The organism is Stenotrophomonas sp. LM091, assembly GCF_001806305.1.
Lineage (GTDB): Bacteria > Pseudomonadota > Gammaproteobacteria > Xanthomonadales > Xanthomonadaceae > Stenotrophomonas > Stenotrophomonas bentonitica_A.
The window spans coordinates 2,719,185-2,834,527 of the sequence record NZ_CP017483.1; the positions used below are offsets into that span (position 1 = coordinate 2,719,185).

91 protein-coding genes, 2 pseudogenes and 1 riboswitch (1 of these 94 only partly in view) are annotated in these 115,343 nt (G+C 67.3%); of the genes and pseudogenes, 66 read left to right on the plus strand and 27 right to left on the minus strand.

Annotated features, from left to right (window positions below; genetic code table 11):
- Positions 1-2 precede the first annotated feature (2 nt).
- Together BIZ42_RS11845 and maiA are read left to right on the plus strand one after the other, a co-directional pair.
- Complete coding sequence (locus BIZ42_RS11845; protein ID WP_046273781.1) at positions 3-992, plus strand: fumarylacetoacetate hydrolase family protein; 990 nt, start codon at positions 3-5, stop codon at positions 990-992.
- A 20-nt stretch (positions 993-1,012) separates the two neighbouring features.
- On the plus strand, positions 1,013-1,666 hold the full coding sequence (gene maiA / locus BIZ42_RS11850) for a maleylacetoacetate isomerase (protein WP_070426557.1): 654 nt from the start codon (positions 1,013-1,015) through the stop codon (positions 1,664-1,666).
- Positions 1,667-1,761: 95 nt separating this feature from the next.
- Here the strand turns inward: maiA and BIZ42_RS11855 are convergent, their stop codons facing one another.
- A complete protein-coding gene (locus BIZ42_RS11855) occupies positions 1,762-2,889 on the minus strand; it encodes a PilT/PilU family type 4a pilus ATPase (protein ID WP_046273783.1) in 1,128 nt (375 codons plus the stop codon).
- 97 nt (positions 2,890-2,986) lie between these two features.
- Between BIZ42_RS11855 and BIZ42_RS11860 the strand changes: the two genes are divergently transcribed.
- From BIZ42_RS11860 to BIZ42_RS11910, 11 genes are all read left to right on the plus strand, one after another.
- Positions 2,987-3,370 carry a DUF4398 domain-containing protein gene (locus tag BIZ42_RS11860; protein ID WP_070426558.1) on the plus strand — a complete coding sequence of 128 codons (384 nt, stop codon included), beginning with the start codon at positions 2,987-2,989 and terminating at the stop codon, positions 3,368-3,370.
- A 62-nt stretch (positions 3,371-3,432) separates the two neighbouring features.
- Positions 3,433-4,266 carry a hypothetical protein gene (locus BIZ42_RS11865; protein ID WP_237393598.1) on the plus strand — a complete coding sequence of 278 codons (834 nt, stop codon included), beginning with the start codon at positions 3,433-3,435 and terminating at the stop codon, positions 4,264-4,266.
- 364 nt (positions 4,267-4,630) lie between these two features.
- Positions 4,631-4,849 carry a YdcH family protein gene (locus BIZ42_RS11870; RefSeq protein ID WP_019182593.1) on the plus strand — a complete coding sequence of 73 codons (219 nt, stop codon included), beginning with the start codon at positions 4,631-4,633 and terminating at the stop codon, positions 4,847-4,849.
- A 192-nt stretch (positions 4,850-5,041) separates the two neighbouring features.
- Positions 5,042-6,412: a pyridoxal-phosphate dependent enzyme gene (locus tag BIZ42_RS11875; RefSeq protein ID WP_070426559.1), complete on the plus strand. Its 1,371-nt coding sequence runs from the start codon at positions 5,042-5,044 to the stop codon at positions 6,410-6,412.
- A gap of 119 nt (positions 6,413-6,531) precedes the next feature.
- Positions 6,532-7,725: a cystathionine gamma-synthase gene (locus BIZ42_RS11880; RefSeq protein ID WP_070426560.1), complete on the plus strand. Its 1,194-nt coding sequence runs from the start codon at positions 6,532-6,534 to the stop codon at positions 7,723-7,725.
- A 1-nt stretch (position 7,726) separates the two neighbouring features.
- Positions 7,727-8,521, plus strand: a complete 795-nt coding sequence (locus BIZ42_RS11885; protein ID WP_046273785.1) for an ABC transporter permease — start codon at positions 7,727-7,729, stop codon at positions 8,519-8,521.
- Positions 8,511-9,875: an ABC transporter ATP-binding protein gene (locus tag BIZ42_RS11890; RefSeq protein WP_046273786.1), complete on the plus strand. Its 1,365-nt coding sequence runs from the start codon at positions 8,511-8,513 to the stop codon at positions 9,873-9,875. Before BIZ42_RS11885 ends, BIZ42_RS11890 begins: the two co-directional genes overlap by 11 nt.
- Positions 9,872-13,432 (plus strand): glycosyltransferase, encoded by a 3,561-nt coding sequence (locus BIZ42_RS11895; RefSeq protein ID WP_070426561.1) that lies wholly within the window; start codon positions 9,872-9,874, stop codon positions 13,430-13,432. Before BIZ42_RS11890 ends, BIZ42_RS11895 begins: the two co-directional genes overlap by 4 nt.
- A 97-nt stretch (positions 13,433-13,529) precedes the next feature.
- Positions 13,530-15,719 carry a hypothetical protein gene (locus tag BIZ42_RS11900; protein ID WP_070426562.1) on the plus strand — a complete coding sequence of 730 codons (2,190 nt, stop codon included), beginning with the start codon at positions 13,530-13,532 and terminating at the stop codon, positions 15,717-15,719.
- A complete protein-coding gene (locus BIZ42_RS11905; RefSeq protein WP_070426563.1) occupies positions 15,716-16,183 on the plus strand; it encodes a GtrA family protein in 468 nt (155 codons plus the stop codon). Before BIZ42_RS11900 ends, BIZ42_RS11905 begins: the two co-directional genes overlap by 4 nt.
- The gene (locus BIZ42_RS11910; RefSeq protein WP_070426564.1) at positions 16,183-17,019 is read left to right on the plus strand and encodes a glycosyltransferase family A protein; all 837 of its coding nucleotides are present in this window, start codon (positions 16,183-16,185) and stop codon (positions 17,017-17,019) included. Before BIZ42_RS11905 ends, BIZ42_RS11910 begins: the two co-directional genes overlap by 1 nt.
- A gap of 97 nt (positions 17,020-17,116) precedes the next feature.
- Here the strand turns inward: BIZ42_RS11910 and BIZ42_RS11915 are convergent, their stop codons facing one another.
- The 4 genes from BIZ42_RS11915 to BIZ42_RS11930 all read right to left on the minus strand — a co-directional run bounded on the left by BIZ42_RS11915 (position 17,117) and on the right by BIZ42_RS11930 (position 20,624).
- The gene (locus BIZ42_RS11915; protein ID WP_070426565.1) at positions 17,117-18,073 is read right to left on the minus strand and encodes a glycosyltransferase family 2 protein; all 957 of its coding nucleotides are present in this window, start codon (positions 18,071-18,073) and stop codon (positions 17,117-17,119) included.
- A complete protein-coding gene (locus BIZ42_RS11920) occupies positions 18,063-18,758 on the minus strand; it encodes an NAD-dependent epimerase/dehydratase family protein (RefSeq protein ID WP_046273791.1) in 696 nt (231 codons plus the stop codon). Before BIZ42_RS11920 ends, BIZ42_RS11915 begins: the two co-directional genes overlap by 11 nt.
- 178 nt (positions 18,759-18,936) lie before the next feature.
- Entirely contained in the window at positions 18,937-19,878 is a 942-nt protein-coding gene (locus BIZ42_RS11925) for an electron transfer flavoprotein subunit alpha/FixB family protein (protein ID WP_046273792.1), read from the minus strand.
- On the minus strand, positions 19,878-20,624 hold the full coding sequence (locus BIZ42_RS11930; RefSeq protein ID WP_070426566.1) for an electron transfer flavoprotein subunit beta/FixA family protein: 747 nt from the start codon (positions 20,622-20,624) through the stop codon (positions 19,878-19,880). The genes BIZ42_RS11925 and BIZ42_RS11930 overlap by 1 nt, the downstream gene beginning before the upstream one ends.
- A 260-nt stretch (positions 20,625-20,884) precedes the next feature.
- Between BIZ42_RS11930 and rfbB the strand changes: the two genes are divergently transcribed.
- The 4 genes from rfbB to rfbD are packed head-to-tail and all read left to right on the plus strand — an operon-like array spanning position 20,885 to position 24,300.
- Positions 20,885-21,940: a dTDP-glucose 4,6-dehydratase gene (rfbB, locus tag BIZ42_RS11935; RefSeq protein WP_070426567.1), complete on the plus strand. Its 1,056-nt coding sequence runs from the start codon at positions 20,885-20,887 to the stop codon at positions 21,938-21,940.
- A 31-nt stretch (positions 21,941-21,971) separates the two neighbouring features.
- Entirely contained in the window at positions 21,972-22,859 is an 888-nt protein-coding gene (gene rfbA / locus BIZ42_RS11940) for a glucose-1-phosphate thymidylyltransferase RfbA (RefSeq protein WP_070426568.1), read from the plus strand.
- A complete protein-coding gene (gene rfbC / locus BIZ42_RS11945; protein ID WP_070426569.1) occupies positions 22,856-23,413 on the plus strand; it encodes a dTDP-4-dehydrorhamnose 3,5-epimerase in 558 nt (185 codons plus the stop codon). Before rfbA ends, rfbC begins: the two co-directional genes overlap by 4 nt.
- Entirely contained in the window at positions 23,410-24,300 is an 891-nt protein-coding gene (gene rfbD, locus BIZ42_RS11950) for a dTDP-4-dehydrorhamnose reductase (protein ID WP_070426570.1), read from the plus strand. Before rfbC ends, rfbD begins: the two co-directional genes overlap by 4 nt.
- A gap of 137 nt (positions 24,301-24,437) precedes the next feature.
- Here rfbD and BIZ42_RS11955 read toward each other — a convergent pair whose 3' ends face one another.
- Both BIZ42_RS11955 and BIZ42_RS11960 read right to left on the minus strand, forming a co-directional pair.
- On the minus strand, positions 24,438-25,841 hold the full coding sequence (locus tag BIZ42_RS11955; protein ID WP_070426571.1) for a mannose-1-phosphate guanylyltransferase/mannose-6-phosphate isomerase: 1,404 nt from the start codon (positions 25,839-25,841) through the stop codon (positions 24,438-24,440).
- Positions 25,842-25,856: 15 nt separating this feature from the next.
- A complete protein-coding gene (locus BIZ42_RS11960) occupies positions 25,857-27,206 on the minus strand; it encodes a phosphomannomutase (protein ID WP_070426572.1) in 1,350 nt (449 codons plus the stop codon).
- A 160-nt stretch (positions 27,207-27,366) separates the two neighbouring features.
- On the opposite strand from BIZ42_RS11960, the gene BIZ42_RS11965 reads away from it, so the two are divergent.
- Genes BIZ42_RS11965 through BIZ42_RS11975 form a run of 3 tightly spaced genes read left to right on the plus strand, consistent with a single transcriptional unit; the run spans position 27,367 to position 29,384 of the window.
- Positions 27,367-28,101, plus strand: a complete 735-nt coding sequence (locus BIZ42_RS11965) for a CoA transferase subunit A (RefSeq protein ID WP_070426573.1) — start codon at positions 27,367-27,369, stop codon at positions 28,099-28,101.
- A 1-nt stretch (position 28,102) separates the two neighbouring features.
- Positions 28,103-28,735 carry a CoA transferase subunit B gene (locus tag BIZ42_RS11970; protein ID WP_019182572.1) on the plus strand — a complete coding sequence of 211 codons (633 nt, stop codon included), beginning with the start codon at positions 28,103-28,105 and terminating at the stop codon, positions 28,733-28,735.
- Positions 28,736-28,793: 58 nt separating this feature from the next.
- Positions 28,794-29,384, plus strand: a complete 591-nt coding sequence (locus tag BIZ42_RS11975; RefSeq protein ID WP_070426574.1) for an alpha-ketoglutarate-dependent dioxygenase AlkB — start codon at positions 28,794-28,796, stop codon at positions 29,382-29,384.
- On the opposite strand, the gene BIZ42_RS11980 is transcribed toward BIZ42_RS11975, so the two are convergent.
- From BIZ42_RS11980 to BIZ42_RS11995, 4 genes and pseudogenes are all read right to left on the minus strand, one after another.
- Positions 29,362-30,021: an ABC-type transport auxiliary lipoprotein family protein gene (locus BIZ42_RS11980; RefSeq protein ID WP_070426575.1), complete on the minus strand. Its 660-nt coding sequence runs from the start codon at positions 30,019-30,021 to the stop codon at positions 29,362-29,364. The two genes, BIZ42_RS11975 and BIZ42_RS11980, sit on opposite strands and share 23 nt — an antisense overlap.
- Positions 30,018-30,943: pseudogene (locus tag BIZ42_RS11985) on the minus strand (MlaD family protein). Before BIZ42_RS11985 ends, BIZ42_RS11980 begins: the two are co-directional and overlap by 4 nt.
- 3 nt (positions 30,944-30,946) lie before the next feature.
- Positions 30,947-31,777: an ABC transporter ATP-binding protein gene (locus BIZ42_RS11990; RefSeq protein WP_019182568.1), complete on the minus strand. Its 831-nt coding sequence runs from the start codon at positions 31,775-31,777 to the stop codon at positions 30,947-30,949.
- A 3-nt stretch (positions 31,778-31,780) separates the two neighbouring features.
- Positions 31,781-32,893: an ABC transporter permease gene (locus BIZ42_RS11995; RefSeq protein WP_070426576.1), complete on the minus strand. Its 1,113-nt coding sequence runs from the start codon at positions 32,891-32,893 to the stop codon at positions 31,781-31,783.
- A 159-nt stretch (positions 32,894-33,052) separates the two neighbouring features.
- Here BIZ42_RS11995 and BIZ42_RS12000 point away from each other — a divergent pair, with 159 nt between their 5' ends.
- Positions 33,053-34,312 carry a threonine/serine exporter family protein gene (locus BIZ42_RS12000; protein WP_019182566.1) on the plus strand — a complete coding sequence of 420 codons (1,260 nt, stop codon included), beginning with the start codon at positions 33,053-33,055 and terminating at the stop codon, positions 34,310-34,312.
- Between the two features lie 90 nt (positions 34,313-34,402).
- Here BIZ42_RS12000 and BIZ42_RS12005 read toward each other — a convergent pair.
- The 3 genes and pseudogenes from BIZ42_RS12005 to BIZ42_RS12015 form a co-directional block, all read right to left on the minus strand.
- A pseudogene (locus BIZ42_RS12005) lies at positions 34,403-34,777 on the minus strand (H-NS histone family protein); the annotation flags it as partial.
- Positions 34,778-34,929: 152 nt separating this feature from the next.
- Positions 34,930-36,621, minus strand: a complete 1,692-nt coding sequence (locus tag BIZ42_RS12010; protein WP_019182564.1) for a proline--tRNA ligase — start codon at positions 36,619-36,621, stop codon at positions 34,930-34,932.
- A 96-nt stretch (positions 36,622-36,717) separates the two neighbouring features.
- A complete protein-coding gene (locus tag BIZ42_RS12015) occupies positions 36,718-37,092 on the minus strand; it encodes a DUF4124 domain-containing protein (RefSeq protein ID WP_070426577.1) in 375 nt (124 codons plus the stop codon).
- A 135-nt stretch (positions 37,093-37,227) separates the two neighbouring features.
- Between BIZ42_RS12015 and pssA the strand changes: the two genes are divergently transcribed.
- Genes pssA through rimI form a run of 3 tightly spaced genes read left to right on the plus strand, consistent with a single transcriptional unit; the run spans position 37,228 to position 38,980 of the window.
- Positions 37,228-38,007, plus strand: coding sequence for a CDP-diacylglycerol--serine O-phosphatidyltransferase (gene pssA / locus BIZ42_RS12020; protein ID WP_019182562.1), 780 nt, complete (start codon positions 37,228-37,230; stop codon positions 38,005-38,007).
- Positions 38,004-38,486, plus strand: coding sequence for a hypothetical protein (locus BIZ42_RS12025; RefSeq protein WP_070426578.1), 483 nt, complete (start codon positions 38,004-38,006; stop codon positions 38,484-38,486). Before pssA ends, BIZ42_RS12025 begins: the two co-directional genes overlap by 4 nt.
- Positions 38,483-38,980: a ribosomal protein S18-alanine N-acetyltransferase gene (rimI, locus tag BIZ42_RS12030; RefSeq protein ID WP_070426579.1), complete on the plus strand. Its 498-nt coding sequence runs from the start codon at positions 38,483-38,485 to the stop codon at positions 38,978-38,980. The genes BIZ42_RS12025 and rimI overlap by 4 nt, the downstream gene beginning before the upstream one ends.
- A 92-nt stretch (positions 38,981-39,072) precedes the next feature.
- On the opposite strand, the gene BIZ42_RS12035 is transcribed toward rimI, so the two are convergent.
- The 4 genes from BIZ42_RS12035 to BIZ42_RS12050 all read right to left on the minus strand — a co-directional run bounded on the left by BIZ42_RS12035 (position 39,073) and on the right by BIZ42_RS12050 (position 44,126).
- Positions 39,073-41,841, minus strand: coding sequence for a valine--tRNA ligase (locus BIZ42_RS12035; RefSeq protein ID WP_070426580.1), 2,769 nt, complete (start codon positions 41,839-41,841; stop codon positions 39,073-39,075).
- A 43-nt stretch (positions 41,842-41,884) separates the two neighbouring features.
- Positions 41,885-42,091: a proteolipid membrane potential modulator gene (locus BIZ42_RS12040; RefSeq protein ID WP_070426581.1), complete on the minus strand. Its 207-nt coding sequence runs from the start codon at positions 42,089-42,091 to the stop codon at positions 41,885-41,887.
- Between the two features lie 45 nt (positions 42,092-42,136).
- Positions 42,137-42,562 carry a DNA polymerase III subunit chi gene (locus BIZ42_RS12045; protein ID WP_070426582.1) on the minus strand — a complete coding sequence of 142 codons (426 nt, stop codon included), beginning with the start codon at positions 42,560-42,562 and terminating at the stop codon, positions 42,137-42,139.
- 85 nt (positions 42,563-42,647) lie between these two features.
- Entirely contained in the window at positions 42,648-44,126 is a 1,479-nt protein-coding gene (locus tag BIZ42_RS12050) for a leucyl aminopeptidase (RefSeq protein WP_070426583.1), read from the minus strand.
- Between the two features lie 104 nt (positions 44,127-44,230).
- Here BIZ42_RS12050 and lptF point away from each other — a divergent pair, with 104 nt between their 5' ends.
- On the plus strand, positions 44,231-45,310 hold the full coding sequence (lptF, locus tag BIZ42_RS12055) for an LPS export ABC transporter permease LptF (protein WP_070426584.1): 1,080 nt from the start codon (positions 44,231-44,233) through the stop codon (positions 45,308-45,310).
- Between the two features lie 14 nt (positions 45,311-45,324).
- Positions 45,325-46,416: an LPS export ABC transporter permease LptG gene (gene lptG, locus BIZ42_RS12060; protein ID WP_026069680.1), complete on the plus strand. Its 1,092-nt coding sequence runs from the start codon at positions 45,325-45,327 to the stop codon at positions 46,414-46,416.
- Positions 46,417-47,121: 705 nt separating this feature from the next.
- Here lptG and BIZ42_RS12065 read toward each other — a convergent pair.
- Entirely contained in the window at positions 47,122-47,598 is a 477-nt protein-coding gene (locus BIZ42_RS12065; protein ID WP_237393502.1) for an RDD family protein, read from the minus strand.
- Positions 47,599-47,669: 71 nt separating this feature from the next.
- Between BIZ42_RS12065 and xerD the strand changes: the two genes are divergently transcribed.
- The gene (gene xerD, locus BIZ42_RS12070) at positions 47,670-48,647 is read left to right on the plus strand and encodes a site-specific tyrosine recombinase XerD (RefSeq protein ID WP_070426586.1); all 978 of its coding nucleotides are present in this window, start codon (positions 47,670-47,672) and stop codon (positions 48,645-48,647) included.
- 105 nt (positions 48,648-48,752) lie between these two features.
- Entirely contained in the window at positions 48,753-49,532 is a 780-nt protein-coding gene (locus BIZ42_RS12075; RefSeq protein ID WP_046272725.1) for a thioredoxin fold domain-containing protein, read from the plus strand.
- A gap of 88 nt (positions 49,533-49,620) precedes the next feature.
- On the opposite strand, the gene BIZ42_RS12080 is transcribed toward BIZ42_RS12075, so the two are convergent.
- On the minus strand, positions 49,621-51,729 hold the full coding sequence (locus BIZ42_RS12080) for a glycosyl hydrolase family 18 protein (protein WP_070426587.1): 2,109 nt from the start codon (positions 51,727-51,729) through the stop codon (positions 49,621-49,623).
- A gap of 293 nt (positions 51,730-52,022) precedes the next feature.
- Here BIZ42_RS12080 and purL point away from each other — a divergent pair, with 293 nt between their 5' ends.
- The 24 genes from purL to bcsZ (BIZ42_RS12200) all read left to right on the plus strand — a co-directional run bounded on the left by purL (position 52,023) and on the right by bcsZ (BIZ42_RS12200) (position 92,485).
- Positions 52,023-55,907 (plus strand): phosphoribosylformylglycinamidine synthase, encoded by a 3,885-nt coding sequence (gene purL / locus BIZ42_RS12085; RefSeq protein ID WP_070426588.1) that lies wholly within the window; start codon positions 52,023-52,025, stop codon positions 55,905-55,907.
- A gap of 450 nt (positions 55,908-56,357) precedes the next feature.
- Positions 56,358-63,947: an ESPR-type extended signal peptide-containing protein gene (locus tag BIZ42_RS12090; protein WP_070426589.1), complete on the plus strand. Its 7,590-nt coding sequence runs from the start codon at positions 56,358-56,360 to the stop codon at positions 63,945-63,947.
- A 157-nt stretch (positions 63,948-64,104) separates the two neighbouring features.
- A complete protein-coding gene (locus tag BIZ42_RS12095; protein WP_070427526.1) occupies positions 64,105-65,958 on the plus strand; it encodes a S8 family peptidase in 1,854 nt (617 codons plus the stop codon).
- Between the two features lie 125 nt (positions 65,959-66,083).
- Positions 66,084-67,811 (plus strand): type II secretion system ATPase GspE, encoded by a 1,728-nt coding sequence (gspE, locus tag BIZ42_RS12100; RefSeq protein ID WP_019182544.1) that lies wholly within the window; start codon positions 66,084-66,086, stop codon positions 67,809-67,811.
- A gap of 37 nt (positions 67,812-67,848) precedes the next feature.
- Positions 67,849-69,069: a type II secretion system F family protein gene (locus BIZ42_RS12105; RefSeq protein WP_070426590.1), complete on the plus strand. Its 1,221-nt coding sequence runs from the start codon at positions 67,849-67,851 to the stop codon at positions 69,067-69,069.
- A gap of 48 nt (positions 69,070-69,117) precedes the next feature.
- Complete coding sequence (gene gspG, locus BIZ42_RS12110) at positions 69,118-69,549, plus strand: type II secretion system major pseudopilin GspG (RefSeq protein ID WP_019182542.1); 432 nt, start codon at positions 69,118-69,120, stop codon at positions 69,547-69,549.
- Positions 69,550-69,639: 90 nt separating this feature from the next.
- On the plus strand, positions 69,640-70,059 hold the full coding sequence (locus BIZ42_RS12115; RefSeq protein WP_070427528.1) for a GspH/FimT family pseudopilin: 420 nt from the start codon (positions 69,640-69,642) through the stop codon (positions 70,057-70,059).
- The gene (locus tag BIZ42_RS12120; protein WP_070426591.1) at positions 70,056-70,472 is read left to right on the plus strand and encodes a prepilin-type N-terminal cleavage/methylation domain-containing protein; all 417 of its coding nucleotides are present in this window, start codon (positions 70,056-70,058) and stop codon (positions 70,470-70,472) included. The genes BIZ42_RS12115 and BIZ42_RS12120 overlap by 4 nt, the downstream gene beginning before the upstream one ends.
- Positions 70,469-71,107 (plus strand): type II secretion system protein J, encoded by a 639-nt coding sequence (locus BIZ42_RS12125; protein WP_070427527.1) that lies wholly within the window; start codon positions 70,469-70,471, stop codon positions 71,105-71,107. Before BIZ42_RS12120 ends, BIZ42_RS12125 begins: the two co-directional genes overlap by 4 nt.
- Positions 71,104-71,967, plus strand: a complete 864-nt coding sequence (locus tag BIZ42_RS12130; RefSeq protein WP_070426592.1) for a type II secretion system protein GspK — start codon at positions 71,104-71,106, stop codon at positions 71,965-71,967. Before BIZ42_RS12125 ends, BIZ42_RS12130 begins: the two co-directional genes overlap by 4 nt.
- Positions 71,964-73,112: a PilN domain-containing protein gene (locus BIZ42_RS12135; protein ID WP_070426593.1), complete on the plus strand. Its 1,149-nt coding sequence runs from the start codon at positions 71,964-71,966 to the stop codon at positions 73,110-73,112. The genes BIZ42_RS12130 and BIZ42_RS12135 overlap by 4 nt, the downstream gene beginning before the upstream one ends.
- A complete protein-coding gene (gene gspM / locus BIZ42_RS12140; RefSeq protein WP_237393503.1) occupies positions 73,087-73,830 on the plus strand; it encodes a type II secretion system protein GspM in 744 nt (247 codons plus the stop codon). The genes BIZ42_RS12135 and gspM overlap by 26 nt, the downstream gene beginning before the upstream one ends.
- Positions 73,820-74,605 carry a general secretion pathway protein GspN gene (locus BIZ42_RS12145; protein WP_070426595.1) on the plus strand — a complete coding sequence of 262 codons (786 nt, stop codon included), beginning with the start codon at positions 73,820-73,822 and terminating at the stop codon, positions 74,603-74,605. The genes gspM and BIZ42_RS12145 overlap by 11 nt, the downstream gene beginning before the upstream one ends.
- Positions 74,606-74,614: 9 nt before the next feature.
- Complete coding sequence (gene gspD, locus BIZ42_RS12150) at positions 74,615-76,813, plus strand: type II secretion system secretin GspD (RefSeq protein WP_070426596.1); 2,199 nt, start codon at positions 74,615-74,617, stop codon at positions 76,811-76,813.
- 115 nt (positions 76,814-76,928) lie between these two features.
- On the plus strand, positions 76,929-77,795 hold the full coding sequence (locus BIZ42_RS12155; RefSeq protein ID WP_070426597.1) for a glycosyltransferase: 867 nt from the start codon (positions 76,929-76,931) through the stop codon (positions 77,793-77,795).
- Positions 77,792-78,628: a glycosyltransferase family 2 protein gene (locus tag BIZ42_RS12160; RefSeq protein ID WP_070426598.1), complete on the plus strand. Its 837-nt coding sequence runs from the start codon at positions 77,792-77,794 to the stop codon at positions 78,626-78,628. Before BIZ42_RS12155 ends, BIZ42_RS12160 begins: the two co-directional genes overlap by 4 nt.
- Positions 78,629-78,732: 104 nt before the next feature.
- Complete coding sequence (gene pncB, locus BIZ42_RS12165) at positions 78,733-79,911, plus strand: nicotinate phosphoribosyltransferase (protein ID WP_019182531.1); 1,179 nt, start codon at positions 78,733-78,735, stop codon at positions 79,909-79,911.
- 247 nt (positions 79,912-80,158) lie between these two features.
- Positions 80,159-80,617 (plus strand): cellulose biosynthesis protein BcsD, encoded by a 459-nt coding sequence (bcsD, locus tag BIZ42_RS12170; RefSeq protein WP_026069674.1) that lies wholly within the window; start codon positions 80,159-80,161, stop codon positions 80,615-80,617.
- A 24-nt stretch (positions 80,618-80,641) separates the two neighbouring features.
- The gene (locus BIZ42_RS12175; protein WP_070426599.1) at positions 80,642-81,016 is read left to right on the plus strand and encodes a hypothetical protein; all 375 of its coding nucleotides are present in this window, start codon (positions 80,642-80,644) and stop codon (positions 81,014-81,016) included.
- A gap of 100 nt (positions 81,017-81,116) precedes the next feature.
- Positions 81,117-83,267: a UDP-forming cellulose synthase catalytic subunit gene (gene bcsA, locus BIZ42_RS12180; protein ID WP_070426600.1), complete on the plus strand. Its 2,151-nt coding sequence runs from the start codon at positions 81,117-81,119 to the stop codon at positions 83,265-83,267.
- Positions 83,264-85,609 (plus strand): cellulose biosynthesis cyclic di-GMP-binding regulatory protein BcsB, encoded by a 2,346-nt coding sequence (gene bcsB / locus BIZ42_RS12185; protein WP_172838049.1) that lies wholly within the window; start codon positions 83,264-83,266, stop codon positions 85,607-85,609. The genes bcsA and bcsB overlap by 4 nt, the downstream gene beginning before the upstream one ends.
- Positions 85,610-85,611: 2 nt before the next feature.
- Entirely contained in the window at positions 85,612-86,775 is a 1,164-nt protein-coding gene (bcsZ, locus tag BIZ42_RS12190) for a cellulose synthase complex periplasmic endoglucanase BcsZ (RefSeq protein WP_019182526.1), read from the plus strand.
- Positions 86,757-91,238 (plus strand): cellulose biosynthesis protein BcsC, encoded by a 4,482-nt coding sequence (locus tag BIZ42_RS12195; RefSeq protein ID WP_070426601.1) that lies wholly within the window; start codon positions 86,757-86,759, stop codon positions 91,236-91,238. The genes bcsZ (BIZ42_RS12190) and BIZ42_RS12195 overlap by 19 nt, the downstream gene beginning before the upstream one ends.
- A gap of 125 nt (positions 91,239-91,363) precedes the next feature.
- The gene (gene bcsZ, locus BIZ42_RS12200) at positions 91,364-92,485 is read left to right on the plus strand and encodes a cellulose synthase complex periplasmic endoglucanase BcsZ (protein WP_083279851.1); all 1,122 of its coding nucleotides are present in this window, start codon (positions 91,364-91,366) and stop codon (positions 92,483-92,485) included.
- Positions 92,486-92,519: 34 nt separating this feature from the next.
- On the opposite strand, the gene BIZ42_RS12205 is transcribed toward bcsZ (BIZ42_RS12200), so the two are convergent.
- Positions 92,520-93,836 (minus strand): NCS2 family permease, encoded by a 1,317-nt coding sequence (locus BIZ42_RS12205; RefSeq protein ID WP_019182523.1) that lies wholly within the window; start codon positions 93,834-93,836, stop codon positions 92,520-92,522.
- A gap of 125 nt (positions 93,837-93,961) precedes the next feature.
- Positions 93,962-95,626: an energy-dependent translational throttle protein EttA gene (ettA, locus tag BIZ42_RS12210; RefSeq protein ID WP_019182522.1), complete on the minus strand. Its 1,665-nt coding sequence runs from the start codon at positions 95,624-95,626 to the stop codon at positions 93,962-93,964.
- Between the two features lie 235 nt (positions 95,627-95,861).
- Between ettA and BIZ42_RS12215 the strand changes: the two genes are divergently transcribed.
- From BIZ42_RS12215 to thiL, 10 genes are all read left to right on the plus strand, one after another.
- On the plus strand, positions 95,862-96,332 hold the full coding sequence (locus BIZ42_RS12215; protein WP_070426603.1) for an RcnB family protein: 471 nt from the start codon (positions 95,862-95,864) through the stop codon (positions 96,330-96,332).
- A 202-nt stretch (positions 96,333-96,534) separates the two neighbouring features.
- On the plus strand, positions 96,535-97,788 hold the full coding sequence (glyA, locus tag BIZ42_RS12220; protein ID WP_070426604.1) for a serine hydroxymethyltransferase: 1,254 nt from the start codon (positions 96,535-96,537) through the stop codon (positions 97,786-97,788).
- A 1-nt stretch (position 97,789) separates the two neighbouring features.
- Entirely contained in the window at positions 97,790-98,212 is a 423-nt protein-coding gene (locus BIZ42_RS12225; protein ID WP_070426605.1) for a hypothetical protein, read from the plus strand.
- A gap of 108 nt (positions 98,213-98,320) precedes the next feature.
- Complete coding sequence (gene nrdR / locus BIZ42_RS12230; protein ID WP_019182518.1) at positions 98,321-98,842, plus strand: transcriptional regulator NrdR; 522 nt, start codon at positions 98,321-98,323, stop codon at positions 98,840-98,842.
- Positions 98,843-98,912: 70 nt separating this feature from the next.
- Positions 98,913-99,995, plus strand: a complete 1,083-nt coding sequence (gene ribD, locus BIZ42_RS12235) for a bifunctional diaminohydroxyphosphoribosylaminopyrimidine deaminase/5-amino-6-(5-phosphoribosylamino)uracil reductase RibD (protein WP_070426606.1) — start codon at positions 98,913-98,915, stop codon at positions 99,993-99,995.
- A gap of 189 nt (positions 99,996-100,184) precedes the next feature.
- A riboswitch (FMN riboswitch) is annotated at positions 100,185-100,329 on the plus strand.
- Positions 100,330-100,404: 75 nt separating this feature from the next.
- Positions 100,405-101,007: a riboflavin synthase gene (locus BIZ42_RS12240; RefSeq protein ID WP_070426607.1), complete on the plus strand. Its 603-nt coding sequence runs from the start codon at positions 100,405-100,407 to the stop codon at positions 101,005-101,007.
- Positions 101,004-102,119, plus strand: coding sequence for a 3,4-dihydroxy-2-butanone-4-phosphate synthase (gene ribB, locus BIZ42_RS12245; RefSeq protein WP_070426608.1), 1,116 nt, complete (start codon positions 101,004-101,006; stop codon positions 102,117-102,119). The genes BIZ42_RS12240 and ribB overlap by 4 nt, the downstream gene beginning before the upstream one ends.
- A 183-nt stretch (positions 102,120-102,302) precedes the next feature.
- The gene (ribH, locus tag BIZ42_RS12250) at positions 102,303-102,770 is read left to right on the plus strand and encodes a 6,7-dimethyl-8-ribityllumazine synthase (RefSeq protein ID WP_070426609.1); all 468 of its coding nucleotides are present in this window, start codon (positions 102,303-102,305) and stop codon (positions 102,768-102,770) included.
- Complete coding sequence (gene nusB, locus BIZ42_RS12255; RefSeq protein WP_019182513.1) at positions 102,767-103,246, plus strand: transcription antitermination factor NusB; 480 nt, start codon at positions 102,767-102,769, stop codon at positions 103,244-103,246. Before ribH ends, nusB begins: the two co-directional genes overlap by 4 nt.
- An 8-nt stretch (positions 103,247-103,254) precedes the next feature.
- On the plus strand, positions 103,255-104,217 hold the full coding sequence (gene thiL / locus BIZ42_RS12260) for a thiamine-phosphate kinase (RefSeq protein ID WP_083279852.1): 963 nt from the start codon (positions 103,255-103,257) through the stop codon (positions 104,215-104,217).
- 81 nt (positions 104,218-104,298) lie between these two features.
- Here the strand turns inward: thiL and BIZ42_RS12265 are convergent, their stop codons facing one another.
- Both BIZ42_RS12265 and BIZ42_RS12270 read right to left on the minus strand, forming a co-directional pair.
- Positions 104,299-105,018, minus strand: coding sequence for a fimbria/pilus periplasmic chaperone (locus tag BIZ42_RS12265; RefSeq protein WP_070426610.1), 720 nt, complete (start codon positions 105,016-105,018; stop codon positions 104,299-104,301).
- 58 nt (positions 105,019-105,076) lie between these two features.
- Positions 105,077-105,589 (minus strand): fimbrial protein, encoded by a 513-nt coding sequence (locus BIZ42_RS12270; protein WP_070426611.1) that lies wholly within the window; start codon positions 105,587-105,589, stop codon positions 105,077-105,079.
- Between the two features lie 363 nt (positions 105,590-105,952).
- Here BIZ42_RS12270 and BIZ42_RS12275 point away from each other — a divergent pair, with 363 nt between their 5' ends.
- The 4 genes from BIZ42_RS12275 (at position 105,953) to BIZ42_RS12290 (ending at position 112,443) form a co-directional block, all read left to right on the plus strand.
- The gene (locus BIZ42_RS12275; RefSeq protein WP_070426612.1) at positions 105,953-108,448 is read left to right on the plus strand and encodes a fimbria/pilus outer membrane usher protein; all 2,496 of its coding nucleotides are present in this window, start codon (positions 105,953-105,955) and stop codon (positions 108,446-108,448) included.
- 30 nt (positions 108,449-108,478) lie between these two features.
- Entirely contained in the window at positions 108,479-108,988 is a 510-nt protein-coding gene (locus tag BIZ42_RS12280; protein WP_070426613.1) for a fimbrial protein, read from the plus strand.
- The gene (locus BIZ42_RS19890; protein WP_237393504.1) at positions 108,981-109,919 is read left to right on the plus strand and encodes a fimbrial protein; all 939 of its coding nucleotides are present in this window, start codon (positions 108,981-108,983) and stop codon (positions 109,917-109,919) included. The genes BIZ42_RS12280 and BIZ42_RS19890 overlap by 8 nt, the downstream gene beginning before the upstream one ends.
- A gap of 643 nt (positions 109,920-110,562) precedes the next feature.
- Positions 110,563-112,443: an autotransporter outer membrane beta-barrel domain-containing protein gene (locus BIZ42_RS12290; protein ID WP_237393505.1), complete on the plus strand. Its 1,881-nt coding sequence runs from the start codon at positions 110,563-110,565 to the stop codon at positions 112,441-112,443.
- Positions 112,444-112,565: 122 nt separating this feature from the next.
- Here BIZ42_RS12290 and BIZ42_RS12295 read toward each other — a convergent pair whose 3' ends face one another.
- The 3 genes from BIZ42_RS12295 to BIZ42_RS12305 form a co-directional block, all read right to left on the minus strand.
- Positions 112,566-113,951, minus strand: coding sequence for an FAD-linked oxidase C-terminal domain-containing protein (locus tag BIZ42_RS12295; RefSeq protein ID WP_070426615.1), 1,386 nt, complete (start codon positions 113,949-113,951; stop codon positions 112,566-112,568).
- An 85-nt stretch (positions 113,952-114,036) separates the two neighbouring features.
- Positions 114,037-114,405 carry a YraN family protein gene (locus tag BIZ42_RS12300; protein WP_070427533.1) on the minus strand — a complete coding sequence of 123 codons (369 nt, stop codon included), beginning with the start codon at positions 114,403-114,405 and terminating at the stop codon, positions 114,037-114,039.
- 5 nt (positions 114,406-114,410) lie between these two features.
- A protein-coding gene (locus tag BIZ42_RS12305) for a penicillin-binding protein activator (protein WP_070427532.1) crosses the window boundary here: on the minus strand, positions 114,411-115,343 show its 3' portion. 789 nt of this gene lie beyond the right edge of the window; 933 of the gene's 1,722 nt are visible here — the last part of the coding sequence; the start codon falls outside the window, past its right edge; it ends in the stop codon at positions 114,411-114,413.

A 115,343-nucleotide genomic window follows, 5' to 3' on the forward strand; every position in this document is an offset into this window, starting at 1 on the left:
CCATGAAGCTTGGTTCTTTGAAGGAAGGCGGCCGCGACGGCACCCTGATCGTGGTCTCGCGCGACCTGCGCCAGGGCGTGCGCGCCACCGGCATCGCCGCGACCCTGCAGCAGGCCCTGGAAGACTGGAGCCACCTGGCCCCGCGCCTGAATGCCCTGTACGAATCGCTGAACGATGGCGACGCCGACGGCGTGTTCGACATCGACCTGCAGGCGCTGGCTGCGCCGCTGCCGCGTGCCTATGAATTCGTCGATGGCAGCGCCTACCTGCCGCACGTGGCCCGCGTGCGCCGCGCCCGTGGCGCCGAAGTGCCGGAGAGCTTCTACACCGACCCGCTGATGTACCAGGCCACCAGTGCCGGTTTTTACGGCCCGCGCGACGCGGTCAAGGTGGTCAGCGAGGAATACGGCATCGATCTGGAAGCCGAGCTGGTGGTGATCACCGACGACGTGCCGATGGCGGTGACGCCGGAGCAGGCTGCCGGCCATATCCAGCTGATCGGCCTGGTCAATGATGTCTCGCTGCGCAACCTGATCCCGGGCGAACTGGCCAAGGGCTTCGGCTTCCTGCAGTCCAAGCCGCGCTCGGCGCTGTCACCGGTGTTCGTCACCCCCGATGAGCTGGGTGACGCCTGGCAGGACAGCAAGGTCCACCTGCCGCTGCTCACCCATATCAATGGGGAATGGTTCGGCGCGCCGGAAGCCGGCGTGGACATGCAGTTCAACTTCGCCCAGCTGGTCGCGCACGCCGCCAAGACCCGTCCGCTGGGCGCCGGTGCAATCGTCGGCTCGGGCACCATCGCCAACGAGGACACCAGCAAGGGTGCGTCCTGCTTCGCCGAACAGCGCACCGTGGAAACCCTGCGCGATGGCAAGCCGAGCACGCCGTTCATGTCCTTCGGCGATGTGGTGCGGATCGAGATGTTCGATGCGGCCGGCGAGAGCATCTTCGGTGCGATCGAACAGCGCATCGAGCAGGCGGCCAAGCCCTGAGCACTGGCCGGGAGACCGCCATGGAACCGATCGAGCTGTTCAGTTACTGGCGCTCCAGCGCAGCCTACCGCGTGCGCATCGGGCTGAATCTCAAGGGCCTGCCGCACCGGATCACCCCGGTGCACCTGGTCCGCGAGGGCGGCGAACAGCACGGCGCGGCCTATGCCGCGCTCAACCCGCAGGAGCTGGTACCGACCCTGCGCCATGGCGAGCGCGTGCTGCAGCAGTCGATGGCGATCCTGGAGTATCTGGACGAGGTGTTCCCGGCCCCGCCGTTGCTGCCCGCCGATGCGGAGGGCAGGGCACGGGTGCGTGCGCTGGCGCAGCTGGTGGCCTGCGACATCCACCCGCTCAACAACCTGCGGGTGATGCAGTATCTGGAGCGCACGCTGCAGGCCGGCGCCGAGGCACGCACCCAGTGGACGCTGCACTGGATGGCGGAGGGGTTCGCGGCGATGGAAACGCTGTTGGCCGGCGATGCCAGGACGGGTACGTTCTGTCATGGCGACCAGCCCGGCCTGGCCGATGCCTGCCTGGTGCCGCAGCTGTACAACGCGCACCGGTTCGGGCTGGATCTGGCGCCGTACCCGACGTTGCAGCGTATCGAAGCCGCGTGCCTGGCCCTGCCGGCATTCGATGCAGCCAGGCCCGAGCATCAGATCGACGCAGGATGACGGTGGGCATCGACAGATCGACGCGGGGAGACGGGTAGGCATCGACCGTTGGTCGATGCGCCGTGTCAATTGCCCCCACCAACGGTGGGGGACTGCTAGAACCCGTGCGTGATCGCCGGGGCGGAGGCAGCCGAGTAATCCGCGTACGGATCGTGTTCGCTGCCGCCTTCGGACAGCCGGAATTTCAACGCCAGGCCATCGCGCGAGTCGGCCGCGCGCAGCGCCTCCTCCTGCTCGATGATGCCGTTCTTGGCCATCCGGAACAGGCACTGGTCGAAGCTCTCCATGCCTTCTTCCAGCGAGGCCTCCATCGCCGCCTTGATCTCGTGCACCTGGCCGCGGCGCAGCAGGTCGCGGATCATCGGCGTGTTGATGAGCACTTCGGTGGCCGGCAGGCGGCGCCCGTCCTTGCCCTTGACCAGGCGCTGGGAGACGACCGCGCGCAGGTTCAGGGAGAGGTTCATCAGCACGTTGCGGTGTGCGCTCTCGGGGAAGAAGTTGAGGATGCGCTCGATGGTCTGGTCGGCGTTGTTGGAGTGCAGGGTGGCCAGGCACAGGTGCCCGGTTTCAGCGAACGCGATGGCCGCCTCCATGGTTTCCGCATCCAGGATCTCGCCGATCAGGATCACGTCGGGCGCTTCACGCATCGCGTTCTTCAACGCGTCGTGGAAGGTGTGCGTGTCCAGCCCGACCTCGCGCTGGTTCACGATCGACATCTTGTGTTTGTGCAGGTACTCGATCGGGTCCTCGATGGTGAGGATGTGCCCGGTCGTGGTGCTGTTGCGGTGGTCGATCATCGAGGCCAGCGAGGTCGACTTTCCCGAGCCGGTCGAGCCGACCACCAGCACCAGCCCGCGCGGGGTCATGATGACGTCCTTCAGGACCTGGGGCAGGTTGAGTTCTTCGATGCTGGGGATCTTGCTGCGGATCGCGCGGATCACCATGCCGACCTCGCCGCGCTGCTTGAACACGTTGACGCGGAAGCGCCCGGCGTCGGGCAGGGCAATGGCCATGTTGAGCTCGAGCTCGCGCTCGAACTGCGGGGCCTGGCCCTCATCCATCAGCGAGTAGGCGATCTTCTTGACCATCCCGGGCGGCAACCCGGTGTTGCCCAGCGGATAGAGTTTCCCCTCGATCTTGATGTATACCGGTGCTCCGGTCGTCAAGAACATGTCCGACGCGTTCTTTTCGGTCATCAGCTTCAGGAAATAGCCGATATCCATGCGAAATGTTTCCCCAACAATCAGCGGCTTGCCATTGCAAGCGCGCCGCAGGCTTCCGACAATGGCCGCGCACACAACTCTGGCGACGGCACCCCCAATGAAACCTAGCTTCGCACAAATACGACGGGCCCTGTATGTGACGGTGTGCGCATTCGCGCTCTCTGGTGCCGTACAGGCGCAGGATGGCGCGCTGGAACTGATGCAGGCCCGGCAGGCGGTCGACAAGGCCACCCAGGCCGATGCCGACCAGTACGCCCCGGACCTGATCGCCGTGGCCCGGCAGGGCCTGGAGCAGGCCCAGCGCGCCGCCGGTGACCGCCGCGAGCGCAAGAACGCGCCGATGCTGGCCGTTCGCGCCACGGTCGACGCCGACCTGGCCCGCGCCCGCAGCGAGGAAGCCACCGCTACGGCCCAGCTGCAGCTGCGCCGCAATGAAGTCACCCAGCTGCAGCGCCAGCTCGCCACCGGGGAAGACCGCTGATGCTCTCCACCAAGATGCGCATGCCCTGCCTGCTGCTGGCCGCCAGCCTCAGCCTGCCGCTGATGGCCCAGGCCGCCGATGACCCGGCGGTGGCCCAGCTCACCCAGCGCCTGATGGCGATCCAGGCCAACCCGGATGCCGCCCAGCTGGCCGCCTTCGAGCGCCTGCAGGCCCAGCAGGCCGTGGCGGATCTGGCCAAGGCCAAGCGCCGGGATCTGGACCAGGCCCGTTACCTGGCCGAGCGCCGGGTCGAGATCGCCGAGACCAGCGTCCGTGCCGCGTTGGCCCAGCGTGAGGTCGACCAGCTCGAGCGCACCCGCAGCGAGCTGTTGATCGAAGCCAGCCGCCGCGATGCCCAGCGGGCGCGCCAGGAAGCCGAGCGCCTGCGCGTGCAGGCTCAGATCCAGGCCGAGGAAAGCGAGCGCCTGCGCCAGGCGGCCGAGCAGGAAGCGTTGGCCCGCCAGGACGCCGAAACCGCGCTGACCAGCGTGGCCGGCAAGCAGACCGCGCGCCTGAGTGCGGCCCAGCAGAATGCCGCCAAGCTGGCCCGTGAAGAAGCCGAGCTGGTGTCGGGCAGCAAGCTGCCGGGCTCGAAGTTCGAATCCCGCGGGGAAGTGTTCACCTTCAGCGGCGACGCCTTTGCCGCCGGCAAGGGCAGCCTGTCCGGCGGGGCCAAGGGCCAGGCCAAGGCGCTGGCCGAGTACCTGAACATCGGCAAGAAGGGCCGGGTCCGGATCGAAGCCTATGACGCGGCCGCCGGCGTCGGCCAGCAGCGTGCCGAGGCGCTGCGCGATGCACTCGTGGCCGCCGGTGTCAGTGCCAGCCGGCTGCAGGTCAGCGGCAAGAAGGCCGCGGCGACCAAGGCCCGTTCGGCGGAAGTCATCATCGCGCCCTGATGCCGGGCCGGTGTTGCGTCATGACCGCGGGTCATGACGCAACTGGTTGTTTTTGTTTAATTTCCGTTGTTCTGCGCGTTCAGCCTGAACCCCGCCTAGGCGCGGTCGACGATATCGTTTGAAAGGGTTGAACCGGTTCCGAAGCAAGCGTAGGGTCAGTTGTCCGGGTCGCCTTCCGCGGCCTGGACGATTGGAGGGCCGGCAATGCACCAGCGCCACGAACCACAGCAGTCGCAGGTCCAGTACGCACTGGACGCCGCCGCGGGTTCGCAGGTCACGGTTGCCCGGCACTCCGCCCCAAGCAGCGCCCCGTGCCGTCAGGCCGGGGCGTTCTTGTTTCTGCAGAAGCGATAGGAGGTTCATCATGTTTGAAGGTCAGCCCCAGAGCGATATCGACGCACGGCGCAAGCAGGATCCCGAATTCAAGGCGCTTTACGAACGGCACCAGAAGTTGAACAAGAAGTGCATGGATGCCGAGCTGGGTGTGCTCCCGATAGACAGCCTCACCCTGGGACAGATGAAGCGTGAAAAGCTGCTGGCCAAGCAGAAACTGGAACGGATGTACGCCTCCCCCGTGCACTGACCCCCTCTTGCCACCCTACGTCGCGGGCGGTTCCGGTCTCCTCGTCGACCGGTGCCGTCCGCGCCGCTCCGGGTCCGTTCCCGCAGCGGCAAACCGGCCGCAAGGCTGATGAACGCGGCAACCTGACTTTCGCCGCCAACCGTCGGATAATCACCGGTCCGGCCGCATTGCGGCGCGAATCGATGTGAACCGATGGCAATCCACTCCTCCGTACTCGAACTCATTGGCCAGACCCCGATCGTCAAGGCCCAGCGCCTGGATACGGGGGTCTGCGAGCTTTACCTGAAGCTCGAGAGTGCCAATCCCGGAGGATCGATCAAGGACCGCATCGGCCTGTCGATGATCGAAGCCGCCGAGAAGCGTGGCGACCTCAAGCCGGGCGCGACCCTGGTCGAGGGCACCGCCGGCAACACCGGCCTGGGCCTGGCGCTGGTCGCCCAGCAGAAGGGCTACAAGCTGATCCTGGTCGTGCCGGACAAGATGAGCCGCGAGAAGATCTTCAACCTGAAGGCGATGGGTGCCGAAGTGCGCCTGACCCGTTCGGACGTGGCCAAGGGCCACCCGGAGTACTACCAGGACATGGCCAAGCGCGTGGCCGAGGAAACCCCCGGCGCGTACTTCATCAACCAGTTCGGCAACCCGGACAACCCGGCCGCGCACGAATTCGGCACCGGCCCGGAAATCCTGGCGCAGATGGACGGCGACCTGGACGCGATCGTGTTCGGCTGTGGCAGCTCGGGCACCATGACCGGCCTGTCGCGCGCCTTCGCCACCCTCTCGCCGAAGACCGAGCTGGTCCTGGCCGATCCGGTCGGCTCGATCCTGGCCGAGTACATCAATGATGGCGTGCTCAACGACAAGTCGGGCAGCTGGCTGGTGGAAGGCATCGGCGAAGACTTCCTGCCCTCGATCGCCGATTTCAGCCGCGTCTCCAAGGCCTACGCGATCAGCGATGCCGAGAGCTTCCACACCGCCCGTGAACTGCTGGGCAAGGAAGGCATCCTCGGCGGGTCCTCCACCGGCACCCTGCTGGCCGCGGCGCTGAAGTACTGCAAGGAGCAGACCACCCCGAAGAAGGTGCTGGTGCTGGTCTGCGACACCGGCAACAAGTACCTGTCCAAGATGTACAACGACTACTGGATGCTGGACAACGGCTTCTTGGAGCGCCCGCAGTCGGGCGACCTGCGCGACCTGATCCTGCGCCCGTACGGCCAGCGCGACACTGTCGTGATCGGCCCGAACGACCTGCTGACCACCGCCTACCAGCGCATGAAGCTGTATGACGTGTCGCAGCTGCCGGTGATGGACGGCGACCAGCTGGTCGGCATCGTGGATGAAAGCGACGTGCTGCTGCATGTCTACGGCGATGAAGCCCGTTTCCGCGACCCGGTGGCCACCGCGATGGTCAGCAAGCTGGACCGCCTGGACGTGAAATCCCCGATCGAGGCCCTGCTGCCGGTGTTCGACCGTGGCCAGGTGGCCATCGTGATGGACGGCGCCAATTTCCTTGGCCTGATCACCCGGATCGACCTGCTGAACTACCTGCGTCGCCGCGTACAGTAAGCCGTAGTGTCGCAATGAACCCATGTTTATCCGCGTCAACGGCCGATTAAGCCAGCGCTGATAGACTTCCGCTCCTTTTGCGGGGGCCCCCTTGGGGGCTCCTCTTGCTGGGAAACAACATGTCCGATCACGCTTCTTCCGGGCACGGCGACCGCTCGCTCGCCCTGGCTACCCTGGCCATCCACGGCGGCCAATCGCCGGACCCGAGCACCGGCGCGGTGATGCCGCCGATCTACGCGACCTCCACCTACGCCCAGTCCAGCCCCGGTGAGCACCAGGGCTTCGAGTACTCGCGTACCCACAATCCCACCCGCTTCGCCTACGAGCGTTGCGTGGCCTCCCTGGAAGGCGGCAGCCGCGGCTACGCGTTCGCCTCGGGCATGGCCGCCAGCTCCACGGTGATGGAACTGCTGGATGCCGGCAGCCACGTGGTGGCGATGGACGACATCTACGGCGGCACCTTCCGCCTGTTCGAGCGCGTGCGTAAGCGTACCGCCGGTCTGCAGTTCAGCTTCGTCGATCTGACCGACCTGGCCGCGTTCGAAGCCTCAATCACCCCGCAGACCAGGATGGTCTGGATCGAGACCCCGACCAACCCGATGCTCAAGATCGTGGACATCGCGGCAGTGGCGTCGATCGCCAAGCGCCACAACCTGCTGGTGGTGGTCGACAACACCTTCGCCTCGCCGATGCTGCAGCGCCCGCTGGAGCAGGGCGCCGACCTGGTCCTGCACTCGGCCACCAAGTACCTCAACGGGCACTCGGACATGGTCGGCGGCATGGTCGTGGTCGGTGACAATGCCGAACTGGCCGAGCAGATGGCCTTCCTGCAGAACTCCATCGGCGCCGTGCAGGGGCCCTTCGACAGCTTCCTGGCCCTGCGCGGCCTGAAGACCCTGCCGCTGCGCATGAAGGCGCATTGCGCCAACGCGCTGGCCCTGGCGCAGTGGCTGGAAAAGCACCCGGCGGTGGAGAAGGTGATCTACCCGGGGCTGGCCTCGCACCCGCAGCATGAGCTGGCGACGCGCCAGATGAACGGCTACGGCGGCATCGTCTCGATCGTCCTCAAGGGCGGGTTCGATGCAGCCAAGCGCTTCTGCGAGAAGACCGAACTGTTCACCCTGGCCGAGTCGCTGGGCGGCGTGGAAAGCCTGGTGAATCATCCTGCAGTGATGACGCATGCCTCTATCCCGGTCGAGCGCCGCGAGAAGCTGGGCATCAGTGATGCGCTGGTGCGGCTGAGCGTGGGGGTTGAGGAACTGGGGGATCTGCAGGTGGATCTGGAGCGGGCCTTGGGTGCCGAGGCCGTTTGAGATGGGCATCCTGTCGGTATTCGGAAAGAACCGCTCGCTTGCCTACGAACTGACCCAGCGTGAAGTGCTGGGCCGGTACCGTGGCGCGAGCTTCGGTCTGCTGTGGTCGTTGATCAGTCCATTCCTGATGTTGCTGGTCTACACGCTGGCCTTCGGCTTCGTGATGAAGGGGCGCTGGCCCGGTTCGAGTGGTTCCACCACGGATTTCGCCCTGATCCTGTTTGCCGGCCTCACCGTGCACGGGTTCTTCGCCGAATGCTTCATCCGCGCACCGCAGCTGATCGTGGGCAATACCGGTTATGTGAAGCGCGTGGTGTTCCCGCTGGACATCCTGGTCTGGAGCATGACGTTCTCGGCGTTGTTCCACCTCGCCATGAACATGGTGGTGCTGCTGATCCTGTATGTGTGCGTGAAGGGCAACATCCATCCCACCGCGCTGCTGCTGCCGGTGGTGCTGGCACCCCTGGTGATCCTGACCGTGGGCGTGGGCTGGGCGGTATCGGCGCTGGGCGTGTACCTGCGCGACATCGGGCAGATCGCCGGCGTCGTCGCCACCGCCATGCTGTTCCTGTCGTCGGCCATCATCCCGGTCGAATCGGTGCCGGAGAGCTACCGCATCGTGTTCGAACTCAATCCGCTGACCTTCATCATCAACCAGGTGCGTGAAGTGGTGATCTGGGGCCGTCTGCCGGATTGGACCGGATTGGCGATCTATACCGTGATTGCCTGCGCGATCGCTTTCATCGGGCATCGCATTTTCACCAAGCTGCGCGTGGGGTTCGCCGATGTCCTCTGAAATCACTCCGGCGGAAACCGTCATCGAGGTCCAGGGCGTCGGCAAGGCGTACCACATGTACGAGCGGCCCTCGCATCGCCTGTGGCAGGCGCTGGCCGGCAAGCGCAAGTCGTTCTACAAGGATTTCTGGGCGTTGCGCGGGGTCAGCTTCTCGATCCGTCGTGGCCAGACCGTGGGTATCGTCGGTCGCAACGGCTCGGGCAAATCGACCCTGCTGCAGATGATCGCCGGCACCTTGAACCCCACCGAAGGCCATATCTCGGTCAAGGGGCGCGTAGCTGCCCTGCTGGAACTGGGCAGCGGCTTCAACCCGGAGTTCACCGGGCGCGAGAACGTCCTGCTCAACGCCACCATCCTCGGGTTGCGCCGTGAGCAGATCGAGCAGCGGATGGAAAGCATCCTGGCGTTCGCCGACATCGGCGAGTTCATCGATCAGCCGGTACGCAGTTACTCCAGCGGCATGTCCGTGCGCCTGGCGTTCGCGGTGATCGCGCATGTGGACGCAGACATCCTGATCATCGATGAGGCGCTTGCGGTTGGCGATGCATTCTTCTCGCAGAAGTGCATGCGTTTCCTGCGCGAGTTCCAGAAACACGGCACCCTGCTGTTCGTGAGCCACGATGCCGCGGCCGTCACCAACCTCTGCGAGAACGCGGTATGGCTGGAGAACGGCAAGATGCGCCTGGCCGGGACCTCGCAGGAGGTGGTCGAGGCCTACATGACCGAACAGCACGTCGTCGGCCGGCGCGAAGCAGCGGCCGAAGACATCGTCGTGGCGGCGAAGAAGAAGCCCCGCCGGCTGTCGACCGATCATGCCGATTTCCGCCAGGACGCCTTCAATGACGCGGGCGTGCAGAATCGCATCGCGTTGTTCGAGTTCGATCCGGAGAATGTGGGCCAGGAGTTCGGTGCTGACGGTGCGCGCATTGTCGACGTGCGCATGACCGATGCCGAGGGCACGCCGCTGTCGATCCTGGAAGGCGGCGAGCTGGTGCGCCTGGAGGTGCGGGTCGCCCTGCGCGAAACCCTGGACAACCTGATCGTCGGCTTCTACGTGAAGGATCGACTGGGCCAGCGCCTGTTCGGCGACAACAGTTACTTCGCCTGCAAGGATGCGCCCGTGTCCGGCGAGGCGGGCGAGACCGTGGTGGGGGCATTCGTCTTCCGGATGCCGATCATGCCGTCCGGTTCCTACATGGTCGATGTTGCCGTGGCCTCAGGCGACCAGCACGACCATACACAGCAGCATTGGATCCACGACGCGCTTGAGTTCCGCGCGCTGGATGAAACCATGCGGTTCGGCCTGATCGGGTTGCCGATGCTGTCCATTGAAGTTTCCAAGGAGTCGCGATGATCGAGTTTACCGGCGAGCGCTTTGTGCCCACTGAGCACGGCGTGATCAGGCAGGAACACCTGCATCGCTATGCGTGGTGCCTGCCGCTGGTGGAAGGCAAGGACGTGCTCGATGTCGCCAGTGGCGAAGGCTATGGCAGCGCCATGCTGGCCTCCAAAGCGCGCTCGGTGCGCGGCGTGGATATTTCCCACGATGCAGTGAACCATGCTGCCGAGCGGTATGCCGCGCTCGGCAACCTGCAGTATCTGCAGGGTTCGGCAGCGGCCATTCCGCTTGCCGATGACAGCGTGGATGTCGTGGTGTCCTTCGAGACCATCGAGCACCTGCTGGAGCAGGATGAAATGATGGCCGAGATCCGGCGCGTGCTGCGCCCGGACGGCATTCTGGTCATGTCCTCGCCGAACAAGGAGGTCTACTCCGACCAGGCCGGCTACCACAACGATTATCACGTCAAGGAGCTCTATCTCAACGAGTTCCAGGCCCTGCTGGAGAAGTACTTCCCGGCAGTGGAACTGTCCGGCCACCGGATGGCGGTCTGCTCCACGATCACGCCCCTGCATGGCGCGCCGGAACAGCAGGTGTTCCAGGCGTTGGCCGATACCGGCGAACGCGTGGAGCAGCGCGTGGCGCACATGCCGGCGGCTGTCTACTTCGTGGCCATCGCCGCGGCGGACCGTGGGCTGATCCCGGTGCTGCCTGCCTCGGTGCTGTATGCCGAAGGCGAAGATCTTTACAACCATCATCATGAAGTGGCCCGGTGGGCGAAGGCGCAGGATGCGGAAATCGCGTCGTTGCGCGGTCACGTGCAGCGTGAGCAGGCCGAGGTCGCGTCGTTGCGCGGTCACGTGCAGCGCGAGCAGGCCGAGGTCGGGTCGTTGCACGGGCACCTGTCCCAGCAGCAGAACGCGCTGGAGAAGCTCGCAGGCGAATTCGAGCGGCAGCGACAGACGGTCGAGAGCCTCGCAGGGGAGCTCGAACATCAGCGCCAATTGATGAACTCACGGGGGATTGAGCTTCAGCAACAGCAGCATCATGCTGAAGTCCTCGAGCGCAACCTGGCGCACGCGCAGAATGTGCTGAGCGCCGAGCGCGATCACGCCCGCCGGCTTGAAAGCGCCATCGCGGCGCTGTGGGAAGCGAAGATCCAGCTGGAAGTCGAACTGTCCACTCTCCTGGGCAGCGCACGGGATGACCTCCACAGGCATCACCTTGATATCGGCCAGTTGATGGCCTCGGCGGGGGGAGTACCCACTGAATCGCCCGCCGCGGACGTGACCGCTGATCGTCGGCGCGAACAGGAACTGGCCGACGTCGTGCAGCGCTATCGTGGTGAGTTGTCGTCGCTGCAGGCGTTCACCAGCACGTTGTTGCAGTCGAAATCGTGGAAGGTCACGCGGCCGCTGCGGTTCCTGTCCCGTGTCGTGCGGGGTGACAGCGATGCGGTGTTGAATTCACTGCGTGCCACTGGCCTGGCACGGCATCGCCTGCTCGCGCCCCTGGTGCCGACGATAAAGCGGTTCTTGATGCGTCGCCGGGACGCTGTCGTGGTTCCGGTAGAGGGCCTCAAGCTGGATCAGATTCTCCAGAATCCCGACCAGGCGCTGCAGGACCTCCGTTTCGAGCCGGTCGAGGCGCCGGTGGTCAGCATCGTCATCCCCACCTACGGTAACTACGAACAGAGCCTGGCGTGCGTCGCATCGATCGCCCGTGCCGGTGCGGAGGTGTCGTTCGAGGTGCTGGTCCTGGAGGATGCTTCCGGCGATCAGGACATCAAGAAGCTCGCCCGGATTCCGGGCCTGCGGTTCCACGACAACCCGACGAACCTCGGCTTCCTGCTGTCATGCAATCAGTCCTTGACCCTGGCCAAGGGCGAGTTCATCTACCTTCTCAACAACGACACCGAAGTGACACCCGGCTGGCTGGACGCGCTGGTGCAGGTCTTCCGGACCCACCCGGACGCCGGCATGGTCGGCTCCAAACTCGTCTATCCGGACGGGCGGCTGCAGGAGGCCGGTGGCATTGTCTGGGCCGACGGCAGTGCCTGGAATTTCGGCCGTCTGGATGTTCCCGGCAGAGCGGCTTATTCATACCTGAAGGAAGTGGACTACGTCTCGGGTGCGTCGATCATGCTGCCGGCGACCTTGTTCCGGACGCTCGGTGGCTTCGATGAGCGCTACGTTCCGGCCTACTATGAAGATACCGACCTTGCCTTCCGGATCCGCGAACAGGGGCTGAAGGTCTATCTCCAGCCGGCATCGGTGGTCGTGCATTACGAAGGTCTGTCCAGCGGCACCGACGAAACGACTGGCGTGAAGGCGTTCCAGGCGATCAACCGCGAGAAGTTCCTGGCACGCTGGGGAAACACGCTGCGCGACGAACAGTTCCCGAATGCCGAGGATGTGTTCCTGGCGCGCGACCGTTCCCGCAACCGCCGACACGTGCTGGTCGTGGACCATTACGTGCCGCAGCCGGACCGCGATGCGGGGTCACGGGCCACCTGGCAGGTGATCCAGACCCTCGTCCGCCAAGGCTGCCAGGTGTCGTTCTGGCCCGCCAATGCGTACGAAGACCCGATCTATACCCCGCCGCTGCAGCAGCTCGGCGTCGAGGTGCTGTGTGGCTCGGAGTATGTCGGACGCTTCGACGCATGGCTGACCGAGCACGGAAGCTACCTTGATGCGGTGGTGCTGAACCGGCCGCATATCTCGGCCGAACTGGTGGGCAGCGTACGCCGGCACAGCCGCGCGAAGGTCGTCTACTACGGGCACGATATCCATCACCTGCGCATGCAGCAGCAGCTGGCGCTGCATCCGGATCGTGAACTCGAGGAAGAGACTCGTCGCTTCCGCGACTTTGAACACGGTCTGTGGAAGCAGGCAGATGTGGTGCTGTATCCATCCACTGACGAAACGGCCCATGTCCGCAGTTGGCTGGCCGAGCATGAGCCGGGTGTCGACATCCGTGCGGAAACCATTCCGCTGTACGCCTATGACCCCGTGCCCGAGGCTGATATGGCCGGGCCGGAAGGCCGCGAGGGCATCCTCTTTGTTGCCGGTTTCGCTCACGCGCCCAACGTCGATGCGGCGTTGTGGTTCGTTCGCGAGGTCCTTCCGCTGGTCCACCGTGAGGTCCCCGGCGTCCGGTTGAGCCTGGTCGGCTCCAATCCGCGGCCGGAGGTCCTGGCGATGGCATCGGCGCATATTGAAGTCACCGGTTACGTCAGCGATCAGGTCCTGACCCAGCGATACCAGCACGCACGCGTCGCGGTGGCCCCGCTGCGTTTCGGCGGTGGCGTGAAGGGGAAAGTGCTGGAAAGCCTGCAGCATGGTCTCCCCTGTGTCACCACCTCGATCGGCATGCAGGGCCTCGGCGCTGCGTCTTCTTTCATGCCGGTGGGTGATGCGGCGGAGGAAATGGCCGCCCATATTGTCACGCTGCTGCGTGATGACGAGGCTTGGCGGCAGGTCTCTGATGCAGAACGGATGTTCATCCGGAGCTTCTACTCGCACGACGCTCTTTGGCGTGTACTGTCTGCGGCCATCGAGCCGCGCTTGTAACCAACCTGGGTGCATTGGCTGGCCGGGGTACGCGATGTCGCGCTGTGTGATGGCTGACGATCAGTCAGGAATTGATGTGACAGGAGTAAAAATTGGCATGAACAAGGCGACGCGCAACCTCATGGGTGCGGCGACGGTGGCGGTGATCGTACTGGTGGTTGCTGTCGCAAGGTTCTCCGGCATCGCGATCCTGCATGGTCCGGACGCCGACGACGTGCTTGTACCGATGTACTTCGACATCAGTCGATCGATAGGTGAGCACGGGCTGTTTGCCGGCATGTACGACTCCGGCCTGGTGGCAGGCTTGTCGTACTGGGGCAGCCCGAGTTTTCATCCCCTGTATCCGTTGTATTTCAACTGGCTGGGCAGTGATTCAACGATTCTCGATACGCTGGATCGCCTGAAGCTGGTTTTCATTCTCCACATGGGGATCTACGGCGTCGGCAGCTATCTGCTCGGGCGTTGCCTGGGCCTGCGGCAGCTGCTGGCGATCTCCGTTGGCCTCGTCGCTCCCTTCCTGCCTGCGTTCCAGAGCGTCGGAGTGTGGCCGCCCATTTCGGCTTCACTGGCATGGTTGCCGTGGATCCTGTTCTTCCAGGCGCGGATCTACCAGCGAGGTTGGGCGCCCGGGGCGGCCATCGGCCTTGCGGCCTCGGTGACGCTACTTATCTATGCGCAGCCAGCGCAGAATCTGGTGCTGGCGTTCATTGGCTCGGCAATCGTCGGGGCGGTCTACAGCGCCGTCGTGCTGAGGCAGCGGGGGTGGCAGGAAGCTCACGTCCACCTTCGGCCTATCTATGCGTCACTTGCGTTGGCCGCGGCGGTGATCGTCGTCGCTTGTTATCCGTACCTGTCCGGGGTGATGGACTTCCACAGCGATTCGATCCGGTGGCTGGGTGATGGTCGGGACATCAGCGGAAAGGACAAACTGCCCCTGTCCGCGCTGACGGCCCATGGGCTGGGCTGGAAGGCTGTTCTTGCACCCTTCGCCTTCGCTCATCAGTACAGCATGGTGGTGGGCAACCTTTATCTGGGCGCTCCCCTTGCAGTGGCCTGTCTGGCCTATCCATGGTTGTTCAGGACGAGGCCGCTGATTACTGCCCTGCTTGCATCAATCGCCATCAGCGCCATCTTCTGCTTTGCTGCATTCGGCTGGCTGCTGTATCTGTTGCCGATTGCCAACAAGGTGCGCGAAGTAAACTGGTGGTCGCTGTACGTCGTCATGCTGGCTCTTCCGGTGGGTGCGCTGTGTCTGCAGCGGCTTGTGTCGTTGATCCGCCGCAAACAGCAGCGTCAGTGGATCTGGTGGCCCGAGATCTCGGCAGCGGCCATTGTCGTCATGGCATTGCTGGGCGTGCTGGTCAGTGGCGAGTTCTATTGGCAAATAATCCCTGTGTTGCTGGGCGCTGCGCTGTTGTGGTGGTCGGCCAGCAGAGGTGTCGTGATCAACAAGGCGCTGCTGAGCTTGGTCGTCATTGTTTCGGCTGCGGTACCGGTTGTCGTTGCCAAGACGCCGAGCCTGGGGCAATCGATGATCGTGCGGGGCGAACGGATAGAACAACGCCATTCGATGGCGGCCGTGTTTGCAGCCTTGGAGAGTCCGGAGAACTACCGCGTCGCCGTAAGCGAGAAGCTGCCTGATTTCAAAATCCTTGGCCACCAGCTGGCCAATCTCGGTGCCCGGGGCATTCGCGGGGACCTGAATCCACAGCGGCGTTCAAAGTTCGAACTGCTTTACTTCCCCAAGCCCGCGGTGGCCCAGCTCTATGGCGTCCGCTACACGGTGGTTGCGGCAGGCACCGAAGGCGCGCGAGCCATTGATGATCGCTACGCGCTCCTCGACGATCCTGCAGCGCTGCCTCGTCTCTTCGTTGCGGAGGGTGGCCTGGCGGTCGTCCCTTCGCCTGCTGCATCACTTCAGGCAGCGGACGGCGCTCAGGTCGACCACATCTATGCCACCCCCAGGGCGGTCGAGAGACTGGGAGTAGGGCAGACGACGCTTGGCGAAGGGACATTCTCGGCGCGTCCGGTTGCTGCCTGGCATAACTCGGCTGTGATGCTGCAGGCGATGGTGGAGACCAGTGGTCCCGCCTTGCTGGTGTTGAACGAAGACAGCGACGGCAGGTGGTATGCCATCGTCGATGGCGACGTTCGACCAGGGGTGGCCGTGAATGGCTTCCAGACGGCATTCGCATTGCCGGCGGCGGGAAAGCATAGCGTCATCATCCGTCGACCTGCCGGCTTTGCCGATTACTTTGCCGGGCTGCCCGTGGGTGGACAGCAGTGAACGGTGAGCGCTCGCCGCTCGCTGGATCGGGCGCTCCCGGCCCACTGCAGCGCTTCTTCAAGGATCAGCGCGTCCTCTTCCTGATCGTCGGTGGAGCAAATACAGCGTTCAGCACGGCGCTGTTCGCGGGCCTGGTGCTGCTGCTTGGCCCCAGCGTTCCCTCCGTGACAAGCCTGGTGATCGCATGGGTTGTGTCGCTGGTGCTGGTGTTTTTCGTCTATCGCCGTTTGGTGTTCCGGGTATCAGGTCATGCGTGGCGTGACTTCGCCCGCTTCGCCAGTGTCAACCTCGGCAGTCTGATGATCAACATGGCAGCCCTGGCACTCCTCGCGGATGTGCTGGGTCTGCCCCCCATTCCGACGCAGATCCTCATCACGGTGGTCGTGGTGATCTTCAATTATGTCGGTCACAAGTATTTCTCGTTCCGGCGACGCCCGGAGCCTGGTTCCAAGGAGGAACGTTGATGACTCCTCGAGTGTCGGTCGTTGTACCTGCCTACAAGAATGCGGACTACCTGCAGCAGACCCTGGATTCGATCCTGGCGCAGGATTATCAGGATTACGAACTGGTCATTGCCGATCATTCATCTGCTGATGGAACCGAGACACTGTTGGCGCAGTATGCCGAGCACCCGCGCGTACGTGTTCTGTCACCGACCCCGCCGGGCGGCGGTGCCAAGGCCAACTGGGACCGGGTAACTCAGGCCGCACGTGGTGAGCTGTTGAAGCTGGTGTGTGGTGACGACCTCATCGCACCGGATGCGCTCAGCAAGCAGGTCGCCGCGCTTGATGCCCACCCTTCTGCGGTGTTCGTCGCCTGTAAGCGGGATCTCATCGACGCACAGGGGAAGGTGGTGATCGGTGCCCGTGGGCTCGGCGCTCTCAATGGCCTGGTCTCGGGCCGTGACGCCGTGCGCGCTTCGGTGATGGCCGGAACAAATCTGTTCGGCGAGCCCGGGTGCGTGATGTTCCGGCGCGAGCTGCTGCCTGCCAGCGGGTGGGATAACAGTCACCCCTACCTCATCGATCAGGCAAGCTACACCAGCGTGATGCTGCAGGGGGACATGGTGGCGCTACGCGAAAGTCTGGCCAGCTTCAGGATCAACGCCGGGCAGTGGAGCGTGCGTCTGATGCATGAACAGGCGAATCAGGCCATCGCATTCCACAACGCGTTGGCTGCGGCAGATCCCACGCTGTTGCCAGGCCTGACGCTTCGCGTGGGGAATCTCAAGGCGCGCTTGATGGCCCATGCGCGCCGCTTGACCTATGTCTGGCTGGGTCGCCGAATGCAGGCCGGTTGAGGCCGGTTGCCGGAGTGAAGCCCCTGAGGGATGAGCGGATGACCTGCTTGCTCTCCAGGGGCGCAGTGACGACGTTCCGCCGGCAACGTCAACGCGCTCAGCTCTCTGGCGCGTCATCCACGTTGGCGGTTTCGCCGATGATGTACTGGGGGCGATTATTGATGTTCAGCAGGATTCTGCCGGTGTACTCGCCAATCGCACCCAACGCCAGCAACTGCAGACCGCCCATGAAGAGAATGGTGATGATCAGCGAAGGCCACCCGACAGCAACCTGGGGGGAGTGCAGTTTCTGCCACAGGACGATGATCGCAAGCAGAAAGGCGATGCACGAGGCCAAGATACCTGCGAGGGATACGAACCTCAGCGGAACGATCGAGAAGCTGGTGGCCATCTGCAACCACAGCGAGATGGACTTGCTGAAGCTGTAACCGGACTGCCCATCCCCACGTGCATGGTGCTGCGCGGTGACTGTTGCGATGCGTTTGTGGCTGGTGCTCTGGATCAGCAGCCCATCAAGGTAGACAAACGGTCCGTTGTACCTCCGTGCCTCTTCGCCGAGTTCGCGGACGAATCCGCGGAACGGAGAGAGGTACAGGCCCTTTGGCTTCTTGAGCAGGCGCGCGGCAACCATGTCGTTGAAGCGGCTGCCGAGCCGCTTCCATAGCGCGTGCTGCTTTTCCGGAAACTGCGCGTAGCACAGGTCTGCGCCTTCACGCAGTTTGGCGACGATCCGAGGAATGTCGGCAGGGTCGTGCTGGAGGTCGTCGTCCATCGTCACGATGTATCGACCGCGCGCTATGCCCAGCCCCGCCATGATCGCATTGTGCTGCCCTGCGTTTCGTCGTAGATCCAGGCCACGCAGCCAGGGGCGCGCCTGGGCCTGCTGCACGATGACGGACCATGCGTCATCGGGGCCGGCGTCATGCACCAGAATGACTTCAAAGCCGCCGTCCCCGAACGCCGGGATCAGTGTCTCCTCCAGTCTGGCCACCAGGTTGGGCAGGATGCCAGCGCTGCCATAGACAGGTATGACGACGGAGATTTCAGGATTCATGGGGCTGGCCGTAGTACTTGTGGATCACGCGGAGAGGGTAGTCTGGACCAAAATCCAGCCCGATGTCGCGCGCCGTGCGCTCGGCCAGCGCGGTATCAATCACCATCTCCTCACCCCTGTCCACCGCGATGACCTGCGCGCGGCGTCCCAGTACGGACTCGAACAGGCTCACGATCTCCGTCATCGGCAGCGACCAGGGGGATGCGATCGAGGCCACCTTGGGCACCGGTCCCGCGCCGGAAAGCAGCTGCGCGGCGATGCGGACGACGTCGTCGATATCGATCAGATTGCGGCAGGCGCGTGTCCAGACGGTCACCGGATCGCCGGCCAGGATGCGGTCACGCAGGAAGTTGGTGAGGGTGTTCGGATTGCGGGTATGCCCGACCACCTGCGGAAGGCGCAGCACGATACCGGCCGGATGCGCGGCGACCAGCGCTTCCATGGCACGTTTGTGCCGGAAATAGGGGGAGTCCTGCAGCGGGTTGACCACATTGCAGCTGCCGAAATAGACCAGCCGGGTGATGTCGCCGGCCAGGTACTGCGCCAGCATGGCACGCTCGCGCGCGAAGGCGGCCGGGTCTGTTTCGCTGGAGTTGGAGACCCCGGAGGCGAATATGACGGTTCTTGCGTCGTCTGCGAACAGGGGCGTGAACGCTCGGGCCACCAGTCCCGAACCGACGATCATCGCAGGTCCCCGGTCGGTAGGCAGTGGCGGAAAGGTACGGGCATATCGAATCACGTCCATGCTGGGCGGCCGGTGGCAGCGCTGTGGCCACCCGGGGGGCTTACCTTACGCGGCCTGGACGGCCCGCGGAAAGAGGCAGGGCGTGAGGGACGAGGCCATCACGCCCTGCGGGGCGGGCTCAGCCCAGCGCCGCTTCCAGCTCCGGCAGCAGGGTGAACAGGTCGCCCACCAGGCCGATATCGGCGATCTCGAAGATCGGCGAGTCCGGATCCTTGTTGATCGCCACGATGGTGCCGGCGTCCTTGATCCCGGTCAGGTGCTGGATGGCACCGCTGATGCCCACGGCCACGTACAGCTCCGGCGAGATGATCTTGCCGGTCTGGCCCACCTGCAGGTCGCTCGGCACATAGCCGGCGTCCACGGCGGCGCGCGAGGCACCCACGGCGGCGCCGAGCTTGTCGGCGAGCTGGAAGATCACCTTGAAGTTCTCTTCCGAACCCACGCCACGGCCGCCGGAGACCACGCGCTTGGCGCTCTGCAGGTCCGGTCGGTCGGTCGCGCCGGCGGCCAGGCCGATGAAGCGGGTGTGGCTCGGCAGGGCCGCATCCACGTTGGCCGCTTCCACGGAGGCGCTGCCGCCCTTGGCCGCTTCCGGCCACGAGGCAGCGCGCACGGTGGCGACCACGATCTGGTCGGCCGGCACCTCGACGGTGATGATGGCGTTGCCCGCATAGATCGGGCGCTTGAAGGTGTGGCTGCCTTCGACGGTCATCAGGTCGGAGACCTGGTTGACGCCCAGCAGGGCGGCCACGCACGGCATCAGGTCCTTGCCGAAGGTGGTGGAGGGGCCGAACACGTGGGTGTAGCCGGTGGCCAGCTGCGCGATCTGCGGGGCCAGGACCTGGGCCAGCGCCTGCGCGTTGGCGGCGTTGGTCACGGTCAGCACCTTGGCGACGCCGGCCAGCTGCGCTGCTTCAGCGGCGGCTGCGGTCGCGTCGGCGGCCAGCACCAGCACGTCGATGCTGGCGCCGCTGATCGCAGCGGCCGCACTGACGGTCTTGGCGGTGGCGGCATTGAGCTTGCCGTCGTGGTGTTCAGCGACAACGAGGATCTTGGTCATTACAGCAACCCCTTCTGCTTGAGTGCAGCGACCAGTTCGGCCGCGTCCTTGACCATCACGCCCTTGCTGCGCTTGACCGGCGCGGCGTACTGGGTGGTCTTGAAGGTATCGGCGGCTTCAACGCCGAGGTCGGCCAGCTGCAGGGTCTCCAGCGGCTTGGCCTTGGCCTTCATGATGTCGGGCAGCTTGATGAAGCGCGGCTCGTTCAGGCGCAGGTCCGTGGTGACCACGGCCGGCAGGTCCACTTCCAGCGTTTCCAGGCCGGCGTCGACTTCACGGGTCACCGTGGCCTTGCCGTCGGCGATCTCCAGCTTGCTGGCGAAGGTCGCCTGCGGGCGCCCCCACAGCGTGGCCAGCATCTGGCCGGTCTGGTTGGCATCGTCGTCGATGGCCTGCTTGCCGAGGATCACCAGGTCCGGCTGTTCCTTCTCGACCAGCTTGAGCAGGGTGCGGGCGGCCGTCAGCGGCTGGATCGCCTGGTCGGTCACGACATGGATGGCGCGGTTGGCGCCCATGGCCAGGCCGTTGCGCAGGTGCGCCTGGGCATCGGCCGGTGCGATCGTGGCGACCACGACCTCGGTGGCGATGCCCTTGTCGCGCAGGCGCAGCGCTTCTTCCAGGGCGATTTCATCGAACGGGTTGGGGGACAGCTTGACGCCGTCGGTGACCACGCCGGAACCGTCCGGCTTGACCTGAATGCGGACGTTGTAGTCCACCACGCGCTTGTACGCGACGAGGATTTTCATCTGGTGCTGGATCCTTCAATAACGGGAGAACGTCCGGTTCTTTGAGTAGCAACCGGTTCGGGGGTGGGACCGCGATTCTAACTGGCCCGGGGGGACCATGCGAATGCGTATGGTTATGCTGCATTGCGACATGAAATTGCGGGGTGAGGTCTGTCGTTCACACTGCGCGGGCAGTCGTGAAGACGGCCGCCATGTATCCTGTGGCGCTGAGTCGGGGCGCCATCAGGCCCCTGCGCGCATATCGAACAGGAGAATGGGTAGTGCCCACATGGCTTGTCACCGGCGGAGCCGGATTCATTGGCGGTAACTTTGTCCTCGAAGCGGTCGCCAAAGGCGTGCGCGTCATCAACCTCGATGCGCTGACCTACGCGGGCAACCTCAAGACCCTGGCCACGCTTGAGGGCAATCCGGACCACGTGTTCGTCGAGGGCGACATCGGCGACCAGGCGCTGGTATCGCGCCTGCTGGCCGAGCACCAGCCCGATGCGGTGCTGAACTTCGCCGCCGAAAGCCACGTGGACCGTTCCATCGACGGCCCGGGCGCGTTCATCCAGACCAACGTGGTCGGCACCCTGGCCCTGCTGGAAGCCGTGCGCGATTACTGGAAGGCGCTGCCGGCCGACAAGGGCCAGGCGTTCCGCTTCCTGCACGTATCCACCGATGAGGTCTACGGCACCCTCGGCGAGACCGGCAAGTTCAGCGAGACCACCCCGTATGCGCCGAACTCGCCGTACTCGGCGTCCAAGGCGGCCTCGGACCATCTGGTGCGTGCGTTCCACCACACCTACGGGCTGCCGGTGCTGACCACCAACTGCTCCAACAACTACGGCCCGTACCACTTCCCCGAGAAGCTGATTCCGCTGGTGATCGCCAAGGCCCTGGCCGGCGAACCGCTGCCGGTCTACGGCGATGGCAAGCAGGTGCGCGACTGGCTGTTCGTGAGCGACCACTGCGAAGCGATCCGCACCGTGCTGGCCAAGGGCCAGGTCGGCGAGACCTACAACGTCGGCGGCAACTCCGAGAAGCAGAACATCGAAGTGGTGCAGGCGATCTGCGCACTGCTCGATGCACGCCGCCCGCGTGAGGATGGCCAGCCGCGCAGCAGCCAGATCACCTACGTCGCCGACCGTCCGGGGCATGACCGCCGCTACGCGATCGATGCCAGCAAGTTGAAGGACCAGCTGGGCTGGGAGCCGAAGCACACCTTCGAGCAGGGCATCGGCTTCACCGTGGACTGGTACCTGGACAACCAGGACTGGGTCAACGGCGTACTCGACGGCAGCTACCGCCTGCAGCGCATCGGCACCACCGCCTGAGTGCGGTGATCACCAGACAGAGGACAACCGCATGACTCAACGCAAGGGCATCATCCTCGCGGGTGGTTCGGGCACGCGCCTGTATCCGATCACCAAGGGCGTCAGCAAGCAGCTGCTGCCCGTGTACGACAAGCCGATGATCTATTACCCGCTCAGCGTGCTGATGCTGGCCGGGATCCGCGACGTGCTGATCATCAACACGCCGCACGAGCAGGCGCTGTTCCAGAGCCTGCTCGGCGATGGCTCGCAGTGGGGCATGAACATCGAGTACGCCGTGCAGCCGAGTCCGGACGGGCTGGCGCAGGCCTACCTGATCGGCAAGGAGTTCATCGGCGGCAAGCCGAGCTGCCTGGTGCTGGGCGACAACATCTTCCACGGCCATGGCCTGCGTGAGGTGCTGCGCAATGCCGACCAGCGCGATACCGGTGCCACGGTGTTCGGTTACTGGGTCAATGATCCGGAGCGCTACGGCGTGGCCGAATTCGACGCCGCCGGCAAGGTCATCGACCTGGTCGAGAAGCCGGAGAAGCCGCGGTCGAACTATGCCGTCACCGGGCTGTACTTCTACGACGGCAACGCCAGCGATTACGCCGCCGAACTGAAGCCCTCGCCGCGTGGCGAGCTGGAAATCACCGACCTCAACCAGCGTTACCTGCGCGAGGGCAACCTGCATCTGGAAGCGCTGGGTCGTGGCTATGCGTGGCTGGATACCGGTACCCACCAGTCGCTGCTGGAAGCCTCCAACTTCATCGAGACCATCCAGACCCGCCAGGGCCTGCAGGTCTGCTGCCCGGAAGAAATCGCCTTCGGCCAGGGCTGGATCAATGCCGAGCAGCTGGAGAAGCTGGCAGCGCCGTTGATCAAGAACGGCTACGGCCAGTACCTGCACACGCTGGCTGTGCGAGGAGTAGTGCCGTGAAGATTGTCGAAACCAAGCTGCCCGGTTGCGTGGTGATCGAGCCTGCCGTCTTTGGCGACGAGCGCGGGTTCTTCTTCGAGACCTGGAACGCCGAGCGTTTCGCCGAGCACGGGCTGCCGAGCAGATTCGTACAGAGCAACGTCTCCAGCTCGTCCAAGGGCGTGCTGCGCGGCCTGCACTATCAGTGGCCGCGGCCACAGGGCAAGCTGGTCAGCGTGCTTGAAGGCGAAGTCTACGACGTGGCCGTGGACATCCGTCGCGGCTCGCCGACCTTCGGCCAGTGGGCCGCCGTGGTGCTGAGCGCGGAGAACAAAAAGCAGTTCTGGATTCCGGAAGGCTTCGCGCACGGTTTCGCCGTGCTCTCCGAACGCGCGATCTTCAGCTATCTGTGCACCGAGGTGTACCTGAAGGACTTCGACGCGGGCGTCCGCTGGAACGATGCCGACATCGCCGTCGACTGGCCGATCAGCGCACCCACGCTGTCGGCCAAGGACGAGTCCGCGCCGTTCCTGAAGGACATCGCCGAGGACCGCCTGCCGGTCTACCAGCCGTGACGATCCTGCTGCTGGGGGCCAATGGCCAGCTTGGCCAGGAACTGCAACGCGCGCTGGCTCCGCTGGGGACGATCGTGGCGACCACGCGCAGCGGCGCGCTGCCCGACGGCAGCGCGTGCGAAGTGGCCGACTTCGACCAGCCCGCCTCGCTGGCCGCATTGCTGGACCGCGTCCAGCCGACGGTGGTGGTCAATGCCGCCGCTTACACGGCGGTCGACCGCGCCGAGGGCGACCGCGATGCCGCGTTCCGCGCCAATGCAGAAGCGCCGGGCGTGCTGGCGCAGTGGTGCGCGCAGGCCGGCGTCCCATTGGTGCATTACTCCACCGATTACGTGTTCGACGGGCAGGGCACGCGCCCGTACCGGGAAGACGATGCGACCGCCCCGCTGGGCGTGTATGGCGCCAGCAAGCTGGCCGGTGAGCAGGCCATCCGTGCGGCCGGTGGACGCCACCTGATCTTCCGCACGGCCTGGGTATACGCCTCGCACAGCGCCAACTTCCTGCGCACGATGCTGCGGGTAGGGGCCGAGCGCGACGTCCTGCGTGTGGTGGCTGATCAGGTCGGTACGCCGACGCCGGCAGCGTTGATTGCCGATGTGACCGCGCAGGCGCTGCGGCACGACGGCGCACTGTCGGGCACGTGGCACCTGACCGCCAAGGGCGAGACCAGCTGGCACGGCTTTGCCGAGGCGATCTTTGCGGAGGCGGTGGCAACAGGCGTGCTGCCGCGGGCGCCGAAAGTCGAGGCGATCACTACGGCCGAGTACCCGACGCCGGCCAAGCGCCCCGCCTATTCGCACCTGGATGTGGCGAAGCTGGAGCAGGACTTCGGCGTCGTGCTGCCGAGCTGGCAGGACGGCCTGAAGCGGGTCATCGCAGACTGTTGAGCCAGACGTGGAGCCACGCCATGCGTGGCTGACGCGGTGTCAGGATCCCAGGCAGGGCAGCCACGCATGGCGTGGCTCTACCCGCAATAAAAAAACCCGGCCTTGGCCGGGTTTTCTGTTTATCTGCCTACCGTCGATCAGGTACGGCCGTACGTGTCCTCGAACCGCACGATATCGTCCTCGCCCAGATAGCTGCCAGACTGCACTTCGATCAGTTCCAGCGGCAGCTTGCCCGGGTTCTTCAGGCGATGGGTCACGCCCAGCGGAATGTACGTGCTCTGGTTCTCGGTGAGTAGCAGCACTTCCTCGCCGCGGGTCACTTCGGCCGTGCCGCTGACCACGATCCAGTGCTCGGCACGGTGGTGGTGCATCTGCAGGCTCAGCGTTGCACCCGGCTTGACGGTGATGCGCTTGACTTGGAAGCGGGCACCATTGTCGATCGAGTCGTACGCGCCCCAGGGGCGGTACACCTTGCGGTGCCAGGTTGCTTCGGGGCGCCCATCGGCCTTGATCTGCGCGACCACCTGCTTGATCTCCTGCATGCGGTCGCTCTTGCCGACCATCACCGCATCATCGGTTTCCACCACGATCACATCGTCCAGGCCGACCAGGGCGATCAGCCGCTCGCCGTAGGCGAAGGTGTTGCGGCAATCGATCGCGATCACATCGCCGTGGTGCGCGTTGCCATTCCCATCCTGTTCGGATACATCACGCAGCGCGGTCCACGAGCCCACATCGTTCCAGCCGGCATCCAGCGGCACGACCACGGCATCAGCGGTCTTTTCCATCACTGCATAGTCGATGGAATCCGACGGCACGGCGGCGAAGGCGTCCTTGTCCAGGCGGGTGAAATCGCTGTCACGACGCGCCTGCTGCCAGGCGGTGCGGCTGCCGGCCAGCATGGCGGGGTGGAACGTCTCCAGCTCGGCCAGGAATCGGGATGCCTTGAACAGGAACATGCCGCTGTTCCAGAAGTATTCGCCCGACTGCACGTAAGCGGTCGCGGTCTGTGCATCCGGCTTCTCGACAAACCGGTCCACGGCACGGACATCGCCGCCGGAGGCCGCCTTGATGTAGCCATAGCCGGTTTCCGGGCCGGTCGGCACGATGCCGAAGGTCACCAGCTTGCCGGACTCCGCGGCCGGCACCGCACGCAGCACCGCAGCGCGGAACGCATTCTCGTCGGCAATCACGTGGTCTGAAGGAAGCACCAGCAGCAGCGCATCATCGCCATCACGGGTCGCTTCCAGCGCCGCCACCGCGATGGCAGGTGCGGTATTGCGGCCGACCGGCTCCAGCAGGATCGCCTGCGGCTGCACGCCCAGCTGCTGCAGCTGCTCGGCGGCCACGAAGCGGTGTTCCTCGTTGGCGACGATCAGCGGCGCGCGGCCGGCGATCTGGGCCACGCGCTGCCAGGTCGCCTGCAGCATGGTCTGTTCGCCGGCCAGGGCCAGGAACTGCTTGGGGTAGGACTCGCGCGACAGCGGCCACAGGCGGGTGCCGGAACCACCGGAAAGGATGACGGGAAGAAGGTTCTGCATGGTGGGGTATTCGCCTCAGGCGTCCTTGAGCAACTGGGAAATTTCGTCGGTGCGTGCGCGCAGCAGCGCTGCGTCGCCGCGGGTTTCAACATTCAGGCGCAGCAGCGGCTCGGTATTGGAGCTGCGCAGGTTGAAGCGCCAGTCGCCGAAATTGGCGCTGATGCCATCGGTGTGGTCCAGCGACGGCGCCTGCGCGGCGTAGTGCTCCATCACGCGGGCAACGGAACGCTTGGCGTCGGCCACCTTGAAGTTGATCTCGCCGCTGCACGGGAACTTCTGCATGCGCGCCTCGACCAGGTCGGCCAGCGAGCGGCCGGACTCGGAGACCAGCGCGGCGATCAGCAGCCACGGGATCATCCCGGAATCGGCGTAGGCGAACTCGCGGAAATAGTGATGCGCACTCATCTCGCCGCCGTAGACGGCATTTTCCGAGCGCATCTTTTCCTTGATGAAGGCGTGGCCGCTCTTGCACAGCACCGGCTGGCCACCGGCTTCCTCCACCATTTCCACCGTGTTCCAGGTCAGGCGCGGGTCGTGCACGATCTTGCCGCCGGGCTGGCGCGCCAGGATCGCCTGGGCGAGCAGGCCGACCAGGTAATAGCCTTCGATGAAGCGGCCGTTGTGGTCGAAGAAGAAGCAGCGGTCGAAATCGCCATCCCAGGCGATGCCGAAGTCCGCGCCATGCTCGCGCACGGCCTGCGCGGTGAGCTCGCGGTTCTCCGGCAGCAGCGGGTTGGGGATGCCGTTGGGGAAGCTGCCGTCGGGTTCATGGCAGATGCGGATGAACTCCAGCGGCAGGTGCGGGGCGAGCAGATCCACGATCGTGCCGGCACCGCCGTTGCCGGCATTGACCACCAGCTTCAGCGGCTTGAGCGCCTTGGGCTCGATGTAGCTCAGCAGGTGGGCGATGTAGGCGCTCTTGTCCGGATGCGACTGCAGGCCGGCGCTCGGCTCGGCCGCGGGGGCCTGGTCGGCCTCGACCGCGTCGGAGATCGCGAACAGGCCGGTATCGGAGCTGATCGGACGGGCCTGCTCCTTGACCAGCTTCATGCCGTTGTAATCCATCGGATTATGGCTGGCGGTGACCATTACCCCGCCGGCCGCCTTCAGGTGGTCGACCTGGAAATAGACTTCTTCAGTCCCGCACAGCCCGATGTCGAGCACCTCGCGGCCGGCGCCGCGCAGGCCGGCTGCCAGGGCATCCTGCAGGGCCCCGCTGGTCAGGCGGACATCGTGGCCCACCACCACCGTGCCGGGCGACAGCTGGGCGGCCAGGGCCACGCCGATGCGGCGGGCCAGATCTTCGTTCAGTTCATCCGGAACCCGGCCGCGGATGTCGTACGCCTTGAATGCGGGGAGCGTCATCTATTCAGTCCTTCTGACAGTCAGCGCACTAGTTTAGCCGCTGCCGTGTATGGGAATCGTTTTCACCGGTGCGGGCCGGGTCAACGCCGGACCCCGGGGGCAGGGAAAGCCCCGGGCAATGGCTACAATGGCCGCTTACATCAACGAGGTGAGGGCGTAGATGAGCAAGTCCCCAGACAACGCCGGGCGACGTGGCAAGCAGTACGCCAGTGCGGCTGAAGCGCTGCAAGGCGCCATCGCCGATGGCCAGACCCTGGCGGTCGGCGGGTTCGGCCTGTGCGGTATTCCCGAGGCCCTGATCGCCGCGCTGCGCGATACCGGTGCCAAGGACCTGACTGTGATCTCCAACAATGCGGGCGTGGATGGCTTCGGCCTCGGCCAGCTGCTGGCGACCCGCCAGATCCGCAAGATGATCTCCTCCTACGTGGGCGAGAACAAGGAGTTCGAGCGTCAGTACCTGGCCGGCGAGCTGGAGCTGGAGTTCAACCCGCAGGGCACCCTGGCCGAGCGGCTGCGCGCCGGCGGTGCGGGCATTCCGGCCTTCTTCACCGCGACCGGCTACGGCACGGTGGTGGCCGAAGGCAAGGAAACCCGCGAGTTCGACGGCAAGCACTACGTGATGGAGACCGCGCTGCGGGCCGACGTAGCGCTGGTCAAGGCCTGGAAGGCCGACGAGGCCGGCAACCTGGTGTTCCGCAAGACCGCGCGCAACTTCAACCCGGCCTGCGCGATGGCCGGCAAGCTGTGCATCGTGGAAGTGGAAGAGGTGGTGCCGGTGGGCAGCATCGACCCAGACCAGGTGCACCTGCCGGGCATCTACGTGCACCGCATCGTGCACAACCCGCACCCCGAGAAGCGTATCGAACAGCGTACCGTGCGCCAGGAGGCGAACTGAGATGGCCTGGACCCGCGATGAAATGGCACAGCGCGCCGCGCGCGAACTGACCGACGGCGCCTACGTGAACCTGGGCATCGGCCTGCCCACCCTGGTCGCCAACCACATTCCCGACGGCGTGGATGTCTGGCTGCAGTCCGAAAATGGTCTGCTCGGCATCGGCCCGTTCCCGACCGAAGCCGAAGTGGATGCCGACCTGATCAACGCCGGCAAGCAGACGGTGACCGCACGCGCGGGCGCCAGCTACTTTGGCAGCCACGACAGCTTCGCGATGATCCGTGGCGGTCATATCAACCTGGCCATCCTCGGCGCGATGCAGGTCACCGACAAGGGCGATCTGGCCAACTGGATGGTGCCCGGCAAGATGGTCAAGGGCATGGGCGGGGCGATGGATCTGGTCGCCGGCGTTCAGCGCGTGGTGGTGCTGATGGAGCACACCGCCAAGAACGGCGAGCACAAGATCCTGTCCGAGTGCAATCTGCCGCTGACCGGGGTTGGCGTGGTCGATCGCATCATCACCGACCTGGCCGTGTTCGATGTCACCGACAAGGGCCTGGTGCTGATCGAGTCCGCGCCGGGCGTGGGTATCGATGAGCTGAAGGAAAAGACCGGCGTGGCCTTCGGCCAGGCCTGATCGCTGTCGCCGCCGTGGTGCCCGTGCGACGGGCACCACGATAGTCGTTGAGGATTCCATGGATCTGCATCTGCGCGAGGCTGAGGTGCACTGGCACCGCCACTGGCTGCCCCGCGACGCCGCCGACACCCTCCAGCGCACGCTGCGCGAGGATGTCCCGTGGGAGGTGCACAGGATCCGCATGTTCGGCCGCCAGGTCGATTCCCCGCGGCTGAGCTGCTGGATGGGCGACCCGGCCGCCCGCTACCGCTATTCCGGTACCGAGTTCGTGCCGCAGCCGTGGCATCCGGCGCTGCTGCCGCTGCGCGATCAGCTGGCCGCATTCTGTGGCCACGCGTTCAACAGCGTGCTGCTCAACCGTTACCGCGACGGCGATGATGGGATGGGCTGGCACAGTGACAACGAGCCCGAGCTGGGGCCGGCGCCGGTGATCGCGTCACTGAGCCTGGGCGCGGGGCGGCGGTTCCTGCTGCGGCGACGGGACGACCATGCGAAAAAGGCCGAGGTGCTGCTGGACCATGGCGATCTGCTGGTGATGGGTGGGCAGACCCAGCGCCTTTACCAGCATTCCCTGCCCAAAAGCGCGCGACCGCTGGCCGAGCGCCTCAATCTGACCTTCCGCTGGATCAACGCATCCGGGCAGGGGTAACCGCGCTGCGGGCGTGATCCTGCTCGCCGGTCACCAGCGTCCAGCCCACCACGTTCGTGGTCAGTGTCTGCAGCCCCTGTTCCAGCGCGGCGGTGACCTGGGCGACGTCGGTGCTGCCCACCGGGTTTTCCTGGCGGAAGGTGCGGTCGGCGACCACGCGCTGGTCGATCACGTGGATCAGTTTGGCGTTCACTTCGATCAGCGCGGTCGGCGTGGCCTGGCCGCGGTAATCGGCTTCGAAGCGGCGCACGTCCATGGCCAGCTTGTAGTCGGCGCGGATGCCGGTGGTAACCCGGGCCACGCCGTTGATGCGGCCGGAATCCTCGAAGCCGCGCACCAGCGCGTCGTCGAGCATGTCGGTGGCCGGCTGGGCCCAGCTCACGCCCTTGTAGACCTCCAGCTCGGAGGGGGTCGGACGCACGTTGATGCGCGGGCTGTCGACCACGCGGGCGGCGCTGGGCTTGACCAGCACCAGCTGCCAATCGACGGTCGGCCAGCTCGGGTCGGCCTGGATGCGCACCACGGGCGAATAGATCGTCACCGCGCTGCGTTCGTTGCTGCCCAGCAGCGAGCAGCCGCCAAGCGCGGCGATCAGGGCGATCGGCAGCAGGGGCCGGAAGAAGGTCGCGTGGCTCATTTGGGTTCGAACTCCTTGGGTGCGTCACGGCCGAGCAGATAGCGTGCCGGGTTGTTGTCCAGCCGGTCGCTGACCCGGCGCAGGTCGCGGATCAGGCCGCGCAGCTCGGTGAGGGTCGGGCCGAGCTGGGCCAGGCCATCATTGGCGAAGCTGTTGATCGCGGCCCGGTTCTCGCCAAGGATCGAGTCGGCATTGCCGGCCGCCGAGTCCAGCTTGCTCAGCGTGGTTTCCAGCTTGTCCAGGATCGGCGGCAGCTGCTGCACCAGATTCTTGTCCAGCCGCTGGATGGTGCCGTTGGTGCTCTTGAGGGTCACATCCAGGCTGCGGGCGGCATCACGCGCGCTCAGCAGCAGCGCCTGGGTACCCTGGTCGCGGTCGGCCAGGCCGCCGCTGATGGTTTCCAGGTTGGCCAGGGTGGCGTTGATGCTGGCCACGTTGCGGTCGCTGAGCACCTGGTCCATGCGCTCGACGATGCGGTTGGCCACGTCGGTGATGTTCTGCAGCGCCGAGGGGTGGTCGGGATGATCGGGGCCGGATCCTTGTTGACCGCGGTCAGCGCGGGCGACTGCGGCGTGCCGCCACTGAGCTGGATGATCGACGGGCCGGTCAGGCTGGTGATCGCCAGCTTGGCGCGGGTGTCGGTCTTGACCGGCGTATTGGAGTTCAGGCGGATCCGTGCGACCACCTGGCGCGGATCGTCCGGTACCAGGTTCAGTTCGGTGATCGAGCCGACCGCGATGCCGTTGTACTGCACCGGGCTGCCGACTGACAGGCCGGTGACGGCCTCGCGGAACACCACGCGGTACTCGGTCCAGGTGCGATCGGAGGAGTACTTGGCGGCCCACAGGCCGAAGGCCAGCAGCGCCAGGCCCACTATCAGGGTGAAGGCGCCGATCAGGACGTAATTGGCTTTGGTTTCCATGGCTTACTCGCTCTCGTGCTTTGCATCGCGCGCAGCACGCGCGCGCGGTCCGTGGAAGTACTCCTGGATCCACGGGTGGTCCAGTTGTTCGATCTCGTGCAGCGGGGCATTGGCGATGACTTTCTTGTCGGCCAGCACCGCCACCCGGTCACAGATCGCATACAGCGTGTCCAGATCATGTGTGATCAGGAAGACCGTCAGGCCCAGCGCTTCCTGCAGGGTCTTGATCAGGCGGTCGAAGGCGGCCGCACCGATCGGATCCAGCCCGGCGGTGGGCTCGTCCAGGAACAGCAGCGGCGGGTCCAGCGCCAGCGCCCGGGCCAGGCCGGCGCGCTTGCGCATGCCGCCGGACAGCTGCGAGGGGAGCTTGTTGATCGCATCGGCCGGCAGGCCGGCCAGCTTCACCTTGAGCAGGGCCAGCTCGTAATGCCAGCGCTCGGGCAGCTCGCCGTGGTGTTCCTTCAGCGGCACCTGCACGTTCTCGCCCACGGTGAGCGAGGAGAACAGGGCGCCATCCTGGAACAGCACGCCGGTATTGCGTTCGATATGCAGGCGGTTGGCCGGGTCACTGGAGCGGGCGTCGACGCCGAGCACCTCGATCTGGCCGTCATCGGGCGTGCGCAGGCCGAGGATGCTGCGCATCAACACCGATTTGCCGGTACCCGAGCCGCCGACCACGCCGAGAATCTCGCCGCGGCGCACGTCCAGGTCCAGCCCGTCGTGCACGACCTGCGCGCCGAAACGGTTGGTCAGTCCGCGCACGCGGATCAGCAGTTCACCATCACCGGTGGCGGCGTCGTCGCGGTCGATGGCCGGGGCGGTATCGGTGCTCATCGGTTACCAGCCCATCTTCATGAACCACAGCGCGGCGAACGCGTCGAGGATGATCACCAGCGAAATCGCCTGTACCACGCTGGAGGTGGTGCGCTCACCGACCGACTGCGCGGTGCCTTCAACCTTGAGGCCTTCCAGGCAGCCGATCAGGCCGATCACCAGCGCGAACACCGGGGCCTTGGACAGGCCGACCAGCATGTTGCGCACTTCCATGGTGTCGTGCATCCGCGCGATGTACATCTGCGGCGGGATATCCAGATCGAACGCGCCGACGGTGATGCCGCCGGCCAGGCCGGCGACCATGGCGATGAAGGTCAGCAGCGGCAGGGTGATCAGCAGGGCGATCAGGCGCGGCAGCACCAGCAGGTCGACCGGGTCCAGGCCGAGCGTCTTCATCGCGTCGATTTCTTCGCGGGCCTTCATCGCGCCGATCTGCGCGGTGAACGCACTGGCGGTGCGGCCGGCCAGCACGATGGCGGTCAACAGCACCGCGAACTCGCGCAGGAAGGCGATGCTGACCAGTTCGACTACATAGATCTCCGCGCCGAAGTCGCGCAGGATCGTGGAGCCGAGGAAGGCGATCACCGCGCCGACCAGATACGACAGCAGGGCCACCAGCGGCACCGCGTCCAGGCCGACCTGCTCCATCTGCGCGACGGTGGCAGTAAGACGGAAGCGGCGCGGTTCCTTGATCAGGCGCGCGCCCTTGACCAGGTTCTCGCCCAGGAAACTGGCCAACGCCACGATGTTGTGGCCCATGCCGTGCACGCTGACACCGAGTCGTTCCAGCGCGGCCAGCACGCCGAAGTCGCGTTTGGCCTTGGGCCGGTCGTCGGCGACTTCCTCGATGGTGGAGACCAGCGCGCGATGCTCCTCGCGGAACGTCACCGCGTCCTCGCCCAGGTCGGCGCGGTGCGCGACACGCAGCAGCTGCAGCACGCCGGCCGAATCGAGCAGGGTGATGCCGCTGGCGTCCAGGCCGGTCACTTTCTCCGGGAGGCCGCGCAGCACTTCGGCCGCGTCCAGCGCGGTGCGTAATGTCCAATGGCCAGACAACCGGATCAGGCCGGGGTCCTGGGCATCCTGCTCGAGATGGGGGGCTTGGTCTGAGGTCATGTAGGCGTCCTGCGCGCAGCATACCCTGTCCGGGTGCATGGCTCGCGTATGCGCCGGACCGGTCCATGCACGCCGCTCGGCACTGCCGGGCATGCGCGCGGCTGCATCATGGCACCGGGATTCTTCAGGCCGGGGCGTGTTCGGGTAATACTACGGCGCATGTCTGCCGACGCCCCCACCATCGTTGCACCACCGGCCACCTACGCTCAGCGCGTGGCCTTCGTTTCGGAAATGGCCGGGCGCCTGCACAGCTATGGCACCACCGCGCAGCGGCTGGAGGCGGCGGTGGTCGCCCTGGCGCAGAGGCTGGACCTGGATTGCGAGCCGTGGTCGAACCCGACCGGCCTGATCCTGAGTTTCAGCGACCCGACCAAGGCGATCGGTTCGTCGGACATCACCCGCGTGATCCGCCTGGCCCCGGGCGAAAACGATCTGCATAAACTCAGCATCGCCGACCAGATCACCGATGCGGTTGCCAACGGCACCATGAGCATCGCGCAGGGGCATACCGCGCTGCGGCAGCTGGACAAGGACCCCGGGCGCTGGGGCAAGGTCCGCACGATTCTCTCCTACAGCCTCGGCGCGGCCGGCGTGGCCGGGCTGTGGAAACTGCCGTGGCTGGATATCGCCACCGCCGGCGTGATCGGGCTGCTGATCGGCGTCATGGGCATGTACACCGACCGCCGCCCGGCCACGCGCGAGGCCAACGAAGCCCTGGCGGCGCTGCTGGCCGGTTCGGTGGCAACGCTGGTGGCCTCGTTCATCGGCGCGCTCAACCTCAATACGGTGATCATCGCCTCGCTGGTGGTGCTGCTGCCCGGGATGTCGCTGACCAATGCGGTCAACGAACTGGCCAGCCAGCACTGGGTCTCGGGGACGGCACGCTTCGCCGGGGCGGTGACCACGATTCTGAAATTGACGGTGGGCGCGGTGATCGCGGTGACCCTGTCCGGCATCGTCGGGCTGGAACCGCTGGTGCGCGCGTCGCGTCCACAGGCCGATTGGGTCGAGTGGGGTGCGTTGCTGCTGGCCGCCTTCGCGTTCGCGATGCTGTTCAAGGCCAACCGGCGCGATTTTCCGTGGGTGATGGCCGCGGCGGTGGCCGGCTATGCGATTTCAAAATTCGCGGGCCAGGCCTGGGGCATACCGGCCGGCATTTTCATGTCGGCGATGCTGCTCACGGCCGCAGGCAACCTGTTTGGTCGCCTGGCGCAGCGCCCGGGCGCGATCATCCGCTTGCCCGGCATCATCATGCTGGTGCCCGGCAGTACCAGCCTGCGTGGCGTGCTGACCCTGGTCCAGCAGCAGGACATGAGCGCCGGCCAGACCGTGCTGATGACTGTGCTCAACGTGGTGATGGCACTGGTGGCCGGGCTGCTGTTCGGCAATCTGCTGATCCCGGCACGCAAGAATCTCTGACCGCCGCGGCCATCGCGCAGGGGTGCACCAGGAACGAAAACGCCGGCGCGAGGCCGGCGTTTCCATGTGCGTCAGTAACTGACCGGCTTACTTCTTGATCAGGAACTCTTCGACCTTCTTGCCCTTGGCGGTATGCGCGGCCAGCCAGCGCGGCTGCTTGCCACGGCCGGTCCAGGTTTCCTTCGGGTTGGCCGGATTGCGGTACTTCGGGGCCACCTTGCCAAGCTTGCGCACGGCCTTGGCCGGGGCCTTGGTCGCCTTGCCCGCGGCACGACCGCGTGCGGCCGGGGCGGCGCCGCCGAACAGTTCTTCCACCGAATAGCCCTGGGCCTTGGCCAGCTTGGTCAGCTGCGCGCGGACCTTGCTGATCGCCGGACGCTTGGCCACGATGGTCTGCTGCTTCTTGGCGTTCTTGATCAGCGCGCCCAGCTCTTTGGCGGACAGGCCGCTCAGGTCAATGCTCATCTACTACTCCGCAATATATTAAGGACAGGGTGAGCCGGTCCTTGGCATCGGAAACAGCATACATTCTCTTTTGCGAAATACACAAACAAACCGGAGATATTGAAACCGGGTCCGCCATTGAAAAGGCCGGGTTATTCACCCGGCCTTTGTCATTACTGCGTCAACTTCGCCAGCAGTGCGTCCTTGTCCAGGACTTCGGCTTCGGCGGCGCTGCGCGCGCGGTACTCGAACGTGCCGGCGGCGACACCGCGTTCGGACACCACGATCCGGTGCGGCACGCCGATCAGCTCCATGTCGGCAAACATCGCGCCCGGGCGCAGGCCGCGGTCGTCCAGGGCCACGTCCAGGCCGGCGGCCTGCAGCTGTGCAAGCAGCTCGGCGGCAGTGGCCGACACGGTCTCGTCCTGCTTCGGGTTGATCATGCAGACCACCACCTGCCACGGCGCCATCGCGTCGGGCCAGATAATGCCGGCGTCGTCATGATTCTGTTCAATCGCTGCAGCCACGATGCGCGAAATGCCGATGCCGTAGCAGCCCATCGCCAATACCGCGGCCTTGCCGTTCTCGTCGAGCACGGTCGCATTCAACGCCTGCGCATACTGGCGGCCGAGCTGGAACACGTGGCCGACCTCGATGCCGCGCGCGATCTTCAGCTCACCCCCATCGGCGGCACGATCACCGGCCTTGGCGTTGCGGATGTCCGCCACTTCCGGTTCGGGCAGGTCACGGCCCCAGTTCACGCCGGCGATGTGGAAACCGGCTTCGTTGGCGCCGACGACGAAATCGGCCAGCGCGGCGACGTCGCGGTCGGCGACGATGCGGATCGGCTGGGCCGGATTGAGCGGGCCGAGGAAACCGGGCTGGCTGCCCAGGTGCGTGGCGATCTCCGCCTCGCTGGCCATGCGGTAGCCCTGCAGGCCCTCGACTTTACCGAGTTTGATTTCATTGACGTCGTGATCGCCACGCACCAGCGCCAGCACGAAGCCGCCCTCGCTCATGATCGCGATCGACTTGACCGTGCGCTCCAGGCCCAGGCCGAGCAGGGCGGCCACGGCTTCACAGGTTTTCTGCGTGGGCGTGTCGACCTTGCGCAGTGCTTCGCTGGCGGCCGGGCGCTCGCCCGGAGCCGCGGCGATGGCCGCTTCCATGTTCGCGGCGTAATCCGAGCCGGTGGAAAACACCAGCGCGTCTTCGCCGGACTCGGCGATCACGTGGAATTCCTGCGAGGCGTCGCCACCGATCGCGCCGGAGTCGGCCTGCACCATGCGGAAATCCAGGCCGAGGCGGGTGAAGATGCGGGCATAGGCCGACTTCATGTTTTCGTACTCGCGCACCAGGCACTCATCGTGCAGGTGGAAGGAGTACGCATCCTTCATCAGGAACTCGCGCGCGCGCATCACGCCGAAACGCGGGCGGATCTCGTCGCGGAACTTGGTCTGGATCTGGAAGAAATTGACCGGCAGCTGCTTGTAGCTGGACAGCTCCTGGCGCGCGAAATCGGCAGCGGCCTCTTCGGCGGTCGGGCTGTAGCAGAACACCTGCTCCTTGCGGTCCTTGATCTTCAGCAGCTGCGGGCCGAACTTTTCCCAGCGGCCGGTGGCTTCCCACAGTTCCTTGGGCTGGATGGTCGGAATCTGGAATTCCACCGCGCCGGCACGCTCCATTTCCTCACGCACGATGCGCTCGACCTTGCGCAGCACGCGCAGGCCCAGCGGCGACCAGGTGTACAGCCCCGAGGCCAGCTTGCGGATCATGCCCGCGCGCAGCATCAAGCGGTGGCTGGTCAGCTCCGCGTCGCTGGGGGTTTCCTTGGTGGTGTGCAGGTGGAACTGGGAGAGGCGCATCGTCGGCTTCGCTGAACGGCAGAAGCCGATATTCTGCCAGTCCGGCCGCCGCGATGGGTGCTGGCGGTGGTTTTGGCCCTTGCCGGGACCGGCGGCTCAGGCCTTGGGCGTGCAGTACGCCTGGATGGCGGCCTCGGCCAGGGTCCTCTGGGCGCTGCGCTGCGCATCGGTCAGGGCGGTATCGGCCTTGCCGTCGCCATCGGTGTCCTGCATGACCTTGCCCGGCCCATCGAGCAGGACGATATTGCCGCGGGCGGTGGTGCAGTCGCTGTTCTCGGCCGGGGCGGCCGCCGCCTCGCGCGGGGCCGGGTCGCGGTGTTGGACCTGGCGGGCCTCGTAGTTCTGCCCGGTGGGCGGCTTCTCCGAATACTGGGTCACGCCATGGGCGTCTTTCCACTTATAGACGGTGCCGGCACTGGCCGTCGCACTGGCGAGCAGCAGCAGGGCGCTCAGACGGGACAGGGCACGCATGGCGACTCCGGAGACGGGGCAGAAGCGCGATTGCAGCACCCCGGGCCGGCGCTGGCAAGCCGATCACGGCAGCAATGGCAGGGCGCGGCGCGCTGGCACTGCCCCAAAGGGCACCGCAGCCACTAAACTGGCCGCATGGATCAACTGAAACCCCCGCCGCGCTCGCGCAGCATCTACCTGCTGCCCAACCTGTTCACCACCGCAGGCCTGTTCGCCGGCTTCTACGCGATCATCGCCGCGGCCAACGGCGACTTCGTCAATGCCGCCATCGCCGTGTTCGTCGCGGCGGTCATGGACGGCCTGGACGGCCGCGTGGCCCGGCTGACCGGGACCAGCAGCGAATTCGGCGTGCAGTACGACTCGCTGGCCGACCTGGTCAGCTTCGGCATGGCCCCGGCCCTGGTGATGTACCACTGGTCGCTGTCCTGGCTGAAGTTCGACGACCCGGTACTCGGCCGCGTCGGCTGGGCGGTCGCCTTCCTGTATGCCGCCTGCGCCGCGTTGCGCCTGGCCCGCTTCAATACCCAGGTCACGGTGGTCGACAAGCGCTGGTTCATCGGGCTGGCCAGCCCGGCTGCCGCCGGCCTGATGATGTCCTTCGTCTGGGCCTTCGCCGATGGCAACCTGGGCTGGGACGGCAACCAGCTGCGCTACGTCGCCCTCGGCGTGACCCTGGTCTCGGCCCTGCTGATGGTCAGCCGGATCCGCTTCTGGAGCTTCAAGGGCAGTGGCGAGAAGGGGCCGCGCGCGGACCGCGTGCCGTTCCTGGCGCTGGCCCTGGTGCCGATCGCCATCGCGATCATGGTCATCGATCTGCCGCGCGTGCTGTTCGCGGTGGGCCTGGTGTATGCCCTGTCCGGCCCGTGCTACTGGGTGTGGCAACGCACCCGCAGGCCGGTCGAGCCGAACGCGTGAGCGGGCGGGCGCTGCCGCCATTGTGGTCGCCGGCGCAGCAGTCCTGGCTGCAGGCCATGGGCTACACGGTGTTCGTCGACGGCAGTGTCGCGCCCGAGGCGGTGGTGATGCCCGAGATCGAGCTGCGCGCGGCCCCGGTGGCCGAGCCGCCGGTGCCCGTACGCCCCGCACGGCCGGCGCCATCGGCGGACGCGCCCGCACCGGTACGGCGCAGTGCCCCGCGCACGGTGGAAGCAGGCGCGCCCGGCAGCCCGCCGGCCGCGACACCCGTGCGCGCGAGCGGTGGCCGCCGCGCCGCGGTGCGGATGCCTGATCGCCTGCAGATCGCGCTGCTGCGTGCCTCCGGCTGCAACCCCGCCGAACCGGATACCCAGGCCTTGATGGCCAGCTGGAACCTGGATGAACTGCGCGGCAGTGCGGCCGCCAAGCGTGCGCTGTGGCCGCAGTTGCGTGCCCTGCGCAGGAAGAACCGCCCGTGAGCGCGGTGAGCTCGCCACGGCCGTTGTCGCTGCGCGCGCTGCGCGAAAGCGACCTCAATGCGGTGATGGCGATCGAAGTGCGCGGGTATCCGTACCCGTGGACCCGCGGCATCTTCCAGGACTGCCTGCGTGCCGGTTATCCCGGCCTGGCGATGGAAGAGGACGGCCTGCTGATGGGCTACGGCCTGCTCAGCATCGCCGCCGATGAAGCCCACATCCTCAATATCTGCGTGGACCCGCTGTGCCAGTCGCGCGGCCACGGCCGGCATCTGCTGCGCGCGCTGGTGAAGCTGGCCCGCGACCACGGCGCGCACCGCGTGTTCCTGGAAGTGCGCCCGTCCAATACCCCGGCGGTGGCGCTGTACCACAGCGAGGGCTTCAACGAGATCGGCCGCCGGCCCCGCTATTACCCCGCCCGAGAGGGGCGCGAGGATGCGCTGGTGATGGCCATCGAGCTGGTCGACGACGACATCCAGGTGATGCCGCCGCTCTGACCGCGTGGTGTAGAGCCACCCCATGGGTGGCTGCGCGTCATCCCGCCCCGGAAGGCAGCCACGCATGGCGTGGCACTACCTCCCCCCAGCGCTTACAGCTTCGCGCGCTGCGAACGCAGGCCATCCAGCTGCGCGGTCCATTCGACCAGGCGCACGCGCTCCTGCTCGACCACGGCCGCCGGCACCTTGTCGGTGAACTTGGCCAGCTTGGTCCCGCTCTTTTCCTTTTCCGATTCCACCCGGGCGATTTCCTTGTCCAGGCGCGCGCGTTCGGCGCCCAGATCGACCAGGCCTTCCAGCGGCACCAGCAGGGTCAGGTCGCCCACGATCGCGGTGGCGGCTGGCGGCGTGTCGCTGCCGTTGGCCAGCCACTCGATGCGCTCCAGCTTGAGCAGGAACGACAGCGAGGCGGTGAAGCGGGTCATGCGCGCGCGGTCGTCGTCATTGCCGCCCTGCAGCAGCAGCGGCACCAGCTTGGACGGCGGCACGTTCAACTCGCTGCGCACGCGGCGCAGCGCATTGACCATCGACTTCAGCCATTCCACGTCTGATTCGGCGCGGGCGAAGTCACCAGCGAATTCCTCCGCGGTCGGATACGGGCGCTGGGAGATGGTGTCATCGGTGATGCCCAGGCGCGGGGCGACCTGGCCCCACAGCTGCTCGGTGACGAACGGAATCAACGGGTGCAGCAGGCGCAGCAGCGCTTCGAGCACGTACAGCAGGGTGTGGCGGGTGCTGTTGGCATCCTCGGCGTCGGCGCCGTTGAGGGCCGGCTTGGTCAGCTCCAGGAACCAGTCGCAGAACTCGTTCCAGGCGAATTCGTACAGGCACTGCGCCAGCAGGTCGAAGCGGTAGTTGGCGAAATGCGTCTGGGCTTCGGCCGAGACCGCCGCCAGGCGCGCGAGAATCCAGCGCTCGGCGTCGGTACGCGGCTGAGGCACACCGGTGAACGTGCTGCCCTCGGTGTTCATCAGGGTGAAGCGGCTGGCGTTCCACAGCTTGTTGCAGAAATTCTTGTAGCCCTCGGCGCGGTTCATGTCGAACTTGATGTCGCGGCCGTGGGTGGCCAGGGCCGCGATGGTGAAGCGCAGCGCATCGGCACCGTGGGCGATGATGCCATCGGGGAACTCGCGGCGGGTCGCCTTCTCGATCTTCGGCGCATCCTTGGGCTTCATCAGGCCGGTGGTGCGCTTGGCGACCAGGTCTTCGATGGAAATACCATCGATGATGTCCAGCGGGTCGAGCACGTTGCCCTTGGACTTGGACATCTTCTGACCCTGCGCATCGCGGATCAGGCCGGTCATGTAGATGTCCTTGAACGGAATCTTCCCGGTGAAGCTGTCGGTGGCCATGATCATGCGGGCCACCCAGAAGAAGATGATGTCAAAGCCGGTGACCAGCACCGCAGACGGCAGGTAGCGCTCGAAACCGCGCTCGGCCATCGCCTGTTCGTTCGGCCAGCCCAGCGTGGAGAACGGCCACAGCTGCGAGGAGAACCAGGTCTCCAGCACGTCGCTGTCCTGGTGCAGGGCGAGGTCGGCGGCGAGGTTGTTCTTCGCGCGCGCTTCGGCTTCGTCGCGGCCGACATAGCAGTTGCCCGCGTCGTCGAACCACGCCGGAATGCGATGGCCCCACCACAGCTGGCGGCTGATGCACCAATCCTGGATGTTCTCCATCCAGTGGCGATAGGTGTTGATCCAGTTGGCCGGCACGAACTGGATGCTGCCGTTCTCGACCAGCTCCAGGCCGCGCTTGGCCAGCACGTCCATCTTCACGAACCACTGGTCGGTCAGGTAGGGCTCGATCACCTGCTGGGTGCGGTCGCCACGGGGCACCTGCAGCTTGTGTGCCTTGGTCTCGACCAGGATGCCGAGGTCTTCCAGCTCAGCCAGGATCACCTTGCGCGCGTCGTAACGGTCCAGCCCGCGGTACTTCTCCGGGGCGTTGTCGTTGATCGCCGCGTCCGGGGTGAACAGGTTGATCATCGGCAGGTTGTGGCGCAGGCCAACCTGGTAATCGTTGAAATCGTGGGCGGGGGTTACCTTGACCACGCCGGTACCGAACTCGCGGTCGACGTAATCATCGGCGATCACCGGAATCTCGCGATCGGTCAGCGGCAGCTTCACCTTCTTGCCGATCAGGTGCGCGTAGCGCTCATCGTCCGGGTGCACCATCACCGCGGTGTCGCCCAGCATGGTTTCCGGGCGGGTGGTGGCCACGGTCAGGGTGCCGCTGCCATCGGCCAGCGGGTAGCTGATCGACCACAGGAAACCGTCTTCCTCCACGCTCTCCACTTCCAGATCGGAAATGGCGGTCTTGAGCACCGGATCCCAGTTGACCAGGCGCTGGCCACGGTAGATCAGGCCCTGCTCGTGCCAGCGCACGAAGGCCTCTATCACCGCTTCGGACGGCTGCGGGTCCATGGTGAAGGTGCTGCGCGACCAGTCGCTGGAGGTGCCCAGGCGGCGCATCTGGCGCTCGATGGTGTCACCGGACTGCGCCTTCCACTCCCACACCTTTTCGATGAAGCCGTCGCGGCCCAGCGAATCGCGGGTTTCGCCCTGGCCGGCCAGCGCCAGGTTGCGCGACACCACCATTTCGGTGGCGATGCCGGCGTGGTCGGTACCCACCTGCCACAAGGTGTCGTAGCCGCGCATGCGGTGGTAGCGCACCAGCGCATCCATCAGGGTCTGCTGGAAGGCATGGCCCATGTGCAGCGTACCGGTCACGTTCGGCGGCGGCAGCAGGATGGTGTACGGCTCGCCCTTGCCGGACGGCTTGAAATGGCCGGCCTTCTCCCACGCGTCGTACAACGCGGTTTCAAAGGATTTGGGGTCGTAGCTGGAGGCGAGTTGGGTCATGCGGGAACCAGGATCGAATACGGAAGGTGGGGGTGCCGGAAGCTCAGCGCCCTAAGGCGCGACGGATCTTCTGGCCGGTATGGAACGGTGAGACCGCGCAGGCGGCCCAGATCGCGGCGGGCCGCCAGCCAGACAAGGACAGCCGACTGACAGTCGGCGCTCCCTTCGAGACGTTGAGGATGCCTGCGATCGGGCGGCCGATGGTGAAGAAGGCGGACCAGGAAAAGATCAGGGCGATCAACAGGCGCATCAAGGGTCTCCGGGGCCGGCGGCGACCGGACGGCCGCCACGCGGGTTACATGTCGTACTTGTTCAGCTCAAAGCCCAGCGCCTTGTACTGGCGCCAGCGCTCGCGCAGCGGTTCGCGCGCCTCCGGGTCGGCCGGGACCACTTCCAGCACGCGGTCGCAGGCGGCCAGGTAAGGATCGTCACGCAGGTTGATGACCAGCGGCCGGGCCGGGGCCTCGGTACCGGGAACGGCGATCAGCACCAGCGCCTCTTCCTCGTCCATGTCTTCGCCGGCGATCTGGTGCGGGATGTAGGCATCGTTGTCGAACGCCCACAGCAGTTCGTCCAGTTCTTCGGCCTGGGCCTGGTCGCGTGCCAGCACCAGGGTGAACAGCCCGGCGGCGTTGGCCTTGCGGGCCAGCTCACAGACCAGCCGCAACGGCTCGGTCAGGAAGCGGGGCTTGGCGATCAGGTAGAAATCAGCACGGGACATGGCAGGGCCTGGAGCGAAGGGAGAACCCGGCGCCAGGCCGGGCGGGATCGCGGCCACCGATGGGCAGCCGCGATCGGGCAGGGCATCAGGCGCGGGCGACCTGGTCCAGCAGCCACTGGCTCAGCAGGCCGACCGGGCGACCCGTGGCCATGCCGCGCTTGCCTTCATCGCTGGCCACGCCGGCGATGTCCAGATGGGCCCAGCGCTGGCCTTCGGTGAAGCGCGACAGGAAGCAGCCGGCGGTGATCGCACCGGCCCAGCGGCCGCCGATGTTGTAGATGTCGGCGAAGCTGGAATCCAGCATCGGCTGGTACTCGTCCCACAGCGGCAGGCGCCAGGCGCGGTCGAACACGTGCTCGCCGGCGGCCAGCAGTTCGTTGGCCAGGTCGTCGTGCTTGGTCATCAGGCCGGCGGTCTGGTGGCCCAGGGCAACCAGGCAGGCACCGGTCAGGGTGGCCACGTCGATCAGCGCGGCCGGCTCGAAGCGCTGCGCGTAGGTCAGCGCGTCGCACAGGATCAGGCGGCCTTCGGCGTCGGTGTTGCCCACTTCGATGGTCTTGCCCGACATCGAGGTGATCACGTCCGAGGGGCGGTAGGCGTTGCCGTCGATGGCGTTTTCCACCGCCGGCACCACCACCACCAGGTTCAACCGCAGCTTGGCCGTGACGGCCGCGACGAAGGTGCCGATGACGTTGGCGCCGCCGCACATGTCGTACTTCATCTCTTCGATGCCGCCCTGGGTCTTCAGGTTGACGCCACCGGTATCGAAGGTGATGCCCTTGCCGACCAGCACGTAGGGCTTGGCGGCCCCGCCGTTGCTCCACTTCAGCACCACCAGGCGCGGGCGGTTGGCCGAGCCACGGGCCACGGCCAGCAGCGAGCCCATGCCCAGCGCTTCCATCTGCTGCTCGTCCAGGATCTCCGCTTCGGCGCCGTCATGGGCCTGGGCGAAGGCGACCGAGGACTCGGCCAGGTAGGCCGGAGTGCAGACGTTCGGCGGCAGGTTGCCCAGTTCGCGGGCGTACTGCACGCCGGCGGCGATCGCCTGGCCCTGGGCCAGCGCCTGGGTGTCGGTGCCGGCGATGGCCAGCGTGGTCAGGCCGGGTTCGTCGGCCTTCTTCTTGCCCAGCGTGGCGCTGTAGCGGTAGGCGGCGTGGTCGGCGGTGATGATGGCCTGGCGGATGTTCCAGGCGGCATCGCGGCCCTTGACCTCGATCTCGGTCAGGGTGAACAGCGCGTGGTGGTTGACCCCGCTCTTCAGGGCGCGGCTGGCATCGCCCACGGCCTTGAGGTACTGCGGCACGCCGAACTTGGCCGGCTCACCGAGCCCGACCACCAGCACGCGTGCGGCGGCGACGCCGGGCAGATCGTGCAGTACGGTGGTGTTGCCGGTCTTGCCGCCCACGTCGCCGCGGGCGATCAGGGCCGACAGGCGGCCGCCGGACGCGGTGTCCAGGGCCTGTGCCGCCGGGCTCAGGGTCTGGTCGGCATAGGCGCCGACGATGACGCAATCGCACTCGGCCGAGGCCGGGGCTGCGTGGTTCAGGGTGAATTCCAGGGCCATTGATCAGATTCCGTTGGCAAATCCGTACAATCGCGAGCTGTTTACGTCCCGTCAGTAGACTGGGCAGCACCGCGAACGAATCCGAGAGTTTAAACCACCGCCCCATGTCGAAGCTCGATCGCTATCTCCTGCGTGATTTCGTCCAGAGTTTCCTGGCCACCCTGATCGTGCTGCTGGTGGTGAGCGTCGGTGGTGTCCTGGTGGACATCCTCGGCAACATCGCCGACGGCCGCCTGCCTGCCCGCCTGCTGTTCTCCCAGCTGGGCCTGCAGTTCATCGTCTATATGCCGCTGATCCTGCCGCTGGCGCTGATGCTGGGCCTGCTTCTGGCCACGGCCCGGCTGTACCGGGACTCGGAAATGGCGGTCATCACCGCCATCGGGGTCGGCCCCAAGCGCCTGCTGCGCCCGGTGCTGATGCTGGTGGTGCCGGTGGTCGGGCTGATCGCCCTGTGCTCGCTGTGGCTGGGCCCCTGGGCCGACCGCACCGGCGAGACGATGATCGACGAGGCCAACCGCAGCGTGGTCATGGCCGGCCTGGAGGCGGGCAAGTTCACCCCGCTGCCCAATGGCGGCGTGGTCTACCTTTCCTCGGTCTCCCCGGATGGCACCCAGCTGGGCAAAGTCTTCCTGCAGCGCCAGAAGGAGGACCGCCTCGAAGTGATCTCCGCCGATCACGGCCGGATGTACTTCGAAGGCGCCAAGCAGCGCTATCTGGAACTGGACGATGGCCACCAGGTGGAAGGCCCGGCCAATGGTGCGCTGGACTACAAGCTGATGACCTTCGCCCGCAACGACGTGGCCATGCCCGACGGTGCCGAGACCCGCAAGGACGATGACCCCGAGCTGCTGCGCACCACCCAGCTGTTCGGCGATGAACGCCCCGAGGCGCAGGCCCAGCTGCACTCGCGCATCGCCCCGCCGCTGATCGCACTGGCCTTCGCCCTGATGACCCTGCCGCTGGCCCGCAGCTCGCCACGCCAGCAGCGCTATGGCCGGATGATGCTGGCCTTCCTGGCCTACATGGTCGGCATGAACCTGATGTTCATCGGCACCCGCTGGATCGCCGATGGCAAGATCCCCGCCGTGGCGGGCCTGTGGTGGCTGACCCTGCCGCTGCTGGGCCTGGCCCTGTGGATGTATTTCCGCGACGGCAAGCTGTCGCGCCCCCGGAGGACCGCATGAACGTGTTGCGCCCCATGCGGTTTGATCTGTACCTGGGCCGTGCCGTGTTCGGCACCGTCCTGCTGACCTGGGCGGTGCTGGTCGGCCTGGACGTGGTGATGGCCTTCTCCGGCGAGTTCAAGGATGTCGGCAAGGGCAGCTATACCCTTGGCCACGCCGCCGCCTGGGTGCTGTACACCGTGCCCCGCCGTGCCTACACCTTCTTCCCGACCGCCGCCGTGATCGGCGCGCTGATGGGGCTCGGCCAGCTGGCCGCCACCTCCGAACTGACCGCGCTGCGTGCGCTGGGCCTGTCGCGCAAGCGGCTGAGCGTTTCGGTGGCGATCGCGCTGTCGCTGATGACCGCGGTGATGGTGTTCAGCGGCGAAACGCTGGGCCCCTGGGGTCAGAGCAAGGCCGACGACATCAAGATCAGCGCCAAGTGGGGCAGCAGCCTCAGCGCGGCCCGCTACTCGGGCGTATGGGCGCGCGAAGGCGATACCTTCCTCAACGCACAGAGCGGCGATGAGCAGTTGCAGGCCGGCGGTGGCACGCGCCTGATCCTGCACGACGTGCGCCTGTACAAGATCGCCGACGACGGCCGCCTGGCCTCGCTCACCTATGCGACCACCGCCGAGCATGGCGCCGACGGCTGGGTGTTGAACAAAGTCCGCCGCGACACGTTCGGTGAGCGTTCGGCCACCCGCGAGACGGCCGAGTCCGAGCCGTGGGATTCACGCCTGGATGCGGCGGCGCTGGCCAGCGGCATTTCCAAGCCGCGCAATCTGACGGCGATGGATCTGCGCACCAGCATCGAGTACCGCAAGCGCAATGGGCTGGATGCGCGCGATTACGAGGATGTGTACTGGAGCCGCTGGTTCTATCCGATCAATGTGCTGGCGCTGTGCCTGGCGGCGGTGCCGTTCGCGTTCGGTTCGCTGCGCAGCGGTGGCATGGGCAAGCGGTTGTTCCTGGGCATTCTGTTCGCGCTGGGCTTCTGGTTGCTGCAGTTGTTCTTCGGGCGCATGGCAGGTGCGTTGAAGTTCGATTATCGGATTGCGTATGCGTTGCCGCCGATCGTGATGATGGTGGTATCCGGGTTGTTGTTCCGACGTAAGTCGGGCTGATTCCTCTGCTCGAACGCTGGACGCTAGACGCGGAAGTCAAAAGCCGAAGCCGAAGCGGCCTCCATGTGCTCTCGAGCCAGGCGCGACGGGCTCGCCATTCCGGGACCCGCCGCAAGTCCCGCTCCGCGGCCCGGCCCAGCCGCTGGCGGCTGTGCGTTCGATCGGATGCGAGGCAGTGCCTCGCGAGCCATCCGCTCTCACCCACGTAGGCTCGTGTGCTGCCATCCATGGCAGCACACGGTCCCGGCCTGGTAATCCCGCCGCGCCTCCGATCATGTGCTGGTGGGGGGGAGAGCAGCCGGGCATGGCCCGGCTCTACCCGTTCTGATGGAATGCGCAGGCGCCTTTGCTCGTGTCGAATCCTGTTGGTCGAGCGGCAGAGCGGCAGAGCGGCGAATGAATTTATCGATTGAGCCAACGTTCGACTTCGCGATGAAGGTTGCGCTCCTTGAGGCATCTTGATCGCGACACTCGGTGTTCAGCGCGATACCTCAGGCACGCAGTAATTCCGCTTCTACCAACCGCATTACGTGATCTGTCAATGCGGAGAGGCGCAGCCCATTTCAGGACCGTAGTGCGCCATGGATGGCGCACTACGAGCCTACATGGACGTACTTGCGGCGGGTCCAGAAATGGGTTGCGCCTCTCCGCAAACGCAGAGAAAAAGAGACGCTGCTTGTTGCTGTTTGCTGTTTTCTGTTTGCTTCACGGCTTCGGCAGCCGCACAACCCGCGTCCCGCTGGCGCGGTCATGCCAGGTCAACCGCTGCCGATCCACCAGCGCCCACCAGAACCCCAGGCCGGCCGCCAGCACCGACAACGTCCCCACTGCATACCGCCGCCACAACTGCCCGCGCGACGGTACCGTGCCGTCCAACGACACCACCTGCAACCGCCACGGCCGCATTCCCAGCGTCTGCCCACCGCGGCGCCAGCTCATCGTCGCGTACAGCCCCGTCACGCCCCAGCAGCACGCCCACAACGCCCACTGCCACGCACTGAACGGCGCGATGTTTTCCCGCTCCGCATGACCGCTCAACGTATAGACCGCCACGAACACCGCACCGAGCAGCATCCACAGCGCCAGCGCCGGGAAGAAGTCGTATAACAGTGACAACAGCCGCCACGGCAGCAACGATGCAGGGCGATCAGCAGCGGGGGACGACAGCGCGGTATCGGTCATGACCCGGAGCATACCCGGCCCGCTGCCCCCGTTCGATGGCCCACGCACGGTCTGCTCCGTATGCTGTCCGCATGTCCGACGCCACCACCCCCGCCCTGCGCCGCCAGCTCATCCAGCACCTGCCCGAGCTGCGCGATGACGACACCCTGCGCATCCAGCGCTTCCTCGACACCGCCTGGGCTGAACACGGCCTCGCGCGTGCCAGTCTGGACAGTTACCGGCGCGATCTGGAAGGTCTCGCGCGCTGGCGTGATGGTGCGGCCGGGGGGCTGGCCGGTCTCGATCGCGCTGGGCTGTTCGACTACCTGGCCTGGCGCTCCCGCCATGGCTGGTCGCCGCGCAGCAATGCCCGCCTGCTTTCCGCGCTGCGGGCCTTCTTCGCCGATGCCGTGCGCCGCGGCGAGCGCACGGACGACCCAAGCGCGCTGCTCGACCCGCCCAAGCTGCCGCGGCTGCTGCCCAAGGCGCTGGCCGAAAGCCAGATCGATGCGCTGCTGGCCAGCCCCGACATCGATACGCCCCTGGGCCTGCGCGACCGCGCCATGCTGGAGTTGATGTATGCCGCGGGCCTGCGCGTCAGTGAACTGGTCAATCTGCCGGCTAATGCAGTGAACCTGCGTCAGGGCGTGCTGCGGGTGACCGGCAAGGGCAGCAAGGAACGCCTGGTGCCGCTGGGCGAGGAGTCCCAGCACTGGCTTGAGCGTTATCTGGCCGAATCGCGGCCGCAGCTCACCGGCAAGCGCAACGTGCCGACGCCGCAGGACGGCGCCGTGCCGATGTTCCTGGAGCCCTCCCTGCATCCCTTGAGCCGCCAGCAGTTCTGGGGGCTGGTGAAGAAGTATGCGGTGCTGGCCGGGATCGACCCGGCCCGGATCAGCCCCCACGGCCTGCGCCACAGCTTTGCCACCCACCTGCTCAACCGTGGCGCGGATCTGCGCGCGCTGCAGATGCTGCTGGGCCACAGCTCGCTGTCCACCACCCAGATCTACACGCTGGTGGCCCGCGAGCACCTGCAGAAGCTGCACGCCAGGCACCATCCGCGCGGCTGAGGGGCGGGCAGAACCTGGTCGCGCGTCACCGTTCCACTGCGGTCCAGCTGCGTGGGCGGGCAGCTGTGCGAGAATCCAGCCTGACCTCTTACACCGGAATGCTCGATGCTCCGTGTTGCCATTGCGGCGCTCTTCGGCGCGCTCAGCCTGACTGCCTGCGCGCAGCAACCGTCCGCTCCGGCGGCCACATCCACTGCCGCCGCCCCGGCCGCCGCCGGTGATGCCGACCAGCGCGTGCGCACCGCGCTGCAGCAGCTGGACCCCAACTTCAAGCCCGATTTCATCGGCGCCGCCCCGTTCCCCGGCTTCCGCGAAGTGCTGGTCGGCGGCCAGGTGCTGTACGTTTCCGATGACGGCCGCTACCTGATGCAGTCCCAGCCGTACGACATCCAGAACAAGGCCCCGGTCAGCAGCCAGGGCCTGCTCAGCTACCGCCGCAAGCTGCTCGATGGCGTGCCGCATAACGAGCGCATCGTGTTCGCCGCGCCGAATGCCAAGTACACCGTCAGCGTCTTCACCGATATCGAATGCGGCTACTGCCGCAAACTGCACCAGGACATCGCCGAGCTCAACCGCAACGGCATCACGGTGGAGTACCTGGCGTTCCCGCGCATGGGCCTGGGCAGCCAGGACTACACCGACATGATCTCGGTCTGGTGCGCGGCCGACCGCAAGCAGGCCCTGACCGCAGCCAAGACCGGCAAGGCCGTCACCCCGAAGAACTGCACCAACCCGGTGGCCATGCAGTACAAGCTCGGCCAGCAGATGGGCGTCAACGGCACCCCGGCGATCTTCGCCGCCGACGGCACCCAGCTCGGTGGCTACCTGCCGCCGGCCCAGCTCAAGGCCGCGCTGGAACGTGTCTCTGCAGGCGGCAGCCGCTGAAACAGAACGCCCCGGCCAGGCCGGGGCGTTTTTTTTCTCCGCGCGAGCGCCCTGTTCGATCAACGGGGCTGCGTCCGGCGCGACGGCCTCACTTCAAGCCGTCGCTGATCGCCTTGGTCAGGGTGCCCTGCGCATCATCGCCGCTGAACTCCCAGAAGAACGCGCCACCCAGGCCCTGGGTTTTCACGTAGCCCATCTTCTCGGTGACCATCGCCGGCGTGTCCACGCTCCAGAACGTGGTGCCGTTGGAGATCCACGTGGCCTTGGCGATGCTGTCGGTGTAGACCGGCCAGTTGAGGTTCTTGAGCACCTTCCAGTCTTCGATGCCGGCCTCGTACGTGCCCGGTGCCGCGCCGCTGGCGCTCTTGTAGAGCCCGTTGTTGCCACTGGCCACGCCGGTCCAGCCGCGCCCGTAGTAGCCGATGCCCAGGTTCAATTTGCTGGCCGGCACACCGCGGCTGAGGAAGGCCTCCATCGCATCATTGCTGTTGTAGAACTTCTGGTCGCCCGTGGAAGGATCGGCCGGTGAATCGAACAGCGCCGAGTGATGGTTGGTCTGCGGATCCCACGCGCCGTGGAAGTCGTAGGTCATCACGTTGATGAAATCCAGGTACGGGTGGTAGCTGGCCGGATCGGTCACGCGGATCTTGTCCACGCCTGCACCCACGGCGACCGTCAGCAGCAGCCCGGGCCGCACGGCGTCGAGCTGGCGGCGGAATTCGGCCAGCAGGGCGGTGAAGTTGGCATTGTCGGCCGGTGTGCCGCAGCTCAACCCGCAGGCCACCGGGTACTCCCAGTCGATGTCGATGCCATCGAACACGCCCAGTGCCGCACCCGCGCCGCCGGCACCATCGGCGACCGGCAGGTTGCCCTTGATGTAGGCATCGATGCACGAGGCCACGAACGCCTGCCGGTTGGCCGGCTGCGCTGCGCTGGAGAACCCGCGCGACCAGGTCCAGCCGCCGAGCGAGATCAGCACCTTGATGTTCGGGTGCTTGGCCTTGAGCTGCTTGAGCTGGTTCCAGTTGCCACGCAGCGGCTGGTCCCAGGTATCGCCGACGCCGCTCACGCTGGCTCCGGCAGCGAAGGATTTGCCGTAATCAGCGTACGCATCGCCGCCCACGCCGGTATTCGGGTCCGAGGCCTGGGTCACGCCCACTTCGCAGCGGTTGTTGCGCACATTGCCGAAGGCGTAGTTGATGTGGGTCAGCTTCGCTGCCGAGCCGCTGGTATCGATGTTCTTGACCTGGTAGTTGCGGCCGTAGATGCCCCATTGGGTGAAGTAGCCGATCACCCGCTTGTTGCCGCCGCCCCCGCCACCGGCGGCCGTGGTCACGCTGATCGAACTGCTCTGCGCCGACGCATTCCCGGCGTTGTCACGCGCGCGCACCGTGTAGGTGTAGGCCGTGCTCGCGGTGAGGCCGCCGTCGGTGTACTGGGTCGCACTCGGCGAGCCGACCAGGCTGCCGTTGCGGTACACGTCGTAGCCGGCCACGCCGCTGCCGCCGCTGTTGTCGGTGGCGGCATTCCAGGCCAGGTTCACCGTGGTGGCGGTCCGGGAAGGTGAGCCCAGCCCACCCGGCACGCTGGGCGGCGTGGTGTCGTTGCTGGCTGCGGTGACGGTCACGCTGACCGTGGCCGAGGAGGTCACCGCATTGTTGTTGTCGGTGGCCACCGCCTTGAAGGTGTGGCTGCCCGCCGAGGCATTGCTCCAGACCACGCTGTACGGCGCGCTCGTGTCGATGCCCAGCGAGGTGCCGCCGCGGAAGAATTCCACCTTGCTGACGCTGCCGTCGGTATCGCTGGCGTTGGCGCTCACGGTGATGCTGCTGCCGGCGGTGAAGCTGGCCCCGGCGGTGGGCGAGGTCAGGCTGACGGTGGGCGGTTGGTTGCTGCCGCTGCCATCGCAGGCGCCCAGGTTGGTGTAGTAGGGCGCGCCGGCCGGGTGGTCCGGCGGTGCGTTCCAGATGTCCTGGTTGGCGCGGTACAGCACGCCTCCCTTCTGCAGGGTCTGGCCGGCCAGATAGATGGCCGCGCCGTTCCATTCGGGCGCCCCGGTACAGTTCGCGGCCTGCACCAGGGTGGGCGTGCCGGCCGCAGCGGCCAGGGCCAGGGCCAGCAGCCAGCGCCGCGGGCGCAGGGTGGGGGCTGGGGAGGTAAACGATGTCACTGCACGGCGCGCAATCGGGTCTGGCATGGTCGGTCTCCGATCAGGTGGTGTGCGCATGCCGCCGGGATGGCGGCATGCGTGCAGCAGTTCCGGACGCCGGTGAGAGAGGCCGGCAACGACATGGGGGACGGACGGCACCTGGCCGTGGGCCAGGTGGTGATAACGTTGTCATGTAATCGGCGGCCAATCCGTGAACCAGTGCATGGTTCGGGTGTGAACTGGGCTGGGCACCGCCTGGGCCTGCCGATCCCCGGGGCCGGGCCGCGGCGGCCGAGTTGGGTACAATAGTGGGCCCCGTTCCCAACCACGGTTCCCCGGACATGATGGTCCTCGAGGGCGCATCCGCCCTTTCGCCGTTCCGCCGCGAACGTCTTGAATCCCGCCTGCAGTCCCTGGCCGCCGATCTGCGCATCACCGGTGCCTGGCATGTCTACTTCATCCAGACCGAGGGCGATGCGGCCCCGGACCCGGCGATCCTGAGCCGGATCCTGGAAGCCCAGCCCGCGCTGGCCGGGCGTGAGGACGGGGCGGTATCGCGCTTCGTGGTGCCGCGGTTGGGCACGCTGTCGCCGTGGTCGAGCAAGGCCACCGAGCTGGTCCGCGGTGCCGGGCAGCCGATCCGCCGGGTCGAACGTGGCCTGCGTATCGATCTGGCCGGATGGCCGGCCGACGCGGCCGCGCAGGAGGCGGTGATCCGCGCGCTGCACGACCCGATGACCCAGTCCGTGCTGGCCGAGACCGCGCAGGCGCAGGCGCTGTTCAGCGCCCCGGCCCGCGGTGAGCTGGAACGGATCGCGCTGGATGACCTGGAAGCGGCCAACACCCGGCTCGGCCTGGCCATGGCCCAGGACGAGATCGACTACCTGCGCCAGCGCTTCGGCGAACTGGGCCGCAAGCCGTCGGACGTGGAACTGATGATGTTCGCGCAGGCCAACTCCGAGCACTGCCGCCACAAGATCTTCAATGCCAGCTGGACCATCGACGGTGCCGAGCAGTCGCACTCGTTGTTCCGGATGATCAAGAACACCCACCAGCAGACCCCGCAGCACACGTTGAGCGCCTACAGCGACAACGCTGCGGTGGTCGCCGGTTTCCCGGCCGCGCGCTATCGCCCGGACCCGGCCAGCGGCCAGTACCGCAGCGAGGCCGTGGTCGATTCGGCGTTCTGCATCAAGGTGGAAACGCACAACCACCCGACCGCGATCGCCCCGTTCCCGGGTGCGGCCACCGGTGCGGGCGGCGAAATCCGCGATGAAGGCGCGACCGGCCGCGGCGGCAAGCCCAAGGCCGGCCTGACCGGCTTCTCGGTCTCGCACCTGCGCATCCCGACCCTGCCGCAGCCGTGGGAAGCGCCGCGCGCGCTGAACCCGCGCATGGCACCGGCGCTGGACATCATGCTGGACGGCCCGCTCGGCGGCGCCGCCTTCAACAACGAGTTCGGCCGCCCGAACCTGCTCGGTTATTTCCGCAGCTTCGAACTGCCCGAAGGGCAGGGCCTGACCCGCGCCTACGACAAGCCGATCATGCTGGCTGGTGGCCTGGGCGCGATCGACCAGAACCAGGTCGAGAAGCTGCGCCTGCAGCCCGGCGATGCGGTGATCGTGCTCGGCGGCCCGGCGATGCTGATCGGCCTGGGCGGTGGTGCCGCCAGCTCGGTGGCCTCCGGTGAGAGCGCCGAAGACCTCGATTTCGCCAGCGTGCAGCGCGACAACCCGGAAATGGAACGTCGCTGCCAGGAAGTGATCGACCGCTGCGTCGCGCTCGGCCTGGACAATCCGATCCGCTGGTTCCATGACGTCGGCGCCGGTGGCCTGTCCAATGCGATTCCCGAACTGCTGCACGACTCCGGCGTGGGCGGTGTGATCGATCTGGGCAAGGTGCCCGCCGATGACCCGTCGCTGTCGCCGATGCAGCTGTGGTGCAACGAATCGCAGGAACGCTATGTGCTTGGCGTGCCGCAGGCGCGCCTGGCCGAGTTCGCCGCGCTGTGCGCACGCGAGCGCTGCCCGTTCGCCGCGGTCGGTGTTGCCACGGCCGAAGAGCGTCTGGTCGTGGCTTATGGCGCGACCGTGGGCAACATTCCGGCCGATGCCCCGATCGACCTGCCGATGGACGTGCTGTTCGGCAAGGCGCCGAAGATGCACCGCGACACCGTGCACCCGCCGGCGCCGCGCTGGCCGGCGCTGAAGACGGCCGGGCTGGACCTGCATGAAGCGGGTCTGCGCGTGCTGGCCCATCCTTCGGTGGCCTCGAAGAACTTCCTGGTCACCATCGGTGACCGCAGCGTCGGTGGCCTCACCGCGCGCGAGCAGATGATCGGCCCGTGGCAGCTGCCGCTGGCCAACGTCGCCATCACCCTGGCAGGCTTCGATACCGTCGCCGGTGAAGCGATGGCGATCGGCGAGCGCACCCCGCTGGCCCTGCTGGATGCGGCCGCCTCGGCACGCATGGCGGTGGGTGAAGCGATCACCAACCTGTGCGCGGCCCCGGTCGACGCGCTGGAAACGGTCAAGCTGTCGGCCAACTGGATGGCCGCCGCCGGGCACAATGGCGAAGACGCGCTGCTGTACGACGCGGTGCGTGCGGTCGGCATGGAGCTGTGCCCGCAGCTGGACCTGAGCATTCCGGTCGGCAAGGACTCGCTGTCCATGCAGGCGCAGTGGCAGGCCGATGGCCAGGCACACAAGTCGGTCTCGCCGGTCTCGCTGGTGATCTCGGCGTTCGCGCCGGTCGCCGATGCCACCGGCCAGCTGACCCCGCTGCTGGACCGTGACGCCGACAGCGAGCTGTGGCTGATCGGCCTGGGCGCCGGCAAGCAGCGCCTGGGCGGCTCGATCCTGGCCCAGGTGCACGCCGACCATTCCGCGCTGCCGGCCTTCGCCGGTGCGGTGCCGGACCTGGACGATGCGCAGCGCCTGCGTGCCTTCTTCGAACTGATCCGTGATGCACGCCAGGCCGGCCTGCTGCTGGCCTACCACGACCGCAGCGATGGCGGCGCGTTCGCCGCGTTGTGCGAAATGGCCTTTGCCTCGCGCCTGGGCCTGGACATCACCCTGGATGCCTGGGGCGATGATCCGTTCCGCAGCCTGTTCAATGAAGAACTGGGTGCGGTGGTGCAGATCGCCAAGGAAGACCGCGCGGCCTTCGCTGATCTGGTCGAGCGTCACGCACTGACCGAATGCGCCCAGCGCATCGCGCGTCCGACCACCGCGCCGGTGGTACGCGTCTCGCTGCAGGGCGAAAGCCTGGTCGAGTGGCGCTGGGAAGCGCTGTTCGATGCGTGGTGGTCGGTCACCCATGCCATGCAGAAGCTGCGCGACAACCCGGACAACGCCGACCAGGAGCGTGCCATCGCGCGCAACTTCAACGCGCCGGGCCTGAAGCCGAAGCTGACCTTCGATCTCAACGAAGACGTGGCGATGCCCTTCATCAACACCGGTGCGCGCCCGCGCGTGGCGGTGCTGCGCGAGCAGGGTGTCAACGGCCAGATCGAAATGGCGAACGTCTTCGAACGTGCCGGCTTCAGTTCGTTCGATGTGCATATGAGCGACCTGATCGAAGGCCGTGTCGCGCTGTCCGATTTCACCGGCCTGGTGGCCTGTGGCGGTTTCAGCTACGGCGACGTGCTCGGTGCCGGCCGCGGCTGGGCCACCTCGGTGCTGGAGCGCAGCGCGCTGCGCGATGCCTTCGCGGCGTTCTTCGCCCGCGAGGACAGCTTCGCGCTGGGCGTGTGCAACGGCTGCCAGATGATGAGCCAGCTCAAGGACATCATCCCCGGTGCCGAGCACTGGCCGCAGTTCCGCCGCAACCGCAGCGAGCAGTTCGAAGCACGCACCGCGTTGCTGGAAGTGGTGGAATCGCCGTCGATCCTGCTGCGTGGCATGGCCGGTTCACGCCTGCCGGTCGCGGTGGCGCATGGTGAGGGCCAGGCGGTATTCGCCAATGCGGTCGATCAGGCGGCAGCCCGCGTGTCGCTGCGTTACATCGATGGCGACGGCAACGTAGCCACCCAGTACCCGTTGAATCCGAACGGCTCGCCCGACGGCATCACCGGCCTGACCACCACCGATGGCCGCACTACGATCATGATGCCGCACCCGGAACGCACCCCGCGTGCGATCAACCACAGCTGGCATCCGCAGGACTGGAACGGCGATTCGCCGTGGCTGCGGATGTTCCGCAACGCAAGAGTATGGTGCGGCTGATACTGCGCATCGCCTCCCATGCGGGGCAGTGAAAACCGCGTGAAGAAACCGCCGGCTTGCCCGGCGGTTTTCTTTTGTACGCCCCACAACATGATCGGCAGCAATGAGTTACATCGCGTTACAACGTGAAATGACGTTATCGCCGTTACTCACATGCATCTAACAAAATCCTTCAATAACGCGTGGTTTTTGTGACGCACTTCGCGGTCATATGAATTTCAATGTCAAAGTCTTGACGTTGTTCAAACTGTACGTTAACACTGCATCCTCATTTCGACAGCGTTCAGTTCCACAGTAACCGCATGGATGGCGTGCACGCTGTAGGTATCTGCCAGCCATTGCGCACAACGCAGTAAATCAAGCGAAAAAACGCCCCCAGGGGACGTTGGACCACGCGGTCCGGCGTTGGCGTCGCTTTGCCTAAAACCAGCCTAATCAGGAGCCGCATCGATGAATCGGATTTATCGCAAGGTCTGGAACAAAGCACTGGGGCAGATGGTCGTCGCCTCGGAATTGGCCAGCAGCCAGTCCTCGGGTGTCGTCATCGATCAGCGCCGAACCTCTGGCGGACGCAACACCGCACTGCTCTGCGCCGCCATCGCGTTGACGCTGGGAGTGGGCATGGCAGGCGGCGCGCAGACAGCGCGTGCGCAGTCGGTGGAGGTGGGTGGGAACGCGAACTGCGTGGTTCTGAACAGCACGGTCATCGACAGCTGTGTCGTTGATGGCAATGCCACCGCCTCGGGCAGCAATGCGGTGGCGATCGGCAGCAACAGCACGGCCTCCGGGGCGAACAGCGTGGCGCTCGGCGCCGGCTCGAAGACCAACCGCGCCAACACGGTATCGGTGGGTGATGCGGGCAAGGAACGGCAGGTTACCAACGTGGCCGCCGGCACCGCCGCCACGGATGCGGTGAACAAGGCGCAGCTGGACAAGGTTGCGGTGGCAGCCGAAGGCGCGACCCGCTATTTCAAGGCCGACGGTGACGGCAACGATGCCGACGCGGCGAAGATCGATGGCGAAGGTGCACTGGCCGCAGGTGCCAGTGCCAACGCGGATGGTGACGGCGCAACGGCGCTGGGCCACAGCAGCCAGGCCATCGGCAATGCGACCACCGCAGTGGGCAGCGAAGCACTCGCGGTCGGCCTCGGGGCGAGCTCGTTCGGCCAGGGCAGCCTGGCCTTCGGTGATGCGAGCATCGCACTCGGCCAGAGCGCTGCGGCGTTCGGTCTGGGCGATGTCGCGCTCGGTGCATCGGCAGTGGCGGCCAGTGAAAACGGCGCAGCGACCGCGATTGGCGGTCTTGCCGAAGCCAGCGCCGATGGCGCGACCGCGATTGGTGGCGGCGCACTGGCTATCGGCCCGGGCAGCACCTCGCTGGGCCGCGGTGCGGCCAGTGCCGGCGAAGCGTCGGTGGCGGTCGGTGCGTTCAGCGTCGCGGTCGCCGATTTCAGTGCAACGCTCGGTGCGAATTCCGCTGCGGTTGCGGTAGGCAGCGTGGCGCTCGGCGCCGGCTCGTACGCCGATCGCGTCGACACGGTGTCGGTCGGCAATGCGCAGAACGGCCTGCGCCGCCAGATCACCAATCTCGCCGACGGCACCGATGACAGTGATGCGGTGAACAAGGCGCAGCTCGATGCCGTCGGCGGCGTCGCCGCCAACACGGACAAGTACTTCCAGGCCACCGGCAGCAGCGACAGCGATGCCGGTGCCTTCGCGGCAGGCGACAACGCTACGGCGATCGGTGAAGCGTCCAACGCGCTGGCCGATGGTGCGACCGCTCTCGGCAGCGGCGCCACGGTGACCGCGCAGAACGCGACGGCGGTCGGTTACAACGCCAGCGCCACCGGCCAGAACAGCGCGGCCTTCGGCACCAATGCGCAGGCCAACGGCCCGGGCAGCGTGGCGGTCGGCGGTGCTGCGGTGGATGCCGATGGCAATCCGCTGATCACCAATGGCGGCGTACCGGTCGATACCGGCGCGACCAGCGCCGGCGTGGGCGGCACGGCGGTCGGTGCAAGTGCGGAAGCCTCCGGGTTCGCTGCGTCGTCCTACGGCGTCGGCGCGTACGCGGCCGGTGCACAGGCGTCGGCCTTCGGCGCGGTGGCCAACGCCACCGGTGACTATTCCACTGCGGTCGGTACGCAGAGCGTGGCAACCGGCAACAGCAGCACGGCCATCGGTGGTCCGGCGGATCTGCTGCCGGGGCTGGGCTTCTTCGTGCAGACCCAGGCCAGCGGCGAAGCCGCCACGGCCGTCGGCGCAGGTGCGATCGCCAGCGGCGATTACGCCGTGGCCAACGGCACCCTGAGCGAAGCCTCGGGCACTGAAGCCACCGCCGTGGGCTACTTCGCCTATGCCCCGGGTGAGGGCGCTACCGCACTCGGCGCGGAGACCTGGGCCAGCGGTGAGCTGAGCACGGCGGTCGGTTTCTACAGCACCGCGCGCGGTGCCAACAGCGTCGCGCTCGGCGCCAACTCCACTGCCACCCGTGACAACACCGTCTCTGTCGGCGACGTTGGCAATGAGCGGCAGATCACCCATGTCGCTGCGGGCAGCGAAGCGACCGATGCGGTCAACAAGGCACAGCTCGATGCCGTCGCGACGTCGGCCTCGGCCACATCAGCGCAGTTCAAGGCAAACGGTGCGGCCGGCGGTGCGGTCGGTGCTTACGCGCAGGGTGAGGATGCGCTGGCGGCCGGTGAGGCCAGCAACGCATTGGGGGCCGGTGCAACGGCAGTGGGTGGCGGCGCGACCGCCGTCGGCGATGACACCGTCGCGCTGGGCCGTAACAGCAGCGCCACCGGCAACGGCAGCGTCGCCATCGGTGGGCTGGGCCAGGCCTACGACGAATACAACCAGCCGCTGGTCGATGACCAGGGCAATGCGATCCTGATCGGTGCGACCGCGGCGCCGGACAGCGTGGCGGTCGGTGCCGGTGCACAGGCTACCGGCACCACCAGCAACGCCTTCGGCAGCGGCGCGCAGGCCACCGGCAGCAACAGCCTGGCCAGCGGCTACAAGGCCCGCGCGACCGGCGACTACAGCGTGGCGCAGGGCGACAATGCCTTCGCCAGTGGCGAAGAAACCACGGCCACCGGTGCCTATGCATGGGCCACTGCCGATGGCGCCACCGCCTTCGGTTCCAGTGCATGGGCGACCGAAGCCAACGCGACCGCAGTCGGCCAGTCGGCCTGGGCCAGCGGCACCGGATCGACCTCGATCGGCTACAACAGCTGGGCGCGCGGCAGCAGTTCCACCGCGCTCGGCCGTGGTGCCTTCGGCTACGGCGACAACAGCGTCGCCGTCGGCTTCCAGGCCCTGGGCAACAGCATCAACACCATCGCCATCGGCACCAATGTGGTGGCCGGCGGTGAAAGCGCGATCGGCATCGGGGCGGGCAGCAATGCCAGTGCGTCCAACAGCGTGGCGCTCGGCGCGGGTGCGGTCGCTGATCGTGCCTACACCGTCTCGGTCGGCAACGATGGCCGGCAGCGCCAGATCACCCAGGTTGCCGCCGGTACCGAAGGCAGTGATGCGGTCAATCTCGATCAGCTGAGCGCAGCCACCGATCAGTTCCAGGCCAGCGGTGACGGTGTTGCCGTGGCAGGTGGCGAGGAGAGTGTGGCCGCCGGCGCAAATGCGGCGACCGATGGCGACTACGCCACTGCCGTGGGCTCGAGCAGCTTCGCGGCCGGTACCGGCGCATCGGCTGTCGGCAGTGGTGCCTTTGCCTTGGCCGACAACGCCAGTGCCGTCGGCTTCAACGCCGTGGCCAGCGGTGCCAACGCAAGCGCAACCGGTGCCAACGCACAGGCGACCGCCGAATACGCAACAGCCAGCGGTGCCGAAAGCCTGGCCTCGGGTGAGCAGAGCACCGCGACCGGTGCGGCCAGCGTCGCCTCCGGCGCCGGCAGCCTGGCCGGTGGCGCGCTGTCCGACGCGGCCGGTGAAGAGTCCGTGGCGTTGGGCTACTTCAGCAGCGCCAGTGGCGACGGCGCGACCGCGGTAGGCGCCGAAAGCGTGGTCAGTGGCACGCTGTCGGCCGGCTATGGCTTCGCCTCCGAAGCCACCGCCAACTACACCACCGCGATCGGCGGGTATGCCGTGGCCTCGGCCTTCAACGCCACCGCGCTGGGCAGCTTCGCGCAGGCGACCGGCTCCAACAGCGTGGCCCTCGGTGGTGATGCTGAAGCGACTGGTGCGTACAGCACCGCCACCGGCCAGGGCAGCCTGGCCAGTGGCATCAACAGCGTGGCCGTCGGTGGGGCGCTGTTCGGCCTGCTGCCTACCGAAGCGTCGGGCAATTACTCCACGGCTGTCGGTGGTGGGGCATGGTCGCCCGGCGTGAACAGCACCGCGCTCGGCAATGCAGCAACCTCCACCGGGGCCAACAGCGTTGCGCTGGGCGCGGACTCGATCGCCGACCGCGATGACAGCGTCTCGGTCGGCAGCGCCGATGCGCAGCGCCAGATCACCCACGTCGCCGCCGGTACCGACGGCACCGATGCGGTGAACGTAAACCAGTTGAATGCGGTGGCCGATGCGGCCGCCACCACCAGCAAGTACTTCCAGGCCAGTGGCAGTGCCGACAGCGATGCCGGTGCCTACGTGGAAGGCGACAACGCGCTGGCTGCCGGTGAGGCCGCCAACGCCATCGGCAACGGCGCCAGCGCACTCGGCAGCGGCGCCACCGCCATCGCGGACAACGCCACGGCCGTCGGTTTCAATGCCCTGGCCAGCGCTGACGGCGCCGCGGCCCTGGGCAGTGACGCGCAGGCGACCGGCGACGACAGCGTGGCGATCGGCAACGGCGCCAGTGCCAGCGAGATCGGTGCGAGCGCCACCGGCGCCGGTGCACAGGCCGGTGGTGCATACGCCACAGCGACCGGCAGCCAGTCCACGGCGGCCGGCCAGCAGGCCACCGCCAATGGCTTCCGCGCCAATGCCTCCGAAGCCGGTGCATCGGCCTTCGGCAGTTACAGCGAAGCGACCGGCCAGCTGTCGTCCGCGCTGGGCTACGGGGCGGTCGCCTCCAACGCCTACGCCGTGGCGGTGGGTGCGGCCTCGACGGCCTCCGGCGCTGGTGCGGTGGCGGTGGGTGAGTACTCCGAAGCCACCGGCGATGAAAGCGTGGCGATCGGTGGCACGACCTTCTTCGGTCTGCTGCCGTCGCGCGCATCGGGTACCGGTGCCTCGGCCTTCGGTGCGGGCGCGTGGGCAACCGATGATTACGCCACGGCAATCGGCTGGAACTCGTGGGCCGATGCGGGCAATGCCACGGCACTGGGTGCCAGTGCCAGCGCGGAAGGCGTGAACAGTGTTGCGCTCGGCGCCGGTTCCACCGCGGATCGCGACAACTCGGTCTCGGTCGGCACCGCCACCGCGCAGCGGCAGATCACCAACGTCGCCGCTGGTACGGAAGGCACCGACGCGGTGAACGTCGATCAGCTCAGTGCGGTCGCCGATGTGGCCGAAACCACCAGCCGGTTCTTCCAGGCCTCGGGCAGCGGCAACGGCGATGACGTCGGCAGCTTCGTCGACGGGGCGTATGCCACTGCGGCGGGTGAGGCGGCCAATGCGTTCGGTACCGGGGCCTCGGCCTACGGCAGCGGCGCGCTGGCGTCGGGGCGCAACGCCTCTGCGTCGGGCTTCAACGCCTCGGCCACGGCTGACTCGGCGACCGCCATCGGTGGTGCGCTGTATTACGAAGATGAGAACGGCAACGTGTTGCTCGACAAGGCCACCAGCGCCAGCGCCGTCGGTGCCACCGCGCTCGGTGCGGGGGCGCAGGCCGACGGAAGCTTCAGCACCGCGACCGGTGCCGGTGCCACGGCGGCCGGGCTGCAGTCCTCTGCTTTCGGTTACAGCGCCGAAGCCGGCAGCGACTACAGCACCGCCGTCGGTACGTTCAGCGCGGCCAGCGGCGCGCGCACCACGGCGTTGGGCTACGGGGCCGAAGCCAGTGGCGATTACGCCTCCGCACTGGGCTGGGGCAGCGCCGCGTCGGGCAGCTACGCCAATGCGATCGGCTACGCATCACAGGCCAGCGGCGACAACAGTGTGGCTGCCGGTTCCAACGCCTGGGCAACCGCGGCACGCACCACGGCGGTCGGGCAACTGGCCTGGGCGACCTCGCAGGGGTCCACTGCCATCGGCCAGGACAGCTATGCCTACAGCGGCATCAATGCCACCGCACTGGGCACCAGTTCGTCGGCCAGTGGTGCCGGCAGCGTCGCGCTAGGCGCCGGTGCCCGCACCAGTGAAGCCAACGTGGTCTCGGTCGGTGGCGGTAACGGCACCACCGGCCCGGCGACGCGGCGCATCACCAATGTCGGGGATGCGGTCAATGCCAGTGACGCGGTGACCAAGTCGCAGCTGGATTCGGTCGCTGCGACGGCCGATGCGGTCGGCAAGCACTTCCAGGCCAGCGGCAGCGGCGTGGCCACGGCCAGCGGCAGTGATGCACTCGCCGCCGGTTCCGGCGCCACCGCCAGCGCAACCCGCAGCAGTGCACTGGGTACCGCGGCGGTCGCCTCGGCCACTGGCGCCACCGCGGTCGGTGCCGATGCCTCGGCACGCGGTGCCAACAGCACCGTGATTGGTCGCCAGGCCTCCACCAATGCCACCAACGGCGTGGCGATCGGCAACGGTGCGTTCGCCAGCAACGGGGCCAACAGCATCGCGATCGGGTCGGCGGCAGGTGTCTCCGGTGCCAACGCTGTGGCCTTGGGCGCCGGCTCGCGCGCGGTGGAAGCCAATGTGGTCTCGGTCGGCGGCGGCAACGGGACGGACGGTCCGGCCACGCGCCGCATCGTCAACGTGGGTGCCGGTCGCATCGCCGCCGGCAGCACCGATGCGGTGACCGGCGGCCAGCTCAACACCACCAACCAGCGCGTGGGTGCGGTGGAAACCCAGGTCGGTGATATCGACACCCGGATCGGCTCGGTCGAGAACGTCACCGCCAATGCGCTGACCTACGACGACAGCAGCCGCGACACGCTCACCCTCTCGGGTCTGCAGGGCACCACGCTCGACAACGTCGGCAGCGGTTCGATCGCATCCGGCAGCCGCCAGGCGATCAACGGCGGGCAGCTGTTCCAGTCGCTCACCGATGTCGCCACCTTCCTCGGCGGCGGGGCCAGTGTCGGCATGCAGGGCGTGTTCGTTGCGCCGAACTATGTGATCCAGGGCGCGACGTACAGCAACGTGGGCGATGCACTGGGCGCGCTGGACCGCAAGGTCAGCGACCTCGATCAGCGTGTTGCCGGTGGCAGCAGTGGCAGTGCACGTGCACGGACTGCCTCGCTGGCGACTGCCAGCGTCGCAGCGGACACCAGCGGTGTGCAGGAGGCCAGCGTCATCAGTGCTGCCAGCGAAACCGCCGTCCCCAACGTGCAAGGTGCGCCGACCGCTGCAAGTGTCGGCAGCAGTCAGCCGATCAACGCGCCGGCCGCCGCACCTGCCGCCGTCAACGCGGTGGCGATGGGTGACGGTGCCGTGGCAAGCGGGGCCTCGGCCACGGCCATCGGCCAGGGCGCGACCGCCTCGGCGGCCAACTCGGTGGCGCTGGGCCAGGGCTCGGTCGCCGATCGTGCCGACACCGTCTCGGTCGGCAGCGTCGGCAACGAGCGACAGGTCGCCAACGTCGCGGCCGGTACGCAGGCCACCGATGCGGTCAACAAAGGCCAGCTGGATGGCGGCATCGCGACCGCCAACAGCTACACCGACCAGCGCTTCACCTCGATGGCCGACAGCTTCGACATCTACAAGGGCGAGATCGACCAGCGCCTGCGTCACCAGGACCGCCGCATCGATCGCCAGGGCGCGATGAGCGCGGCCATGCTCAACATGGCAACCAGCGCCGCCGGCGTGCGCACCCAGAACCGCGTCGGTGTCGGCGTCGGTTTCCAGGGCGGCGAATCGGCCCTGTCGCTGGGCTACCAGCGTGCGCTCAGCGAGCGCGCCACGGTGACCCTGGGCGGTGCCTTCAGCAGTGATGACAGCTCGGTCGGCGTGGGTGCCGGCTTTGGCTGGTAAGCCGTTTCAACGCAGGGCCGTGCGCGGCCCCGCCGCAACGCAATGCAAGGCCTGAGGGGGCGGGTCACGGGAACCCTGGCCAGGGCCGGCCAGGGAGCTCGCATGGAGTGTTGGCCTGAACAGTCGTTTGATCCATGACCTTGAAGAGGACGTCAACGTGACCAGTAAGCAGAACCTTCGCATCAATGTGCTGGCAGCCGCCGTGCTGTCGTTGTCCGCAGGCGCCAGCGCCTATGCCGCGGGCCTGCCGGCCAAGGAACCGGTGCGCCAGCCGGCTGCCGCCCAGGGCGCAGAGCGCATCATCGTCAAGTACCGCCCCGGCAGTGCCGCGGCCACGGATCGTTCGACCAAGCTGACGGCCGTGCAGTCGGCGGTCGCCCGCGCCAGTGTCGGTGGCTCCGCCGCCGGGCGTGCCAGCGCGGTGAACCCGCAGATCGTGCGCAAGCTCGGTGTCGGTGCCGATCTGATCCGCCTGCAGGGCCGCTTGAGCCCTGCCGAACTGCAGAAGGTGCTGGCCGAGATCAAGGCCGATCCTTCCGTGCAGTACGCCGAAGTGGACGTGAAGCTGCAGCGCACCGATGTGCGCCCGCGCGACGCGACCCCGCAGCTGGTGCCGAACGATCCGTACTACGCGCAGTACCAGTGGCATCTGAACAGCGCTACCGGCGGCATAAATGCGCCGGCCGCGTGGGACATCGCCCAGGGCGAAGGCGTGGTGGTGGCGGTGCTCGATACCGGCATCCTGCCGCAGCATCCGGACTTCTCCGGCAATCTGCTGGAAGGCTACGACTTCATCAGCGACGCGGAAACCTCCCGCCGCGCCACCGATGACCGCGTGCCCGGCGCGCTGGATTACGGTGACTGGGTGGAGAACGACAACGAATGCTATGCCGGCTCGCTGGCCGATGACAGTTCCTGGCACGGCACCCACGTGGCCGGCACCATCGCCGAGTCCACCAACAATGGCGTCGGCATGGCAGGCGTCGCGTACAAGGCCCGCGTGCTGCCGGTGCGCGTGCTCGGCAAGTGCGGCGGCTACCTCTCCGACATCGCCGATGCGATCACCTGGGCCTCCGGCGGCACCGTAGCCGGCGTCCCGGCCAATGCCAACCCGGCCGAGGTCATCAACATGAGCCTGGGCGGTGGTGGCGCATGCGATGCGCTCTACCAGGATGCCATCAACGGTGCGGTATCGCGTGGCACCACCGTGGTGGTCGCCGCCGGCAACTCGGCCTCCAACGCGGCCAACTTCCGGCCGGCCAGCTGCGCCAACGTGGTGGCGGTCGGCGCCACCCGCATCACCGGCGGCATCGCCTACTACTCCAACTTCGGCCCGGTCGTGGATCTGTCCGGCCCGGGCGGCGGCGGCAGCGTGGACGGCAACCCGGGCGGTTACGTGTGGCAGTCCGGCTACAACGGCCTGACCACGCCGACCTCCGGTGCCTACAGCTACATGGGCATGGCCGGTACCTCGATGGCCTCTCCGCACGTTGCGGCGGTGGCGGCGCTGGTGCAGGGCGCGGTCGCCGCGGCCGGCAAGGATCCGCTCACCCCGGCCGCGCTGGAAGCACTGCTCAAGCAGACCGCGCGGGCGTTCCCGGTGACCATCCCGACCGCCACCCCGATCGGCACCGGCATCGTCGATGCCAAGGCGGCCCTGGACAAGGCGCTGGAAGAAGAATGCACCGAGAACTGCGGCCCGGTGGCGACCCCGCTGACCAACAAGGTCGCCGTGGGTGGTCTGAGCGGCGCCGGTGGCAGCGAAGTGCTTTACAGCTTCGAGGCGCAGGCCGGCAAGGTACTGAGCCTGCTCACCTATGGCGGCAGCGGCAACGTCTCGGTGTATGTGAGCCAGGGCAAGGAGCCGACCGCGACCGCGTTCGATGCCAAGTCCACGCGGCCGGGCAACAGTGAAACCGTGCGCTTCACCGCACCGGTGGCCGGAACGTATTACATCAAGGTGGTGGGCGAGTCCGCGTTCAGCGGCGTGAGCATTCTCGCCAACCAGTAATACGGGTCAAACGCCACGGGAGTCCGTCATGTGACGGGCTCCCGTTTTTACATCTGGACGGTGTGGAATCCCGCGTACGATCGCGGTGAACTGCTAAAGTCGCAGCGGTTGCCAGGAGAAGATTCTTGAACGCGGTTGCCCAGGACCCCACTGCAGAATCCACCGCTGAATCCCGCATCGTCGGGGTATTGCTGGAGAAAGGCCGGCTCAAGGACAGCGATCTGGCCCGCGCGCGTCCGCTGCACCGTGAATCCGGCGGCAGCCTGCTCGGCCTGCTGGTCCGCCTGGGGCTGGTATCAGAGCGCGACCATGCACAGACCTGCGCCGAGGTTCTCGGCCTGCCGCTGCTCGACGCCAAGGCCGTGCCGGAATCGCCGCCCGAAGCGCTGCTGGACGGGCTGCCGCTGACGGTGCGATTCCTCAAGCAGTTCCATGTCTGCCCCCTCGCATTGCAGGACGACGCGCTGGATCTGTGGCTGTCCGATCCACAGGACCCGTATGCGGCCGATGCCGTGCAGCTGGCGATGGCGCTGCCGGTCCGCCTGCATGTCGGCCTGCGCTCGGAAATCGATGATCTGATCGAGCGCTGGTTCGGCCAGGGCCGCAGCGCGATGGGCGCGATCATCGAAACCGCGGACGGTGAAGGTGCGGCGGTCGACGACATCGAACACCTGCGCGACCTGGCGTCCGAAGCGCCGGTGATCCGGCTGGTCAACCTCGTGATCCAGCGGGCGGTGGAACTGCGCGCCTCCGATATTCATATCGAACCGTTCGAGAATCGCCTGAAGGTGCGTTACCGCGTAGACGGCGTGCTGATCGAAGGGGAAAGCCCGCCGGTGAATCTCACCGCTGCGGTGATCAGCCGCATCAAGATCATGGCGCGGCTCAACATCGCCGAACGTCGCCTGCCGCAGGACGGCCGCATCATGCTGCGCGTGCAGGGCAAGGAACTGGACCTGCGCGTGAGCAGCGTACCGACCGCGCACGGCGAAAGCGTGGTCATGCGCCTGCTCGACCGCGACACCGTGGTGTTCGATTTCCATCGGTTGGGGTTCACCGAGGCGTTCCTGCCGCAGTTCCGCAAGGTGCTGGAACAGCCACACGGCATCCTGCTGGTCACCGGCCCGACCGGTTCGGGCAAGACCACCACGCTGTACACCGCGCTGAGCCAGCTCAATACGGCCGACGTCAAGATCATCACCGTCGAAGATCCGGTGGAGTACCAGATCGAAGGCATCAACCAGATCCAGGCCAAGCCGCAGATCGGGCTGGATTTCGCCAATGCGCTGCGCAGCATCGTGCGCCAGGACCCGGACATCATCATGATCGGTGAAATGCGCGATCTGGAAACCGCGCGCATCGCGATCCAGTCCGCGCTCACCGGCCACCTGGTGCTGTCCACGCTGCACACCAACAATGCCGCTGGCGGCATCACCCGCCTGCTCGACATGGGCGTGGAAGATTATCTGCTCACCTCCACCATCAACGGCATCCTGGCCCAGCGCCTGGTGCGCAGGCTGGAGCCCCAGCACGCCCAGCGCTATCGCGCATCGCCCGAAGAGATCGAAAAATTCGGCCTGCGCCGGCTGCAGCCGGAGGGTGAGATTTTCCTGTATCGCGCGCAGCCCTCGGCGATCGCACCGACCGGATACCTGGGCCGGACCACCATCGTGGAATTCCTGGTGATGAACGATGCGCTGCGCAGTGCGGTGATGCGTCGGGCCGGGATGGGCGAGATCGAGCAGATCGCGCGTGCCGCGGGCATGCGCACCATGTACGAAGACGGGCTGTCCAAAGCCCTGCAGGGCCACACCACGCTGGAAGAAGTGCTGCGCGTGACGGAGGATGCCTGATGCGTGCCTGCGGCCAACACCGGGTGGGCGGCTGAGCATGCCCCAGTACCGCTACAAGGCGCTCAATGCCCACGGCGAACTGTTCGATGGCCAGATGGAGGCAGCCAGCGAAGCGGAGGTCGCCGCGCGGCTGCAGGACCAGGGCCACATGCCGATGGAGGCACGTCTGGCCAGCGAGAGTGCCGCTGGGGCGTCGTCGTGGCTGGCGCTGCTGCGCCGCAAGCCGTTCGATGGCGGCGCGCTGGTGCAGTTCACCCAGCAGCTGGCCACGCTGCTCGGTGCCGGCCAGCCGCTGGACCGCGCGCTGAGCATCCTGCTGGAACTGCCCGAAGACGAGCGTACCCGGCGCGTCATCACCGACATCCGCGACATCGTGCGCGGTGGCGCACCACTCTCGACCGCGCTGGAACGCCAGCACGGATTGTTCTCCCGGCTGTACATCAACATGGTGCGCGCCGGTGAGGCCGGCGGCAGCCTGCACGACACCCTGCAGCGGCTGTCGGATTACCTCGAGCGCAGCGCCGAGCTGAAAGGGCGCGTGATCAACGCGCTGATCTACCCGGCGATCCTGTTGGCGGTGGTTGGCGGTGCGCTGCTGTTCCTGCTGGGTTACGTCGTGCCGCAATTCGCGCTGATGTACGAGAGCCTGGATGTCGCGCTGCCCTGGTTCACCCAGTCGGTGCTCACCGCCGGGCTGGTGGTGCGCGAAGGCTGGCTCATCATGATCGTGGTGCCGGCCGTGATCGCGCTGGTAGTGGAACGGCGGCTGCGGCAACCGGCCGCGCGCCTGGCCGTGGATGGCTGGCTGCTGCAGCGCAAAGGCATCGGCCCGCTGCTGGGCAAGCTGGAGACCGCACGCCTGGCCCGCACGCTGGGCACGCTGCTGCGCAACGGCGTGCCACTGCTGTCCGGCCTGGGCATCGCGCGCAATGTGTTGAGCAACCGCGCGCTGGCTGCCGACGTGGATGCCGCCAGCGACGAGGTCAAGAATGGCAACGGGCTGTCGGCCTCGCTGTCGCGGGGCAAGCGGTTTCCGCGGCTGGCATTGCAGATGATCCAGGTCGGCGAGGAATCCGGTGCGCTGGATACGATGCTGCTCAAGACCGCCGATACGTTCGAGCAGGAAAGCGCGCGCGCGATCGACCGTCTGCTGTCGGCACTGGTGCCGGTGATCACCCTGGTGCTGGCCTCGGTGGTCGGCCTGGTGATCGTGGCCGTGCTGGTGCCGCTGTACGACCTGACCAATGCCATCGGCTGACCGGCCGCTGGTCAACACCCCTACGATTCGATGCAAGGAGCCTGCCACATGCAACGCCGCCGCCTGACCCGCTTCTCTTCCGCGCGCCACCAGTCCGGCATGAGCCTGCTGGAAATCATCATCGTCATCGTGCTGATCGGCGCGGTGCTGACCCTGGTCGGCAGCCGAGTGCTCGGCGGCGCCGACCGTGGCAAGGCCAACATCGCCAAGGCGCAGGTGCAGACCATGGCCGGCAAGATCGACAACTACCAGCTGGACACCGGCAAGCTGCCGGCCAAGCTGGAGGATCTGGTCACCCAGCCCAGCGGCAGTGCGGGCTGGCTCGGTCCGTACGCCAAGCCGGCCGATCTCAACGACCCGTGGGGCCACGCGCTGGAGTACCGCGTCCCGGGCGAAGGCCAGCCGTACGACCTGATCAGCCTGGGCAAGGATGGCAAGGTGGGCGGCAGCAGTTACGACGCGGACATCCGGTACGAGTAATCGGCATTGGGAGCACTGTGGTCCACGCCGAGCAGACCGCCGCGCCGCGTGCCCACGGGCGTGCATGCGCATGGCCTGTCGTTGCTGGAGATGCTGCTGGTGGTCGCGCTGATCGCCATCATCGGCGTGGTCACCGCCACCGCGATGAACGGCGGCATCGACGGCATGCGCCTGCGCAATGCCGGCAAGGAAATCGCCACCCAGCTGCGTTACACGCGTACCCAGGCGATCGCTACCGGGCAGACCCAGCGCTTCGTGATCGACCCGCGTGCGCGGACGTGGCAGGCGGCCAACGGCCGCCACGGGCAGATCCCGGCGGCGTTGGATGTACGGTTCCGTGGCGCCGGCCAGCTCGGTGCCGCACCCGGGCAGGGCGCGATCGCCTTCTTCGCCGACGGCGCCGCCAGTGGCGGCACCATCGAAGTGAGCACGCGGGGCGCAGCCTGGGACATCCACGTGGGCTGGATCACCGGCGAAGTGCGTGCCGGCCCGCGCCGGGAGGGCCGATGAGGCGCCAGCGTGGGTATTCGCTGCTGGAGGTGATCATCGCCTTCGCGCTGCTGGCGCTTGCGCTGACCCTGCTGCTGGGCAGCCTGTCCGGCGCGGCGCGCCAGGTCGGGCAGGCCGACGTACGCAGCCGCGCGACACTGTATGCGCAATCATTGCTGGCCAGCACGGGGGTGGAAAGCCCCTTGCAGGAAGGCAGCACGCAGGGAGAGTGGGAGCAGGGCAGGTACCGCTGGCAACTGCAGGTGGCGCCCTACCAGGAGCCCCGCAGCGCTACCGGTCCGGTCACGGTGGACGTTGGCGGCCCGACCCTGGCACAGATCACCCTGCAGGTACGCTGGGGCGAGGGCAATGGCGAGCAGCTGCAATGGCGCAGCCTGCGCCTGTTGCCGCCGGTGCCGGGCGCACCACGATGACAGCACGCGCACGCCGGGCCGCCGGCTTCACCCTGATCGAAATCCTGCTGGCGACCGCCTTGCTCGTCGGCGGCCTGGCGTTGGCCTTCGCCACGGTGCGCTCGGCCATGGCCATCAGCCAACGCGGCGAGCGCATGGCCGCGCAGAACGAGCGCATGCGCGCGGTGGAAGGTTTCCTGCGGCGGCGCCTGTCCACCGCACTGGTGATCGCGACCACCCCGCCGGACCCGACCCGCGATCCGGTGTATTTCATGGGCGAGCCGCAGCGCATGCTGTTCGTCTCGGATCTGCCGGGCTATCTGGGTCGCGGCGGGCCGTATGCACACGAGCTGCAGGTCCGCCATGCCGCGGGCGCCGAGCAGCTGGAGGTCGCGCTGACCCTGCTGCAGAACGGCGAGGCGATCGAGGAAGATCCGCCACGCCCGCCGGAAATGCTGGCCGATCAGCTGCGCGAGGTGCGCTTCCGTTATCGCGGCACCGACCCGCGCACCGGTCAGTTGACGCCGTGGCTGGACCGCTGGGATGACACCCGCCGCCTGCCGTTGCTGGTCTCGATCGAGATCGTGCCGCTGCAGGGGCCGGCCTGGCCGCCGATGATCGCCGCACTGCCTCCGTCACGTGGGGATCGCCGATGAGGCCGGTACGTGGCGCCGCGCTCGTCCTGGTGTTGTGGCTGATCGCCCTGCTGACCGCGGTGGTCGGCGCGTTCGCCCTGAGCGCGCGCGTGGAGCACATGCAGCAGCGCGTGATCGGTGACGATGCCATCGGGCAGGAGTATGCGCGCGCAGGGCTGGAGTACGCGCTGCACCGCCTGCAGCCGCGCGCCACCCAGCCGGCCTGGGTTGCCGATGGCCGCCGCTACCGGTGGACGTTCGATACGCGCCGGATCGATCTGACGATCCTCGATGAGAACGGCAAGATCAATCTGAACCTGGCCGACGTGAGCCTGCTCAACGCGTTCCTGCGTGCGATGGGGGAGGAGCCCGGGCGCGCCCAGCAGCTGGCCGGCGCCATCGTCGACTGGCGTGACGCGGACAGCCTCAAACAGCCCGGTGGCGGCGCGGAGACGCCCGATTACCTCGCCGCCGGGCTGCCCTACGGCGCACGCAACGCGCGCTATGAGACGGTCGGCGAGCTGCAGCGCGTGCTCGGCATGGAGGCGGACCTGTATGCGCGGATGGAGCCGATGCTGACCCTGTACAGCCGCCAGGCACGGCCTGACCCGCGCGTTGCCGCAGGCCCGGTGCTGACCGCACTGGGGCTGGATGCAGAGCGCCTGCTGGCCGAACGCGAACGCGCAGCGGCCGCTGATGAAGCTGGATTGCCGGTCGCGCCGCTTGCAGGTGGCAGTGGCACCTATAGTATCGAGAGTCGCGCCACGGACGAACGCGGCCGGGTATCGGTACTGCGCGCCGTGGTGAGGATGGGGTCGGCAGGCACGCCGGGAACGGCATACACAGTACTTCGCTGGGAACAGGGAATGGCAGCAAGATGACGGCATGGCGTGACAGTCTGGTGCGGGCCCGCGGGCGCGTGTCGCCCGGCGTGGGCAGCAGCCTGCGCTGGTGGCGGCAGTCGTTGCTGGCCTGGCTGCCGGTGCGGTGGCAATGGGCGATGGGCTGGTCGCGTTCGCGCCTGCTGCTGCTGCGCGAGGGCGAGTTACTGCGCCTGCAGCGACAGACCGGCGAGCAGATCGAGGCCATCGTGGAGCTGCCGTGGCCGGTCCCGCCCGCCGCGCTCGATGGCGTGCTCGATGCGCGCCTGCGCAGCCTGCCCCGGCACTGGTTGCTGCCGGTCGGGAGCGTGCTGCGCCGTCCGCTGCGCTTGCCGGCGGCCGCCGCCGAGCGGCTGCGCGATGTGGTCGGATTCGAAATCGATCGGCAGACCCCGTTCGATGCCAGCCAGGTGAGCTATGACGTGCGCGAGCTCGGGGCCTTGCCGGATGGCCAGCTGCAGGTCGAGCTGGTGGTGATCCCGCGCGCGCAGCTGGACCAGTGGGCGCAGCAGGCCGGGCCATGGGCACAGGCGGTGGCCGGCGTCGATGCAGTGGATGCCGCTGGCCGGCCGCTCGACGTCAACCTGCTGCCGCTGGCGCAGCGGCAGCCCTATCGCGACCCGATGGCACGCTGGAACTGGCTCCTGGCCGCGAGCGCGATCGTGCTGCTCGCGTTGGCCGGCCACCAGCTGCTGGACAACCGCCAGGCCGCGGCGGACCAGCTGCGCGCGCAGGTGGATGACGCCGCGCGTGATGCGCGCCGGGTCGCGGCCGAGCGCCAGCAGTTGCAGAGCCTGGTCGAAGGCGCCGCGTTCCTGGAAGGCCGGCGCGGCGAGCACGCCAGTACCGTGGAACTGTGGAACGAGCTGACCCGCCTGCTGCCCGATGGCACCTATCTGGAAAAACTCTCGATCGAAGGCAACACACTGCAGTTGATCGGGCTCAGCCGCGAAGCCTCGCAGCTGGTGCCGCTGCTGCAGGACTCGCCGCTGTGGCGCAAGGTCAACCTGACCGGCGTGCTGCAGGCCGATGGGGCAACCAGCGGCCGCGACCGTTTCACGCTGACGGCCGAGCTGCAGCCGCTGCCCGGTGCGGCCCCGCCCGCGAAGGAGGTTGCCGATGGCAGCACAACCGACGCGCCGTGATCGCTGGCTCGCGCTGGGCCTGCTGCTGGCGGTGATCGCCGTGGCGTACCTGCTGCTCGTGCACCCGTGGTTGACCCGCCCCCTGCTGGCGATCAATGCCGACATCGCCGCCGTGCAGGAGCGCCAACAGCGCGTGGATGCGCAGCTGGCGCAGCGCGGGCAGATCGCCACCCAGCTGCGCGAGGTGCAGGCCGCCCTGGAGGGCCGCCCTGGCTTCCTGCGCGAGGCCACTGCCGAATCGGCCGCCGCGGCGCTCTCCAGCCGCCTGCAGGATGCGGTGGCGTCGGCCAGTCCGGGCAACCGCAGCTGCACGATCAGCAATCGCACCCCGCTGCCCGATGCCAATCGCGAGGCTGCCTTCCCGCGTGTGGCCCTGCAGGTGCGCCTGCGCTGCGGCGTGCCGGAAATGGCGGCCGTGCTGCACACGCTGGAGACCGGCAGCCCGCGCCTGTTCGTGGAGAACCTCAACCTGCTCGCGCAGCGCTTCCAGCAGTCGCCCAGCGAAACCGGCACCGGCCTGGATGTGTCCTTCGAACTGGTCGGTCATCTGCGCCCGGGCGCAGCGCTGGAACCTGACGCGCCCGCGCCGGCCCCACTGCCACCGCCGTCCGGGCAGGATGCCGGGCAGGACGGCGGCCCGGATGCGGCCCCGCCCAGCGATGCAGCCGAGCCCGCGCCCGCACCGGACGCTGCCGGGGAGGCCCAGCATGAAGCTTGAAGCAGCTGGCCTGCGGACCTGGTGGCTGGGCGGCATCGCCCTGTGGGCGCTGGCGATCTGGATCGCCACGCTGTTCGGCCTGGGCCAGCGCATCGCGCCGGCCACCGACGGCGATATGGGTCCTGCGCCGCTGCCCCACCTGGCTCCCGCCGCGCCCGAGCGCATGAGCTCGGCCAGCACCTATGCCCAGATCGGCGCCCGCCCGCTGTTCGCCGAAGATCGCCAACCGCGCCCGTACCTGCTCGGTGGCACCGAACAGGGCACCGCCAGCAGCGTCTCACTGACCGGCGTGCTGCTTACACCGGGTTTCGGGATGGCGATCCTGACCACCGACCAGCGCCAGTCGCTGCGACTGCGGCTGAATGGTGAAGCGGTGAACGGCTGGCAACTGCTGGCGCTGGAACCGCGCCGCGCCACCGTCAGTGGCCCCGGTGGCACGCAGGTCCTGGAATTGCCGGTGTTCAATGGGCAGGGCGGTGAACCACCGACGGTGCTGGGCGCTACGCCGCTCACCGCGGTGCCTCCGGCCGGTGCCGGCGCGCGCCCGATCAATGGCGCCGCAGCGATGCCCGCACCGGCGCCGGGCGCATCACCTGCGCCGCAGGCAGCGACGCCATCGAATGCGGGGGCCCCCGCGCAGAGCGCGCAGGGTCCCAGCGAAGCCGACATGAAGGCGATCCGCGAGCGCATCCAGGCGCGTCGCCAGCAATTGCAGCAGCAACAGCAACAGCAGTCGCAGCAACCGCCCGCGGGCGGCTCCGGCCACAACCCTTAGAGTGACAGCATGACCCTGCGCCTTTTTCCCGTGTCTTTCCTTGTCGCCCTGCTGGTGGGCTGCACCACCGTGCCCGCGCCGGAGGTACGCCGCGATGCGGTGCTCGACAGCCACCAGGTGGTCGCCGGTGACGGATCCCGTGAAGGCGTCGAGGCCGAGCCGCTGGGCAGCGCCGGCACCCCGCAGGCGGTGATCCGCCGTGGCACCGGCACCATGATCAACCGCAGTGCCGCGGCCGCCCCGCAACCGTCGCTGGGCAATGCCTCCACCGGCAACGCCACCTTCAACTTCGAAGGCGAATCGGTGCACGCGGTGGTCAAGGCGATCCTCGGTGACTTCCTGGGCCAGAACTATGTGATCGCGCCGGGCGTGCAGGGCACCGTGACCCTGGCCACGCCCAAGCCGGTCTCCTCGGCGCAGGCATTGAACCTGCTGGAAATGGTGCTGGGCTGGAACAACGCGCGCATGGTCTACAGCGCCGGCCGTTACAACATCGTGCCCGCCGACCAGGCACTGGCCGGTACGGTCTCGCCGAGCACGGCGTCGCCGGCCAATGCGCGCGGCTTCGAAGTGCGCGTGGTACCGCTGCAGTACATCTCGGCCACCGAAATGAAGAAGGTGCTGGAGCCCTACGCGCGCCCGAATGCCATCGTCAACGTCGACAACGGCCGCAACGTGATCACCCTCGGCGGCACCCGCAGCGAGCTGGAGAACTACCTGCGCACGGTGGAGATCTTCGACGTGGACTGGCTCTCGGGCATGTCCGTGGGCGTGTTCCCGATCCAGTCCGGCAAGGCCGAACAGGTTGCCGCCGATCTGGAGAAAGTGTTCGGCGAGGAGAGCAAGACGCCCAGCGCCGGCATGTTCCGCTTCCTGCCGCTGGAGAATGCCAATGCGGTGCTGGTGATCACCCCGCAGGCGCGCTACCTGGACCAGATCCAGCAGTGGCTGGACCGCATCGATACCGCCGGCGGCAATGCGCGGCTGTTCTCCTATGAACTGCGCTACGTCAAGGCCAAGGATCTGGCCGAACGCCTGGCCGAAGCCTTCGCCAACGAGAATGGCCGCAGTGGCCGTGGCAGCAGTTCGCTGGCGCCGGGCGCCTCGCCGATGGATATCGGCAGCCGCGATGGCAACAACACCAACGGCAATTTCTCCAACACCGGCAGCAGCACGGGGAGCAGCCGCGGTGGGCTGGGCGATGGCACGATGAACCTGCCGCAGCGCCAGTCCGGCAACGCCAGCTTCAGCCTGGAAGTGCAGGGCGATACGGTCGGCGTCTCGGCGGTGGAGGAAACCAATACCCTGCTGGTGCGCTCCACCCCGCAGGCCTGGCGCTCGATCCGCGAAGTGATCGAGAAGCTCGACGTGATGCCGATGCAGGTGCACATCGAAGCGCAGGTCGCCGAGGTCGCGCTGACCGGCGACCTCAGCTACGGCGTGAACTGGTTCTTCGAACAGGCCGTGACCACCGGCAAGACCGAGAGTGGCATCGACCTGCCCAGTGCTCTGGGTCGCTCGATCTGGGGCAGCATCTCCGGCACCGTCGGCGATGGTGGAGTGGGCTGGACCTTCCTCGGCAAGAATGCCGCCGCCGTGGTCAGCGCACTGGACAAGGTCAGCAACCTGCGGCTGCTGCAGACGCCGTCGCTGTTCGTGCGCAACAACGCCGAAGCCACCCTCAACGTCGGCACCCAGATCCCGATCAACTCGGTCTCGGTCAATACCGGCATCGGCGGCGACAACACCTACAGCCAGGTCCAGTACCTGGACACCGGCGTGATCCTCAAGGTGCGCCCGCGCATCACCCGCGATGGCGTGGTGTTTCTGGATATCGTGCAGGAGGTGAGTTCGGCCGGCGCGATCCCGAGCGGGTGCGACCCGACCCGTACCACCTGCAACCCGCCGATCAATACCCGCAAGATCTCCACCGAAGCAGCCGTGCAGAGTGGCGACACCATCATGCTTGCCGGGCTGATCACCAACTCCGACGATGATGGCGCCAATGGTGTGCCTGGCCTGAGCAGGATCCCGGTCATCGGGGCGCTGTTCGGCAGCAAGACGAAGAAGTCCGGGCGTTCCGAAGTGATCGTGCTGCTGACCCCGACCATCGTGCGCAACGCGCAGGAGTCGCGCAACCTGACCGACGAGTACAGCAGCCGCTTCCGCGCGATGGAGCCGTTCCCCGAGCACAAGGACAAGCGCTGAGTGCTGCCCGGCCCCGGCTGTCACCGCAGGGGTCGATCTTGCTACGCTGGCCCCGCCCAGGGGAGCCCGCGATGACACAGCGACACGGCGAAGACGGCAGTACGCAGAGGTCCGCATGAGCACGGTCGTCCTGCTGCCGATCGGGGTCGACGATGCCGCGCTGGACCGTTGCCTGGCCGCCCTGGACGCCGGTACCACGCCGGGGACCGCCATCTGGCTGGCCGATGATGGCCAGGCCGGGCCGCGGGCCCAGGCCGTGATCGAGCACTGGCTCACGCACACCCCGCTGCAGGCCGAGTACACCCGCCGTGCCCGCGCCATCGGCGAAGTGGCCCATCTGGATGAAATGCTGGCTGCCTGCGCCGGGACCGATGTGGTGGTGCTGGCGCCGGACGCGATTCCGGCACCGGGCTGGCTGCAGCAGCTGCAGGCCTGCCTGGCCCGCGATGCCTCGATCGGCTCGGCTACGCCGTGGTGCAACGCCGGCGAGACGGCGGCCTGGCCGCGCCTGGGGGAAATCAACCCATTACCGGATGACCTGGATCTGGCCCCGTTGGCGCAGGCCTGCGCGGCGATGCCGCCGCTGCATCCGGAGTTGCCGTGTGCCGTGACCCATGCAGTGCTGTTGCGCGGCAATGCGCGGCGCAGGGCCGGCGGGCTGGACATGCACAGCTATGCCTCGTGGAATGCCGCGCTGATCGACCTGAGCCTGCGCATGGCCGGGCTCGGCTGGCGCAACGCGCTGTGCGAGACCGCCTTCGTCGCCCGCGTGGCCGAAGGCGTGACCGGCGAGGGCGACATGGACGCGCTCGCCACGCGCTGGCCCGGTTGGCCGCCGCGGTTGGCGGGCTTCCTGATGGCCGATCCACTGCAGCAGGCACGCCACGATCTGCAGCAGCATCACCGGCAGGCGATAATGCCCAAGGCGCAGGGCGATCTGTTCGCGCCGCCTGTCACTGCCGCCCCGGAGCCGCCCGTTTGAGTCCTGCCATCGCCGCCATCATCGTCAGCTACCAGAGCGCCAGCACGCTGGATGCCTGCCTGCTGCGCCTGCGCGAGGCGCGCGACATCGCCGAGATCCGCGTGGTCGACAACGATTCCACCGATGGCACCCTGGAGATCGTGCAGCGCCACGCCAGCGCCGATCCGCGGGTGCGCTTCATCGCCAACCCGGACAACCCCGGATTCGCCGCCGCCAACAACCAGGGCGTGGCCGACAGCCAGGCACCGTGGCTGGCCTTCATCAATCCGGACCTGATGGTCGGTCCCGATACCCTGGCCCTGTTGCGCGAACGCGCGCTGCCGCTGGGCGACTGCCTGCTGGGCGTGGAACAGGTCGACGAAGATGGCCGCCCCGACGATGCGGTGCGCCGCCGTGACCCGGATTTCGCCGCGATGCTGCGCCGCCCGGGGCAGGGCGGCAAGCTGGCGATCCCGGTCGATCGCCGCCAGCCGCTGCAGGTCGTGCCGGCCCTGTCCGGCGCGCTGCTGCTGATGCCGCGTGCGCTGTTCGAGCGGATCGGCGGCTGGGATGCCGGCTATCGCCTGCACGCCGAGGACCTGGACCTGTGCCGCCGCGCGCGTGAGGCCGGCGCGGTGATCGCGATCGCCAACGACCTGCAGGTCACCCATGTCCGCGGCGTCTCCAGCCGCGCGCGGCCATTCTTCGTGGAGTGGCACAAGCATCGCGGGTTGTGGCGGTACTTCCAGAAATTCGAGGCGCCACGGCGTGCCTGGCCGGTGCGTTGCGCGGTGTGGGGCGCGATCTGGGCGCACGCGCTGGTGCAGGTCCCGCGCCTGCTGCGGCGCCGGTAGCGCCCGCGCACCGCATGCGCAGGCGCGATGCGTGCCGGGAACGCATTCCACCGCGAGGGGGCCGGGCGTTGGTCGGACCCCCTGGCAGGCGCATAATCCCCTGCATGATCATCCAGTCCCTGCTCGACACCGACCTGTACAAATTCACCATGATGCAGGCGGTGCTGCATCAGTACCCCGGCGCGCAGGTGCAGTACCGGTTCAAGTGCCGGACCCCGGGCATCGACCTGGCGCAGTTCATCGACCAGATCAACGCCGAGATCGACCACCTGTGCAGCCTGCGCTTCAGCCCCGAAGAGCTGGACTACGTGCGCGGCCTGCGTTTCGTCAAACCGGACTTCGCCGATTTCCTCGGCCTGTTCCACCTGGACCGCAAGTACATCGCGCTGCGCCCCTCGGCCACCGTCCCGGGTGAGATCGAGCTGGACATCACCGGCCCCTGGCTGCACACCATCCTTTTCGAGGTGCCGCTGCTGGCCATCATCAACGAGGTCTGGTTCCGCAATACCACCGATTCGGACTTCAGCGAGGGCGAGCGCCGCCTGCAGGCCAAGACCGCGCTGCTGCGCGATACGCCCGGTTTCGAGCTGTGCCGGATCGCCGATTACGGCAGCCGCCGGCGCTACTCGCGCGAGTGGCACGGGCGCATGCTGCCGATGCTGCGCGATGCGCTGGGCGCGCAGTTCGTGGGCACCAGCAACGTGCATTTCGCCCGCCTGTACGGCATGACCCCGCACGGCACCATGGCCCACGAGTACCTGCAGGCCTTCCAGGCGCTCGGCCCGCGGCTGCGCGATTCGCAGGTGGCGGCGCTGGAATCGTGGGCACGCGAGTACCGCGGCGACCTGGGCATCGCGCTGTCCGATGTGGTCGGCCTGGAGGCCTTCCTGCGCGACTTCGACATGTATTTCTGCAAGCTGTTCGATGGCGTCCGGCATGATTCCGGCGACCCCTTCACCTGGGGCGACCGCATGCTGGCGCACTTCCACAGCCGCCGCGTGGACCCGCGCAGCAAGGTGCTGGTCTTCAGCGACGGGCTGAATATCGAAAAGGTCATGCAGCTGTTCGATTACTTCCGCGGCCGCTGCCAGGTGGCCTTCGGGGTGGGCACCCACCTGACCAACGACCTGGGCCCGACCCCGCTCAACATCGTCATCAAGATGGTCCGCTGCAACGGCCAGCCGGTCGCCAAGCTGAGCGATTCGCCCGGCAAGAGCATGTGCGATGACCCGGGGTACCTGGCCTACCTGCGGCAGGTGTTCGAGCTGCCGGCCGAGGCCTGACCCCGGCACCGGGTGGCACCCTTGGCCGCCGTCCGGCTCCGGCGCCGGGGCGGCCCGGTACGCACATCCGTTCAGCGAAGCAGTAGCGGGTGACGCGGCGGGTCAGGAAGCGACGCAGGGCGCTCGCTATGCAGGAAAGCCAGATGTGCCACAATATTGTGAGGCGTAGTTCACACTTTTGACCGACATCGATGCCGGTAATTGCCCGTATACCGCCTCTGCATCGTGGTTCGTCTAGGCTTTCCACATGAAGTCATCAGCATTGCTCGATTACTACCGGACCCACGCGTGCTCGCGCCAGTGGCGCGGCTTCCTGCTGGCGCTCTGCGAAGAGTTCGACAGTGCGTTGCCCGATGCCGAACTGTCGCGGTTGATGGCGCGTATCGGTGAGCGCTTCGGCCGTGACCATGCGCTGCCGGCGGTCGCCACACTGGATGAACTGCAGCAGGCGGCCAATGCGGTGTGGTCCTCCACGGAATGGGGGCAGGTCGTGTTCGAGGAAGCCCCCGAACAGGTCCGCATCCACCACGCCGCCTCGCCGCTGTCAGCCGTCCTCGGCGCCCGGGCCGGGTGGGACACTGGGTTTCTGGAAGGTGTGTACCGCCAGTGGTTCCGGGCCGCCGGGATGATGTCGGTGCTGGATGTGCGCTATCTGCAGAGTGATCATCCCGATGTAGCTACCTACACGCTGTCGCGTGTGTTCTGACCCTCTCCCCCTTTCGATGGTGCCATGAGCAAGTTTCAGCAACCTGCCGATGCCGAGAGCCACGACGACGTGGCTGGTCTCTTCAACCGCCTGGGGGATCGCGATGACACGCGCGCTTACCGGGATTTCTCCCACAGCCAGTCCCGCGTGAGCACGGTGGCCAAGCCGCGCGATGAGGTGCCGCCGCCGATTCCGGCCGCGACGAACCTGCCGCCCGCGGTCACTCTCGCGCCAGTGACCACGCCGGTGACCACGCCGGTCCAGGCGACCACCGTGGAGACGCCGGCCACGGCCGCACCGGGGCGCAAGACACCGCTGGAGCAGTTGTTCCAGCGCCTGGCGGAGGCACGTAGCGCCACGCCGGGGCACAGCCCGCTGAGCCGGCTGCGCCAGGGTTGAAACGTAGTCGGTGATCGTCCGTCGCGCCCAGCCGGGTGCGGCAACGGGACCGGCTGATGCAAGGGGATGCCGCGATCTGCGGCCGTGTTGGGGGAACATCATGAGCAAGTCATCCACCCCGAGAGGGGATGCCATTCTGGCCCGCCTGGCGCTGCTCGCGCTGGCGGTCGGCGGCGCCGTGCTGCTGGCCTTTGTGGTTACCGTCCCGATGGAGATCGGCCAGCAGTTCCTGTTCTCGGCCGTGGTGTTCCTGATCGCCCTGTGCCTGCGCAACCGTGAGAACCGGTTGATCCCGCTGGTGCTGATGGGGCTGTCGCTGGTGATGTCCACGCGCTACATGTACTGGCGCCTGACCGACACCATGGGCATGAGCAGCTTCGTCGACCTCACCCTGGGCCTGGGCCTGGTGGCCGCCGAGGTGTACTCCTTCGTCGTGCTGGTGCTGGGCTACTTCCAGGTGGCATGGCCACTGCACCGCAAGCCGATGCCGCTGCCCGAAGACCAGTCGCTGTGGCCGAGCGTGGACGTGTTGATCCCCACCTACAACGAGCCGCTTTCGGTGGTGCGTACCACCGTGCTCGCCGCGACCGTGCTGGACTGGCCGGCCGACAAGCTCAACATCTACCTGCTCGATGACGGCCGCCGAGACGAGTTCCGCGCGTTCTGCGAAGAAGTCGGGGTGCAGTACATCACCCGTACCAACAACAACCACGCCAAGGCCGGCAACATCAATGCGGCGTTGAAGAAGACCAGTGGCGAGTACGTGGCGATCTTCGACTGCGACCACATGCCGACCCGCTCGTTCCTGCAGATGTCGATGGGTTGGTTCCTGCACGACGAGAAGATGGCGGTGGTGCAGACCCCGCACTACTTCTTCTCGGCCGATCCGTTCGAACGCAACCTGGGCAACTTCGGCCGCGTGCCCAACGAGGGCGAGCTGTTCTACGGCCTGCTGCAGGACGGCAACGACCAGTGGAATGCGACCTTCTTCTGCGGTTCCTGCGCCGTGATCAAGCGTGCCCCGCTGGAGGAAGTGGGCGGTGTGGCGATCGAGACGGTGACCGAGGATGCGCATACCGCCATCCGCCTGCACCGTGCCGGCTACCGCAGCGCCTACATCCCCGTGCCGCAGGCGGCCGGCCTGGCCACGGAGAGCCTGTCGGCGCACGTCGGCCAGCGCATCCGCTGGGCACGCGGCATGGCGCAGATCCTGCGGGTGGACAACCCGATGTTCGGCAAGGGCCTGAGCTTCGTGCAGCGGCTGTGCTACACCAACGCGATGCTGCACTTCTTCTACGGCCTGCCGCGGATCATCTTCCTGACCGCGCCACTGGCCTTCCTGTTCTTCGGTGCGCACGTCATCCACGCCTCGGCGCTGATGATCCTCGCCTACGCGCTGCCGCACATCGTGATGGCCAACCTGACCAACCTGCGCGTGCAGGGCAAGCACCGCCATCTGCTGTGGAACGAGGTATACGAGACCACGCTGGCCTGGTACATCCTGCGCCCCACCCTGATGGCCGTGATCAACCCCAAGTTGGGCAAGTTCAACGTCACCGCCAAGGGCGGCCTGGTGCAGCGCAGCTACTTCGATGCGCAGATCGCCCGCCCGTACCTGTTGCTGCTGCTGTTGAACCTGGCCGGCGTGATCGCCGGCATCGTGCGGATGGTGATGGCCCAGACCAGTGGCGAGGTCAATACGATCTGGTTGAACCTGGGGTGGACCGTCTACAACATGATCATGCTCGGGGCGGTGATCGCCACCTCCAGCGAGCAGCGCCAGATCCGCCGCGCGCACCGGGTGCCGCTCAACATGCGCGCCGTGCTGCACCTGCCTGATGGCCAGGCGCTGCCGTGCCGCACGCTGAACTTCTCCACCGGTGGCATGGCGATCCGCCTGGACCAGGCACAGCCGGTGCAGCCGGGCACGCGCGTGGAGGTCGAGCTGGCTCATCGCCAGCGCAGCCAGCGGCTGCCGGCCGAAGTGCGGCATGACCGCGACGACCAGGGCATCAGCATCCAGTTCGGTGAGCTGAGCCTGGAGCAGGAGCGCTGGCTGGTCACGTCCACCTTCGCCCGTGCCGACATCTGGGTGAAGCTGTGGGGCCGCCACGACCGCGACACCTTCCTGCGTTCCACCACTGACGTCCTCAAGGCCAGCATGCGCGGCTTCCACCGCCTGGGCCAGTTCGTTTTCGCGGGCGGCCGCAAGGATGCCCCCACGCCGCCGCGCACCGGAGATTCCGCATGACCCGTCGTCACCGTTCCCTGTTCCGCCCGGTGCGCCTGCCGCGCCCGTCCGCCGCAGCGGTGGCGTTTACCCTGACCCTGCTGTGCGGGGCGGTCTATGCGCAGAGCCCGCCCGTGCCCGCGACAGCGCCCGCTGCCGTGCCAGCGACCACCCCGGCAGACGCCGCGCCGGCGGCGATGATGCCCGCCACGCCGGCTGCAGGGACCCGGCAGAGCCGCTCCACGCTCAAGCAGCTCGGCATCGACTATGAGATCACCCTGCGCGGCATCCAGGGCACGGCCGGCGTGCCGTTCTCGATCCGCAACGACCAGGTCGTGGACCGCGCATCGCTGCATCTGAAATACAGCTATTCGCCAGCGCTGCTGCCAGACCTGTCGCACCTGAAGGTGACCGTCAATGACGTCACCGTGGCGACCCTGCCGACGCCGGTGGACCAGGCCGGCCGGATGATCGAGCGCGATATCGATATCGACCCGCGCATGATCATCGACTACAACCGCATCAACCTGCAGTTGATCGGCCACTACACACGCGAGTGCGAAGATCCCGATCACACCAGCCTGTGGGCCAACATCGACAGCGCCAGCTACCTGGAGCTGGGCTGGGCGCCGCTGCAGCTGACCAATGATCTGTCGCTGCTGCCGGTGCCGTTCTTCGACGCACGCGACACCAACCGGCTGGAACTCCCGTTCGTGTTCACCGGCCAGCCGGGGCAGGGCCTGCTGCAGTCGGCCGGCATCGTGTCGTCGTGGTTCGGCGCACTGGCCGGTTACCGTGGCGCGCTGTTCCCGGCCTCGATCGATACGGTGCCCATGGAAGGCAATGCGGTGGTCGTGGCCACCCCGCGCAATCCGCCGGCCGGCCTGGTGCTGCCCGACATCAGCGGGCCGACCCTGGCCGTGATCGCCAACCCCAACGATGCCAACGGCAAGCTGCTGCTGGTGCTGGGTCGCGATGATGCCGAACTGCGCATCGCCGCCACCGCGTTGACCTTGGGCGCGCCGCTGTCCGGCCCGACCGCAAGCATCGGGGACTTCAAGGAGATCGCGCCGCGCAAGCCGTACGACGCGCCGAACTGGATTCCCAGCGACCGACCCGTGCGCGTGTCCGAACTGGTGCGGCAGACCAGCGAGTTGAACGTCGTCGGCTACCACCCGGACCTGATCCGCATCGGCCTGCAGCTGCCGCCGGATCTGTTCGTGTGGCGCCGCGACGGCATTCCACTGGACCTGCGTTACCGCTATACACTGCCCGAAGGGGCGGACAAGTCGGCGCTGAACATCAGCATCAACGACGCCTTCGTTACCACCCTTCCGTTGAACGGTCGGCCGGCACCGCGCTCGGTCTCGGACATGGTGTGGAACAAGCTCAAGGCACCCGGCGCGATGCCGATCCAGCAGAAGGTGATGCTGCCGACCGGACCGTTCTCGTCCAACAGCCAGCTGCGCTTCCACTTCTTCTTCGACCGCCCGCAGGCAGCCGAGTGCAAGAACACCTTCCCGGATGTCTCCGCGGCGATCGATGGCGACACCAGCATCGACCTGAGCGGTTTCGACCATTACATGGCGATGCCCAACCTGGCCGCCTTCGGCAACGCCGGTTACCCGTTCACGCGCCTGGCCGATCTGTCCGAGACCGTGCTGGTACTGCCGGACAACCCCAACGCCGATGACGTCGGCAACGTGCTGACCCTGCTCGGCCGCATGGGTGCCTCGACCGGCTACCCGGCGCTGCGCAACCGCATCATCGCCGCGCGCCAGGTCGGCGAGCACGCCGACCAGGACCTGGTGGTGCTGGGCTCGCGCCGCAGCCAGCCGCTGTTCGGCGAATGGGCGGCGCACCTGCCGATCGGCGAGGCGGGGCAGTCGCGCCGCGTGCAGCTCTCGGACTGGGTGTTTGAACGCATGCCCTCGTTCCTGTCGCCGGATGCGCGCCGCACCGATCTGCCCACCACGGCCGAAGTCTCCGTGCGTCCGGATGCCGGCGACGTCGTGTTGATGGGCTTCGAGTCGCCCCTGCGCAAGGGCCGCAGTGTGATCGCGGTGATGGCCGACGACCCGGCCCAGGTCAACCGCCTGTTCGAAGCATGGTTTGATCCGGACCGCCTGCGCGATTTCCAGGGTAGCGTGGTGCTGCTGCAGAAGGACAAGGTGCGCAGCCTGGCCGGCAACCAGAGTTACTACGTCGGCCACCTGCCGCCGCTGACCTGGCTGCGCTGGTACTTCTCGCAGAGCCCGCTGCTGCTCGGCGCCCTCGTCGGCCTGGCCTGCCTGTTGTTGGCGCTGATCGCGCGCTGGCTGCTCAGGCGCAACGCCAGGGCACGCATCGGGATGTCCGGCTGAGCATGCGCGACCCGTCCGTCCCCGCGCCGGCGCCTGCGCGCCGTCGCTTCCTGCAGGCGATGGCGGCCGCTGGTGCTGCCGCCGTGCTGCCGCTCGACGTTCTGGCACAGGCCTGCGGGACGCCGTGGCGTGAGTGGCGTGCGTTTGTCGATCGGCATATCGAGCCGGATGGCCGCGTAGTCGATCATCTCAACACCGACCTGCGCAGCACCTCCGAATCGCAGTCCTACGGATTGTTCTTCGCACTGGTGGACAACGATCCAGTGCTGTTCGACCGTATCCTGGCCTGGACCCGCCGCCACCTGTGCCGCGGCCGTGCCGACCTCAATCTGCCTGCGTGGTTGTGGGGGCGTGCCGCCGATGGCCAGTTCCGCGTGCTCGACCCCAACACCGCCGCTGACGGCGAGCTGTGGATCGCCTACGCGCTGCTTGAAGCGGGCCGCCTGTGGAAACGGCCGGGGCTGGTCGAAGCCGGTCGGCAGACGCTGGCGCTGATGCGCACGGCTGAAGTCGTCGAGCTGCCCGGCTTCGGCCCGATGCTGCTGCCCGGCAACCGCGGGTTCGTGCAGGCCGACCGCTGGACGCTCAACCCGAGTTACCTGCCGTTGTTCGTGCTGCGTCGTTTTGCCGCCGTCGATGCACGTGGCCCGTGGGCGCGGCTGGCCGAACGCAGCGTGGCGATGACGCGTGCCAGTGCGCCGGTCGGGTTCGCGCCGGACTGGATCGCCTGGAACGGCAAGGCCTTCGTAGCCGACCCGGGCAAGGGCGCGATCGGCAGCTACGACGCGATCCGCTGCTATCTGTGGGCAGGCATGACCGATCCGGCCGATCCGTTGCGGCGCACCTTGCTTGATGGCCTGTCCGGGCCGGCATCGATGTTGCGCGCGCAGAGCGGCTTTGCCGAAAAGATCGACACACGGCTTGGCGTGGGCACCGGTACGCCGTCACCGGGCTTTGCCGCGGCCCTGCTGCCGTATCTCAGTGCACTTGGCCAACCCGCATTGGCCAAGGCGCAGCTGGCGCGGATTCCCGCCGCCGGCACCCTCAACTATTACGATCGTGCCCTGGTGCTGTTCGGCAAGGGCTGGATGGATCGCCGCTACCGTTTTTCTGCCGATGGGCGACTGCTGCCCGCGTGGAGTTCGCCATGTTCCGCAAGACCCTGACACCTCTTTGCCTGGTTGGCCTGTGCGTGCTGACCGTGCCGGCCTTCGCGCAGAACGCGTCGTCGACGCAGCAGCTGGTCAGCCAAGGCAACTACTGGCAGGACCAGGGCCGCGAGGATCTGGCCGCCGATGCCTGGCGCAAGCTGCTGGCCACCGACCCCAACCAGGCCGATGCACTGCTCGGCCTGGGCCTGATCGACCTCAACCAGGGCCGCCGGGCCGAGGCGCAGAAGCGGCTGCAGCAGCTGCAGGCGCGTCATCCGTCCTCGGCGCAGACCACGCGCCTGCGCATGGCGCTCGGCGGTGGCGGTGGCGGGAACCAGCTGCAGAACGCGCGTCGCGCGGCGGCGGCCGGTCGCTATGTCGAAGCGGTACGTGCCTATGACGAGGCCTTCGGCGCAGGCGGTCCGCCCAATGATCTGGCGCTGGAGTACTACCAGGTGCTGGCCGGTACGCCGGAAGGCTGGACGCGCGCGCGCGATGGCCTGCGCCGCATCGCCACCGGCAACAACAACCCGGCCAAGTTGGCGCTGGCCCAGGTGCTGACCTACCGCGAGCCCACCCGCCGCGAGGGCATCGCCCAGCTGCGTACGCTCAGCCAGGCAACCGACACCGCCGGCCCCGCGCGTGCGGCCTGGCGCCAGGCGCTGCTGTGGCTCAACGCCACCACCGCCGATGCACCGCTGTACCAGGCCTTCCTGGACGTGGTGCCGAACGATCGCGAGGTGGCGGCCAAGCAGGCGCAGCTGCGTGAACAGGCCATCGCCAACCGCCCGGTGCCGCAGGACCCGAACCAGCGGCTGCTGGGCGAGGGCTTCCGTGCCCTGGACAGCAACAACCTGGCCCAGGCCGAAGCCCGTTTCGCCCAGGTGCTGCGCGCGCGTCCGCGCGATGCCGAGGCACTCGGTGGCCTGGGCTCTGTGCGTCTGCGCCAGGAGCGCTTCGGCGAAGCCAATGAACTGCTGCGCCCGGCGGCTGCGATCAACGGCAAATGGCGCAGCGCGGCCGATGCCGCGCGCTACTGGCTGACCCTGCAGGAGGTGCGTCGCCAGCCCAGCGGCGATGCCATCTCCCGGGTGCAGCAGGTCATCGCGCTGCAGCCGAAGGAGCCTGCGGGTTACGTCGCGCTGGCCGACCTGCAGAGCGGGAGCGATCCGGCCGCGGCCGAACGCAGCTACCGCAAGGCACTGGAACTGGATGCCGGCAATGCCGGTGCGCTGCAGGGCCTGGTCGGCCTGCTTGGTCGTCTTGGCCGCGCCGATGAAGCGGCCGCCCTGTTCGACCGGCTGACCCCGGCCCAGCAGGAAAGTGCCGGCGGCCAGTCGGTGCTGCGTGCCAACCTGGCACGTGCCCGCGCGCAGCAGGCGCTGGCCGAGGGCAGCATCGAGATGGCGCAGATCGAGCTGGAAGATGCATTGCTGGTGCAGCCGCGTGACCCATGGCTGCGGTTGGAACTGGCGCGCCTGTACACGCGCGCGGGTCGTCCGGACCAGGCCAACGGTGTCATCGAAGGGTTGCGCGCGCTGGACGACAGCTCGGCGACCTCGCTGTATGCGCAGGCCCTGTTCGCTCAGGAGAACAGCGACTGGCCGCGCGCGTATGCGTTGCTGGAACGCATTCCCACCGCTTCGCGTGATTCGGAAATGACCGCGTTGCACGACACCGCGTGGGTGCAGGTGCAGGCCGCCCAGGCGCGCTCGCTCATGCAGCGCCAGCGCAGCGGCGAAGCGCAGCTGTCGCTGGCCCGCGCCGAAGCCGCACTCGGTGACCGGGTCAAGAACCCGGCCATCGTGGCCGCGTTGGCCGGTGCCTACGCCGACATCGGCAGCCAGCAGCGCGCCCTCGTGCTCGCGCAGCGCCTGATCGAAGGCGGTTCGCCCAGCGTCGACAACCGCCTGGAATATGCCTCGGTGCTGCTGCGCGCCGGTCGCGATGGCGAGGTCGCCGCGATCCTGCGCCAGCTCGCCGACGTGCCGCTCTCGGCCAGCCAGCAGACCCGCTTGCACGATCTGCGCAGCGGCTACGTGCTGCGCCAGGTCGATGCCCTGCGGGAGCTTGGAAATCTTGAAGGCGCATACGCGGTGTTGGCCCCGGCATTGGCCGAGCGCCCGCAGGACCCGCGCAATATCGCCGCGCTGGCACGGCTGTATGCCGCCGCGGGCGACAACGGCCAGGCCCTGGCGCTGTATCAGCAGCAGCTGCAGTTGGCACCGGGCGATCTGGATGCGATGGTTGCCGCCGCGGGCAGTGCCGCGGCGATGCGTGACATGGATCTGGCCGAACAGTATCTGGAGCGCGCGCTGAAGCAGGCCCCGGAATCGCCGGATGTGTTGGCGGCGGCAGGGCGCGTGTATCGCGCGGCCGGCAAGAACCGCCGCGCCGAAAGCTACTTCCGCGCGTCGCTGGCCGCCGCCGCGAAGGGCAGCGGCCAACTCGACAATGGCTACCCGCAGGCCAGCACCGCGATGCTGGCCAGCGGTGGCAGCTTCAATCCGTTCGCCGGTCTCAACCGTGGCGGTGGCACCCGTACCGCAGCGCTGCGCGATGGTGGTCTGCCACTGCCGGCCGCGACTGCCCGCCTGGCGGCCGAACCCCTGCCGATGGACGCCGGCCCGGCGATGGGCATGAGCCTGGGCCCGGCAAGCGTCACCCCGGTAATCGATGCCGATGGCCTGCCGGAACCGGTCATGGCCACGGCTGCGGCCAGCGGCGGTGTCGCCCTGCCGTTGCCGGTGCCCGGCTCGCGCCAGGTGCCCAGCCAGGCGAGTGCGCCGCGCGCCTCGCGCAATACCGCGCTTGGTCCGCTGCCGCCAGCCACCACCGGCAACGGTGTGCTCGATGAACTGCGCGCGCTCAAGGCCGAGAACAGCAGCAGCCTGGCGGTCGGCGCGGCGTATCGCACCCGCGCTGGCGAAGCCGGCATGGGCCAGCTCGATGACCTGCAGGTGCCGCTGGAAGGGCAGTTCGCGGTCGGCGATGGCAAGCTCAAGGTGGCAATCACCCCGACCGTGCTCGATGCCGGGCGCCCCGATCCGGAATACACCAGTGCCAGCCGCTTCGGGGGTGGCCCGCAGGCCGCTTTGGCCGGTGCACTGGCCGCTGACCGCACACCGGTCGATGACCTGGTCGGCTCGTCGCTGTACCAGACGCTGCTGACCCGTGGCGAGAGCAACGCGACCCGCAACCTGATCTACGACCGCGCGCTGGACAACGGTCGTTACCAGGAACTGTTCAACCAGACCGACGGTTCGCTCACCCAGGCCGAACGGGCCGCTGCCGCACGTGCGCTGCTGTTCGCCGATCCGCTGCCGAGTTACATCCTCAGCCGTGATCTGGCCAATACCCCGATCAGCGACATCGCCACCCAGGTGCTGGGCAATGCCGGCCTTGTGCGCGGGCTGAGCGCGGCCGAGCAGGCCCAGCTCAAGACGCTGGCCCAGGGCGGCGGTGGCTCACAGACACCGCAGGCGTTCCAGGACACTCTGTACGCGATGGTGGCCAATGCCGCCGGCGCGCGCCGCATGAGCTCCCAGGATGCCAGCGGCGCCGGTGTCTCGGTAGGCTATGAGCGGGGTGGCTTCCGCGCCGATGTAGGCAGCACGCCGCTCGGCTTCGATGACACGCAGATCGTCGGCGGCATCGGCTACCGCGGTCAGATCGGCGATGCGCTGACCTGGTCCGGCGAAGCCTCGCGCCGCGCGGTGACCGACAGCCTGCTGTCCTTCGCCGGCGTGGAAGACGGGCGCAACGGGCTGCGCTGGGGCGGGGTGACCGCCAGCGGCGCCAAGCTCGCCGCGACCGTCGACAACGGTCAGTTGGGCGGCTACGCCAGCGCGTCCTGGCATCGCCTGGAAGGCGAGAACGTGGCCGACAACGATCGCCAGGAAGTCGGCGTGGGCGTCTACGTGCACGCCCTGGAGACCGACAACCAGTCGCTGACCGCCGGCCTCAACCTGACCGCGATGCAGTACGACCGCAACCTCAGCGGCTTCACCTACGGACATGGCGGTTACTTCAGTCCGCAGCGCTATCTGGATGTCGGCTTCCCGGTGCACTGGAACGGGCGTACTTCCAGCGGCCGCGTGGCGTGGCAGCTGGATACCAGCGTTGGCGTACAGCACTTCAAGGAAGACGCCGCGCCGTACTTCCCGACCGATCCGGCGATGCAGCAGGCTGCCTACGAGGCCGCCTCGATGGCCGCGTTGCTGGGACTGACCACCGAGTACGTGGACCCGGTCTATACCGGCCAGACCAAGACCGGCGTGTCCTACAACCTCAGCGCCGCCGCCGAATGGCAGCTGTCTTCGCAGCTGTTCCTGGGCGGGCGCATGGAGTTCAACAACGCGCGTGACTACCGGCAGTTCGGCACCAGCCTGTACCTGCGCTTCCTGCTCGACCGCCTCGGCGCCGGGCTGGGCAAGCAGCCGCAGCCGCTGCGCTCGCCGTACGCGTCGGGTGAATGATTACCGTCATGCGTTGATGACCGGCCCGCTGCCAGGCTTTACCTGGCCGCGGGCCTCCCGCAGGCTTGCCAGGTCCCGCTGCGAAGAGGCTGATGTCCGTGACTGAATCCCCATCGTTCCATCGGATGCGCCGCCGTCTGCTGCAGGCGCTGGCCGTTACTCCGCTGCTGGCCTGCTCGGCCAACGGCCCGGCGCGCGGGCCCGGCCCGTGGACGGCCTGGCAGGTGATGCGTGCCTCCAGCGTGACCCCGGACGGGCGCATGGTCGACCACAACAACGCCGACCAGCGTTCGACCTCCGAAGGCCAGTCCTACGCGCTGTTTTTCGCGCTGGTGGACAACGACCAGCCGCTGTTCGATCGCCTGCTGCGCTGGACCGAGGACAACCTCGCCGGCGGCAGCATGGCCCAGCGCCTGCCGGCCTGGCTGTGGGGGCGCGACACCACGGCCAATGCATGGAAGGTGCTCGACGACAATCCCGCCAGCGACTCGGATGTCTGGCTGGCCTATACCCTGCACGAGGCAGCGCGGTTGTGGAAACGGCCGGCGCTGCGGCAGACCGCCGAGGCGATGCTGGCGGCGATCCAGGTGCAGGAGCTGGTCGATGTGCCGGGCCTGGGCACGATGTTGATGCCTGGGCCCAAAGGATTTGCGACGGAAGACACGTGGCGGTTCAACCCCAGCTACCTGCCGTTGCCGCTGCTGCGCCGCTTCGCCGCGCTTGATCCGAGCGGGCCGTGGACCACCGTGATCGGCAACAGCGTTCGCCTGCTGCGCGATACCGCACCCCACGGCTTTGCGCCGGACTGGACCGCGTGGCGCGACGGCGGCTTCATCGCTGATCCGGACAAGGGTCCGCTCGGCAGTTACGACGCCATCCGCTGCTATCTGTGGGCAGGGATGACCGCCGTGAACGATCCCAGCTTCCGTTCGCTGCTGGATGCGCTGCACGGCCCGCTGAGCACCCTGCGCGAGGGCCAGCCGATGCCGGAGAAGGTCAACACGCTCACCGGCATACGCGAAGGCACCGGCAACTACGGTTTCCAGGCGGCCCTGGTGCCGTACCTGCAGGCGCAGGGCGAGGCCGAACGCACCAAGGCAATGGTCGCTGCGCTGCCGACACCGGAGCAGCAGCGCGCCGCGCCGCCGCGCTATTACGAGCAGGTGCTCAGTCTGTTTGCCCTGGGCTGGTACGAAGGCCGCTATCGCTTTGCCGCCGACGGCCAACTGCGGCCGGCCTGGGCCTGATTCTGCGCACCGGCACACGGCCGGTGCGTTGCCCTTATTCCAGCGCGTAGCGCAGCACGAACAACCCGGCCACCAGCCACACCGCCGGATGCACGTCGCGCCAGCGCCCGGTGCCGGCCTTGAGCACCGCATAGGCGATGAAGCCGAAGGCCAGGCCGTTGGCGATGGAATAGGTGAACGGCATCGCCAGCGCGCACAGCGCGGCCGGCACCGATTCGGTCAGGTCGCCCCAGTCCACATCGACCAGCTCGCGCAGCATCAACCCGGCCACGAACAGCAGGGCAGGGGCGGTGGCATAGCCGGGCACCATTGCCGCCAGGGGCGAGAACAGCAGCGCCGCCAGGAACAATGCCGCCACTACCAGCGCGGTCAGACCGGTACGGCCACCGGCCTGCACGCCCGAAGCGCTTTCGGCGAAGGCGGTGGTGCTGCTGGTCCCGAGCAGCGAACCGGCCACGATCGCGGTGCTGTCGGCCAACAAGGCACGGCCGAACCGCTTCTGCGCGCCGGGCAGTTTCAACAGGCCCGCACGACCGACCACGCCGTACAGCGTGCCGGTGGCATCGAACACTTCCACCAGCACGAACACCAGCACCACCTGCAGCAGCACCGCGATCGGCGCGCCACCGTCGTGATGCAGCAGGCCCGGCAGGTCCAGCTGCAGGAACGTCGGCGCCAGGCTCGGCGGCAGCGAGATCAGGCCATGGAACTGCACGTCTCCGAGCAGCCAGGCCGCCCCGGTCACCGCCAGGATGCCGATCAGGATCGCGCCGCGCACCTTGCGTGCCTCCAGGATCGCGATCAGCAGAAAGCCGGCCAGGGCCAGCAGCGGTGGGGCGGTGTTGAGCGGCCCGAGTGCGACCAGGGTGTCGGTGTTGGCGATGATCACGCCGGATTTCTGCAGCGCGATGATCGCCAGGAACAGGCCGATGCCGGCCACGATCGCCGCGCGCAGCGAAGCGGGGATGCCCGCCACCAGCCAGGCGCGTACGCCGGTCAGTGACAGCACCAGAAAGACCAGGCCGGAGATGAACACCGCCGCCAGCGCCTGCTGCCACGGCAGGCCGGCCGCGCCCACCACGGTGAAGGCGAAGAACGCATTCAAGCCCATGCCCGGGGCCATGCCGACCGGGAAGTTGGCCGCGAACGCCATCACCAGCGAGCCCAGCGCGGCGGCCAGGCAGGTGGCGACAAACACCGCGCCCGGGTCCATGCCGGTGGTGGCCAGGATGTCCGGGTTGACGAAGACGATGTAGGACATCGTCAGGAACGTGGTCAGGCCGGCCAGCAGTTCGGTGCGCACGGAGGTGCCGTGCTGCTGCAGCTGGAACAGGCGTTCGGGGAGGGACATCGCGAAATCTCAAACCGTTGGTGTTGGGTACTGACCGTTGGTCGGTACGCTTCAAAGCGTCACCAGCAACGGTGGTGACCTACCGAAATGAGAAAGGCCGCGCGAGCGCGGCCTTTCCGGTTGCCTTATTTCAGCGCCTTGAAGCGCAGGCGCTTCGGCGCAGCGTCGTCGCCCATGCGGCGGCGCTTGTCTTCTTCGTACTCGCGGTAGTTGCCCTGGAAGAACTCCACGTGCGAATCGCCTTCGAACGCCAGGATGTGGGTCGCGATGCGATCCAGGAACCAGCGGTCATGCGAAATCACGAAGGTGTTGCCCGGGAACTCCAGCAGCGCATCTTCCAGCGCACGCAGGGTTTCGATGTCCAGATCGTTGGACGGTTCATCGAGCAGCAGCACGTTGCCACCCTGCAGCAGGGTCTTGGCCATGTGCAGGCGGCCACGCTCACCACCGGACAGCGAACCGACCAGCTTCTGCTGATCCTGGCCCTTGAAGTTGAAGCGGCCGATGTAGGCGCGCGACTGGATCTCGATGCCGTTGATGTTGAGGATGTCCAGGCCGCCGGCGATTTCCTGGAAGACGTTGTGGTTGCCTTCCAGCGCGTCGCGGCTCTGGTCCACGTAGGACAGCTTGACGGTCGGGCCGACGGTGATTTCGCCCGAATCCGGCTTTTCCTGGCCGGTGATCATCTTGAACAGGGTCGACTTACCGGCACCGTTGGGGCCGATGATGCCCACGATCGCGCCGGCCGGCACCAGGAAGCTCAGTTCGTCGAACAGCAGGCGGTCGCCGAACTTCTTGGAGACGTTCTTGAACTCCATCACCGAGTTGCCCAGGCGCTCGCCCGGCGGGATGAAGATTTCATTGGTCTCGTTGCGCTTCTGGTAATCCACCGACTGCAGTTCTTCCAGGCGGGCCAGACGGGCCTTGCCCTTGGTGCGGCCGCCCTTGGCGTTCTGGCGCGACCACTCCAGTTCCTTCTGGATCGCCTTCTGGCGGGATTTTTCCTGGTTGTCTTCCTGCTTCAGGCGCTCGTCCTTCTGCATCAGCCAATCGGTGTAGTTGCCCTTCCACGGAATGCCGCGGCCGCGATCCAGTTCCAGGATCCACTCGGCGGCGTTGTCCAGGAAGTAGCGATCATGGGTGACCGCCACGACGGTGCCGGTGTAGCGCGCCAGGAACTGTTCCAGCCACTCGACGGACTCGGCGTCCAGATGGTTGGTCGGTTCGTCGAGCAGCAGCATGTCCGGCTTCTGCAGCAGCAGGCGGCACAGTGCCACGCGGCGCTTTTCACCACCGGAGAGCTTGCCGATCACCGCATCCCACGGCGGCAGGCGCAGCGCATCGGCGGCCACGTCCAGCTGGTTTTCCAGGGTGTGCGCATCGCCGGCGGCGAGGATCGCCTCCAGGCGCTCCTGTTCCTTGGCCAGCTTGTCGAAGTCGGCGCCCTCCTCGGCATAGGCCAGGTAGACCGCGTCCAGCTGGGCCTGGGCCTGCAGCACTTCGCCGACGCCTTCCTCGACCGCTTCACGCACGGTCTTGGTCGGGTCCAGCTCCGGTTCCTGGGCCAGGTAGCCGACCTTGATGCCGGGCTGCGGGCGGGCTTCGCCCTCGAAATCGGTGTCCACGCCGGCCATGATCTTGAGCACCGTGGACTTGCCGGCGCCGTTCAGGCCCAGCAGGCCGATCTTGGCACCCGGGAAGAACGACAGCGAGATGTCCTTGATGATCTGCCGCTTGGGCGGGACCACCTTGCTGACGCGGTTCATGGTGTAGATGTATTGCGAGGACATGAGCTCTCCGAAGGCGCAACCCTGCGCCCGTTCCGGACGGAACAGGAACAGAGGAAGAAAAGGATGCCCCGATTATAGCCGGAAGCGATCAATGCCGCCGGGAGCCAAGGGCGCCGGGGCTTGCCGCCGCCTGAATGCGGGGTCAAAGCCCTTGAATTGGAAACCGTTTCCAGCCGGAGACCGTTCAGACGGGGTGCGCATGATGGAGCCATCAACCCACCAAGCGAGGCCAATCATGCGCATGAATCGATTTGTAGTCGGGGCCGTCGCCTCGCTGCTGGCCTTGGGCACCGTGGCCCCGGCCTTCGCCGATGACCACCGTGGGCGCGGTCACGACCGCCGCGAGTGGCGTGATGACCGCCGTGACAACCGCCATGACCGGCACGATCGTCATGACCGTCGCGAAGTCCGCCATGACCGCCGTTACGACCGCCGCTATGACAACCGCGGCTACTACCGCCCGGGCCCGCCGCCGCCGCGGGTGGTCTATCGCCCGGCGCCGGGCTATGGCTCCTACGGCTGGGCCCGCGGCCACCGCTACCGTGAGTATTACGGCGGCCCGGTCTATGTGGTCAACGATTACAGCCGCTACTCGGTGCGCCGCCCGCCGCGCGACCATCACTGGATCCGCGACGACCGCGGCAACCTGCTGCTGGTCGCCATCGCCACCGGGATCATTGCCGACTACGTGATCAACAACCGGTAAGACCGGGTCCAATCGCGGCGGTACCTCACACGGATGGCGCCCTTCGGGGCGTCGTTCTGGTTTCCGCGGTGGGCTGCTGCGGCTGGCGCCCTGGGCAGCATGCGGGGGTGCCGGCGATCGGCGGCACAATTGGTCAGCCCCGCGCCCGGGGACTACAATCCAAGGCTCGCGCTGTACCCCCTCTGCCTGCCTGGAGTAACCGATGTTCCCGCGTGACGTCCGCATCGAAACCTACGATCCCGAACTGGCCAAGGCCATCGCCGCCGAAACCCAGCGCCAGGAAGACCATGTCGAGCTGATCGCCAGCGAGAACTACACCAGCCCGGCCGTGATGGAGGCCCAGGGCAGCCAGCTGACCAACAAGTACGCCGAAGGCTATCCGGGCAAGCGCTACTACGGTGGTTGCGAATACGTGGATATCGCCGAGCAGCTGGCGATCGACCGCCTCAAGCAGCTGTTCGACGCCGACTACGCCAACGTGCAGCCGCACAGCGGTTCGCAGGCCAACCAGGCGGTGTACTTCGCGCTGCTGCAGCCCGGTGACACCATCCTGGGCATGAGCCTGGCCCACGGTGGACACCTGACCCACGGTGCCAAGGTCAACGCCTCGGGCAAGCTGTTCAACGCCATCCAGTACGGCGTCGACGAAGCCGGCCTGATCGACTATGACGAGGTCGAGCGCCTGGCCCTGGAGCACAAGCCGAAGATGGTCGTGGCCGGTTTCTCGGCCTACTCGCAGGTGGTGGACTGGGCACGCTTCCGCGCCATCGCCGACAAGGTCGGTGCCTACCTGTTCGTGGACATGGCGCACGTGGCTGGCCTGGTCGCCGCCGGCGTCTACCCGAGCCCGCTGCCGCACGCCCACGTGGTCACCTCGACCACCCACAAGACCCTGCGCGGCCCGCGTGGCGGCATCATCATCGCCAAGGGGGCCAGCGAAGAACTGCAGAAGAAGCTGCAGTCCATCGTGTTCCCGGGCATCCAGGGCGGCCCGCTGATGCACGTCATCGCCGGCAAGGCCGTGGCCTTCAAGGAAGCGCTGGAGCCGGGCTTCAAGGCCTACCAGCAGCAGGTGGTCAAGAACGCCCAGGCGATGGCCAGCACGCTGATCGCGCGTGGCTACAAGATCGTGTCCGGCGGCACCCGGAACCACCTGATGCTGGTCGACATGATCGGCAAGGATGTCTCGGGCAAGGATGCCGAAGCCGCGCTCGGCCTGGCCCACATCACCGTCAACAAGAACTCGGTGCCCAACGACCCGCGTTCGCCCTTCGTGACCTCGGGCCTGCGCCTGGGCACCCCGGCGGTCACCACGCGCGGTTACGTGGAACAGGACTGCGTGGACCTGGCCAACTGGATCGCCGACGTGCTCGATGCCCCGGCTGACGAGGCCGTGATCGCCCGCGTCCGCGACGCGGTCAGCGCGCAGTGCCGCAAGTACCCGGTCTACGGCTGACATGGACGAGGGCCGGCAACGGCGTATCTACGCCGTGCTGGCCCTGGTCTGCGGCATCGTGGGGATGGCTGGCGGTGGCACCTTCGCCGCCATCGGGGTCTGGGTCGCGTTCGTCGAGCCGGCCTATCTGGACCGGGCCTCGCGCCTGGTGATTGGCAGCTGGGGGGCGGCAGGCCTGATCGGGATCGTGGGCTGGCTGTGGTTGAGTGGCCGCTATCTCCGAAAGGGACGCACCGGCCTGCGCGATGCCGGGCCTTGGCCGTGGGCTGCATTGGGCCTTGGCGTCCTTGCCGCCCTGGCGGTGGTCGGCATGGCATTCTGGCAGGCCGCCGTGAGTCCGACGGCACTGGTTCTGCTGCTGGCCGGGCCGCCGATGCTCTCCTGCGCGGCGCACCTGCTGTGGCTTCGTCGGCAGCCGGCCTAGGCTGGGCTGGCCTCTGCCCCCTGCCATTTGCTGTTGCCTGTCTCTCTCAGGTACCGTTGCGACGCTGCCGTGACCACGGCATGACGTTTTCCCGATGCAAGGCGTTCCATGTACTGTCCGTTCTGCCAGCATGCCGACACCCGTGTGATCGATTCGCGCGTCTCTGAAGACGGCGCGACGATCCGGCGTCGCCGCGAGTGCGAGGCTTGCAACGAGCGCTTCAGCACCCTGGAAACCATCGAACTGAAACTGCCGGCGATCGTCAAAAGCGACGGCAGCCGCGAGGCCTTCGATGCGCGCAAGGTCCGCAGTGGTTTCGACCGCGCGCTGCAGAAGCGCCCGGTCCCCGAAGACAAGATCGAGCTGGCGGTGCGCGCGGTGATGCAGCAGGCGCGCATCTGTGGCGAACGCGAAATCCCCTCGATCAAGGTCGGCGAGTTCGTGATGAACGAACTGCGCAAGCTGGACCATGTGGGTTACGTGCGCTTTGCCTCGGTGTACCGCAGCTTCGAAGACGTGGCCGATTTCCGCGAGGAGATCGAGAAGCTCGAACGCGAGCTGCCCTCCAGCACCGAGCAGTTGCAGTTGCTCGGCGATGTGATCGCGCTGACCAAGAAGAAAAAGGGCTGAGCCCCGGCCGCATCGCGGCCACCCCGGCTGGGCTACCATCGCGGCTGCACGCCGCCAGATGATCCCCGCCATGACCGATTTCTCCGCTCTCGACCATCAGCACATGGCGCACGCGCTGCGCCTGGCCGAACGTGCCGCATACACCGCGCGGCCCAATCCCATGGTGGGGTGCGTGATTGCCCGCGATGGGGTCGTGGTGGGCGAGGGCTGGCACCAGCGCACCGGCGGCCCGCACGCCGAAGTGTTCGCGCTGCGCCAGGCCGGTGAGCAGGCCCGCGGCGCCACCGCCTACGTCACCCTGGAGCCCTGCGCGCACCACGGGCGCACACCGCCGTGTGCACTGGCCCTGATCGACGCCGGTGTCAGCCGCGTGGTGGCCGCGATGCGTGATCCCTTCCCGAAGGTCGACGGGGGCGGCTTCGTGCTGCTGCGCGAGGCCGGCATCGAGGTGGCCGAAGGCCTGATGGCCACGCAGGCGCGCGAGCTCAACAAGGGCTTCCTGTCGCGCATCGAGCGCGGCAGGCCGTGGCTGCGGGTGAAGCTGGCCGCCAGCCTGGATGGCCGCACCGCGATGGCCGATGGGACATCGAAGTGGATCACCGGTGCGGCCGCGCGCGAGGATGTGCAGCACTGGCGCGCGCGTGCGGGTGCGATCCTGACCGGCGCCGACACCGTGCTGACCGACGACCCGATGCTGACCGTGCGCCTGGCCGACACCGAGGTACTGCCGCCGCTGCGCGTGGTGCTCGATGCACGCCTGCGTTCGCTGGAATGTAGTCGCGTACGCGAGGGTGGGGCGCCGACGTTGTACGTGCACGACGCCGCCGTCAGCGCGCCGGATGCGGCTGATGCCGAATTCGCCACTGCGCCCAGCGTCGATGGCCGCCTGGATCTGGGGGCGGTGCTGGCGCTACTGGCCGAGCGTGGCATCAACGAAGTGCACACCGAAGCCGGTGCGACTCTGGCTGGTGCGCTGCTGGTCGGGGGCTGGGTCGACGAACTGCTGCTGTATCAGGCGCCCACGCTGCTCGGCGAGCATGGCCGGCCGCTGCTGTCCGGCCTGGGCATCCACGCGATGGAGCAGCAGCGTCGGCTGCGGGTGGTGGACCAGCGGCAGGTGGGGGCAGACGTGAGGCTGATGCTGCGCCCATAAAAAACGGGCCCCTTTCAGGACCCGTTCGATCATGGCGCGGCGCGGACGCTGCAGCTCGATCAGTAACCGACGTGTGCGCCGTCATATCCACGCGGCGCAGCACTCAGGCGCGTAGCTTAACACTTATTTAACTTAAAGCCCGCAGTCAGGGTGCCCTGTTACACTAGCCGGGCCGGTTCGCCGGTACATAAACGTCTTCAGGGCGGGGTGCGATTCCCCACCGGCGGTAGGTGCGCAAGCACGAGCCCGCGAGCGCTTCCCGGCCCCCGGGAAGGTCAGCAGATCCGGTCCAATGCCGGAGCCGACGGTATAGTCCGGATGAAAGAAGACGGTGCGGCCGGGCCTTGTGCCCGGCGTGCACCTATATGCCTTGCGGCGTTTTTCGCTCACTTTCCGCGGAGAACGTTACGTGTTTACTGGAATCATCGAAGGCGTCGGCCGTCTGGCCGCACGCGACACCCTTGGCGGCGATGTCCGCTTCACCTTTGACGTAGGCACCCTGCCGTTCGAGAACGTGCAGATGGGCGAGAGCATCGCCATCAACGGGGTCTGTCTCACCGTCATCGCCTATGACGCCACCCGCTTCCAGGCCGACGCCTCGACCGAGACGCTGGGCCTGACCACGCTGGGGCAGCTGGCCGACGGCGCCGTCATCAACCTCGAACGCGCCATGCGCCCGACCGACCGCCTCGGCGGCCATCTGGTCAGCGGCCATGTCGATGGCCTGGGCCAGGTGTTGTCGGTGCATGACGACGCGCGCGCCCAGCGCTGGCGCTTCGCCGCGCCGGCCGCGCTGCTGCGTTACATCGCCAAGAAGGGCTCGATCTGCGTGGACGGGGTCAGCCTGACCGTCAACGAGGTGGACGAGCAGGGCTTCGAGGTCGCCCTCATCCCGCACACCGTCGCCAACACCGCCTTCGCTGCGACGGCCGTGGGCAGTGCGGTCAATCTTGAAATCGATCTGGTCGCCCGTTACGTCGAACGTTTGTTGGGTGCAGGAGCACGCGCATGAATTTCGCCCCCATTCCCGAGATCCTCGAGGACATCCGCCTCGGCCGCATGGTCGTCATCGTCGATGACGAAGACCGCGAGAACGAAGGCGACCTGATCATGGCCGCCGAGCTGGTCAAGCCGTCGGACATCAACTTCATGGTTACCCATGGCCGTGGCCTGGTGTGCCTGCCGCTGACCCGCGAGCGCGCTGCCGATCTCGGCCTGGCGCCGATGGTCCAGGCCAACACCGCGCAGTTCCAGACCAACTTCACGGTCAGCATCGAGGCCGCCGAGGGTGTCACCACCGGCATCTCGGCCTACGACCGCGCGCACACCATCCGCACCGCGGTGAAGCCGGACGCCAAGCCGGCCGACCTGCACCAGCCGGGCCACATCTTCCCGCTGATCGCCCAGCCGGGCGGCGTACTCACCCGCGCCGGGCATACCGAGGCGGGCGTGGACCTGGCCATGCTGGCCGGGCTGGAACCGGCCGGCGTGCTGGTGGAGATCCTGAATCCGGACGGCAGCATGGCGCGCCGCCCGGAGCTGGAGGTGTTCGCCCGCGAGCACGGCCTGAAGATGGGGTCCATCGCCGACCTGATCGCCTACCGCCTGGCCACCGAGAAGACCGTCGAGCGGGTGGACGAGCGTGAGATCGAGACCGAGTTCGGCCCGTTCACGCTGGTCACCTACCGCGACCGGATCGCCCACGACCTGCACTTCGCGCTGGTCCGCGGCACCCCCGATACCGAGCCGACCCTGGTCCGGGTGCAGGTCGAAAACCCGCTGGCCGATCTGCTGCACTGGCGTCGCGACGATTTCGGCGTGGCCTCCACCGATGCGTTGCGCGCGATCGCGGCTGCCGAGCGTGGCGTGATGGTGGTGCTGTCGGCCCCGCGCGACACCAACAGCCTGCTGGCCCGCCTGCGCCAGCAGCCGCAGCCGGTGGTGCCGGGCAAGGACAAAGATGTGAGCCAGTGGCGCCGCAACGGCGCCGGGGCCCAGATCCTGTCCGATCTGGGCCTGGGCAAGCTGCGCGTGCTGGGCACCCCCCGCCGCCAGATCGGTCTGGCCGGGTATGGCCTGGAAGTGGTCGAGACGGTGGGGAGCACGTCATCGCATGCGCGCTGACGCCCCACGATCTGCTTCGCAAAGCGCGGGTCCCTCTTACCATCACCCAGACCCCCGCCGCTTCGCGGCAGCCCCCTGACCCAGGCGGGCTGCTGCACCGACCCGTCCCGTAACGCACAGCGGCCCGGCGACACGCGGCCATGCGCTAGAATATTCACCTATTAAATGGACCCCACGCCGAACATGAGCCATTACGAAGGCGACCTCCGTACTCCGGAAAAGGCCCGTTTCGCCATCCTCGCCAGCCGCTGGAATGCCCGCATCACCGACGTGCTGGTGGCCGGTGCGCGGCAGAGCCTGGCCGGCAACGGGATCGACGAGGCCGCCATCGACGTGATCCGCGTGCCCGGCGCGTGGGAACTGCCGCTGGTCGCCGCGCGCCTGGCCGCCGCCCATCAGCATGCCGCGATCATCACCCTGGGCTGCGTTATCCGGGGCGATACCCGTCATTACGAACACGTCGCCGACCGCTGCGCGGAAGGCCTGATGCGCGTGCAGCTGGATTTCGGCGTGCCGGTGCTCAATGGCGTGCTGGCGGTGGAGCGGGTCGAGGATGCCGAAGCCCGCGCGGGTGGCAGCCACGGCAACAAGGGTGAGGAAGCCGCACTGACGGCGTTGGAAATGGTCAATCTTCTGGAGCAGCTGCCATGAACAAGTCAAACCCGGGCAAGCCCTCCGGTAAGCCCGTCCGCCGTGATGGCGTCGATCCGGTGCTGCGTTCGCGCGCCCGCCGTCGTGCGCTGCAGGCAATCTATGCGTGGCAGATCTCGGGGGGCAACGCGCAGAGCGTGATCGCCCAGTTCGCCCACGAACAGGCCCGCGAGATCGCCGATCTGGCCTACTTCGAAGCGCTCGTGCACGGCGTGCTCGACAACCGCAAGGACCTGGACGCGGCGATCGATCCGTACCTGGACCGCGGCATCGAGGAAGTGGATGCGATCGAACGCGCCGCGCTGCGCGTGGCCGCCTATGAAATGCGTTACCGCCTGGACGTGCCGTACCGCGTGGTGATCAACGAAGCGATCGAATCGGCCAAGCGCTTCGGTTCCGAGCACGGCCACACCTACGTCAACGGGGTGTTGGATCGCGCCGCCGTGGAATGGCGCAAGGTCGAAAACGGGGGCTGATCGGCCCCATGTCCCTGGCTGAATTTGCCCTCATCGACCGCATCCGGGCGCGCACCGTCGAGCGCGACGACATCGTGCTCGGCATCGGCGATGACGCTGCACTGCTGCAGCCGCGCCCGAACGAACAACTGGTGGTCACCGCCGACACCCTCAACAGCGGGGTGCATTTTCCGGCGGAGACCCCGGCGTTCGACATCGGCTGGAAGACGCTGGCCGTCAACCTGTCCGACCTCGCCGCGATGGGCGCACGCCCGGCCTGGTGCACGCTGGCGCTGTCGCTGCCCGAGGCCGGCGAAGACTGGATCGATGCCTTTGCTGATGGCTTCTTCGCCCTGGCCGACCAGCACGACATCGCGCTGATCGGCGGCGACACCACGCGTGGCCCGCTGTCACTGTCGGTCACTGCGATGGGGCAGGTGTCACGCGGCCAGGCACTGCGCCGCGACCGCGCTCAGGTCGGCGATGACATCTGGGTGAGCGGCACACTCGGCGATGCCGCCGGTGCGCTGCGCCTGTGGCAGCAGGGCGCATTGAACGTGGCCACCGCCACCTTGCTGGCCGACTACGAATGCCTGCGCCTGCGCCTGCTGCGGCCCACCCCGCGCGTCACCCTGGGCCTGCGCCTGCGTGCATTCGCGCACGCCGCCGTGGATGTGTCCGACGGCCTGCTGGCAGACCTGGGCCACATCGCTGCACGTAGCGGCGTACGCGCCGAAGTCGACGCCGACGCGTTGCCGATGTCGTCGGCACTGCGCGAACTGCTCGGCCGCGAGGGTGCACGCGAGTGCGCGCTGCGCGGTGGCGACGACTACGAACTGTGCTTCACCGCCGCTGCCGACCAGCGCGACGCGCTGCACTATCTGGCCGAATCACTGGACCTGCCACTGACCCGCATCGGCCGCATTGTCGACGGGCAAGGCGTGCAGGTGAATGGTGAAGCCACCGACGGCGGCTACCAGCACTTCGCGTGATCACATCGTACAGGTAAGCGTCCGCCCCGCAGCCACCAAAGGCCGAAGCGACGCGGGAACCAGGTTGCACGAGTGCGGTGCTCATGGGCCTACGGGCGCATCGTGGTTGCGCGGCGTGCCGTAATCGTCCAACCACTGGAAGCTCACCGTGGCCGGCATCGTCGTGCCCTGCGGCAACGGCAACCGTACCTCAGTGCCCGGCGCGATCATGTCCACGTCCAGCTTGCGGCCATCGGCCAAGGTGAGCGTGCTCAGTGTCACGTGGTAGGCGCTGGGGTTGCGTACCTGCAATGCGTCGCCATCGGCCGACCACTGCAATGCCGCCGCGGCATCGCGCGCCGCACCCTGCAATCCTTCGGGCCGATGAAACAGCTTCACCCGCGTGCGCACCGCAAACTGCAACAGGTTCCTGCCCGCGGCGTCCTTGGGCTTGGGTGGGATATCCAACAGATTGAAATAGAACAGTGATTCGCGATCGGTTGGCAGCGGCGCTTCGCCTGGGCGTGGGGCATAGGTGACGCGGAACGCCTGGCCCTGATGTGCCTGCAGCAGGCGCGGCTCGGCCGGGGTCAGCCGGAACGGCGTACGCACATGCTCGGGTCGTGCCTGGCTGTCACCGTTGTCGATCCACACCTGTACCATCGCCGGCAGTTCGCCGCGATTGCTGGCCTGCACGGTCACGTCGCGGCCTTTGCTCGCGTCATGCACGATGCGCGTGCCCTGCAGGGTCACGGCGGCATGCGCAGGGATCGATATCGCGCCAGCCAGCAGGGCGACACACATGGTTGCTCGGAGATTCATGGCTTGACTCTTGTACAAGCTGTTTCCGGCCCGGATCGGGCCGGAAACAGGCGCGGGCTTACTTGTAGACGACCACGAAATCACCGGACGCATTGGCGCTACCGGCGGTGGCATTCTGGCTCGGCGAGGCGTACCACGCGCTGTAGTCAAGCTGGCCGCTGCCGGCGGCGGGGATGGTCACCCACTGCACCGGGTCCTCGCCGATCTTCTGGTGGTTGCCGGCGAAGTCGTACAGCGCAACGCCCACGTTGGTGGCGCCCGAGCCAGCATTCAGCGCCAGGTTGCCGGTGGTGCCATGCGGCGCGCCGCCGAAGCGCACGCCCACGTCCTGCTCGGCGCCCGAGCCGGAGCAGTCCAGCAGGATGCTGAAGTTCTTCTGGCCAGCACGGGTATCGGCATTGATCGAGGTCAGTTCCACCTTGCCCATCGGCACGGTGATGGTGCCGGCGGCAGCCTGCACCTCGCAGGTGGTGGGCATGATCTCGCCGGTGATCTCCAGCTTCTCGGCGAAGGCGGATGGCGCAACGGCAACGAGCAGGCAAGCGCCCAGCGCGCGGGTGATGTTCGACATGGGATTCTCTTGGTAGATCAGAAAAGGAACGCCGACGAACGCTCGGCGCCCGATCGACAGTGCGCAGTCTGCAGGCGGGGCGGCGGACAACCAATGCAACTAGTTGCAAAAGGAGGCGCGGATACAAGACGTCGCAGGCAGTCCACTCGATGAGCAGACGCTGCGTCGACACGTGCGCGCGATGAGGTGATCGGCCTTCGTACGCAGGTCGGACCAGACGCGAAGCCTTGGCGCTCGCCACGTGCGCATGGCCGGGAGCGGCCTTGCTGGAATTGCAACAAGTTGCATGGGCATGTGGGACACGCCTGCCTAATCTTCGCTGCGACGTTCGCGCCTGTGCGGGCCGCAACCTGAAATTCCTCCATGACACTGCGTTCCTCTCCCACCCCCCTTCCTGTACCGCGCCGGGCCTTGTGTGCGGCCGTCGCCATCGTGCTGTGCTCGACCGGTATCGCGTCGGCGGCTGCCGATGATGTGGAGTTCAGCGACGGCTTCCTCATCGGTGGCCAGGCCATCGACATGCAGCGCTACGCGCATGGCAATCCATTGCCCGATGGCCACTACCCGCTGGAGCTGCTGGTCAACGACGCCTTCCAGCGCAACGTGGATATCGGTGTGCGCGATGGCGTGGTGTGCCTGCCCACGGCAGTAGTGCGTCGGCTGGATCTGAAGGACGACATCCGTGCCCAGCTGGGTGATGCCCCGGACGCCTGCGTCGATCTGCCCGTCCTGATCGAAGGCGCTACCGTGGCGATTGACAGCAGTACGCTGCAGCTGCGCATCGGTCTACCGCAGGCGGCGCAGGCACGTCGCGCGCGCGGCTATGTGGCACCGGACCAGCGCGATCGTGGCATCACTGCCGGCTTCTTCGATTACAGCCTCAACCACACCCGCAGTGGTGGCCGCGAAAGCACCTACCTCGGCGTCAACGCCGGCCTGAACCTGGGCGCGTGGCGACTGCGGCATCGCTCGTCCATCAGCCATGCCAGCGACGGTCGCCGCCGCGATGTGATCGGCAGTACGCTGCAGCGCGATCTGCCTGGCTGGAACAGCCAGCTGCTGCTGGGCGAAAGCAACACCGGCGGCGAGCTTTTCGAGAGCGTGGCCTTCACCGGCCTGCGCGTGGCCAGCGACGAGCGCATGTTGCCGGACTCGCTGCGCGGCTTTGCGCCGGTCGTGCGTGGCATTGCCGAGGGCAACGCAGTGGTGCGCATCCGCCAGAACGGCAACGTCATCCACGAAACCACGGTGGCGCCGGGCCCGTTCGTCATCGAGGATCTGTATCCCACCCATTTCGGTGGCGATCTTGAAGTGACCGTTACCGAGCCTGACGGTCGCGAGCAGCGTTTCAACGTCAACTTCTCCGCCGTCCCGCAGGCGTTGCGTCCCGGCGCCAGCCGTTTCAGCGCCACCGTGGGCCAGCTGCGCGACACCAGCGATCGCTGGGAAGAACTGCGCTTTGCCGAAGCCACCTACGCACGCGGCATCAGCAACCGACTGACCCTGCTGGGCGGCGCCCAGTTGGGCGAAGATTACCGCTCGCTGCTGGCCGGCGCAGCGTTCAACACACCAGTGGGTGCCTTCGGTGCCGACGTTACCCATTCGCGCGCGCAGCCGCTGCATGCCGGGCCGGTCAGCGGCAACAGCCTTCGCATCAACTACCAGCGCTACGTTGCGCGCAGCGGCACCAACTTCGGTCTGGCCGCTTACCGCTACAGCACACGTGGCTACCTGTCGCTGGGCGATTTCGCACGCGTACGCAGTGACGATTGGGGCTATGCCAGCCGCGCCCGCCAGCGCTACCAGATGAACTTCTCGCAGAAGCTGGGCCAGCGCAGCACGCTGTACCTCAGCGGTGGTCATACCCGGTACTGGGACAGCGCACGCCGCCACAACGACGTGCAGCTGGGCATGCAGACCGTGGTGGCCGTGGCCAATATCGGCGTCTCCGCGCTGCGCTACCAGATTGGCGAAGGGCACCAGGACACGCGCTATGCGCTTACCGTCAGCGTGCCACTTGGCCGCAGCCCCAACACGCCGCGCCTGGGCAGCCAGCTCAGCCATGCCGCCAGCGGCACGCAGGCACAGCTGGGCATCCACGGCGTACTGGGCGAACACCGTGCATTCAGCTACAGCTTGTCGGCAAGCGACGGCAACGGCAGCCAGGGTAACGCCAGCGCCTACGCCGCGTACCAGGGCAGCCGTGGCAACGTCACCGCGGGCTACGGCCGCAGCGGTGTTTACCGCGCCCTGTCGCTGGGTGCCAGCGGCAGCGTCGCCCTGCATCGCGGCGGCATGAACCTGGGCCCGCCGGCGGGCGAGGGCTTTGCGCTCATCCATGCCGATGGTGCGCAGGGCGCGCGCGTCGGCCATGGCGGCCAGGTGCGCGTGGCTGGCAATGGCTACGCGCTGCTGCCGCACATCAGTCCGTATCGCTGGAACCAGATCGATCTGGACCCGTCCGGCCTGCCGATCGAGGTGGAACTGCTGCAGACCTCGCAGCGGGTAGCGCCCACGGCGGGCAGCATCGTGCGTGTGGAATTCGGCGCGCGTCGCGAGCGCATCTTGTTCATCGACGCCACCGATGCCCTCGGCCAGCCGTTGCCGTTCGCTGCGCGGGTGGAAGACGAATCCGGCACGCCCAAGGGCGCCGTCGGGCAGGGCGGCGTCATCCAGCTGCGCGGTGCGCACGATGCCGGCGCATTGATTGTCGACCCGGACGGCACGCAGCGCTGCCGTCTGGAATACCGCATGCCCGGTGCGCCCGATGGCTATGGCCTGTCGTGGAGCCAGGCGCTGTGCGTGCCCTTGGCTGCCCCCGTGCGGGGCCTGCAGGCCGCCGCTCCCGCAACCCCCTGATCCGCCATTCCCTTCCACAGGAGATTCCCCATGAATGCTGTTGCCCTGCGTAGCGCCACCCTCCTCGCATTGATTGCCACCACACCCACCGCGTTGGCCGTTACCACCACGCTGACCATCAGCGGCCGCGTGCTGCCGGGTACCTGCACGTTGAACGCGCCCGCCATCGCGCTGGATCCGGTGAAAGCCGACGAGCTCACCCAGGGCGACAACAAGCTCAAGACCGGCAGCCTCGATTTCAGCGGTTGCGTGGGCGTGACCAAGGCCACGCTGTCCTTCGCCGGTACCGCCGCTGATGGCGACGCAGAGCGCTGGAAGAACACGGCTGCCGCCGATGCGGCCGATGGCGTCACCATCGCGCTGCTGCAGGGCGCCACGGGCACGACCTATCTGAAGAACGGCGATACCGGCATCGACGTACCGGTGACCGGTTCGACCGCTACTTTCGCCCTGCGCGCCGGCTACTACCTGCCCACGGTGGGTGCGGCGAAGGCAGGTGCGGTGCAGACCGAAATTACGGTGACGGCAGACTATGAGTAAACGCAGCGCATCCTGGGTAATGCTCGGTGCCTGTCTGGTTGGAGGGGGCGCCCAGGCCTGCTCCTCCACCATGTGGCCAGCGGACCGGGATCTGCGGTATGACACCTACCCCGAAGCGCCAAAGGTATGGATGCGGCAGGTTCCGGGGACCATCACCATCAGGGATTGCGTCGGTCCGGACTTCCAGACCAGTCTCCGCTTGGACATGCCGGATCTGCTGCCGGTAGGGGATGTCACCTACAACGGAAGGGTCATGCCAGCGTATGAGGCATCGCCGGATTCGGCATTGCTGGCGTTCAGTCATCAGCAGTTTTTCGGATGGGCCGGAGTGGCGCTGCGCAATGGGGAGGAGGTTCCTTATCCGGCGGACGTCGGCTCGGATGGCGGCGCAGTATTCGCGCCACAGGTCTATGTCTTCAGCCGGGGCGGCCGGATGCGCACGTTCGAGACCCGTGGGACGCTGACGATGACCTCGGTGGAGAAGCCCGCCGTCAATATCGTCATGCCGGTGCGTCTGCGCGTCGAATTCCCGGCAACCACCTGCCCGTTGCAGGACGGCAACGAAACCCTGCAGGAGGTGCAGATGGCGGAGCTGTCGACGCCCGGCAGTACGGCCCGTGAAAAAGTGGTGGCGATCCGCATGAACTGCGGTATCGACCCGCCGCGTGCGCGCATGGCGCTGGTCGATGCCGGCGATGCCGGCAATACGGGGAGTCAGCTGACGCCCACGGCCGATTCGGACGCCCAGGGTGTGCGGGTGCAATTACTGCGCAATGGCAGGGAGATGCAGTTCGGACAATCGTGGGACTTCGATCCGGGTACCGGCGGCGTGCACGACCATCCGTTCACCGCACGCTACATCCGGTTGAATGAACCACTGAAGCCCGGTCAGATCAAAGGCGAAGCCGTGCTGAACGTGGATTACTGGTAGGGCGCATCGTGCGGGCGGCAGTTGGTCCAGGCATGCCGGCAACGCCGCTCACATATCCATCACGTTCCTGCGCGCCAGTATTAACAACACGTAACTTGTTGTCGTAATCGCACATTTTTACAACTAATTGAATGTGATTGATTCGGCACGACGGACACAGTAGCGGCCATTACCGGCCTGCGCAGCTGCGCTATTCGGCTGCCTGATCCTTCAAACAGGAACGCTTTCCATGAATCCCATTCAGCACCGCCGATTGACCCTGGCCCTCATGGCCGCCCTCGCCACCGCGACCCCCGCTGCTTTTGCCGGCGTGGTTCCGGCCGATGGTGAAGTAGTGTTGGGGCCGGGGGCGCCTGCCGAACGCTGGACGGTGGGAACCGGCGGCACGCTGATCGTGCAGCCTGGCGCGCAGCTCATCGACATTTCCATGAACGGCGCAGGGACCCTGCTTATGGATGGTGCTACGGTCTCCAGTCCCGGCTCTTTCGCTGTGAACGTCCTGGGTACGGCCACCATCTCCAATTCATCCCTGACCAGCACCAATCGTGAGGCGTTGCGGGTCGCATATTCCGACACTTCGCCAGAAAGGACGACGGTGAACGTCAGTGGCAGTACGATCCGATCCGATGTCAATGCGGTGAACATGGGTTCCCGCACGGAGCTGACGCTCTCCAATACCTCCGTCGCGGGTGGCAACGTTGGCATCAACTCGTTCGGTGGTCGCCTCAGCGTCCTTGGCGGCAGCCGCATTGAGGGCGTAGCTGCCGGCATCCGGCTCAGGGTGGGCGACTACAGCATGGAGGTGCCCGGTGAGAACGTCATCGACGGCTCGACCGTGGAAGGCCTTGCCGGACCGGCCATCTCGGTACTGGGAACCTCCAGCGGCGGCGCTTCGGCAGAGACACGCATTGCCGTGCGCAATGGCAGCCAGTTGATTGGCGGCAACGGCAACCTGCTGGAAGTGTCGACGACGGGTACTGACCTGCCCATCGCCCACTTCGACGTTCAATCCAGCGCTCTGCGCGGCAACATCGTGGTGGGCGACGATGGCAGCCAGGGCCACGTGACGTTGTCCAACGGCGGCAGCATCACCGGTGCGTTCACCAACGTCACCAGCGCCACGCTGGACAACGGCGGCCATTGGCAGATGAGCGGCGACAGCAGCGTGGGCACGCTGGCGCTCAACGATGGCGGCACGCTGGCGCTGGGCGATGGTGGCACCTTCAATACGCTCAGCGTGGACACCTTCACCGGCAACGGCGGCACCGTGCTGTTCAACACCGTGCTGGGCGCCGATGGGTCCAGCACCGACCTGCTGCACGTGCTGGGCGATACCAGCGGCACCGCCAAGGTGGCGGTCAACAACGTGGGCGGCGCCGGCGCGCAGACGGTGGATGGCATCGAGCTGATCCGCGTGGACGGGGCATCCAACGGCCAGTTCGATCTGGCCGGGCGCGCGGTGGGCGGGCAGTACGAGTACTTCCTGCACAAGGGCGGCGTGGCCGGTGGCGAGGGTAACTGGTACCTGCGCTCGCAGCTGCCGACCCCGCCGGACCCGTGCGATGCCGATCCGACGCTGCCCGACTGCGGCGGCCCGGTAGTACCGGTGCTGCGCCCGGAAGGCGGTGCCTACCTGGCCAATCTGACCGCTTCGCAGGTGATGTTCCGCCTGGGCTACCACGACCGCCAGGCAGGCCAGAACGGTGGCCGCGGCTGGGCGCGGGTGGACGGTTCGCGCAGTGGCTTCGATGCGGTCAGCCGCCAGCTGGATGTGCAGGGCAACAGCCAGGCGCTGAGCGTGGGGGCGGACCTGCTGCGCAACGCGGACGGCAGCGCCTTCGGCGTCATGCTGTCGGCCGGCAACGCCGGCAGCACCTCCACCAATGCGCTGACCGGCTACTACGCGCGCGGCACGGTGAAGGGCGCCGCACTGGGTGTGTATGGCACCTGGCGCGCACCGCATGAAGATCCGTATGCAGGGTTCTATGTGGATGGTTCGCTGCAGCGTTCGCAGTTCCGCAACCGGGTGGAAGGCCTGGCCCTGACCCCGGAGCGCTATGACAGCAAGGCGTGGCAGGGCGCGGTGGAAGCGGGTTATGCGGTGCGCGTAGGTGGTGCTGCCAACGGCGGCCTCTACCTGGAGCCGCAGCTGCAGGTCGGGTACAACCGCTGGGATGATCTGCGCCACACCGAAGCCAACGGCACGGTTGTGACCACGCGCGATGCCGATGGGGTGTTCGGCCGTGCGGGCGTGCGCCTTTCCGGCGTGACCCGGTGGGGCACGAGCGCCGCGCAGGTGCAGCCGTATGTGGCTGCGCACTGGCTGCACCAGCGTGCGGCGTCGGGCGTGCTGATGGACGATGAGGCGGTGGACGCGCGCATTCCACGCAGCCGTGGCGAGTTCAGTGCCGGTGCGTCGCTGAAATTTGCCAATGGCGTGGGCGCGTGGGGTGGGCTGTCGTTGCAGCGTGCCTCGGGTTACCACCAGACCAGCGCCCAGGTGGGCCTGAGCTACAGCTGGTAAACCCCTTCTGCGTGCCCACTCATGCCGCGTGCGCCGCATAGCCGCGTGCTCGGCCAACGCACGGCAGGCAAAAACAGCCTTTCGCATGTGCCGGTCGGGGCGGTGTTGACCGCCACCAATCGCTAAGCCGGTGGCAGCACCTTGCCCGGGTTGAGGATGCCATCCGGATCCAGCGCGGCCTTGATCGCGCGCATCGTCGCCAGCGTTTCCGGGGTGAACGCCTTGGCCATGAAGTCGCGCTTGGCCAGGCCGATGCCGTGTTCGCCCGACAACGTGCCACCCAGCGCCAACGTCAGTTCGAAGATCTTCGGCAGTGCGGCGTGCGCGCGTGCATTCTCGTCGGCATCTTCCGGGTGGTAGAGGATGTTGACGTGCAGGTTGCCGTTGCCGGCATGACCGAAGGTGACGATGGTCAGCGTGTACTCGTGTGCTAGTGCCTGCACGCCGGATACCAGGTCCGGAATGCGCGACACCGGCACCACCACGTCTTCGTTGATCTTGCCCGGGGCGATGCTGCGCAGCGCGGGCGACAGCGCCTTGCGTGCGGCCCACAGTTTTTCGCGCGCGGCCCCTTCCATGGCCACGTCCAACGCGATCATGCCGTCACCCTCGGCAGCAGCAGCCAGCGCCTGCAGCAGATAGGGCAGGGTGTCGTGGTCGCCATCGGCTTCGACCAACAGCATCGCGCCGGCCTCGGGCACCTCGGCACCATTGCCACGCAGCAGCTCCAAGCTGCGCGCGTCCATGAACTCCAACCGCGTGGGCACGACCGGCTGCGACATCAGGCGCGACACAGCCGCGGCGGCGGCATCCGCATCGCGGTACAGCACGCGCAGCCCGGCCTGTGTCACCGGCAGCGGGGTCAGCTTCAAGGTCGCCTCCACGATCAGCGCCAGCGTGCCTTCGCTGCCCACCAGCAGATGGGTCAGGTCGTAGCCGGTGGCATCCTTGGTGTACGGCCCGCCGCAGGTGATCAGTTCGCCGGCACCGGTCACCGCCACCAGGCCCAGCACGTTGTCGCGGCTGGTGCCGTACTTCACCGCGCGCGGGCCGCCTGCGTTGCAGGCCAGGTTGCCGCCGATGCTGCAGATCTCCGCGCTGGAAGGGTCTGGTGGCCAGAACAGACCATGAGGCATCAGCGCCTGCTGCAGGTCGCCGTTGAGCACGCCGGGTTCGACCACCGCGCAGCGGTCGCCGGGCTGGATGGCGAGGATGCGGTTCATGCGCGCGAACGAGAGCACGATGCTGCCTTCGATCGGCACCGCCGCGCCGGTGGTGCCGGTACCGGCGCCACGCGCGACCAGGGCGATGTGGTGCTCGCGGCAGGCGCGGACCAGGGCGACCACCTGCCCGCGATCGCGCGGGAACGCCACGCCTGCGGGGCGCGTGTGCCGCCAGGAGTTGTCCTGCGCATGTGCGTCCAGTGCGCTGTCATCGGTGCGCCAGCCGTCCTCGCCAAGCAGGGCATGCAGGGTGGCAGCAAACGCAGCGGGCAGGGCGGTGGTCATCATCGAGTCCGGGTATCGGCTGGGGCGCATCGGCGCGGCGCACCACGACGGCGGTGGAATGAGGCGCGGGTAACGCTCGCCGGCATCAGCAGTCTTCCAGCCGGAACGCGTCGCGCAGCCAGTTCAGCTGCGGCGGCTCGCCACTGGCTTCAACCACGTCGAAGCGGCAGGGCTGCTCGGCCAGCCAGGGATGCGATTGCAGGAACAACTGCGCGGCGATCACCAGCTTGCGTCGCTTGCGCAGGTCCACCGAGGCCGCGCCGCCGCCAAAGCGGGCACTGGCGCGGTAGCGCACTTCCACGAACACGACGACATCGCCGTCGCGCATGATCAGGTCGATCTCACCGCGGCGATAACGCGCGTTGGTGGTGACCGGGCGCAGCCCGGCCTCACGGAGATGCTGCTGTGCGGCGGCTTCCACCGCCGCGCCACGTAGCGCGCGCCCTGTCGGCACGCCGATCAGTTGCTGCTGGCGATCGGCATCGGCCGGCCGCCGCTGAAGGTCGACCACGCCGGTACCCGCAGCACGTTGCCGTTGCTGTCCAGGAACAGGGTGCCGGTGGCGCCGGCCAGGCCGCCTTCGGTGGCGACCTTGTCCAGGTAGGCGCTGATCTTCCAGGCGTCGAAACCAAACGCGAACAGCCGACCGGAGGCGCCACGTGCCGAGGGCAGGATCTGCCCGGCGGTGGATGCGGCTGGCAGGCCGGGCACGCCGCGCACGTTCCAGGCTTCGTTCGGGTAGACGATGCCGTCCAGCGCCATGTCTTCTTCGGGCTTGCCGGCGCCGACGGTGAGCTGGGAGGTGCCGACGCGGGTGGCGCCGCCCGCACCGGCCAGTGCGAGTTGCGGCGTCAGCGCACGCGCCTGCGGTGCCTTGACCGCCAGCAGCACGCCGTCGATGGCACCGGCGGCACGCACCTGCGCGCCGATATCACCGACGGTGTCGCTGACGCCGATCGTCGCCACCACCTGGCCACCACGCTGCGCGAAGCGCTCGCGGAAGGCGGCAGCGGCACGGCGGCCGTTGTCATCGTTGCTGTGGATCACCAGCACTTTGCTGCGTTCGCGGCCGCGAAGATACTCGGCGGCGATGATGCCGTCGTCTTCCGGGGCCAGCGAGAAACCGGCGCTGCCGGCCGGCGGGGTGTCCTTGCCGCGGTTCAGCGCCAGCACCGGCACCGGCAGCTCGCGGCGACCGAACACGGCATCCACTTCGTCGCGGCCGAGCGGGCCGACGATGAAATCGGCGCCGGCGGTCACGGCCTTGTCGTAGGCCGCCACGGCCCCGGCCGCGGTGCCGGCGGTATCGATGAACTGGATGTCCGGGCGGCGGCGGGTTTCACCGTAGTAACCGCTGAGCAGGCCATCGCGGACCGGCTGCGCGGCGGTGGC

What these genes read in the sequence shown, in the direction of transcription:
- bcsZ (WP_083279851.1), top strand. Translation starts at nt 91,364, where the DNA reads ATGCGCCGCCGTCTGCTGCAGGCGCTGGCCGTTACTCCGCTGCTGGCC.
- ribH (WP_070426609.1), top strand. Translation starts at nt 102,303, where the DNA reads ATGAGCCATTACGAAGGCGACCTCCGTACTCCGGAAAAGGCCCGTTTC.
- BIZ42_RS11990 (WP_019182568.1), bottom strand. Translation starts at nt 31,777, where the DNA reads ATGAGCACCGATACCGCCCCGGCCATCGACCGCGACGACGCCGCCACC.
- BIZ42_RS12275 (WP_070426612.1), top strand. Translation starts at nt 105,953, where the DNA reads ATGACACTGCGTTCCTCTCCCACCCCCCTTCCTGTACCGCGCCGGGCC.
- ribB (WP_070426608.1), top strand. Translation starts at nt 101,004, where the DNA reads ATGAATTTCGCCCCCATTCCCGAGATCCTCGAGGACATCCGCCTCGGC.
- pncB (WP_019182531.1), top strand. Translation starts at nt 78,733, where the DNA reads ATGATCATCCAGTCCCTGCTCGACACCGACCTGTACAAATTCACCATG.
- BIZ42_RS11890 (WP_046273786.1), top strand. Translation starts at nt 8,511, where the DNA reads ATGTCCTCTGAAATCACTCCGGCGGAAACCGTCATCGAGGTCCAGGGC.
- BIZ42_RS11870 (WP_019182593.1), top strand. Translation starts at nt 4,631, where the DNA reads ATGTTTGAAGGTCAGCCCCAGAGCGATATCGACGCACGGCGCAAGCAG.
- BIZ42_RS11920 (WP_046273791.1), bottom strand. Translation starts at nt 18,758, where the DNA reads ATGATCGTCGGTTCGGGACTGGTGGCCCGAGCGTTCACGCCCCTGTTC.
- lptG (WP_026069680.1), top strand. Translation starts at nt 45,325, where the DNA reads ATGCGGTTTGATCTGTACCTGGGCCGTGCCGTGTTCGGCACCGTCCTG.
- BIZ42_RS12195 (WP_070426601.1), top strand. Translation starts at nt 86,757, where the DNA reads ATGTTCCGCAAGACCCTGACACCTCTTTGCCTGGTTGGCCTGTGCGTG.
- BIZ42_RS12155 (WP_070426597.1), top strand. Translation starts at nt 76,929, where the DNA reads ATGAGCACGGTCGTCCTGCTGCCGATCGGGGTCGACGATGCCGCGCTG.
- BIZ42_RS12010 (WP_019182564.1), bottom strand. Translation starts at nt 36,621, where the DNA reads ATGCGCCTCTCCCAGTTCCACCTGCACACCACCAAGGAAACCCCCAGC.
- rfbA (WP_070426568.1), top strand. Translation starts at nt 21,972, where the DNA reads ATGACTCAACGCAAGGGCATCATCCTCGCGGGTGGTTCGGGCACGCGC.
- BIZ42_RS11855 (WP_046273783.1), bottom strand. Translation starts at nt 2,889, where the DNA reads ATGGATATCGGCTATTTCCTGAAGCTGATGACCGAAAAGAACGCGTCG.
- BIZ42_RS12130 (WP_070426592.1), top strand. Translation starts at nt 71,104, where the DNA reads ATGAGGCCGGTACGTGGCGCCGCGCTCGTCCTGGTGTTGTGGCTGATC.
- BIZ42_RS11960 (WP_070426572.1), bottom strand. Translation starts at nt 27,206, where the DNA reads ATGACGCTCCCCGCATTCAAGGCGTACGACATCCGCGGCCGGGTTCCG.
- BIZ42_RS12295 (WP_070426615.1), bottom strand. Translation starts at nt 113,951, where the DNA reads ATGACCACCGCCCTGCCCGCTGCGTTTGCTGCCACCCTGCATGCCCTG.
- BIZ42_RS12215 (WP_070426603.1), top strand. Translation starts at nt 95,862, where the DNA reads ATGCGCATGAATCGATTTGTAGTCGGGGCCGTCGCCTCGCTGCTGGCC.
- BIZ42_RS12075 (WP_046272725.1), top strand. Translation starts at nt 48,753, where the DNA reads ATGCTCCGTGTTGCCATTGCGGCGCTCTTCGGCGCGCTCAGCCTGACT.
- BIZ42_RS12145 (WP_070426595.1), top strand. Translation starts at nt 73,820, where the DNA reads ATGAAGCTTGAAGCAGCTGGCCTGCGGACCTGGTGGCTGGGCGGCATC.
- nusB (WP_019182513.1), top strand. Translation starts at nt 102,767, where the DNA reads ATGAACAAGTCAAACCCGGGCAAGCCCTCCGGTAAGCCCGTCCGCCGT.
- nrdR (WP_019182518.1), top strand. Translation starts at nt 98,321, where the DNA reads ATGTACTGTCCGTTCTGCCAGCATGCCGACACCCGTGTGATCGATTCG.
- BIZ42_RS11965 (WP_070426573.1), top strand. Translation starts at nt 27,367, where the DNA reads ATGAGCAAGTCCCCAGACAACGCCGGGCGACGTGGCAAGCAGTACGCC.
- BIZ42_RS12270 (WP_070426611.1), bottom strand. Translation starts at nt 105,589, where the DNA reads ATGTCGAACATCACCCGCGCGCTGGGCGCTTGCCTGCTCGTTGCCGTT.
- BIZ42_RS12135 (WP_070426593.1), top strand. Translation starts at nt 71,964, where the DNA reads ATGACGGCATGGCGTGACAGTCTGGTGCGGGCCCGCGGGCGCGTGTCG.
- BIZ42_RS12290 (WP_237393505.1), top strand. Translation starts at nt 110,563, where the DNA reads ATGGGTTCCCGCACGGAGCTGACGCTCTCCAATACCTCCGTCGCGGGT.
- BIZ42_RS11980 (WP_070426575.1), bottom strand. Translation starts at nt 30,021, where the DNA reads ATGAGCCACGCGACCTTCTTCCGGCCCCTGCTGCCGATCGCCCTGATC.
- BIZ42_RS12040 (WP_070426581.1), bottom strand. Translation starts at nt 42,091, where the DNA reads ATGCGCCTGTTGATCGCCCTGATCTTTTCCTGGTCCGCCTTCTTCACC.
- BIZ42_RS11930 (WP_070426566.1), bottom strand. Translation starts at nt 20,624, where the DNA reads ATGAAAATCCTCGTCGCGTACAAGCGCGTGGTGGACTACAACGTCCGC.
- BIZ42_RS11880 (WP_070426560.1), top strand. Translation starts at nt 6,532, where the DNA reads ATGTCCGATCACGCTTCTTCCGGGCACGGCGACCGCTCGCTCGCCCTG.
- BIZ42_RS12280 (WP_070426613.1), top strand. Translation starts at nt 108,479, where the DNA reads ATGAATGCTGTTGCCCTGCGTAGCGCCACCCTCCTCGCATTGATTGCC.
- BIZ42_RS12225 (WP_070426605.1), top strand. Translation starts at nt 97,790, where the DNA reads ATGGACGAGGGCCGGCAACGGCGTATCTACGCCGTGCTGGCCCTGGTC.
- BIZ42_RS12065 (WP_237393502.1), bottom strand. Translation starts at nt 47,598, where the DNA reads ATGACCGATACCGCGCTGTCGTCCCCCGCTGCTGATCGCCCTGCATCG.
- BIZ42_RS11995 (WP_070426576.1), bottom strand. Translation starts at nt 32,893, where the DNA reads ATGACCTCAGACCAAGCCCCCCATCTCGAGCAGGATGCCCAGGACCCC.
- BIZ42_RS12090 (WP_070426589.1), top strand. Translation starts at nt 56,358, where the DNA reads ATGAATCGGATTTATCGCAAGGTCTGGAACAAAGCACTGGGGCAGATG.
- BIZ42_RS11860 (WP_070426558.1), top strand. Translation starts at nt 2,987, where the DNA reads ATGAAACCTAGCTTCGCACAAATACGACGGGCCCTGTATGTGACGGTG.
- bcsB (WP_172838049.1), top strand. Translation starts at nt 83,264, where the DNA reads ATGACCCGTCGTCACCGTTCCCTGTTCCGCCCGGTGCGCCTGCCGCGC.
- BIZ42_RS19890 (WP_237393504.1), top strand. Translation starts at nt 108,981, where the DNA reads ATGAGTAAACGCAGCGCATCCTGGGTAATGCTCGGTGCCTGTCTGGTT.
- BIZ42_RS11970 (WP_019182572.1), top strand. Translation starts at nt 28,103, where the DNA reads ATGGCCTGGACCCGCGATGAAATGGCACAGCGCGCCGCGCGCGAACTG.
- BIZ42_RS11845 (WP_046273781.1), top strand. Translation starts at nt 3, where the DNA reads ATGAAGCTTGGTTCTTTGAAGGAAGGCGGCCGCGACGGCACCCTGATC.
- gspD (WP_070426596.1), top strand. Translation starts at nt 74,615, where the DNA reads ATGACCCTGCGCCTTTTTCCCGTGTCTTTCCTTGTCGCCCTGCTGGTG.
- BIZ42_RS12080 (WP_070426587.1), bottom strand. Translation starts at nt 51,729, where the DNA reads ATGCCAGACCCGATTGCGCGCCGTGCAGTGACATCGTTTACCTCCCCA.
- BIZ42_RS11865 (WP_237393598.1), top strand. Translation starts at nt 3,433, where the DNA reads ATGGCCCAGGCCGCCGATGACCCGGCGGTGGCCCAGCTCACCCAGCGC.
- BIZ42_RS12205 (WP_019182523.1), bottom strand. Translation starts at nt 93,836, where the DNA reads ATGTCCCTCCCCGAACGCCTGTTCCAGCTGCAGCAGCACGGCACCTCC.
- BIZ42_RS12115 (WP_070427528.1), top strand. Translation starts at nt 69,640, where the DNA reads ATGCTGCTGGTGGTCGCGCTGATCGCCATCATCGGCGTGGTCACCGCC.
- lptF (WP_070426584.1), top strand. Translation starts at nt 44,231, where the DNA reads ATGTCGAAGCTCGATCGCTATCTCCTGCGTGATTTCGTCCAGAGTTTC.
- bcsA (WP_070426600.1), top strand. Translation starts at nt 81,117, where the DNA reads ATGAGCAAGTCATCCACCCCGAGAGGGGATGCCATTCTGGCCCGCCTG.
- BIZ42_RS11925 (WP_046273792.1), bottom strand. Translation starts at nt 19,878, where the DNA reads ATGACCAAGATCCTCGTTGTCGCTGAACACCACGACGGCAAGCTCAAT.
- xerD (WP_070426586.1), top strand. Translation starts at nt 47,670, where the DNA reads ATGTCCGACGCCACCACCCCCGCCCTGCGCCGCCAGCTCATCCAGCAC.
- bcsZ (WP_019182526.1), top strand. Translation starts at nt 85,612, where the DNA reads ATGCGCGACCCGTCCGTCCCCGCGCCGGCGCCTGCGCGCCGTCGCTTC.
- BIZ42_RS11900 (WP_070426562.1), top strand. Translation starts at nt 13,530, where the DNA reads ATGAACAAGGCGACGCGCAACCTCATGGGTGCGGCGACGGTGGCGGTG.
- BIZ42_RS12015 (WP_070426577.1), bottom strand. Translation starts at nt 37,092, where the DNA reads ATGCGTGCCCTGTCCCGTCTGAGCGCCCTGCTGCTGCTCGCCAGTGCG.
- BIZ42_RS12105 (WP_070426590.1), top strand. Translation starts at nt 67,849, where the DNA reads ATGCCCCAGTACCGCTACAAGGCGCTCAATGCCCACGGCGAACTGTTC.
- pssA (WP_019182562.1), top strand. Translation starts at nt 37,228, where the DNA reads ATGGATCAACTGAAACCCCCGCCGCGCTCGCGCAGCATCTACCTGCTG.
- BIZ42_RS12045 (WP_070426582.1), bottom strand. Translation starts at nt 42,562, where the DNA reads ATGTCCCGTGCTGATTTCTACCTGATCGCCAAGCCCCGCTTCCTGACC.
- BIZ42_RS12035 (WP_070426580.1), bottom strand. Translation starts at nt 41,841, where the DNA reads ATGACCCAACTCGCCTCCAGCTACGACCCCAAATCCTTTGAAACCGCG.
- gspM (WP_237393503.1), top strand. Translation starts at nt 73,087, where the DNA reads ATGGCAGCACAACCGACGCGCCGTGATCGCTGGCTCGCGCTGGGCCTG.
- BIZ42_RS11975 (WP_070426574.1), top strand. Translation starts at nt 28,794, where the DNA reads ATGGATCTGCATCTGCGCGAGGCTGAGGTGCACTGGCACCGCCACTGG.
- ettA (WP_019182522.1), bottom strand. Translation starts at nt 95,626, where the DNA reads ATGTCCTCGCAATACATCTACACCATGAACCGCGTCAGCAAGGTGGTC.
- BIZ42_RS12175 (WP_070426599.1), top strand. Translation starts at nt 80,642, where the DNA reads ATGAGCAAGTTTCAGCAACCTGCCGATGCCGAGAGCCACGACGACGTG.
- BIZ42_RS12050 (WP_070426583.1), bottom strand. Translation starts at nt 44,126, where the DNA reads ATGGCCCTGGAATTCACCCTGAACCACGCAGCCCCGGCCTCGGCCGAG.
- bcsD (WP_026069674.1), top strand. Translation starts at nt 80,159, where the DNA reads ATGAAGTCATCAGCATTGCTCGATTACTACCGGACCCACGCGTGCTCG.
- ribD (WP_070426606.1), top strand. Translation starts at nt 98,913, where the DNA reads ATGACCGATTTCTCCGCTCTCGACCATCAGCACATGGCGCACGCGCTG.
- BIZ42_RS12120 (WP_070426591.1), top strand. Translation starts at nt 70,056, where the DNA reads ATGAGGCGCCAGCGTGGGTATTCGCTGCTGGAGGTGATCATCGCCTTC.
- BIZ42_RS11915 (WP_070426565.1), bottom strand. Translation starts at nt 18,073, where the DNA reads ATGAATCCTGAAATCTCCGTCGTCATACCTGTCTATGGCAGCGCTGGC.
- thiL (WP_083279852.1), top strand. Translation starts at nt 103,255, where the DNA reads ATGTCCCTGGCTGAATTTGCCCTCATCGACCGCATCCGGGCGCGCACC.
- glyA (WP_070426604.1), top strand. Translation starts at nt 96,535, where the DNA reads ATGTTCCCGCGTGACGTCCGCATCGAAACCTACGATCCCGAACTGGCC.
- BIZ42_RS11875 (WP_070426559.1), top strand. Translation starts at nt 5,042, where the DNA reads ATGGCAATCCACTCCTCCGTACTCGAACTCATTGGCCAGACCCCGATC.
- BIZ42_RS11910 (WP_070426564.1), top strand. Translation starts at nt 16,183, where the DNA reads ATGACTCCTCGAGTGTCGGTCGTTGTACCTGCCTACAAGAATGCGGAC.
- BIZ42_RS11955 (WP_070426571.1), bottom strand. Translation starts at nt 25,841, where the DNA reads ATGCAGAACCTTCTTCCCGTCATCCTTTCCGGTGGTTCCGGCACCCGC.
- BIZ42_RS12125 (WP_070427527.1), top strand. Translation starts at nt 70,469, where the DNA reads ATGACAGCACGCGCACGCCGGGCCGCCGGCTTCACCCTGATCGAAATC.
- BIZ42_RS12265 (WP_070426610.1), bottom strand. Translation starts at nt 105,018, where the DNA reads ATGAATCTCCGAGCAACCATGTGTGTCGCCCTGCTGGCTGGCGCGATA.
- maiA (WP_070426557.1), top strand. Translation starts at nt 1,013, where the DNA reads ATGGAACCGATCGAGCTGTTCAGTTACTGGCGCTCCAGCGCAGCCTAC.
- gspG (WP_019182542.1), top strand. Translation starts at nt 69,118, where the DNA reads ATGCAACGCCGCCGCCTGACCCGCTTCTCTTCCGCGCGCCACCAGTCC.
- BIZ42_RS12000 (WP_019182566.1), top strand. Translation starts at nt 33,053, where the DNA reads ATGTCTGCCGACGCCCCCACCATCGTTGCACCACCGGCCACCTACGCT.
- purL (WP_070426588.1), top strand. Translation starts at nt 52,023, where the DNA reads ATGATGGTCCTCGAGGGCGCATCCGCCCTTTCGCCGTTCCGCCGCGAA.
- BIZ42_RS11895 (WP_070426561.1), top strand. Translation starts at nt 9,872, where the DNA reads ATGATCGAGTTTACCGGCGAGCGCTTTGTGCCCACTGAGCACGGCGTG.
- BIZ42_RS11885 (WP_046273785.1), top strand. Translation starts at nt 7,727, where the DNA reads ATGGGCATCCTGTCGGTATTCGGAAAGAACCGCTCGCTTGCCTACGAA.